Raw genomic sequence first — 115,343 nt, 5'->3', positions numbered from 1 at the left:
TGGCGTCGAAAGTCTTTGGTCTGCGCCGTGATGACTTCCGCGCCGCGCGACCGGTTGGGAGAGCGATCGTGACGCTGTCACTGCAGAACTGGCTGACCGCGCAGCGGTGGTACGCGGGCCGCGGCCGGGTGTTGTCGAGCCTCTACGAGTCGACGTCGGTCCGCCTTGGCGACGACCTCGACCTCAAGTTGATCGATGCCAAGTACGACAACGGCACGCGGGACCGCTACCAGGTGCTGATCCGGTGGACCGACGGTCCGGTCGACGGCTACCCGGAGGTTGCGACCATCGGCCACGACGGCGCCCGCACGGCCTACGACGCCCTGTACGACCCGAACGCCGCGCAGCACCTGCTGTCGCTGGTCGACGGCGACGCCACCGTGGGCGGGCTGCAGTTCTCGAAGGAGCCAGGGGCCGACCTCCCGGTGGGTGCCACCGCCCGCGTGATCGGCGCCGAGCAGAGCAACACCAGCGTCGTCTTCGGCACCTCGGCGATCTTCAAGGTGTTCCGTCGGGTCACCCCCGGCATCAACCCGGACATCGAACTCAATCGCGTCCTTGCCCGCGCGGGCAACGGGCACGTGGCGCGGCTGCTCGGCTCGTTCGACACCGAGATCGACGGCGATCCCTACGCGCTCGGGATGATCACGGCCTTCGCCGCGAACTCGGTCGAGGGGTGGGACATGGCCACTGCCAGCACCCGCGACCTCGTCACCAATCCCGAAGGGGGCTCGGACTTCGTCGCCGAATCCCGCCGCCTCGGTGAGGCCGTCGCCACGGTGCACCAGACGCTGGCGGCCGAACTGGGCACCACCGAGGAACCGTTTCCCGTCGACACCCTGCTCACCCGACTCGGCGCACTGGCCGACGCCGTGCCCGGGCTGGCCAAGTACGCGCCGGCCATCGAGGAGCGGTACCGCAAGCTCGCCGAACAGTCGACCGTCCTGCAGCGCGTCCACGGCGACCTGCACCTCGGACAGGTGCTGCGGACGCCGGAGGCGTGGCTCGTCATCGACTTCGAGGGGGAACCCGGCCAACCGCTGCCCGAACGCCGCAGGCCCGACTCCGCTCTGCGCGACGTCGCAGGCGTGCTGCGCTCCTACGAGTACGCCGCCTACCAGCAGCTGATCGAGGGCGGCGAAGAGCCGGGCGGGGACGAGCCGCTGGCGGTGCGGGCCAGGGAGTGGGTGGACCGCAACTGCGGCGCGTTCTGCGACGGCTACGCCTCGGCCATGGGCACCGATCCGCGTGATTCCGGTGACCTGCTGGCGGCCTACGAGCTGGACAAGGCCGTGTACGAGGCAGGCTACGAGGCGCGCTACCGGCCCGCGTGGCTCAAGATCCCGATGGCGTCGATCGAACGGCTCGTCGGCTAGCCTTTCGCAGGCCACTCTCGGCCAGCTCACAGGTGGGCCCACGGTAGCAATGCGTCACTGTTCCGGTGACGACCGAGAACCCGCTGCGGTGGCGTCGGCTGGGCGTCTGCGCGCTGCTGCTCGGCACCGCCGCGCTCTATACGTGGCACATCACGATCAACGGGATGGGCAACGCGTTCTACGCCGCCGCAACGCAATCCGGGTCGGCGAACTGGAAGGCGCTGCTCTTCGGCTCGCTCGACCCGCACAACTTCATCACCGTCGACAAGCCGCCGCTGTCGCAGTGGGTGATGGGCCTGTCGGGCAGGTTGTTCGGCTTCGGCAGCGCGAGCATGCTCGTCCCCGAGGCGCTGATGGCGGTCGGCACCGTGGCGCTGCTGTACGCGGCGGTCGCGAGGGTCGGTGGGCCGCGTGCCGGGCTGCTCGCCGGGGCCGCCCTGGCGCTGACACCGGTGGCGGTGCTGATGTTCCGCTACAACAACCCCGACGCCGCGATGGCGCTGTTGATGACCGCGGCCGCGTACTGCACCCTGCGCGCACTCGAACCCGGCCGCGGCGCCCGCTGGTTGGCGTTGGCGGGCGTCGCCCTCGGGTTCGCGTTCCTCGCGAAGATGCTCGAGGGCCTGCTGATCGCACCCGCAGTGGCCGCCACCTACCTGATCGCGGCGCCGGTGGCGGTGCGGGCGCGGTTGTGCCACCTCGCCGCGGCCGCCGCCGCGATGGTGGCGTCGGGTGGCTGGTTCGTCCTGCTGACGACGTGGTGGCCGGCGTCGTCGCGGCCCTACCTCGCCGGGTCGACCGACAACGACTTCATGAACCTGGTGCTGGGCTACAACGGGATGGCGCGGATCCTGGGCCGCAACCACGAAGTGGCCCTCCCCGACCTGGCCGACGTGCCCGACCTAGGCACGCAGGTGCACGGCTGGTCGAGACTGCTGACCGGCGAGTTCGCCTACGAAATCGGGTGGTTGGTGCCCGCGTCGGTGGTCGCAGTCGTCGTCGTGGTCGTCGCCCGGGGTCGTGCGCCGCGCACCGACGCGGTGCGGGCCGCGGCGATCCTGTTCGGCGGGTGGCTGCTGGTCGACGGCCTCTTGCTGAGCTACATGCACGGCACGGTGCACCCGTATTACAGCTTGTCGATCGCGCCCGCGGTCGCCGCAATGTTCGGACTCGGAATGCAGCAGGCGTGGGTGCGCCGCGAAAGCCGTTCCTACCGCGCTGCTTTCGTCGCGATGTCGCTGGGCACCGGCGTGTGGAGCTGGTGGGTGCTCGGGCGCAATGCCCACTGGCTGCCTCCCCTACGGTGGGCGGTACTGGCGGTGGCGGTGCTCGCAGGACTGGCAGCGCTCGGGGTGCCCGCCCGTAGACGACTCGCGGCGACCGCAGTGGCGACCGTCGCGGTCGCCGCTGCGCTGGCAGGCAGCGGGGCGTATGCGTTCGCCACGGCCGTCACCCCGCACCACGGTGGCGGCCCGTCGGTCGGGCCCGCCCGCCGCGGCGTGCTCACCGCACCGCGGGTCCGCGGCGTCGTCGCCCCCGAACTCGACGCGCTGCTCGAGGCCACGCACACCGACTGGTCGGCGGCGGTCGACCGGTCCAGCAACGCCGCTGCCCTGGAACTGGCCACCCACACGGCCGTGATGGCGATCGGCGGCTTCTCCGGCTTGGATCCGACGCCCACGCTCGCGCAGTTCCAGCGTGACGTGGCCGAACACCGCGTCTCCTACTACGTGGCGACGAGCACCGGTAGCCAACTGGGCCGAAACGCCCGCAGCCACAACGACATCGCCAGGTGGGTGGCGTTCAACTACGTCGCGCGACGCGTGGGGACAGCCCTCGTCTTCGACCTGACCGTGCCGCCGCGCGAGCCCTGACGCACGGTCCGCACGGCCGTCGGGCACCATTGATCAGATGACGACAGACGGCTTCGACGACAACCCCCTGGAACCCGCCGAGGAACTCGACTCCGACGAGATCCGCAACGACGACGGCGACGAAGTGGTCGATCCGCCGGAACGGTGGATCGAGGCCAAGGACGACGAGACGCTCGACGAGCGGCTGGCCGAGGAGGAGCCCGACGTCTCCGCCGACGATCGCGAGTCACCCACCGACGCGCACGACGCCGACGCGGGCGGCGGGCTGGGCCTCACGGGTGAGGATGCGCTGGAGCGCATCGACCCCGAGGAGCATGGCCGTACCCGGGGGCAGATCGACGGCACGCCGGAGGACGGTGAGTCGTTCTTCGACGTCGTCGAGTGAGCCCGGTCGAGTGAGCCCGGCTCAGCCCCGGTAGAGCAGTGCCGGCGGCAGCGCCCGTAGCCCTCCGCCGGCATGGCCTGCCGAGAACTCGACGTCGCCATCCGGAGCCCGCTCGCCGAGCGTCAGCGTGCCGATGCGGCGGAACCGCGACAGCACCCCGCCCAGCAGGAACTCGACGGTGTCGCCCCGCTTCGGTTCTGCGGTGGCGACCCGTGTGCCGAACGCCACCGGCTGCACACCAGCGAGATACAGCCACAGCGACGAGTACAGGCCCTCGGCACTCGTCGACGACAACACCGCATGATGCAGCGGCGCACCGTCGCCCGAGGTCGCGAACAAGAAGTCCTGATCGCGACCCGGGCCGTAGGCGCCGGGCACCTTGACGCAGAGCGTGCGGGGCACTGACTCGGCGCCGTCCGGCGCGAACCGGACGACGGCGTCGTGCGTGCCGGGCCGCAGCAGCGTCGTCCCACCCGGCAGGCGCGCGTCGTCGTCGAACGTCAGCGTCGCGTCGAAGACCGCGCCCCGTTGATCGAACAGGCCGCCGAGGTCACCGAGCGCCGCGCCGACGGTCGCCCGGACGACGTCAGGAAGCATCCTCGGCGATCGCCTGCAGCACGACGGTGGAGCGGGAGTCGACCGTCAACGTGCTGCCCGCAGCGGCCGGGTCCGGTGTCTCGTCGGCGATGCCGACGCTGGTGTCGAGCACCACCTGCCAGCTGCCGCCGAACTCGTCGGACGGCAGCGTGAAGTCGATCGGCTCGTGGTGTGCGTTGAACAGCAGCAGGAACGAGTCGTCGACGACGCGCTCACCACGGGTGTCGCGGTCCGGGATGCCCTGGCCGTTGAGGAAGACGCCGACCGACTTGGCGAAGCCGGAACCCCAGTCCTCGCCGGACATCTCGGTGCCGTCGGGTGTGAACCAGGTGATGTCGGGCAGGCCCGCTTCGCCGCGGCGGCCGACGGGCTTGCCGCTGAAGAACCGGCGGCGCCGGAACACCGGGTGCGCTGCGCGCAGCGCGGAGACGACCTTGGTGAACTCGAGTAGGTCGGCGTCCGCGGTGTCCCAATCGATCCACGTGATCTCGTTGTCCTGGCAGTACCCGTTGTTGTTGCCGCCCTGGGTGCGACCCAACTCGTCGCCGTGGCAGATCATCGGAACACCCTGCGAGAGCAGCAGAGTCGTCAGGAAGTTACGCTCCTGCTTCGCGCGCAGCGCCAGCACCTCGGGGTCGTCGGTCGGCCCCTCGACGCCACAGTTCCACGACCGGTTGTGGCTCTCGCCGTCGCTGTTGTCCTCGCCGTTGGCCTCGTTGTGCTTCTCGTTGTAGGACACCAGGTCCCGCAGCGTGAACCCGTCGTGCGCGATCACGAAGTTGATCGACGCGACCGGGCGGCGCGCAGTGTGCTCGTAGAGGTCGGCCGATCCGGTGAGGCGGTAGGCGAACTCGTCGAGCGTCGCCGGCTCACCGCGCCAGAAGTCGCGGACCGTGTCGCGGTACTTGCCGTTCCACTCCGTCCACTGCGGCGGGAAGTTGCCGACCTGGTAGCCGCCGGGGCCGACATCCCAGGGTTCGGCGATCAGCTTCACCTGGCTGACCGTCGGATCCTGTTGTACGAGTTCGAAGAACGTCGCCAGGCGGTCCACCTCGTAGAACTCGCGCGCCAGCGTGGAGGCGAGGTCGAAGCGGAACCCGTCGACGTGCATCTCGGTCACCCAGTAGCGCAGCGAGTCCATGATCAGCTGCAGCGAGTGCGGGTGGCTGACGTTGAGGCTGTTACCGGTGCCGGTGTAGTCCATGTAGAACTTCTTGTCGTCCTCGACCAACCGGTAGTACGCCGCGTTGTCGATGCCGCGCATCGAGAGCGTCGGGCCCATGTGGTTGCCCTCGGCGGTGTGGTTGTAGACGACGTCGAGGATGACCTCGATGCCGGCCTCGTGCAGGGCGCGCACCATCGCCTTGAACTCCTGCACCTGGCCACCGGGGTTGGGGCTGCTGGCGTACTTCGAGTCGGGTGCCAGGAACCCGATGGTGTTGTAGCCCCAGTAGTTCGACAGGCCCTTGTCGATCAGCGTCGAGTCGTTGGCGAAGTGGTGCACCGGCATCAGTTCGATGGCGGTGATGCCGAGCGACTTGAGGTGCTCGATGATCACCGGGTGCGCGACCGCGGCGTAGGTGCCCCGAATCTGCTCGGGGATGTCGGGATGGGTCTCGGTCAGACCCTTGACGTGCGCCTCGTAGATGACCGAGTCGGCGTACTCGTGGTTCGGCGGGCGGTCGGTGCCCCAGTCGAAGAAGGGGTTGATCACGACGGACTTCGGCATGCTGTCGGCCGAGTCGTCGTCGTTGCGGCTGTCCTCGTCGCCGAAGTTGTAGCCGAACAGCGACTGGTTCCAGTCGAAGCTGCCGTCGATCGCCTTGGAGTACGGGTCGACAAGGAGCTTGTTGGGGTTGCAGCGGTGCCCGTTGGCCGGGTCGTAAGGTCCGTGAACGCGGTAGCCGTAGCGCTGGCCGGGCTCGACGTTCGGCACGAAGCCGTGCCACACGAAGCCGTCGACCTCGGGCAGGGTCAGGCAGTCGATCTGCGATCCGTCGGCGTCGAACAGGCACAGTTCGACGCGCTCGGCGACCTCGCTGAACACGGCGAAGTTGGTGCCCGAACCGTCGTAGGTGGCACCGAGTGGATACGCCTTCCCGCGCCAGATCTGAAATGTGGGAGCAGTGGTGCTGGCGGCTTGTGTCAAGATTCGCCTTCCGTCAGGGAACGCCTCGCGGCGTTCGATGGCCTCAGCCCGAACACAGCGACCTTACGGTGCGCCGGGGTGCGAGAGCATGCTGGGCGAGAACCCCGAATCGGAGGTAAGCCGCTTGAATGCACACGCTGATCTGCCCGTTTATCGGACTCTGCAAACAAGCATTGCGGGTGGTGTGGCTACGGTCACCCTGAACAGGCCAGACCGGCGCAACGCCGTCGGCGACGGCATGCGCGACGAACTCGCCGACGCCTACCGCCGCTGCGACGCGGCCGAGGACGTCCGGGTGATCGTGCTCACCGGCGCCCCGCCTGCGTTCTGCGCGGGGGCCGACCTCGCCGCCGGTGACCGCACGTTCGCCGCACCCGGGGCAGGGTTCAGTGCGGCCGGGGTCGACGTGCCCGCCTTCACGCTGAACAAGCCGGTGATCGCCGCCGTCAACGGCCACGCGATCGGCCTGGGGCTGACGCTTGCGCTGCAGTGCGACATCCGGATCTTCGCGGCCGAGGGCACCTACGGCGTCGTCCAGGTGCGGCGCGGGGTGGTCGGCGACGCGTACTCGCACTGGGTGCTGCCGCGGCTCGTCGGCGTCGCACGGGCCGCGGAGGTGTTGCTCACCGGCGCGACGTTCGACGGGCACCGCGCCGTGGAGCTGGGGTTGGGCAGCCGGGTGGTGCCCGCCGAGGAGGTGCTGCCCGCGGCGCAGGCGTTGGCGGCGGACATCGCGACGAACACCGCACCCATGTCGGTCGCGGCGAGCAAGCGGCTGCTGTGGGACGCGTTCGACCTCGACCCCGCGGCGGTCGGCGCCAGGGAGACCGCGATTCACGTCGCGCTGATGGGCCACGACGACGCCGCCGAGGGCATCCGCGCGCACCTGGAGCGTCGTGCCCCGCGTTGGTCGGGCAGGCCGGTCGACCCGACGCGCTAGTCGGCCACCTCGACGCCGGCCTCGCGCAGCGCGTCGACGGCCTCGGCGGTGGTCGTGGCGGCCACGCCCGCCGTCAGGTTCAGCAGCACGCGGGTCGCGAATCCCGCGGCCACGGCGTCTGCCGCAGTGGCCTTCACGCAGTAGTCGGTCGCGATGCCCGCCACGTCGACGGCGTCGACGTCGCGGGCGCGCAGCCAGTCGGCGAGCGGCGTCTCATCGTCGGCGTGCTTGCCCTCGAATCCGCTATAGGCCGCCGAGTAGTGGCCCTTGTGGAACACCGCCTCGACCGCGCTCGGGTCGAACGCGGGATGGAACTCCACGCCCGAGGTGCCCACCAAGCAGTGCGGCGGCCAGGAGTCGCGGTAGTCCGGCGTGTCGGAGAAGTGTGTGCCCGGATCGACGTGGAAGTCCTTGGTGGCCACGACGTGGTCGTAGTCGTGGTGCTCCAGCAGCGCGGTGATGGACTGGGCGACCTCGGTGCCGCCCTCGACGGCCAACGATCCGCCCTCGCAGAAGTCGTTCTGGACGTCGACGACGATCAGCGCGCGCATGCCGTCCAGGCTATCGCTGCGCTCGCAGTACCAGGGGGCGAAGGGCTCAGCCGCCGAACAGCAGCCACAGCCCCATGAACGTGTAGCCGGTCATGACCAGCATCATCGCGAGCTGGCCGGTCAGCCGGTGGCGCTTGGGCAGTACCCGCAGTGCCCGGTCGTGCGCGGCGACGACGCCCGCCACGTGGCCCAGCACGACGAACGCGACCTTGAGCGTCGCCAGCACTCCCGGGTGCATCGACAGCAGGTACGACACCTCGACGTTGCCCAGCCAGCCGGTGCCGAAGGGGTCGGCGAGGCGCAGGATCGTCTGTTGGCCGCGTTCGATGAGGTACGTCAGGTAGTGGGCGAATATGTAGCCCACCACGATGGGGATCAGCGAGTGGGCCATCAGGCCGGGCAGTTGGCGGCGCGTCGCGCGGTCCACGCCGCCGGTCGCCCGGGCCGCCAGCCAGAAGGTGACCGCGACGATCAGCGCGAACGTCAGCAGGCCGACGGTGCGGATGAGAACGGCGAGTGCGGCCGACCCGCCCGCGGTGTCGTCGACGAAGGTGCGCCACCCCGGCAGCGCCGAGAAGCTGTCGAACGCCGTGGAGCCGAGCAGCACCGCGACCACGCCGATGGCGCCCGCCCGGATCGGCAGTGACGGCAGGTGGTCGAACGGGTTCCCGACGGCGATGCGGCCGTCGTCGTTCCGACGGAACGGTGCCAGCCGCGACACGAAGATGCCGTACACCTCGAACGGGTCGGCGCGGGCGGGCCACCTGATGCCGAAGGCGACCGCGCCCGCCAGCGTGACGACTAGGTAGATCAGCAGCCAGACCTGCACCGCCCACAGCGACCCGGGGTTGGGGCTGGCCAGTTCCAGCCACACGAACGCGAAGAGCCCGAACACCGCCGGCCAGTACCCCAGCCGCTCCGGATACGTCAGCGGCGGGGGCCGCCGGGACAGCGGCAGCAGCCGGTACAGGGTGCGCGCGGGGGAGAGCAGTCGCCAGACCGGGCCGATGAGCACCGACAGGGCGACCAGGCCGACCCACAGCAGCACGTAGAAGACGCCGGGCAGCGCGTTCTCGCCGGTCTGCGGACCGAACACCGCGGCGACGGCGACCCAGGCAGCCAGCAGCAGCGCGAGCAGTGCGACCGTCCACCGCACGGCGGGCGCGTCGACGGCCGTGGTGACCCACCGGGGCAGGGGTCTGCCCTGGCGGGCCGGATCGAACCGGGGGTTCTTCCACGCGAGCGCGACGACGGCGAACGTGAACGTCAGCGCCCACGCCCCGCCGAGCAGCGCGTAGGTGAACGGGATGGGGAGGTCCGAGGATCCGCCCAAACCGTGGGCGAGAACCTGGACGTCGTAACCGGTGTGCGCCCCCGTCACTGCTGTACGGCGATGGTGGCGATGGTCTTGTTCAGGTCGTGCAGTTCGACGTCCACCTTCCCGGGCACCTCGACGGTGAACTGGAACGCCTGGCCGGGCTTCGCCTCGATCGGGAACGAGTGCTCCGGGTTGGAGTGCACGTGCAGCTCGTCGGCGACGTCACTGTTGACGCGTATCACGATGGGCTGACCGACCCGCGCCTCGAGTGCGGCGTTGGCGGGCGTCACCTCGCCCGCCTTGATCGTGACGTCGACGTTCAGCCGTGCCGGCGCCTCCTGCTGATCGGTCAGCGGCGGCGCGGCGGTGTCCGACGGGGTGGTCGATGCCGCACTACTGCTCTCGGACGTCTCGGCCGAGCCTCCGCAGCCCACGGCAAGGAACGAGATGGCTACGAGTGCGGCAAGGGTCTTGGCGATCGTGGATGTGGTCACGGTCAGCCATCCTCTCCGTTCTTCGCTGACGAATCGCTGCGAGTCTCGTCATCGTCGTCGTCACCCTGGCGGCGGTCACGCATCGCGATGAACACCACCACGCCCACCACGACGATCGCCGGGGCGAACGCCGGGATGGCGTAGAGGATCGGGTGATCGGCGAGGATCTCGACCGAGGCGGCTCCGGTCATGCCTGCCCGGAGGGCTCCGGCTGCCGCTCGGTGACGGTGCTCGTCGGCTCGTTCCTGTTGAGACGCCCTGCGCCCCAGGCGAGTCCGCCGATCATCGTGAGCGTGCAGGCCAGCACGATGAGGCACCCGATCAGCCACAGGGACTCTGGGACTTCCGGGTTGCGCTCGCGCTGCAGGATGGTGATCTCGGAGACGAACGGCCGTGTCATCGACGCCTCGGCGGGCACTTCTTCTGCGCCGATCCCGGGGTCACCCTGCAGGTAGATCGGGACGGCGGCCATGGTGCGGCCGTCGTGCACGCGCAGCAACGTCTTCCACGTCCCGGACACCGGCATCGGTGTGGTGGAACGGAAGTGGCCGGGGCCGACCTTCTCGAGGTGATCGACGAACTTGCCTCGATCGTTGGCCAGTCCGCCCTGCCAGCCGAGGATCGACACCCAGTTGGGGTCTTCACTGATCAGGTCCGGCGGGTTGATCCGGATGTCGGCGGTTGCCATGCGCTGGTCGCCGACGCTGGGCGCCTCGGTCAGCGTGAAGGACGCGGTCGCGTTCTGCGGCACGTCGTAGCGCAGCCCGTTGGCCGTGGCTCCGCCGATCGCGATGACCGCGAGCGAGACGATGCCGATGCCGATCGCACGGCTCGGCAACTTCTGGTCGGTCAGCACCATGCCGACCATCGCGCCGCACACGCCGACGAGGGCGGCGACGGGCACCGCCATCGCGAGCGCCTCGGGCCAGATGCTGGTGGGCCAGGAGTACTCGTAGACGGCGTTGATCCAGAGGGACTCGATCCACAGGCCGATGGTGGCCACGCCGACGCCGCTGGCGAGACCGAACAGGAGCGGCTTCTTCAGCAGCGGGGTCAGTGCGAGCACCTCGACGACCAGGGCTGCGCCCAGGTACAGCGCGAACCAGTTGATCGGGGCGCCGAGCACGGGGCCGACGATCAGCGACACCAGGCCGCGTAGTCCGATGGCGAGCAGCACCGCGATCAGCGCGGCGCCGCGGCCCATCAGCATCCGTGCGGCGACCAGTGCGAACGCACCAGCGGCAGCGATCAGCATCGGTTCGAACACTTGGCGGAACTGCATCACGCCGAAGTCGAACTCGATCTGGTAGACGGACAGGCCGATGACGATGCCGCCGAATGCGAGGTACTGGACGAACTTGAGGCCGATGCCGTCCTTGGGGGCCTCCTCGCCCACCGAGCGGCGCCCCTCGTGCTCGAGGTAGAGGGCGGCGAGCGTCGAGAATCCGGCGCCGCCGATCATCATGAGGTGGGTCGGGCCCCACAGCGTGACGTCCTGGCCGAAGATCCGGTGCCAGACGTCGTCGAGGGGGAAGCCGAGCAGGGCGTACAGACCGCAGCCGGCCATCAGCAGACCGCCGACGGGGGCGTACCAGTTGCGCGTGATGCGCACCGCGTACGGGCCGGGCTTGTCGTAGGGCAGCACGCATGCGGTGCAGCCTGCGACGAAGAGGATGAACAGCCCGAACAGGATGAAGTAGTGCGCAGGGTTCGCCAGCGGGCCGGAGTCGCGGCCGTTGCCGATGTGCAGGCTGACGTCCCAGATGAAGCCGAACAGCGCGGTGATGATCGTGCTGATGAACATCATGATGGGCAGCGCGACCCACGCAGGCCGCTTGAACCTCGTGCCGACGCGGTCGGCGAGGTTCTTCAGCCAGGTGATCTTGCGAGACCGGTGGAGATAGCCGATGTAGATGAGGATCAGGCCGACGATCATGCCGACCACGGACATGCCGATCACCTCACCGATGGCGGCGCCACCGCCTTCGGTTCCTTGAGCGGCGAGGAACGAGACGTTCGACTGCAGCGACTCCACTGTCATTTCCACCTGTCGAGTAGTACTGGTCGAAGGAACCTTACTGGCCGGTAATGTTGCCAGAAGACTCGAGGCGATACCAGGGGTACCGCATTTTCGGTTTCTTATTCATCGGCTACCGGCTATTTCTTCGTCGGGGGGCGCAGGACCTTCATCGCGAGGTTCATCACCGGCGCCGGAACCCGGTCCCTCGCGTCGAGCGCCTTGTTCGCGGCCCGCGTCCGCGCCGGTGTGCCGCGACCGAACCACGCGTTGAGTGGCCCGCCGGTCGGCTCCAGGTCGACGTGCATCGGCGGTCGGCCGTCTGCGGCGCCGAGGGCGTTGGAGATGACGACGCGCTGGATCTCGCTGGTGCCCTCGAAGATGGTGTAGAGCTTGGCGTCCCGGTACCACTTCTCGACCGGGTGGTCGGTGATGTAGCCCCACCCGCCCATGGTCTGGATGGCGCGCTCGGTGGTCGCGACGGCCGCCTCGCTGGCGGCGAGCTTGGCCATGGAGCCCTCGCCACGCTCGAATGGCACGCCGGTGGCGGCCATCCACGACGCGCGCCAGGTGAGCAATCTGGCCCCGTCGATGCGGGTGGCCAGGTCGGCGAGTGGAAAGGCCACGCCCTGGTTGTCGATGATCGGTGCGCCGAACGCCTCACGCCGGTTGGCGTATTCGGTGGCGTACTCCAGCGCAGCCCTCGCGATGCCGAGCGCCTGCGCGGCGACCATCGGCCTGGTCTGCTCGAAGGTGCCCAGCGTCGCGGACCCCGAGTGCTTCGCTCCCTCGACCACCTCGCGGGCCTTGGCCAGCTTGTGGTCCAGCTTGTCCTGTCCGCCAAGCAAATTCGCGGCGGGCACCCGGACCCCCTCGAACTTCAGCTCGGCGGTGTGCGATGCGCGGCAGCCCAGCTTGTCGAGCTTGCGGACCATCTGCAGGCCCGGGGTGCCGCCGGGGACGATGAACAACGCCTGCCCGCGGTGGCCGAGTTCCTGGTCGACGACGGCGTTGACGACGTGCACGTCGGCGATGCCGCCGTTGCCGATCCACATCTTGTGCCCGTCGATGATCCAGTCGTCACCGTCCCTGCGGGCGGTGGTCCTCAGGTTGCGGACGTCGCTGCCGCCCTCGGGTTCGGAGATGGCCAGCGCTGCGAGCTTGAGGTCGCCCGGCGAGCCGAAGCACTGCGGCGCCCACTCCAGCATCTGCTCGGGGGTGGCCGCCTGTCCGATGGCCGACAGTGCGAGGGCGGGCATGACGATGGCCAGGCCGATCCCGGCGCAGCCCCAGAACAGTTCCTCCATGAACATCGGCAGCGACAGGCCGGTCGGGTCGCCGATCAGGTCGCGGTAGAACAGCGGACTGTAGAACCCCTGCTGGGCGGCCTCCTCGAGGACCGGCCACGGGAAGTCCTGGCGTTTGTCGTAGTCCTGCGCGACGGGGCGGATGACGTGCTCGGCGAAGTCGTGTGCACGTCGGGCGAGGTCGTGCTGAGCGACCGTCGGCGTGAGGTCGAAGCTCATGGCGGCTCCCGGGTTGAGTGGACGTGTGTTCACTCAAGTACCCACTTGCCCATCGTTGGAATCACCCGAAATCGGCCTAGCCTGAAGCGATGAGGCTCGCGGGCATGCGGCTGCGGCAACGCGACGGCGTGAGCTGCGGACCCGCGGTCGCAGTGGTGGCCCGAGCAATGCTCGAGCCGGCCCATCGGCTGGCAGGCACGGGGCCAGCGGATCTCGCCTGGTTCGCCGCGGAGCAGGCTCGCGTGCACGGCCGCGTCAACCTCTTGTGGCCGCGGGCGCTCGGCACGACGCCGATGGGGATGGTCGCGGCGATCGGCGCGGGGTACCACTGGCGGCTCTGGCGTGGGCTCTGGCGGCGCCGAGATCCCCTGGACGACGTGCTGGCCGCGGTCCGCGCCGGGAAGCCGGTGCCGATGCTGGTGGGACGGGTGATCCCGCGGCACTGGGTGCTGATCGTCGACGTGGAGCGGGACGAGCTGCGGTGTTACGAGCCGTCCTCGGGCGACGTGCGGCGGGTGACTGCTGCCGACGTCCGATCCGCCCGACTGACCGGCCTCGGCTACCCGTGGGCGTTCGCCTTCGTGCTGCCGCCGCGAGGGTTGCCCAAGGGTTAGCGGACGACCACCGTTCGAACATATGATCGAACAGTGGGGCAGATGCAATCGATCGGGCACAACGGGCAGCCCACGCCGCCGGCCTTCCGACACGTCGATCCGCCGATCGAGGTCCTGGTCGACCTGGGTGCGGTGTTTCCGCGCGAACCCCACCGGGCCGGCGGCTATCACCCGGCCGGCCTGCAGATGCACGCGATCGTCGACGGCGTGCTGTCGTGCTGGGGGATGTGCGAGCAGGGCCACTGGTGGGGTTGGGTCCGGTACGACGTGGCGTACGGCCCCAATCGCCGGTCGGTTGCCCACTGGGTCCCGGCCTGGACGCTGAAGCGCAAGTAGGCCGACTCAGTAGGTTGGTCGCATGGCCCGCAAGTACGCGACGGCGGACACCGTCGCCCGCACCGAGATGCTCGACTTCGTCCGGCCACGCCACCGCATGGTCCTGACCACGTACCGCTCCGACGGCTCGCTGCAATCCTCGCCCGTCACCGGCGGCGTCGACGCGCAGGGCCGCATCGTGATCGCGAGTTACCCCCAGCGCGCCAAGGCCGCCAACCTGCGGCGCGACCCCAGGGCCAGCGTCACCGTGCTGTCCGACGAGTTCAACGACGCGTACGTGCAGGTCGACGGCGAGGCCGAGGTGATCGACCTGCCGGACGCCGTCGAACCGCTGGTCGAGTACTTTCGCGTGATCTCGGGTGAGCACTCCGACTGGGACGAGTACCGCAAGGCCATGGTCGAACAGGGCAAGTGCCTGATCCGGGTAACGCCGGTGCGGTGGGGCCCGGTGGCCACCGGCGGGTTCCCGCCCGAGTGAGGGCGCGGAATGGCCGCGTTGCGGCGGCTAGCCCGTCAAACTATAGTCTGGACACATGTCCAGAGCCTTCAAGTCGACTCTGGTCGCGGTGAACTGACCATGCGGATCGCCCTGCTCTCCTATCGGAGCAAGACGCATTGTGGCGGCCAGGGCGTCTACGTCCGGCACCTGAGTCGCGGCCTCGTAGAACTCGGTCACGAGGTCGAGGTGTTCTCGGGGCCCCCCTATCCCGGCGGTCTCGATCCCCGCGTCCGGCTCACCGAGGTGCCCAGCCTCGACCTCTACCGCGAGCCGGACCCGTTCCGGATACCGCGGCCGAGCGAGATCCACGACCGCATCGACCTGCTGGAACTGCTCAGCACGTGGACGGCCGCGTTCCCCGAGCCCAAGACCTTCTGCCTGCGGATGGCACGCATCCTCGCCGAGCGCCGCGACGACTTCGACGTCGTGCACGACAACCAGAGCCTCGGCACCGCCCTGCTCGACATCGCCGACTCCGGCATGCCGGTGGTCGCCACCGTGCACCACCCGATCACGCGGGACCGGGTGCTCGACGTCGCGGCCGCCAAGTGGTGGCGCAAGCCGTTGGTGCGGCGCTGGTACGGCTTCGCGGAGATGCAGAAGACCGTCGCCCGGCGCATCCCCGAGTTGTTGACGGTGTCGTCGACGTCGGCCGCCGACATCGCCGAGGACTTCGGCGTCTCCCCGAGCCAGCTGCACGTGGTGCCGCTAGGCGTCGACACCGAGCTGTTCACACCCGCCCCGAACCGGGTGCGCAACCGGATCATTGCCATCGCCAGTGCCGACGTGCCGCTCAAGGGCGTGAGCCACCTCCTGCACGCCGTGTCCCGGCTGCGTGTGGAACGCGACGTCGACGTCCAGCTGGTGGCCAAGCTCGAGCCGAACGGCCCGACCGAGAAGCTCATCGCCGAACTCGGCATCTCCGACATCGTCACGGTGTCCAGCGGCGTGACCGACGCCGAGTTGGCGGCGCTGCTGTCGTCGGCCGAGGTCGCCTGCATCCCCTCGCTGTACGAGGGCTTCTCGTTGCCCGCCGTCGAGGCGATGGCCAGCGGCACGCCGATCGTCGCGAGCCGGGCCGGTGCGCTACCCGAGGTGGTGGGCGCCGACGACGAGTGCGCGCGCCTGGTGAACCCCGGCGACGTGGACGACCTCACCAAAACCCTTGGCGAACTGCTCGATTCGCCGCTGGACCTGCACCGCCTCGGCGCCGCCGGTCGGCGCCGGGCGCTGGACGTGTTCAGCTGGGAGTCCGTCGCCGCGCAGACCGTTGCGGTGTACGAGCGGGCAATCGAGAAGGCAGACAGGAAGAAGGCAGGCGCATGCTGACCGTCGACTTCGACCGGCTTGGCGTCGGCGCGGGCTCCACCGTCATCGACGTCGGGTGCGGCGCGGGACGTCACTCGTTCGAGGCGTTCCGGCGCGGCGCCAACGTCGTCGCGTTCGATCAGAGCGCGTCGGACCTCAACGACGTCGACGCGATCCTGCAGGCGATGGCCGAGCAGGGCGAGGCGCCCGCGTCGGCCAAGGCGGAGGCCGTGAAGGGCGACGCGCTGGACCTGCCGTTCGACGACGGCTCGTTCGACTTCGTGATCGCCTCGGAGATCCTCGAGCACGTCCCGGCCGACGAGCGCGCGATCGACGAGCTGGTCCGGGTGCTCAAGCCCGGTGGCCGGCTCGTCGTCACCGTGCCGCGGTGGCTGCCGGAGAAGGTCTGCTGGATGCTGTCCGACGAATACCACGCCAATGAGGGCGGGCATATCCGGATCTACCGCGCCGACGAGTTGCACGCCAAGATCGCCGCTCGCGGAATGGAATTCGATCACCGCCATCACGCGCATGCGCTGCACGCGCCGTTCTGGTGGCTCAAGTGCGCCGTGGGCGTCGACAAGCCGAATCACCCGGCCGTGACGGCGTATCACAAGTTGTTGGTGTGGGACATGATGTCTCGCCCCTGGCTGACGCGGAACGCGGAGGCGGTGCTGAACCCGGTGATCGGCAAGAGCATCGCGCTGTACTTCCGGAAGCCCCTGGCGGCCTAGTGCTGGATCACCAGATTCCCGGGGTGCCAGGCGTTCTCACGCCTGAGCAGTGCCTGCAGACGGCGGAGTCCATCGCGGCAACCCAGGAATCCTCGGGTGCGCTGCCGTGGTTCGTCGGCGGGCACACCGACCCGTGGGATCACGTCGAGAACGCGATGGCGCTGACCGTCGCGGGGCTGAGGGAGCCTGCGCGTGCGGCGTACGACTGGTGCCGCGACACGCAACGGGCCGACGGCTCGTGGCCCATCCAGTTCCGCAACGGCGTTATCGAAGACGCCAACAGCGACAGCAACTTCTGCGCCTACGTCGCGACCGGGGTGTGGCACCACGTGCTGATCACCGAGGACCGCGAATTCGCCGAGGCGATGTGGCCGGTGGTGAGCAAGGCCATCGACTTCGTGCTGACGCTGCAGCTCGCTGGCGGCGAGATCTCTTGGGGTGCCAGCCCGGCGGGCATCCTCGCCGAAGCTCTGCTGACCGGCAGCTCGAGCATCTATCACGCGATCCGCTGCGCGCTGGCGCTGGCGAACTACCTCGACCAGCCGCAGCCGGAGTGGGAGGTCGCGGTCGGACAGCTCGGCCACGCGATCGCCGCACACCCGGAGTCGTTCCTGGTCAAGGACTCTCACTCGATGGAGTGGTACTACCCGGTGCTCGGAGGGGCGATCCGTGGCGACGCGGCACGTGCTCGCATCGACGCCCGCTGGGACGAGTTCGTGGTTCCGGGCCTCGGCATCCGTTGCATCGACCACCGGCCATGGGTGACCGGCGCGGAGACGTGCGAACTGGTGATGGCCCTCGACGCGATGGGCGACAGCGCCCGCGCCCACGAACAATTCGCGGCCATGCACCACCTGCGCGAGACCGATGGCTCGTACTGGACGGGTCTGGTGTTCGCCGACGGCAAGCGCTGGCCCGTCGAGCGCACGACGTGGACCGGCGCGGCGATGATCCTCGCCGCCGACGCACTCTCGTCGACCACGGCGGGCAGCGGGATCTTCCGGGGCGACGACCTGCCGCGCGGCCTCGAGGGCGACTTCGACTGCGCGTGTGCGGAGACCCGCCGCTAGCTCTGGCTTCGATTGCGCCGAGTGTTGGCTCAAGCCACGCTTCGTCGCGAAAACCGTGGCACAACGCCACATTCGTCGAGCCACGAGCACCCCGCAGCCCGCAATGCGTCGACGACGCGTTCCACGATCACCCACGGCCGGTACCGCAGCATCTCGGCACTGACGCGCACGATGATCCATCGCCGCGCTGCGAGTGCGGCATACCGGTCGATGTCATGCGATCGCTGCCGCGGATCGGTCCAGTGCTGTGCGCCGTCATACTCGACGCCGACGTTGAGGTCGGGCCAGCCCATGTCGATCCGAGCGAATACCCGTCCGTAGTCGTCGAGCACCGGGATCTGCGTGGCCGGCCGCCGCAAGCCCGCTTCGAGAAGCAGCAGTCGGGTGCGCGTCTCCTGTGGCGACTCGGCCCCACCGTTCATCAGAGCTACGGCGGTACGCAATCCCTTGATACCCCGCGCCCCGCGGTGCGCTGCCACTACCGGCGCCACGTCGCCGGCAGTCAGGCCGGTGGCGTGGGCGAGCGCATCGAGACGCATCAGGGCTGCGGACAACTCGCCGCGCCTGCCGAGGTCGAATGCCGTGCGTGCAGGCGTCGTCACGGGAATGCCCCTGACAGTGCAGACTTCGTCGCCGGTCAAGACCTCACGGTGTATGACGATGTCGTTGGCGCCGGCCATGGCTCTGGTGAGTTCGGCGGGTTCGCCGGCGTCGATCCACTTCGTTCCATGCAGGGCTGCCGCAGAAAGCCCCGCCACCGTCGCATTCCTCCCGGACCACAACCAGGCTGCTTCGGCGCGGGTGGCAGCGGTCAACTCCTCGCCGGCTGGCAGGTAGACGTTGCGGTAGATCAGCTGGGCGCGGCTGCCGAGAGTCCTTCGCGTGTAGCGCTGTTGCGCTACGGCTTCGGTGCCGACGAACGGCCCGGGTACGTGTGTCATGGATCCACCACAACGCCCGAGGACGACGTTCGAGGCGTCGATCGCTACGACATCGGCGTTCCTGGGGATGAAGTCACGACTGGGGACAACCCACCCTTACTACTCCCCGCGAACGTAGGTTACCGCCACACTTTCCGCCGAAAACCGTGGCGGTAATCGACGTTCGCGGGGGGAGGCGAGCCCCGTCAGGCGGGTGGGGACACCCGCTCGAGCACCCGCATCGAGCCCATCGCCGACACCTCGCGGAACTCGCCGGAGTCCAGTGCGCGGCGGTAGATGTGGAACGGCGCCTGGCCGCCCTCGTCGGGGTTGGGGAAGACGTCGTGGATGACCAGTCCGCCGCCGACGACGACCCAGGGGGCCCAGCCGGCGAAGTCCCGCTGCGCGGCCTCCTCGGTGTGGCCGCCGTCGATGAACAGGAATTGCACGGGCGTACGCCAGCCCCGCGCCACGACGGTCGACTTGCCGACGATCGCGACCACGTGCTCGTCGAGGCCCGCGCCGTCGAGGGTGTGCCGCAGCGTGGGCAGGGTGTCGAACAGGCCGGTGACGGGATCGACCATCGAGGTGTCGTGGTACTCCCAGCCGGGCTGGTGCTCCTCGGACCCGTGATGGTGGTCGATGGTGAACAGCACCCCGCCGCCGGCCTGGGCCGCAGCACCGAGCATCACCGTCGACTTACCGCAGTACGTGCCGATCTCGACCCCGACGCCGTCGCCGAGGTAGCGGACGGCTGCGTCGTACAGGGCGCGCCCCTCGTCGGCAGGCATGAACCCGATGATCTGCTCCGCGTAGGCGAACAGGCGCTCGGCTTCGGGTGGAAGGGCCGGCGAAAGGACAGGTGGCAATGCGGTGTCGGCAGGGCTGTCGGTGGGGCTCACGCGGACCAACCTACCGTTGCCGGTGTAGCGGTGTTGTAGTAGCGTCCAGACACGTGTCCGATCCGGCCTTGGAGTCGACTCGGCGCCGTCTGACCGCCAAACAGGCCGACACCGTCGACCGCCTGGGCAAGGCCGCGGTCGATCTCCTGACCCGCGAGGGATTTGCCGGTCTGACCGTGCGACGGGTGGCTGCCGAAGCAGGGGTCGGCGCCGCGACCGCGTACACGTACTTCTCGTCGAAGGAGCACCTCGTCGCCGAGGTGTTCTGGCGCAGGCTGGCGGCCGCACCCCCGGTCGCGCACGAGTCGGGTGACGCCGCGACCCGCGTGGTCGACGTACTGAGTCACATCGCGGCGCTGGTCGCCGACGAGCCGGAATTCGCGGGCGCCGTCACCAATGCCCTGCTCGGTCGGGATCCCGACGTCGACGTGCTGCGGCAGCGGATCGGCCGCGACATCCGCGACCGGCTGACCGCCGCGTTGGCGCCCGACACCGATCCCGAGGTGGTCGACTCGCTCGAGATGCTCTACTCGGGCGCGCTGGTGCGGGCCGGTATGGGTCAGGCGTCCTACGCCGACATCGCGCGGCGGCTGGAGAAGTCCGCGCGGCTCATGCTGAGCTGATCCGCGGGCCGAGGATCGCCGTCGCCGCGACGACGGCCGGTTCGAGGATCTGGCGAAGGTCGCTGCCGTCCTCGACGGTCAGGGCGGTGAGTTCGCGCAACCCGCCCAGCAGGATGAGGGCCAGTGGCCGCGAGATCGGCGGGAGGTTCGCGCGTCGGAAGCCGGGGCTGTCGGTCAGGTCGACGAGCATGTTGGTCAGATCGCCCATGGCGAGCCGGTGCAGGGGCAGCGCCGCGGCACCGAGGGCGGGCGCCTCGCGGATCCAGCTCAGGGTGACCGCCGGCCGCGATGCGATGTGGTCGACGTAAGCCGTTGCTGCGCTGCGGATCTGAACGTGCCACTCGTCCTCCGGCTGGACGGCGGAGACGATGCCCGTGATCATGGCGTCGTTGTTGGACCGCAGCAGCGCGAGGAAGCACTCTTCCTTGCTGTCGAATTCACCGTAAAACGTGCGCTTGGAGGTCTTGGCGTTGCGCACGATGTCGGCGACCGTGGTGTCGCGGTAACCGCGCTCTTCGATGGCCCTGGTCAGCCCGTCGAGGAGTCTGGTGCGGAAGCCCTGCGGACCCGTGGGATCCGTGTGGGCGAGAGCCGTGCTCACTGCGTCACCTCCAGCCCTTGCGCATGTCCGGTACCAAGCGGTACCGTACCCCACAACGTCCGGTACATCGCGGTACCAAGACACGGGTTGGAGATTCGCGTGAGCCATGCGACCGTCGGCGATGCCTCGACCATGACGGCAGCGAGCATCAAACTGCCACCAGGCCCCAAGTGGCCGAAGTTCGTGCAGGGAGTGGCCTACGCCGTCTCGCGGACCTGGACGATCGAGCGGATGATGCGCCGTTACGGCGACGCGGTCACGATGACGCTGCCGGTGTTCGGCCCCGCCGTGGTGATCGCCGACCCGCAGCTCGCCAAGCAACTGTTCAGCGCCAACACCGACGACGTCGGCAACATCCAGCCCAACCTCAGCCGCGTGCTCGGCTCCGGGTCGGTCTTCGCGCTCGACCGCGCCGAGCATCGCCGCAGGCGCAAGCTGCTCACCCCGCCGTTTCACGGCAAGAGCATAAAGAACTACGAGCGCATCTTCGAAGAGGAGACGCTGCGCGAGGCGCAATCTTGGCCGTCCGGAACGGAATTCGAGACCCTCGAGCCGATGATGCGGATCACGCTGAACGCGATCCTGCGCGCGGTGTTCGGCGCCGACGGGGAACGCCTCGACGAACTGCGCGAGATCATCCCGCCCTGGGTGACGCTCGGCTCGAAACTGGCTGTGCTGCCCGCACCTTCGCGGGATCTCGGCCGCTTCTCCCCGTGGAGCAAGCTCGCGGACTACCGCCGCCAGTACGACGCCGTCATCGACCGGCTCGTCGAGGACGTCCGCGCCGATCCCGACTTCGACAGCCGCGACGACGTTCTGGCGCTCATGCTGCGCAGCACCTACGAAGACGGATCGGCGATGTCCCAGCGCGATATCGCCGACGAACTGCTCACGCTGCTCGCCGCCGGACACGAGACCACCGCGTCCACGCTGGCGTGGGCATTCGAGCGGATCACCCGTCATCCCGAGGTCCTGGCCAAACTCGAGGCGGAGGCCGCCACCGAGGACAACGAGTACCGGCAGGCCACGATCCTCGAGACGCAGCGGTCGCGCACCGTGATCGACTTCGCGGGCAGGCACGTGTACTCGCCGACCTTCGAACTCGGCGAATGGGTGATACCCGAAGGCTATTCGGTGACCGTGGCGATCAACCAGATGCAGCACCGGGCGCAGGACTTCCCGGATCCCGACCGCTTCGACCCGCAGCGATTCGTCGGCAACCGTCCGCCACTGGCCTTCATTCCATTCGGCGGCGGCACGCGGCGCTGCGTGGGTGCGGTGTTCGCCAACGTCGAGATGGACGTCGTTCTGCGAACCGTGCTGCGCCACTTCGTCATCGAACCCACCACGGCGCCCGACGAGAAGTCGCACTCCCGTGGCGTGGCCTATACGCCGAAGAGCGGGGGACGCGCCGTCCTGCGACGACGCGCCACTCCGCTCTCGGTGAGTTCCTAGGCGCCTAGACCTTCGCGCGCTTGGGCAGCGTCCACCCGGCGCGGGGGAAGTGGCAGGTGTAGCCACTCGGGTAGCGCTCCAGGTAGTCCTGGTGCTCGGGCTCGGCCTCCCAGAAGTCGACGGCAGGCGTCACCTCGGTGACCACTTTGCCCGGCCACAGGCCTGAGGCGTCGACGTCGGCGATGGTGTCCTCGGCGACGCGCTTCTGCTCCTCGTCGACGTAGAAGATCGCCGAGCGGTAGCTCGAGCCGACGTCGTTGCCCTGCCGGTCCTTCGTCGACGGATCGTGGATCTGGAAGAAGAACTCCAGGATCGCGCGATAGTCCGTCTGCGACGGGTCGTAGACGATTTCGATGGCCTCGGCGTGGCCCGGATGGTTCCGGTACGTCGGGTGGTCGTTGCGGCCGCCGGTGTAGCCGACGCGCGTGGACACCACACCGGGCTGCTTGCGGATCAGGTCCTGCATGCCCCAGAAGCATCCACCTGCCAGGATCGCGGTTTGGGTCGTCATGCCTGTGCCTCCTCAGATGTGAACAACGTCTTGAACTCGCCGTAGCCCTCTGCCTCGAGGTCGTCGAGCGCGATGAATCTCAGCGAAGCCGAGTTGATGCAGTAGCGCAACCCTCCGGCCTCACGTGGGCCGTCCTTGAAGACGTGGCCCAGGTGGCTGTCGCCGTGGGTCGAACGAACCTCGGTGCGCATCATCAGATGGCTGAAGTCGCGCTTCTCCTGCACGTAGTTCGTGCCGTCGGGTGTCTGGATCGGCCGGGTGAAGCTGGGCCACCCCGAGCCGCTCTCGAACTTGTCCACGGACGCGAACAGCGGTTCACCGGACACCACGTCGACGTAGATACCCGCTTCGTGGTTGTCCCAGTACTCACCGGTGAACGGGCGCTCGGTCCCGTCCTTCTGCGTGACCTGGTACTGCTCGGGTGAGAGCGCACTCACGGCCGCGGGGTTCTTGATGTACTCCTTCGCCACTGGTCCTCCTAAGGGTTGGCACTAGTACAACCCCTGACGGCCTGCGGAAAGTTCCTGACATCACCCCGTGGCGCGCACCTCGTCGACGACCGTCAGAATCTGGTCGGCGATGGCTCGCGGCTGATACAGCATCTGGTTGTGCCCGGTGCCCGGGATGACGACGTCGACCGTGCCCAGCGCTTCGGCCAGCATGTCGTTGGCCTGGCGGATCTGCGCCTGGGTGTAGTTGTCCGGCTTCAATGCGGCGGGGTCGGCGAACCGGTCAGCGCTGAGCACGAGCGCAGGCACCCGGGGCAGTGGGGGAGCGGCGCCGATCGCGGCGAACGCGTCGTCGGGCAATACGGCCTCCTCGCCAGGAGCGGCAGTCTGCGCGTCGGCGTTGAAGGCGGCGTTCTGGTCGGGTCGTCCCACGACCCGCAGGAATTCGGACGTGGGTTCGGTGAACACCAGCCCGCTGACGAGGTCGGGGCGCTGTCGTGCGAGCAGGTCGAGAACGAGGGCGCCGTAGGAGTGGGCGACGAACACCATCGGCGTGGGAAGGCCGGCCGCTGCGATCAGCCGGACTACGTCGTCGACGTCCTGCTGCACGGCGTGCGGTTGGGTGACCGGCGTGGACTTGTCGGGGCCGTCCGGGCGGGTGTTGGGACGGTCGTAGACGCAGATCCTGGTGCTGCGCGCGACGATCGGTTGCACCGACTCCGGCGTGGGCGCGACGTTCGCCCGATCGATCACGTCGTACGGGGACGAGCGGACGGGGTCGTCGGGCACGACCGCTGCGTTCCACGCTTCGGCGTAGCTGCCCTTGCCGGGGATCACGAACACCGTGGGCGTCCCCTCGCCCTGGCAGTCGAGGAATAGGCCGCGTCCATCGCCGATGTCGACCAGGCCTGGAACGTCTGCCGCAGCGGGCGGCGCCCACGTGACGGCGCACATGGCCGCCACCGCGCCGACCAGCAGCTTGGTCATGATCGGACGATACGCCGCCCTCGACAAGCACGGGTAGAACGTGTTCTAGTTCTGGGTGTGACGGGTAGCACTTTCAGCCGGGCGGAATTGGTCGACGCGTTCGCGGTCTTCGAGCAGACGGTCGACCGCGCCGCGCAGACGAGGGACTGGGATCCGTGGGTCGACCAGTACACCGATGACGTCGTCTACGTGGAGCACGCGGCGGGCACCATGCGTGGCCGGGAAGCGGTGCGCCCGTGGATCTGGAAGACGATGGAGAACTTCCCTGGCAGCTACATGACGTCGTTCCCGTCGCTGTGGACGGTGTACGACGAGGCCACCGGCCGCGTCCTGTGCGAACTGGACAACCCGATGCGCGATCCCGGCGACGGCACGATCATCAGCGCCACCAACATCTCGATCGTCACCTACGCCGGCGGCGGGAAGTGGAAGCGACAGGAAGACGTCTACAACCCGCTGCGCTTCGTGTCCGCCGCCATGAAGTGGTGCAGGAAGGCCAGTGAACTGGGCACGCTGCCCGACGAGGCGCAGGCGTGGATGCACCAGATGGAAGGCCTGAAGTGACCGCGCTGGTCATCGGCGCCAACGGCTACCTCGGGTCGCACGTGACGCGCCGTCTAGTCGAGGACGGCGACGACGTGCGCGTGATGGTGCGCGAGGGTGCGAAGACCACCGGCATCGACGATCTCGAGGTGACGCGATTCGTCGGGGACGTCTTCGACGACGACGTGCTGCGCGCCGCCATGAACGGTGTCGACGACGTGTACTACTGCGTGGTCGACACCCGCGGGTGGTTGCGCGACCCGGCGCCGCTGTTCCGCACCAACGTCGAGGGCACGCGCAACGTGCTGGACGTCGCGGTCGACGCCGGCCTGCGGCGGTTCGTGTTCACCAGCAGCTACGCCACCGTCGCACGCAAGCGAGGCCGGGTCGCCACCGAGGACGACGTGATCGCCGACGTGAACGACAAGCGCCTCACCGCCTACGTCCGGTCGCGCGTGCAGGCGGAGAACCTCGTGCTGCGCTACGCCCGCGAGCGGGGACTGCCCGCCGTGGCGATGTGCGTGTCGACCACCTACGGCGCGGGGGACTGGGGCCGCACCCCGCACGGTGCGATCATCGCCGGCGCGGCGTTCGGCAAGCTGCCATTCGTGATGGGCGGCATCTCACTGGAGGCCGTTGGCGTCGACGATGCCGCCCGCGCCCTCGTGCTGGCCGCCGAGAAGGGCCGCGTCGGTGAGCGGTACCTGATCTCGGAGAAGATGATCAGCAACGCCGACGTGGTGCGCATCGCCGCCGAGGCCGCCGGCGTACCCGCGCCGTCGAGATCGATTCCGCTGCCCGTGTCGTACGCGATGGCTGCGCTCGGCAGCGTCAAGGGCCGGCTCAAGGGCACCGACGAGCGGCTGTCGATCAACTCGCTGCGGCTGATGCGCGCCGAGGCGCCGGTCGACTGCGGCAAGGCGCGCCGCGAACTCGGTTGGCAGCCAACGCCGGTCGAGGAATCGATCCGCGACGCGGCGAAGTTCTGGGTGGGCTTGCGCGAAGCCAAGCGCAAGAGCGCCCAAGCCGGCTGACCGACGCGCCTACCCTGGTGACGTGACCGAGAAGGTGCGCGTCGACCTGTCGGGGGCACCGCAGACGATGCTCGCGACGCTGTACGCCAAGGCGCTCGACGCCGACCTGCCGAACTCCGTGCTTCACGACACGTGGGCCCGCGACGTCGTCGCCCGCATCGACTACGACTGGTCGCAGACGTCGATGACACCGCGCAACTCACCGTCGGTGAGCCTGCGATCGGCTCACTTCGATTCGTGGACGCGGCAATTCCTCGCCGTCCATCCCCGTGCGACGGTGCTGCACCTGGGCTGCGGACTCGACAGCCGCTGCTACCGCATCGACCCCGGGCCCGACGTCGAGTGGTTCGACGTCGACTATCCCGACGTCGCCGCATTGCGGGGGAAGCTCTACCCGGAACGAGCGCATCATCACGTGGTCGCGACGTCGGTCACCGATCCGGGATACCTGGCCGACGTACCCGCCGACCGCCCGACGCTCGTACTCGGCGAAGGACTCACCATGTACCTCGAGGCAGAGGATGGACTCGACCTGATGCGCCGGGTCGTCGACCGATTCCCCTCGGGGGAGCTGCAATTCGATGCGTTCAACCGCCTTGGCATCCGGTCGCAGTGGATGAACGCCGTGGTGCGCAGGTCCGGCGCCACGCTGCACTGGGGGATCGACGGGCCGCGCGACATCCTCGACGCGGTGCCGGGTACCCGCTTGCTGGCGTTGGTGCCGGTCTTCGAGTCCGACGCGTTCTCGGCGCTGCCGGGTGCCTACCGCGTGATGGCTGCCGCGATGAACCGCATACCGGCACTGCGCACGATGGCTCAGTTCCACCGGTACGCGTTCGGGCGGCCGGACTAGGCATTCATCCACAGTCGCGAGTTCATCCACAACCAGGTGGCCGGCCGGCTCGATGTGTCGGATCGGCTGTCTAGCGTCGCCAGCGTGATCGACGAATGGTTGAACGACGCAACACGTTTCACGACGGTGCAGGACTTCGCGCGGATCGAGGCGGCCGCCCGGGCGCGGAGGCTCGCGGCGATGGTCGCCGTGCTGGACGCCTGCCGGGCCGCTGACGGAGCCGTCGAACGCGAACGGTGGTACCTCGACGACTGGGCTGCGGTTGCCGCACAGGTGGGCGCGGAGGCCAACATCACCGCGAGCGCCGCCTCCCACCAACTGCTGATCGCCGTCGCACTGCGGGACCGCCTGCCGCGGGTGGCGGCGGTGTTCGCCGACGGCCGGGTGAGCTACCGCGCCGTCGAGGTCATCGTCTGGCGGACCATGCCGATCGCGAATCCCATTGCGCTGGCCGCGGTCGACGCAGCCATGGCTGACGCGTTGGTGACCCGGGCGCCCCTGTCAGAGCACGGGCTCGCCATGGCCGTCGATGCCTTCGTCGACGCACTCGACCCCGAGGCGATCCAACGGACGGAGCGCGGCGCCAAGAGTCGCGGAGTGACCGTGCACCACGACGAGGCCGCGGGCACCGCCTACCTGTCGTGCACGTTGTTCGGCCACGAGGCCTGGGCCCTCGAGCAACTCGTCGATGCCGTGACCCGTGATGCGGGTCGAGCACCCGGCTAGCTCAGGCCGCGCCCTCGGCTCGGGCCTTCAGCCGTTCCAGCGTCAGCCGGATGTGCTCGGCGTTGGCGGAGTCTCGGTCCATCACGCCGGTCGCCATGCCACCCGGCTTGCGGAACCAGCCGGGCCGCCGGTCCCAGGTGCTCTCGGTGACCGTGCATCCGCCGTCGGTGGCGGCGAGGTCGTAGCGCCAGTGCGCGACGGGGATCACGACGCTCTTGACGTCGAACGCGAACGTGCGGCCGGGCTCGGCGTCGGTGACCGTGCAGGTGGTGGTCCACGTCCTGCGCCCGTTGCGGTTGCGGCCCTTGAACACCGCACCGGGGCGGGCGCCATCGCCCGATCGCCACTGCATCTCGGTGACCTCCTCACCGATCGCCGCCATCGTCGGCAGGTCCGTGATAAGCGCGTACACCGCCTCGGGCGGCGCGGCGATGGTCACCGAGGCACGTGCGGTTGCGGGTTCGGCGAGGGTCATGACGCGATGCTATCGAGCCGATCAGGAATCCCGGGGCGGTCCGTGCACGTTGGTTCTACAGATGACCCAGCCCGAGGTACGCCAGCCCACCGCCGAGCATCCGATCACCGTCACCCCGACCAAGGGACACGTCACGGTCCGCGTGCGCGGCCAGGTCGTCGCCGAGACCGACGCGGCCCTGTCGCTTCGGGAGTCGACCTACCCCGTCGTCCAGTACGTCCCCATCGACGCGGTCGACGCCAGCGCGCTACGACGCAGCGACACGACGACCTACTGCCCCTACAAGGGCGAGGCGAACTACTACCACCTCGGCATCGGCGACGAGACCATCGACGACGCAATCTGGACCTACGAGCAGCCGTACCCGGCCGTCGCCCAGATCGCAGGCCACGTGGCGTTCTACCCCGACAAGGCCGACGTAGCCGTCTCCTGACCGGGTAGTCGGCCGTTCCTGGGAGGATGGTCGGCGTGAACGCAGGACCGGTATGCCGCACCGTGGTGTTCCCCGGCCCTGCCGGCCCGGCGATGACGCTCTCCCCGCAGCGCCGCGGTCCCGGCGACCCCTGCTACCAGACGGTCGACGGCGCGATCTGGAAGACCAGCCTGCAGGCCAGCGGTCCCGTCACCGCCCGCATCGTCAAGACCGGGCGCGACACCGTGGCGTGCGACGCGTGGGGTGACGGCGCAGCGGAGTTCATCGAGCACCTGCCCGCATTCCTCGGGCTCGACGACGACACCGCAGGGTTCGCGCCGGACGAGCCGACGATCGCCGCCGCACACCGGCGCGTACCGCACCTGCGGATCGGCCGCACCGGCCGCGTGCTGGAAGCGCTGATACCCGCCGTGCTCGAACAGCGCGTCACCGGCAAGGACGCGTTCCGGTCGTGGCGCCTGCTGGTCACGAAGTTCGGCAGCCCGGCGCCAGGGCCCGCGCCCGCGCGGATGCGGGTACCGCCGCCCGCGGAAGTCTGGCGCCGCATTCCGTCCTGGGAGTTCCACCTGGCCAACGTCGATCCAGGACGCGCGAGGACCATCGTGCTGTGCGCCGCGCGCGCCGACTCCATCGAGCGTCTGACCGCCCGGCCCAGCGCGCAGGCCCGCACGGCGCTGCAATCCCTTCCCGGTGTGGGTGAGTGGACCACCGCCGAGACAGCCCAGCGCGCGTGGGGCGACCCCGACGCGCTCTCGGTCGGGGACTACCACCTGTCGAACATGGTCGGGTCCACCCTCCTCGGCCATCGCATCGACGACGACGCCATGCTCGACCTCCTCGAGCCGCTGCGGCCGCACCGCCAGCGCGCGGTCCGGCTGCTGGAGGTCAGTGGTCTGGCACGCAACCCGCGGTTCGGCGCACGGCTGGCGATCCCGGACCTGCGCTCCCTCTGAGCCGGGGCCGTGATTAGCCGTCGACGCAGGTGGGTAGGCCCTTGGAGACCATGAGCCGAAGGAGCTACAGATGAGTGGATTCACCGTGCCCGGTATGACCGATGCGAACAGTCGCGAGGTCACCGAGCTGCTGCAGCGGCTGCTGAGTGCTTACAACGACCTGCACCTCACGCTCAAGCACGTGCACTGGAACGTCGTGGGGCCGAACTTCATCGGCGTGCACGAGATGATCGACCCGCAGGTCGACCTGGTCCGCGGATACGCCGACGAGGTCGCCGAGCGCATCGCCGCCCTCGGAGCGTCGCCACAGGGCACGCCAGGCGCGATCCTGAACGACCGCACCTGGGACGACTACTCGGTCGGCCGCGACACCGTCCCGGCCCACCTGGCCGCGCTGAACCTGGTCTACAACGGCGTGATCGAGGACGCCCGCAAGTCGATGGAACGCCTCGACGACCTCGACCCGGTCTCCCAGGACATGGTGATCGGACAGCTCGGCGAACTCGAGAAGTTTCAGTGGTTCGTCCGCGCCCACCTGGAGAACTCCGGTGGTGAGATCACCACCGGGGACGCGAAGACCGAGAAGCAGGCGGCGAGCAAGGCCAAGAAGAAGTCCAAGTAGCAACCACGCAGGGGCCCGTGCCGTGTTGGCGCGGGCCCTTTGCGTGCGCGGGGTCAGCGGTCGGGCGGCACGAACTCCGTGCTGCGGTCGTAGCGCTGCGCCTCGTAGATCGACACGTCGGTCCGGCTGATCAGCATGTAGGCGATCCCGACCGTGATCATCGCCCCCGGCAGTACCGAGAACGACCCCGTCATCTCGGCGACCATGATCATCACCGCCAGCGGTGCGTGTGCGACGCTGCCGAAACAGGCCATCATCGCGACGACCACGAAGACCCCTGGGCCGTCCGGGATTCCGGGCAGGCCGGACAGATCGGCGAGGCGCCAGATCGCAGCGCCGACGAAGGCCCCGATCACGATGCCCGGCCCGAAGATGCCTCCCGAGCCACCCGTGCCGACGGTCAGTGACGTGGCGACGATCTTCGCGAACGGCAGCACGATCACGATCCACACCGGAATCATCAGCAGCGTCTCGCGCGCCGACGCGGCCTGTGCCCAGCCGTAGCCGCTGGACAGGATCTGCGGTATCGCCAGCGCCATCAGGCCCACCAGCAGTCCACCCACCGCCGGCTTGACCACCTTGTTGCCCGGCAGCCGCCGCGTCAGCGCGACCGTCGCGTAGAACGTCCGCGCGTACAGGTAACCAACTGCGGCAGCGACGATTCCGATCACCGCAAACCACGGCAGATCGACGGGATCGAAGCGGTAATCGGGTACCACGAAGCCGAACAGCGGGTCGAATCCGAGGATCGACCCGTACACGGCATAGGCGGTACCGGAGGTGATGAACCCGGGAATCAGTGCGCGGTAGTCGAAGTCGAAGCGGTAGACGATCGACGCGGCAAGCACGGCCCCGCCCAGCGGCGCTCCGAAGATCGCGCCTATGCCCGAGCCGATGCCGATCGACACGGCCACGCGTCCGTCGGCGTCGGCGAGGTCGAGGCGGCGGGCGAGCAACGAACCGAAGCCCGCCGAGATCTGCGCCGTGGGCCCCTCGCGTCCCGCCGAACCGCCCGAACCGATCGTGAGTGCGCTCGACACCATCTTCACCAGCACCACCCGGGCGCGGATGGCCCGTGGGTCGCTGTGCACCGCTTCGATGGCGCTGTCGGTGCCGTGGCCCTCGGCCTCGGGGGCGAGCTTGGCGACGATCCACGCCGAGACCAGCGCGCCGCCCATCGTGATCAGGGGTATCGCCCACCAGCGCGGAAAGCCCGTGCTGCCTGCGTCGCCACCGTCACCCACCGCGGTGGGCACGTCGTAGCCGCCCAGGTATCCGAGGAGGAACCGGCCGGTGTACTCCATCGCCAGGTAGAACACGACGGCTCCAAGGCCGGCGATCACGCCGATCGCGACGCCGAGGATGAGCCACTTGCGCAGATAGCCGGAGTTCCGGACGAAGGCGCCTACTCCACCGGTGGACTCACGCGCCTGCGACATGGCCGGATGCTAGCAGCGGTAGGCGGTCAGCCGGGCGGTGATCGCCACCCTGCCGTCGACGCCGACGGCTTGGGCGTCGGCCACCCCGCTGCGCCGTCCGACGCGCAAGGGCGTTGCCTCGTAACGGGATTCGTCGCCAGCGAGGAACTGTCGCAGGAAGTTCACCCGCAGTGATGCAGTAGTCAGCGGGTCGTCCGTGCGCCCGGCGTTCACGGCGGCGGACGCGGCCATCTCCAGGCCCGCCGATGCCACGCCGCCGTGGACGACGCCCATGGTGTTCTCGAGCACGCGGTCATGGGACTGGGCCAACACGACCGTCGTGCCGTCGGTGCGGGCGGGGCCGACGCTCGCCTTGGCCGCCAGACCCGTGCGTGGCTCCATCGACCCCGCATCGAAGGGCGATTCGGCGAACGTCTCGGGCGACTCGATGTAGAACGAGCGGACGGTGCCCGAGGCGATCACCGCGTCGCCGATCCGGAACACGCACTCGGCGAGCGCCGTCGCCGTCTTGGCGCCCAGTGGCAGCGACGTTCCGAGCACGAGTGCATCGTCTGCGGCGGCGATCACCGCTGCCGCGTCGGGGCTTGCCTCCAGCGCCAACTCGCTCGACACCGTCCACTCGTCGGTGGCCTGACGGCGGAAGTTGACGACGCCACCGATGTGGTCGAGCAGCATGGCCAGCGAGGCGAGGCTGGGGAGGCCCGTGACCGGGTTGACCATGTCGCGGATGGGCATCGTCGCGCGGCAGCCGGTGGGGCCCTCCTCGAGCGTGTCGATGTCGAAGCGGCCGATCGGGGTGTTGAGGGCGTGTGGGGACATTGCCTACGAGCTTGCGGCCCGGCTTTGCGGGCCATACCCCCAGGGGGTAGCGAATCCTAAGAATCCGACCAGGCTTTCTGGCAAACGACGGATTCCGCATTCGTGCACGTTCTGGGCGGCCCGTCGGGCGACCGCAAACACGGCTGACCGCGGGCCCAGTGACGTGCGTCGCACCCCCCGCTCGCGCCGCTGGGACCGGCACTGCCAAACCGCAAGGCGCTCAACGTTTCTGCCCTCGGAGAACCGGTGCGTGGTCCAGGCGGAAAAGGCCAGTTCCCGCCCCTGGTTAGGTGATACTAAGTTGGCATGTCAGGCGGTGATTGTCATATCGTTTCACCACTCGAGGCGGATGGGACGAAAGCCCGTCGTTCAGTGCTGCACGAAGGCACCCCCATCGCCCAGTAGGCAGTCGCCCGCCGACGAGCACGGTTGTTGGCTGCCACACAGACTTGCTGCGCGCAAGCGTGAGAGAAAAGGTCAGGTGGGACGCCAATGGGTCCAGCACCCAACGGGCTTTACAACCCCGCATACGAGCACGACTCGTGTGGTGTCGCAATGGTCGCCGACATGCACGGTCGCCGCAGCCGCGACATCGTGGACAAGGCCATCACCGCACTGGTGAACCTGGAACACCGCGGTGCCCAGGGCGCCGAACCCAACACCGGCGACGGTGCGGGCATCCTGATCCAGGTCCCCGACGAGTTCTTCCGCGCGATCGTCGACTTCGACCTGCCTGAACCCGGTAGCTACGCCACCGGCATCGCGTTCCTCCCGCAGTCCTCGCGCGATGCCGCCACCGCGTGCGAGGCCGTCGAGAAGATCGCCGAGGCAGAAGGCCTCCGCGTCCTCGGCTGGCGCGACGTGCCGACCGACGAATCATCGCTTGGCGCACTCGCCCGCGACGCCATGCCGACCTTCCGGCAGGTGTTCATCGCCGGTGCATCGGGCATGGACCTCGAACGCCTCTGCTATGTGGTGCGCAAGCGCGCCGAGCACGAACTCGGCACCAAGGGTCCCGGCCAGGACGGACCCGGTCGCGAGACCGTCTACTTCCCGAGCCTGTCCGGCCAGACGTTCGTCTACAAGGGCATGCTCACCACGCCGCAGCTCAAGGCGTTCTACCTCGACCTGCAGGACCCGCGGATGACGAGTGCGCTCGGCATCGTGCACTCCCGCTTCTCCACCAACACGTTCCCGTCCTGGCCGCTGGCGCACCCCTTCCGCCGCGTCGCCCACAACGGCGAGATCAACACCGTCACCGGCAACGAGAACTGGATGCGGGCCCGCGAGGCGCTCATCAAGACCGACGTCTTCGGATCCGAGCGCGCGCTCGACAAGATCGTCCCGGTCTGCACGCCCGGCGCATCGGACACCGCACGCTTCGACGAGGTCCTCGAACTGCTGCACCTCGGCGGCCGTAGCCTGCCGCACGCGATGCTGATGATGATCCCGGAGGCGTGGGAGCGGCACGAGTCGATGGACCCCGCCCGGCGGGCCTTCTACGCGTACCACTCGTCGCTGATGGAGCCGTGGGACGGACCGGCGTCGGTGTGCTTCACCGACGGCACCGTCATCGGCGCCGTCCTCGACCGCAACGGCCTGCGCCCCTCGCGCATCTGGATCACGAAGGACGGCCTCGTCGTCCTGGCGTCGGAAGCCGGCGTCCTCGACATCGACCCGGCCGACGTCGTGCAGAAGATGCGCCTGCAGCCCGGCCGCATGTTCCTGGTCGACACCGCCCAGGGCCGCATCGTCTCCGACGAGGAGATCAAAGCCGACCTGGCTGCCCAGGAGCCCTACCAGGAGTGGCTCGACGCAGGCCAGTTCCACCTCGACGACCTGCCGCCCGGCGACTACGTCCGGATGCCGCACCACCGCGTGGTGCTGCGGCAGCAGGTCTTCGGTTTCACCTACGAGGAACTGAACCTGCTGGTCGCCCCCATGGCCCGCACCGGAGCCGAGGCGCTCGGCTCGATGGGCACCGACACCCCCGTCGCCGTGCTGTCGGCGCGCTCGCGGATGCTCTACGACTACTTCCAGCAGCTGTTCGCCCAGGTCACCAACCCACCGCTGGACGCCATCCGCGAAGAGGTCGTCACCAGCCTCTCGGGCACCGTCGGCCCCGAGGGCGACCTGCTGAACCCGACCGCGGAGTCGTGCCGCCAGATCGTGCTGCCGCAGCCGATCCTGCGCAACGCCGAACTGTCGAAGCTCATCTGCGTCGACCCCGACCACGAGATCCGCGGCCACAAGCACGGCATGCGGGCCGCCGTCATCCGCTGCCTGTACCCGGTCGCCCGCGGCGGGCAGGGACTCAAGGAAGCCCTGGCCGACGTCCGCGCCAAGACCTCGGCCGCGATCCGCGAAGGCGCACGTCTGATCGTGCTGTCCGACCGCGAGTCGAACGAGCAGATGGCACCCATCCCGTCGCTGCTCAGCGTCGCCGCCGTGCACCACCACCTGGTCCGCGAGCGCACCCGCACCCAGGTCGGTCTAGTCGTCGAAGCCGGCGACGCCCGCGAGGTGCACCACATGGCCGCGCTCGTCGGGTTCGGCGCGGCCGCAATCAACCCGTACATGGCGTTCGAGTCGATCGAGGACATGGTCGACCGCGGCGTCATCACCGGCATCTCGAGCGACCAGGCCAAGGCCAACTACTCGAAGGCCGCAGGCAAGGGCGTGCTGAAGGTGATGTCCAAGATGGGCATCTCCACGCTGGCGTCCTACACCGGTGCGCAGCTGTTCCAGGCCATCGGCATCGACCAGCAGGTGCTCGACGAGTACTTCACCGGACTGCACTGCCCCGTCGGCGGCATCGACCTCGAGGACATCGCGTCCGACGTCGCCGCTAGGCACGCGCTGGCCTACCTGGACCGCCCCGACGAGCGCGCACACCGCGAACTCGAGGTCGGCGGTGAGTACCAGTGGCGCCGCGAGGGCGAGTACCACCTGTTCAACCCCGACACGGTGTTCAAGCTGCAGCACTCGACGCGCACCGGGCAGTACGCGGTGTTCAAGGAGTACACCCAGCTGATCGACGATCAGAGCCAGCGGATCGCGTCGCTGCGCGGCCTGCTGAAGTTCCGCGAAGGCGTGCGCGAGCCGATCTCGATCGACGAGGTCGAGCCCGCCAGCGAGATCGTCAAGCGCTTCTCGACCGGCGCGATGAGCTACGGCTCCATCTCGGCCGAGGCGCACGAGACGCTAGCCATCGCGATGAACCGCCTCGGTGCGCGGTCCAACTCGGGCGAGGGCGGCGAGAACGTCAACCGCTTCGCCTACGACGAGAACGGCGACTGGCGCCGCAGTGCCATCAAGCAGGTGGCCTCGGGCCGCTTCGGCGTCACCAGCCACTACCTGACCAACTGCACCGACATCCAGATCAAGATGGCCCAGGGCGCGAAACCCGGTGAGGGCGGCCAACTCCCGGGACACAAGGTGTACCCGTGGGTGGCCGAGGTGCGGCACTCGACGCCGGGCGTCGGGCTCATCTCCCCGCCGCCGCACCACGACATCTACTCGATCGAGGATCTGGCGCAGCTGATCCACGACCTCAAGAACGCCAACCCGTCGGCCCGCGTGCACGTGAAGCTGGTGAGCGAGAACGGCGTCGGCACCGTTGCGGCGGGCGTGTCCAAGGCGCACGCCGACGTGGTGCTGATCTCCGGTCACGACGGCGGCACCGGCGCGACGCCGCTGACGTCGATGAAGCACGCCGGTGCGCCATGGGAACTCGGCCTCGCCGAGACCCAGCAGACGTTGCTGCTCAACGGACTTCGCGACCGCATCGTCGTGCAGGTCGACGGCCAGCTCAAGACCGGCCGCGACGTGGTGGTCGCCGCGCTGCTCGGCGCCGAGGAGTTCGGCTTCGCCACCGCACCGCTGGTGGTGTCGGGCTGCATCATGATGCGCGTCTGCCACCTCGACACCTGCCCCGTCGGCGTCGCCACCCAGAACCCGGTGCTGCGCGAGCGGTTCAACGGCAAGCCCGAGTTCGTCGAGAACTTCTTCCTCTTCATCGCCGAGGAAGTCCGGGAACTCATGGCGCAGTTGGGTTTCCGCACCATCAACGAGATGGTCGGTCAGGTCGGCGCACTGGACACCACCAAGGCCGCCGAGCACTGGAAGGCTCACAAGCTCGACCTGGCGCCCGTCCTGCACGAGCCCGAATCCGCGTTCATGAACCAGGATCTGTACTGCAGCTCGCGTCAGGACCACGGTCTGGACAAGGCGCTCGACCAGCAGCTCATCGTGCAGAGCCGCGAGGCCATCGACCAGGGCACGCCGGTGCGCTTCACGACGTCGATCGCCAACGTGAACCGGACGGTCGGCACCATGCTCGGCCACGAGGTCACCAAGGCGCATGGCGGGCAAGGGCTTCCGGACGGCACCATCGACATCACGTTCAACGGTTCGGCAGGCAACAGCTTCGGCGCATTCGTTCCCAGCGGCATCACGCTGCGGGTGTACGGCGACGCCAACGACTACGTCGGCAAGGGCCTGTCGGGCGGACGGATCGTGGTCCGGCCGTCCGAGGGTGCCCCCTCCGACTACGTCGCCGAGGACAACATCATCGCGGGCAACGTGATCCTGTTCGGCGCCACCAGCGGGCAGGCGTTCCTGCGCGGCCAGGTGGGTGAGCGGTTCGCCGTGCGCAACTCGGGCGCCCACGCGGTGGTCGAGGGCGTCGGAGACCACGGTTGCGAGTACATGACCGGCGGCAAGGTCGCGATCCTCGGCCCCACCGGGCGCAACTTCGCGGCAGGCATGTCCGGCGGCATCGCCTACGTCTACGACCCGCACGACGCGCTGAAGGACAACCTGAACACCGAGATGGTGGAACTCGACGCGTTGGACGACGAGGACCTGGAGTGGCTGCGCACCATGCTGGTCGCGCACGTCGACACCACCGATTCCGCCGTGGCCCAGCGCATTCTGGCCGACTGGGACGAGGAGACCAAGCACATCGTGAAGGTCATGCCGCGCGACTACAAGAGGGTGCTCATCGCGATCGAAGAGGCCAAAGCCAAGGGCGAAGACGTCGGCACGGCGATCATGGCGGCCGCAAATGGCTGACCCACGCGGCTTCCTCAAGCACACCCACCGCGAGACCCCGCAGCGCCGGCCGGTCGACCTGCGGCTGCGCGACTGGAAAGAGGTCTACGAGGACTTCTCCCACGAGACGCTGCAGAACCAGGCCGCCCGCTGCATGGACTGCGGTATCCCGTTCTGCCACAACGGCTGTCCGCTCGGGAACCTTATCCCCGAGTGGAACGACCTGGTGTTCAGGGACCGGTGGCGCGACTCCATCGAGCGGCTGCACGCCACGAACAACTTTCCCGAGTTCACCGGCCGACTGTGTCCCGCGCCGTGCGAGGCGTCCTGCGTTCTTGGCATCAACCAGGATCCGGTGACGATCAAGCAGGTCGAGGTCGAGATCATCGACAACGCCTTCAAGGAGGGCTGGGTCGTCCCGCTTCCCCCGGATCGCCTGACCGGCAAGAAGGTCGCCGTCGTCGGGTCGGGTCCCGCGGGTCTGGCCGCCGCGCAGCAGCTGACCAGGGCAGGACACGACGTGACGGTGTTCGAGCGCGCCGACCGCATCGGCGGGCTGCTGCGCTACGGCATCCCCGAGTTCAAGATGGAGAAGCGCCACATCGACCGTCGGCTGGAGCAGATGGCCGCCGAGGGCACCAAGTTCCAGACCGGTGTGAACGTCGGCGTCGACCTGACCGTCGAGCAGATGCGCTCCGACTTCGACGCCGTGGTCCTTGCCGGTGGCGCCACCGATGCACGCGACCTACCGATCCCCGGCCGCGAACTCGACGGCATCCACCAGGCGATGGAGTTCCTGCCGTGGGCCAACCGCGTGCAGCTCGGCGACTCGGTCGTCGGCGAGGACGGCCAGCCGCCCATCACCGCCAAGGGCAAGCGCGTCGTCATCATCGGTGGCGGCGACACCGGTGCCGACTGCCTGGGCACGTCGCACCGCCAGGGGGCGGCCAGCGTGCACCAGTTCGAGATCATGCCGCGGCCGCCGGAGACCCGCGCCGACACCACCCCGTGGCCGACGTACCCGCTGATGTACCGGGTGTCCTCGGCCCACGAGGAGGGCGGCGAACGCGTCTTCTCCGTCAACACCGAGGAGTTCATCGGCAAGGACGGCCACGTCGTCGCGCTGAAGGTCAACGAGGTCGAGATGAAGGCTGGCAAGTTCGAGAAGGTCGAGGGCAGCGACTTCGAACTCGAGGCCGACCTGGTGCTGCTCGCCATGGGCTTCGTGGGCCCGGAGAAGTCCGGCCTGATCAACAACCTGCGCGTCGAGCTGACCGACCGCGGCAACGTCAAGCGCGACGACGACTTCCAGACCTCGGTTCCCGGGGTGTTCGTCGCGGGCGACATGGGACGTGGCCAGTCGCTGATCGTGTGGGCGATCGCCGAGGGCCGTGCCGCGGCCGCAGGCGTCGACAAGTACCTGATGGGTCATTCGGCACTGCCGGCTCCGATCCGGCCGACCGCCGCGCCGCAGCGCTAGTTCTCGCGAGGTCTACACCACTGTCGTGCCCGGACGCGTGATCGCGACGCTGGAGTAGTTCTCGCGAGGATGACGGCGCTTGGAGATCGCCCGAGGTGAGTCACATCCGTAACAACAGTCACTCCAAAAACATCAGCCTTTTATTCGGCGTGCCGTTTGGTGTTAGCCACGTCACAGGTGTCTAATAGTGCTGCGGGGGTCGCGAGACTGTGGCCCTACGGTGCAGCCATACGACCCAGGAGTCAACACCGTGCACATGAACCCGCTGTCACAATCGCGGATGAGGCGTATCGCCTGGTCATACCTCCGCCACCCCGTGAAGAGCCGCGAATTCCCGGCCAAGCACGAACGCCTCATCACCCCGGCCGAGATGTACCGATACGGCTACTGAGCCCCGACCGGCGTCGCGTGTGCGGCCGCCAGTTGTTTGCTTAGCCGATTTATCTACCTCGCCGTCAGTTAACCCGCGGTCCGCCGTACGCCACGCGTTCGCGTCGCTGCCGTGCCTTTCCCGTTTCCACGTCGAAGAAGTGCGTGCGCTCCGGCGGTAGCTCGAGGCCGATGCGGGTGCCGGAGTCCAGGTCGGTGCCTGCGGGCGCCTGCACGATCACCCGCGTGGGACCGGCATCCGGCTCGTCGACCGGGTCGACCAGCGCGGTCACCAGCACGTGGCTGCCCAGCGGCTCCACGAAGTCCACCCGCGCGGGCACCATGCCGTCGACGTAGGTGGTGCGCAGCTCGAGGTGCTCGGGCCGCGCGCCGACGACGACCGGGCCCTCGGGCTCCGACACCGCCGTCACCCGAGCACCGCCGACGTGGAGCAGTCCACCGCGCACATCACCCGGGATCAGGTTCATCGGCGGACTGCCCATGAACGCGGCGACGAACGTGTTGGCCGGGCGGTTGTAGATCTCGTCGGTCGAGCCGATCTGCTGGACCTCGCCGTCGGACATCACGCACAGCCGGTCGCCGAGGGTCATCGCCTCGACCTGATCGTGGGTCACGTAGATGGAGGTGACGGGCAGCTCGCGGTGCAACCGCTTGAGGTCGCCGCGGACCTGATTGCGCAGCTTCGCGTCGAGATTCGACAGCGGCTCGTCGAGCAGGAACGCCTGCGGCTGGCGTACCAGCGCGCGGCCCATCGCCACCCGCTGCCGCTGCCCGCCGGAGAGCTGGCCCGGCTTGCGGTCCAACAGCTCTCCGATCTGCAGCAGGTCGGCGGTCTCCCGCACCCGGCGGGCGATCTCGGCGCGCGGAGTCCTGCGCTGCCGCAACCCATATGCCAGGTTCCGGTAGACGGTCATGTGCGGGTACAGCGCGTAGTTCTGGAACACCATCGCGATGTCCCGCGCGCCCGGGCTGAGCCCGTTGACCACCTCCCCGCCGATCCTGATCTCGCCCGACGTCGGCTTGTCCAGACCGGCGAGCAGCCGCAGTGCGGTGCTCTTGCCGCAGCCCGACGGTCCCACCAGGATCAGGAACTCGCCGTCGGCGACCGTCAGGTTCAGGCCCTTGAGGGCCACCATGGTGCCTGAGCGCCCACCCGGGTACTCCCGCGTCACGTCGCGGAACTCGACCTCTGCCAACGTCTCCCTCTCAACCCTTGATTCCGGTACTGGCGACCGATTGCACGAAGTACCGCTGCGCCCCGATGAATACCAGCAGCATCGGCAGCAGGCTCATGACGTTGGCCGCCATGAGCAGCGGCCAATTCACGCGATGGGCGCCCTGAAAGTAGCTCAGCCCCAACGGGATCGTCATCTGGTCCTGCGAGGTGATCACGATCAACGGCCACAGGAAGTCGTTCCACGACGTCAGCACCGTCAGCGCGGCGAGCGTCGAGAGTGCGGGCAGCGACAGCGGCAGCACCATCTTGAACAGCACCCCGAGCCGTGAGGTGCCGTCGACGCGCGCCGCCTCCTCGAGTTCGACCGGGACGGTCATGAAGAACTGGCGCAGGAAGAAGATCCCGAACGCCGTCGCGAGGTTCGGCAGCATCAGGGCGCCGATGTGGTCGATGCCGAGGACCTCGGAGACGTTGTCGCCGAACCACTTCACGATCAGGAACACCGGGATCATCGTGACCTGGAACGGCACCATCAGCGTCGCCATCAACGTGACGAACAGCGCCCCGCGGCCGAGGAACCGGATGCGGGCGAACGCGTACCCGGCCAGACTGCACACGATCAGGTTGCTGGCCAGCACGACCAGGGTCACCAGGGCGCTGTTGACGAAGAAGTGCCCGAACGGCGCGGAAGCCCATGCCTCCACGTAGTTCTCGAACCGTGGGGTGTCCGGCAGCAGTACCGGCGGGAAGCGGTTGGCTTCCCCCTCGGTCTCCAGCGAGGTGATCAGCATCCACAGCAGTGGCACGATCAGCAGGAACGACAACGGGATCAGCACCAGGTGCCACGGGCTGAACGGCAGTCGAAGCCGCGTCACGAGTAGTGCACGTATCGCCGGGCGATGCGGAACTGCACCGCGGTGATCACGAGGATGACGACGAACAGCGCGTAGGCCATCGCCGCGGCGTAGCCGGCGTCGAAGTGCACGAAGGCGCGGTCCCACAGGTAGTAGACGATGACGGTGGTCGCGCGCAGCGGACCGCCGCGGGTGGTGGCGTACACCTCGTCGAACAGCTGCAGCGCGTTGATCGTCAGCCAGACGACGAGGAACAGGTTCGCCGGGCCGAGCAGGGGCACCGTGATGGTGCGGAACCGGGTGAACGCACTGGCCCCGTCGATGGCCGCGGCCTCGTTCAGTTCGGCGGGAACACCCTGCAGCGCAGCGAGATACACGATCACCGAGAAACCGGTCCAGCCCCAGATCGTCATCGCTACGATCACGAACAGGGCCTGCGACGGCGACGCCAGGAAACCCTGCGACGGCACCCCAACCGCGTTGAGCGCGGCGTTGACCAGGCCGTAGTCCCGGTCGGTCAGCCACATGAAGATGATGCCCTGGGAGATCGTCGACACCGCCATCGTGATGTAGGCCGCGGTGCGGTAGACCGAGATGAAGCGCACCGACCGGTTCATCGCCGCGGCCACGAACAGCCCGACCAGCATGGTGCCCGGGACGAACAGTGCGGTGTAGACGATCGTGTGCCGGATGGATTCGACGAACACCGGATCGTCGGCCAGTTTCCGGTAGTTCTCCAGACCCACCCATGGCGTCTCAGGCGTCAACAGGTCGGACTGCTGGAACGACAGCTGCAGCGACATCAGCACCGGCAGCAGGCCGAAGATGCCGATCAGCACGATGGCGGGGCTGATCAGGGCCCAGCCGTTGACGGTCTCCGAGCGGCCGACGCGTCGGAGGAAGGACTGTGGCTGCCGTACGGAGACCTGCCGGGCCATCGGCCTACTTCCCGGCCAGTGCGGCGTCGGCGGCCTTGGCTGCGGCGTTCAGCGCGTCCGCAGGCTGCTCCTTGCCGAGCAGCACCGACACGATCGACTGCCCGAGCGCCTCGGAGACCTCGGGATACTGCTGCACCGTCGGCCGCACCTTCTGAACGTTGGACAGGTTCTCGACGAACACGCCGGTACCGGGGACGTTTTGATCGAGCGTCGCGAGCACGCTGGGGTCCTGGCCCACCGAGGTGCGGATCGGCAGATCGCCGGTGCCCAGCGAGAACGTCTTCACCTGCTCCGGTGCGGAGATCCACTTGACGAAGTCGATCGCCGCCTGCTTCTTGCGGTCGCCGTTGTCGAACGTCACCCAGTTGTCGGGGCCTGCGATCGTCTGATGGCCGCCGCTGGAGCCGGCGAAGGTCGGCATCACCTGAACGCCGTAGTCGATGTCGGACAGCTGACTCAGATCCCACGGGCCCGTCACCAGCATCCCGACCTTGCCGCTGTTCATCAGCTTGGGCCCGTTCTCGTTGGTGGTGTCGAGGTAGAGCGACTTGTCCGTGACGGCCATCTGCTGCAGCACCGTCAGCGCCTTCACGCCCGCCTCGGAGTTGAACACCGCGCGCTGATCGTCCGCATCGAGGATGTCGCCGCCGGCCTCCCACAGCATCGGCACGTAGTGCCACACGGTGTCCTCGCTGCCGTCGGCGGGAATGAGCCAGCCGTACTGTCCCTTCGCCGGGTCGGTGAGCGTGGCGGCTGCCGCGCGGAAGTCGTCCCACGTCCACTCCGGGCTCGGCGGTGCGATGCCGGCGTCGGCGAACAGCTGCTCGTTGTAGACGATCGCCAGGTTGTCCACCAATGCGGGCACGCCGACCACCTTGTCACCGACGGTCGCGGCCTCGCGCTCGGCGGTATAGAAGTCTTCCCACTGCCATTCGGGCTTCGACACCTCCTCGGCCATGTCGACGACCTGGGGGATCTGGGCGATGTTGGGCGACCACGAGCCGAACATGTAGGCGACGTCCGGGGCACTGCCGCCGCGCACCGCGGTCAGCACCTTCTGCAGCACGAGATCGTTGCTGGAGTACAGCTCGGCGACCTTCACGTCGGGGTGGTCCTGGTTGTACTTGGCGACGAGTTCCTTGAACACGTCACCCTCGGTGTCCTGGTAGCCGTGCCACACGGCGATCTCGACCGGTCCCGACGACGAGGATCCGCCGCCGCCACAGGCGGCCAGGACGAACGCGAGAACCGCGACCAGCGCGATGCGAAGACGTTGGTGGAACACCGAGCGAATCACGTTGTGCACTCCTCTTGTTCGACTGGACTGTTGGACTTCTCTGGTGCGTTGAGCGGTCGTCACGGCGTCATCTTCGTGCGCAGCGATTCGGGTAGCAGGTCGCCGTGGGCGACGGTCAGTTCGTCGCACAGTTCCCAGATCTGGTCGACGGTCAACGTGGCCGCCGTATTGGGATCGACCATGGCAGCCGCCCGCACCAGCCGCGGGTCACCGTCCACTGCGGCGCGGACGGCGCAGTCCACCGGGCCGAGGAAGCCACGGTTGAGGGCGGCGCACTGCGGAGGCAGGTCACCGACCTTCATCGGGTGGGCGCCGAGTGCGTCGAGCATCGTGGGCACTTCCACGGCGACGCCGGAGGGCAGGTTGGTGATCAATCCGTCGTTGACGACGTTCGCCGAGATCACCCGCACCGCACCGGTTTCCAGCGAGTGGATGACTTGCGGGGCGTACTCCGTGGACTCGGTGTCGATCGCGAGCGAGGTCGAGCGAGCGAGTTCGGCGCGCACGCGGGCATATTCGGCGAGGTTCGCCTCGCTGATCGACACGTACTCACCGACGTTGATCCGCAGCCGCTCGACCTCGTCGGGATGCCGCAGATACCACGGCACGTACTCGCTGGAGTGCTCGCTGGTCTCGGTGGGGTAGTAGCCCAGTCGGCGGTACATGTCGACGCGCACCCGCCGCCGCAGTTCGGGGTCGGCGGCGATGCGCTCGTCGAGCAGCGGATACAGGTTTCGGCCTGCGTGCTCCCACTTCAGCACCCATGCCTGATGATTGACGCCGGCCGACCACCACGACACATCGTCGAGGGGTACGTCGACGATCTCGCACAGGCCGGCCATGGTCCAGTACACCGAGTGGCACAGCCCGAGCACCTTGAGGTCGGGTGCTACGTGATGCAGGTAGGTGACGTTCATGGCCATGGGGTTCGTGTAATTGAGTAGCCAGGCGTCGGGGCAGATCTCCGTCATGTCGCGGGCGATGCCTGCGAGCACAGGGAACGTCCGCAGGCCGCGGAAGATGCCGCCGACGCCGATGGTGTCCCCGATGGTCTGGTGCAGCCCGAACCCGGCGGGAACGCCGAAGTCGCGCACCGTCGCCTCGTGCATCCCGACCTGGATGACGTTGATGACGTAGTCGGCGCCGTCGAGGGCGCGGCGCCGGTCGAGCGAGGTGACGATCTCGGGCCGGGCGCCGGTGGCTGCGGCGGTGGCGTGCGCGATGGCCTCGGCCGTCTCGAGCCGCTCGGTGTCGATGTCGTGCAGGACGATTCGCACCGACGCCAGTTCGGGGAACGAGAAGACGTCGCCGAGTAGCTCGCGGGTGAACTCCACGCTGCCCGCCCCGATGATGACGATGGTCGGTGTCACGCTGTCTCCCGATTCCCGCTGACGTACTCCGAAGGCGTCAACATTCATCGATCATGAGAAGCTCGCTCAAAGCGCGCAATGCAACGGGCGAAACGATCAGGAAAACTGAGCGTCTCAACCCTGGCCCAAGGAGTGTCGGCGATGTCGATCAAGCGGACCGATCGCATGCGCGAGGTGCTCTCGCTGCTCCGTGACCGCGGGGACGTCTCGGTGTCGGTGCTGTGCGAGGAACTGCGCGTCTCGCCCGCCACCCTGCGCCGGGACCTCGGCGAACTCGAGGAGCAGGGCCTGCTGCTGCGCACCCACGGCGGCGCGCGGGCACTCGACCCCAGCGGCAGCGAGATCCCGGTCCGGCTGCGCGACCACAGGATGATCGCGATCAAACGCCGGATCGCCCAGCACGCGGCCGCGCTGGTCCCCGCGGGCCCGCAGGCCGTGGCGCTGACCGGTGGCGTCACGACCGGCGAGGCGGCCAGGGCGCTCAAGGGCAGACCGAACATGACGATCGTGACCAACTCGCTGACCATCGCCGCCGACTGCGCGGTGGACGCACACATGAAGGTGATCATCACCGGAGGGCTGGTGCGCGCGAATTCCCTTGAGGCCGTTGGTCCGATGTCAGAGCACGCGTTTCAGGTCATCACCGTCGGCACCGCGATCCTCGGTGCCGACGGCATGTCCGCAGAGGTCGGTGCCACCACCTTCGACGAAGCCGAGGCGCGCACCGCGATCGCGATGGCCACCAACGCCCAGCGCGTCGTCGTCGCGGTCGACGGGTCGAAGATCGGCAAGGTCACGCTGGCGCGGATGACGGCGCTGAGTCAGCTCGATCACCTGGTGACCGACTCGACCGCCGACGCGCGGCAGCTCGAGCGGATCGCCGACCACGGGGTCCGCGTGCACGTCGTCGACGTAGGAGACGCCTGACCCAGTCGAGGTCGGCGACGCCTGAGCTACGGCGTGCCGAGCAGACCGCTGTCCCTGATCGCCTCGGCCAGCGGTTCCAGCACGGCCGGATCGTATGGCGGCGGCAGGTACACGATCGCGAGGTCGAGACCCTCGGCGCCGAGCGCGACGCAGTCCTCGATCAGCTTCCTGTAATCGCGGTCCTCGCCGAGGCGCACGTGCGCGGATAGCGTGATCTCCTTCGGATCGCGGCCGATGTCCTTGCACCGCGCCGCCAGCACGTCGCGCTTGCGGGCGAACTCGTCGGGCGGCCCGCCGACGAAGTTCCAGTGGTCGGCGTACTTAGCGGTGAGCGGCAAGGTGCGCTTCTCGCCGCTGCCACCGATGCAGATGGGCGGGTGCGGCTGCTGCGGGCCCTTCGGCTCGTTGCGGGCGTCCTTGAGCTGGTAGTACTTGCCGTCGAACGTCGTGGTCTCCTGCGTGAGCAGGCCGGTGAGGACCGCGCAGGCCTCCTCGAACCGGTCGAAGCGCTCCTTGATCGAGCCGAGTTCGATGCCGTAGGCGCCGGACTCCTCTTCGTTCCAGCCCGCGCCGATGCCGAGTTCGAGGCGGCCGTTCGACACGATGTCCAGAGCTGACGCCATGTTGGCGAGCACCGCGGGGTGGCGGTAGTGGATGCCGGTGACGAGCACGCCGACGCGTAGCCGCTTGGTGGCTTGGGCCAGCGCCGTCAGCGTGATCCACCCCTCCAGGCACGGCCCGGTCGAGTCGGAGAAGATCGGATAGAAGTGGTCGAACGTCCAGCCGGACTCGAAGACGTCGATGTCGTCTGCCGTCTGCCAGATCGGGAGCATCTCAGCCCAGGTGGTGTTCTGCGGGGAGGTCTTGAACGCGAATCGCACGGATTCGACGTTAGTCCTCGAAACTGGCAGTCGCCCCGATGAGTCTCGTGCTCGACTCGGGTCAACACACCATGATCGACATGACGACGGCATGCAGGCGGACCGCGGCGCTGCTCGGCGCGATCCGCGACGACCAACTGGACGCGGCCACCCCGTGCGAACGATTTCCGCTGTCCGACGTGGTGGCCCACGTTGGCTTGCTCGGACTCGCGTTCGCCGCGGCGGCCCGCAAGGACCGCGGCGAACTCACCGACGCGCCACCCGAGGGCGGCTTCGTGCTGGACGAGGACTGGCGCGACCGGTACCCGGATAACCTGGCCGAGCTGGCAGCCGCGTGGCGCGAGCCCGCCGCCTGGGAGGGGATGACCCGGATCGCGGGCATGGACATGCCTGGCGAGACGGTCGCGATGATCGCGCTCGGCGAGGTGACCATCCACGGCTGGGACATCGCGGTCGCGACCGGCCAGGACTACGCGGTGGACGAGGACGAGGCGCGGGCGGTGCTCGAATACGTCGAGTCCTTCGCGGCCGATGGCCCGGTCGACGGCCTGTTCGGGCCCTCGGTGCCGGTGGCCGCCGACGCCTCGACGTTCGACCGGGCGCTGGCCGCCAGTGGGCGCGATCCCCGCATGCGCGCAAACTAGGGGTCATGGACCCAATCGATCCTGTCGCCGCCCTGCGTGAGATCGCGTTCTACAAGGACCGCGCCCGCGAGGAGTCCCGCCGGGTGATGGCCTACCGCAACGCCGCCGACGTCATCGAGCGACTCGACGACGCGCAGCGCGAGAAGCACGGTAGGGCCAACAGCTGGCAGACGCTGCCCGGCGTCGGTCCCAAGACGGCCACCGTGATCGCCCAGGCATGGGCGGGCCGCGAGCCCGACACCCTGGCCGAACTGCGCAAGGCGGCGGGTGATCTCGGGGGCGGGGAGATACGCGCGGCACTCAAGGGTGACCTGCACCTGCACTCGAACTGGTCGGACGGCTCGGCGCCGATCGACGAGATGATGGCAACCGCCGTGCGCCTCGGCCACGAGTACTGCGCGCTGACCGACCACTCACCGCGGCTCACGGTCGCCAACGGGCTGTCGCCGGAGCGGCTGCGCAAGCAACTCGACGTCATCGACGAACTGCGCGAGCGGTTCGCGCCGATGCGCATCCTCACCGGCATCGAGGTCGACATCCTCGACGATGGGTCACTCGATCAGGAACCGGAGCTGCTCGAGCGTCTCGACGTCGTGGTCGCCAGCGTGCACTCGAAGCTGAAGATGGACGCGCCTGCGATGACGCGGCGGATGGTGCGCGCGGTCTCCGAGGGCTACGCCGACGTGTTGGGGCATTGCACCGGCCGGCTCGTCACCGGCGGCCGCGGGACGCGGGCCGAATCTCAGTTCGACGCCGAGAAGGTGTTCACGGCGTGCCGCGACCACGGCACCGCCGTGGAGATCAACTCCCGGCCCGAACGTCGTGATCCGCCCACCCGGCTGCTCGCGCTCGCGCTCGAGATCGGCTGCGACTTCTCGATCGACACCGATGCGCACGCGCCAGGTCAGCTCGACTTCCTCGGCTACGGGGCGCAGCGCGCCCTCGACAACGACGTGCCGGTCGACCGGATCGTCAACACATGGTCGGTCGAGCGGCTCCTGGAGTGGACTGGTTCGCGGCCTTGAGTCACTCGGGCAGCGTCGGCATCTCGAGCCCCGGGTCGCGGCCGAGGAGTACGCCGCGGGTCAGCGACGCGTTGCCGAAGCGGCGCCGCACCTCGTCGACCGCGGAGTCGACTGCCTTGCGGTCGACGGGGTCCCGCTCGACGGAACCGGCGTCGGCGCGCGTGGGGAACGGCAACTCGAGCTGGGCGGCCCCCTCACGGTCGATGTTGGACACTGCGAAACCGACCAGGGTGAGCCCCCGCTCGGCGATCAGCGGCGCCGCGCCGACGATCAATTGCCGTGCTGCGGCGAGGATCTCGTCGGTGCCCGCGGTGGCGTGCGACAGGGTGTGCGACCGCGTGGCACGGCCGAAGTCGTCGAAGCGCAGTCGCAGGACCACCGTGCGACCTGTGCGGTCGGCCTTGCGCATGCGTCGGGTGATCCGGTCGATCAGGTTGACCACCACGGCGTCGATCTCGCTGTCGGACATGGTGTTTCCCGCACGTCCCAGTGCCCGCTGCGCACCCACCGAGCGGCGGCGAACGCCGGTGACGACCCGGCGCCGGTCGATGTTGTGGGCGAGTGCGTATAGCTGGCGGCCCATGCCACCGCCCACGATGGACGCCAGGGTGGACTCGCTCAGCTCTGCGACGTCGGCGACCGTGTGGACGTCGTAGGCGTGCAGCTTCTCCGCGGTCTTGGCGCCGACGCCCCACAGTCGTCGCACCGGTAGCGGGTGCAGGAACGCCAGCTCGCGGTCGGGCGGCACCAGCAGCAGACCGTCGGGCTTGGCCTCCTGGCTCGCGACCTTCGCCAGGAACTTGGTCCGCGCGATGCCGACCGTGATGGGCAGCCCTACCTCGTCGCTGACGCGAGCCCGCAGCCGCGCGCCAATCTGGACCGGGGTGCCCGACACCCGGGCGAGGCCGCCGACCTCGAGGAATGCCTCGTCGACCGACAGCGGTTCGACCAGGGGGGTGGTGTCGTGGAAGACCTCGAACACCGCGGCGCTCGCATCGGAGTACGCGGCCATTCGCGGCGGTACGACGATCGCGTGCGGGCACAGCTGTTTGGCCTGACGCCCGTTCATCGCGGTGCGCACCCCGAACGCCTTCGCCTCGTAGCTCGCCGCGAGCACCACGCCGCCGCCGACGATCACCGGCCTGCCGCGCAGCGCGGGGTCGTCACGCTGCTCGACGGAGGCGTAGAACGAGTCGAGGTCGGCGTGCAGGATCGTCGCGCTGGCGCCTACGGCGGACACGAACACATGTTCGCACGCGAGTGTGACGTGGCTACTGCGAGTCGCCGTAGATGCTGGTCAGCCAGATGTGGGCGAGAGTCTCGACGATGCGGTCCTGCGCGACCGCACCGTCCTCGGCGACGAGCGTGGCGGTCATCGCCCGCTCGTTCATGAGGTTCAGCGACGTCGCCAGGTCGTGCGCAGGGATGGTGTCCGGCGCGGCGCCACGGGACCGTTCGAACTCGATCAGCGACGCAGTCTGAGTGATCCACTTCGCCATGAAAGTCGACCAGACCGCCCGCACGTCGGGGCTGCCCGCGATGGCCTCGGTGCCCGCGCGGGCGACCACGCTGTGCGAACCGAACGCGGTGAAGAAGGTGCGGATGCCCTCGCGGAAGGCGCGACGCGGATCGCTCGGCAGCGCCTCCATTGCGCCGTCGAACCCGGTGTCGGCCTGGTGGATCAAGGGCTGGAGCAGTGCGAGCAGCACCGCGTCCTTCGAGGCGAAGTAGAAGTAGAACGTCGGTCGGGACAGCCCGGCGCCCTTGGCCAGGTCGTCGACGGAGATGTCGGCGAACTTCTTGTCCGCCAGCAGCCGTTCCGCGGTGGCGAGGATCGCCGCTTCGCGGTCGTCGCCGGATGGGCGCGTCGAACGACGGCCGCGTCCGGATCGGCTGGTGCTGGTGGTGGTCACGGCGCTCACTTTACTGCATGTCGAATTTCTCAACACACTGTTGACCTATTCGACAGGGTGTTGATAGCGTGTCGCCATGACTGAACACCTCGACGTGATCATCGTGGGCGCCGGCATCTCCGGCATCAGCGCCGCATGGCATCTGCAGGACCGCAGCCCGTCCAAGAGCTACGCCATCCTGGAGAGCCGCGACAACCTCGGCGGAACCTGGGACCTGTTCAAGTACCCGGGCATTCGCTCGGACTCGGACATGTACACCCTCGGCTTCCGCTTCAAGCCGTGGACGTCGGAGAAGGCCATTGCCGACGGACCGGACATCCTCGCCTACCTCAAGGAGACGGTCGCGGAGTTCGGCATCGACAAGAACATCCGCACGGGCCACAAGGTGGTCGCAGCGGATTGGTCCGACGAGGACAACCGCTGGAACCTCACCGTGCGAAAGGGCGACGAGACCGTCGAGATGACGAGTTCGTTCCTGTTCGCCGCCAGCGGCTACTACAACTACGACCAGGGTTACTCACCCCAGTTCCCCGGCCAGGACGACTTCAAGGGCACCAAGATCCACCCGCAGCACTGGCCGGAAGACCTCGACTACGCGGGCAAGAAGATCGTCGTCATCGGCTCCGGCGCCACCGCCGTGACGCTCATCCCGGCGCTGATCAAGTCGGGCGCAGGCCACGTCACCATGCTGCAGCGCTCGCCGACGTTCATCGGCGCACTGCCCGACGTCGACCCCTTCGCGGTGCAGACCAACAAGTACCTGCCCACCAAGGCGGCCTACGTCGCCAACCGGTGGAAGGCCATCTTCTTCGCGACGGCCCAGTACCAGCTGGCGCGGCGCTTCCCCGACTTCATGCGCAAGACCCTGCTCACCATGGCCGAGCGCAGGCTGCCGGAGGGCTACGACGTCAAGAAGCACTTCAATCCGAAGTACAACCCGTGGGACGAGCGACTCTGCCTGGCGCCCAACGGCGACCTGTTCAAGACCATCCGCTCCGGCAAGGCCGACGTCGTCACCGACACCATCGAGCGCTTCACCGAGACCGGCATCCAACTGAATTCCGGTCAGCACCTCGACGCCGACATCATCGTCACCGCAACGGGATTGAACCTCCGCCTGTTCGGTGGCGCCGAGATCCGGCGCAACGGCAAGCCGGTCGACCTCACCACCACCATGTCCTACAAGGGCATGATGCTCTCGAGTCTGCCGAACATGGCGTTCACGATTGGCTACACCAACGCGTCCTGGACGCTCAAGGCCGACCTGGTGTCCGAATTCTTCTGCCGCGTCCTCAATTACATGGACGAGCACGGCTTCGACACCTACGTTCCCGAGCATCCCGGTGACTCCGTCGACGAACGTCCGCTGATGGACTTCACCCCGGGTTACGTGCTGCGCGCCCTCGACGAGCTGCCCAAGGCGGGATCACGCGCCCCGTGGAAGCTGAAGCAGAACTACTTCCTCGACATCCGGACCATCCGTCAGGGCAAGGTCGACGACGAGGCGCTGCACTTCAGCAAGCACCGCGCCGCCGTCAACGCCTGAGCCCCTCACGCACTGACGACGACGATCCCGTCCTCATCGCAATAGGCGATCTCGCCGGGATTGAACGTCACACCGCCGAAGGTGACCGCGACGTCGCGGTCACCTTCGCCGGTCTTGGTGCCCTTGCGCGGGTTGGTGCCCAGCGCCTTGATGCCGATCTCGATGGTGCGCAACGTCGACGCGTCCCGTACCGCGCCGTGCACGATCAGCCCGGCCCACCCGCTGTCCTTCGCGATGCCCGCGATGACGTCGCCAACCAGCGCGGTGTGCAGCGACCCGTCACCGTCGATCACGAGGACGCCGCCGTTGCCCGGCTCGGACAGCACCGACTTCAGCAGGGCGTTGTCCTGGAAACACTTGACGGTGGTGATGGGGCCCGCGAACGTCGTCACCCCGCCCAGATCCCGCAGCTGCAGATCGCAGCTGCGCACGTCGGGATAGATGTCGTCGACGAGATCGGCCGTCGCCCTGGGTTCGATGGTCACCCGACGAATGCTAGCGAGCGGTCAGTCGTCCGAGTTCCGTCGGATGAGCAGCACGATCAGGATTGCAAGCAGTCCCGCCGCGACACCGGCGACCACGGGCAGCCGGGAAGCGTCCGGACCGGGTGTCACCGGAGCCGGGATGGGCGGGGCGGCGGCCACCGTCGACTTCGCCTGTGCGGCCGTCTCCTTGGCCGCGTTCGGGTTCTCGACGATCGGCGGCACGAGCGGGGGAGTCGTCGTCGCAGCCTGGGGGGCCGGCGGCGTGGGGGCGGGCGGCACCTTCTTGGCGGGCGCCTTGTTCGCCGGTGCCTTCGCGGGAGACTTCTTCGCGGGGGCCTTGCCCGGCGTTGCCTTCTTGGCAGGAGCCTTCTTGGCCGGGGTCTTCGCGGCGGCCTTGGCGGGCGCCTTCTTCGCGGGTGCCTTCTTGGCCGACGCCTTCGCGCCCGGCTGCGGGGCGGCAGGCGGCGTGGGTTGGCCCTGGCTCTCCTGGCCGGGACGATCCTGCGGATCTGCCATGTAGCTGCTCCTTCTGCAGTTCCGGTCCAACGCTCGACGGCATGCGGCGCGGGGCCGGCAGTGCACCCATCATGCCAGCAGGCGTCGACCGGCTAGCCCGTGACCGCCAGCGCTGCCGCCAACGTCAGCCCCACGGCCATGCCCGCCAATTCGACCCGTGAACGGCGTCCCGACACGTCCGCCGCCGCCCGATGAGTGCGCGCCGCGGGCAGCCACACCGTCCGATTCCGCCATGCCAGCGTCACCAGAACCACGGTCAGGACGACCTTCGCGGACAACAGGCGGCCGTAACCGGTCGCCCACAGGTCCACCGGCGACCCCAGCGCGGCCACGGCGCCACCGAGCCCGCCGATCACCAGCACCACCACGCAGACCAGCGACATCTGCGAGAAGCGGGGTAGCACCCTCGCCCACCGGCCGCGGTGGGAAACCGTCAGGACCAGCGCCGCCAGCACGCCGCACCACACCGCCGCGGCCAAGGCGTGCACGGCGACGGCGGCACCGCCCAACGGATCCTCGGACAGGTGCCCGACGAGCGTGCGGCCGGTGAGGCCGACGGCCGCCGCACCGGCCATGACGACGCCCGCGGACGAGCGTGGAGCGACCACGGCGAGCAGACAGACCGCCACCGCCGCCACCGCGCACACCAGCCCGGCCCGGCCCGCCGCGGTGTCCATCGCGAACTCGACCGTGGTGCCCACGCCGACCCGCAATACCGGGACGCCCGCGGCGTCCGCCGCCGACATGGGGAGCCGGACCAGTTCGCTCACCGCCCACAGCGCGGAGACGACGATCAGCGGCCGCGCGGCATGGTCGGCGAGCTGCGTGCGGTGGCGGTCGACGTCGAGCCACGGGACCATGGTCAGCCCGAGCGTCACGACGGCGCCGCAGTCGGCGATCGCCCGGACGAGACTGGTCCCGAACGGGTTCTGCGGGAACGCCAACGCCCAGGCCAGCACCGCCGCCGCCAGGACGACGGCGGCGCCCCCGAGCCCCGTTCGTAGCCGCGTCACGGCCGGCGCCGCACCGCCCACCACGCCCCGCCCGCCACGACCACGGCGGCGAGCCCGACGAATGGCCACACCGGTAGGCCACCGTCGTCGGCGGCGGCGCCGCCCGTAGCCGAGGGGGACGCGACCGGCGGACCCGGCGTGCCCGTGCCTGCGACGTCGAGACGGAACGTCCAGTTGCCCGACACCGGGTGGCCGTCAGCAGACGTCACCCGGTAGTTCACCGTGTACGTGCCTGCCGGTCCGGTGGGCAGCATGTCGACTCCGACCACGGCCCCGGCCACCGTCACCGGACCCGTCGACCAGAGGTTGCCGTCCGGGCCCACGACGGTCATCGCGGCGAAGTCCGACTGCATGGCCTCGTTGAAGGTGGCGGTGACGCGTTGCGGGCCGCGGTCGAGGACCGCCGCGGGCGCCGGATCGGCCCCGGTCCGCGTGGCGTGGGCTGCCGCAGGTCCGGCACCGAGCAGGGCGGTGGCCGTCATCAGGGCGAACACCATGGCCGCTGCGGCGACGCGGCGGATCACGAGGTCCTCCGGCGCACCAGGGCCACCACCAGCGCACCTGCGGCCAGCACCAGCGCACCTCCGGCCAGCCAGCGGGCGGTGTCGTCCGCGCCCGGCCCCGCTGACTCGGCCGCCGCCGCGGGTGACTCGGCCGCCTGCGCTGACGGCGTGGCCGTCCCGGTCGGGGCCTGATGGTCGTGCCCGCCCGTCGCCGTCCCGGTCAGCTCGAGGACCGGTGCCGGGTACTCCGGCTCGCCGCCATCGGGCAGCGGCGGCTGATCCCAGCGGACCACCCGTCCATCGGAGTAGGTCTGCGTCGCGGGGATGCTGATCGACTCCTCCTCGGGCAGGGCCACCGAGACCCGGAACAGCGCGAACTGCTCGGCGGAGATGCCGGTGTTCGGGGCGGCCGTCCACGTCACCGACCGGACGGTTCCCGCGGCGGCGTCGCGGTCGAGCCGCGACGTCCATCCCGGCATGACCTCGGCGCGCGCGGACGCGACGTTCGGGAGGGCCACGCTGAACTGCGTGGTGAGCGTTCCGGTCTCGGACTCGCCAGGTACCCGGAACTCGAGTACCGCGGTGCTGCCGGGCGCCGCGTTGTCGGCGTCGACGTGGACGTGCGCGGCGGCAGCGCCTGCGCCGGTGAGCAGGGACAGGGTCATGACGCCGCCGGTGGCGGCGGCCGTGATGAGGGCGCGCGAGGTCGCCCGGTGTGTGAATAGCATTGCGTTGGTTGCCTTTTCGAGGTCGTCGGGGGTGTGGGGTCAGCTGGCGCTGACCGGTGGCCCTCGATGCGACAACGACGCGGCGAGCTGCAGGACGGAGCGAAGGGGGTGGTCGCAGCGGCGGAACACTGCATTGCGGCCGGTTGGCACCCGGATGGCCGGCGGCAGCACCATGGCGCGGACGGTGCGCGAGATCGCGCGGCACGACAGTTCGCCGACGGTCACCAACGCGGCCACGGCCACCAGCGCGCCGACGTGTGCGGCCAGCATCGCGGCGTCGGCACCCGAGGCGGCGGCGCCGTGGTGGTGTCCCGACGCCGACAGCAGCACGTGCCCCAATGACTGGCCGGCACCCATGGCCGCGGTCAGGACCAGGAAGCGGTGACCGCCGCGGACGACGACCACGAAACCCCCGACGACCACCGCCAGCACGGCTAGCTGGACGGCACCCGCACCCGACGGCAACCCGCCACCCGAACCCGCGTGGGCTGCGGCGGCGAGCGTTGCCGTGAGCGTGCCGACTGCCGCGCCGCGGAGAACCGTGGCGGGCGAGGTCGGGCGGGGGGTCACGGAGGGGTCAGACCAGACCCAGCCGTGCCATCAGGTCGGCGTCGATCCCGTCGAGCTGCTCGGAGATCGCCGCGTGCGCCGACCGGCGGCGGGTGGCGGGCATGTTCTCCGCAGCCGCGACGGCGGCGGAGAGGTCGGTCAGGCGGTCGGTGATGGCGGACACGAACTGCTTGGTCTCGGCGTCCTTCGGCTTCTTGTCGGCGACCTTGCGCAGGGACTGCTCGGCCCCGGCAATGCGAGCGGACAGTGCCCCTCCGACGCCGGAGAACTGGCCGACCTGGGCGAGCGGAACGCCGAGCTGGTCTGCGCGCCGCTGGTCGAGGGTGCCCCGTGCGGCGATCGATGCGCGGTAGACGACGGGCACCGCGATCGGGGCGAGCAGGCGCGCGATGGTCAGGAACCGGCGAATTCGCCCGGGGCTGAACAGCTTACCTTCGCGGGCTGCCCGCAGCTGGGTCTCAGCAACCTTCAGCGCGGTGCGGTCGCTCTCCCGGCGGGCCCGCAGCTCGGCTTTGAGCGCTTTGGTCTCCCGCTTGTTCTCGACCTTGATGCGCCGCAAGTCGTTCTTGGCCGAGAGCTTGGCCTCCAGCTTCGCCTTGGCCTTGATGGCACTGGCCTCCGCGCGGCGGGTGGCGCGACTCTTGCGGCGTTTGAACAGGCCCATCCCGGCTGCCTCCTGGTTGGTCAATCGAGGTCCAGCGACCTGGCTGTGCTGTGTGCGACCACACTATCGCCGGAACCCCCGGGGCACCGCCTCGGCCCTTCCGTAAGGGAATGGTTCGCCGCACCAGCAAACAGCGGCCCCGGGTTGTGCAACAATCGAGGTAATCGATGTTTGCCGACCGGCGACCCCGAGAGAGGTGGTGGTGGCGTGGTTACGCGAGCGCGCATCGCCGCGGCGGCATGCCTGGTGGCGTCCGGCCTGCTCGTGACGGGTGGCAGTGCGTCATTGGCCTTTGCCAGTCCTGAAGACGGTACGTCCGGCGACGCTGCCGGCGGTACCACCGGCACCGGGACGGGGCAGGCTGCGGACCCCACCGGCACCGCTCCGACGACTGGTACGACCACCGGTACGACCACCGGTTCGACCGGAACCTCCGGCCCTTCGACCGGCCCGACGTCCACCGTGGGTAACGGGCGGACCGACGTCGAACCCGCTCCAGGCTCCGGCACGGTGACGGGAAGCCCGAGCACCCCGACGGCCAGCAAACCCCCGGAGCCTCCGCTCAGCGGCGAACCGCAAACTGGCGAAGAGCCCACCGGCGAACTCGGCGAAGCCGATCCCGAGGCAATTGCGAAGGGTGAGTCGGACCCGTCCGCGACCGGCACGCCGTCTCCCGCGGCCGCCATCGAGGCGCCGGTCACGGAGCCGGCCGTCTCGCCGGACCCCGTCATCATCCTTCCCGGGCAGGAAGGCCTCGTGGCCCTGGCCGACCCGACCGACCCCGAGGTGCTGCCGGCGTTCCAGTGGCCGTGGTCGTGGTGGTTCAATGCACAGCCGCCGAGCGATGAGTCGGGCGGTGGCGGCAGCACCGGTGAGCAGCCGGTGTTCAGCCCGCCGCAATTGCCGCAGATGCAGTTGCCGCGGCTGCAGTTCCCCGACCTCACCCAATTGCCAGGCACGCTGACGCAGATCCCCGGGCAGTGGGTCACCGACTTCACCACGTTCGCGCAGCCCTGGCTGGATGCCGTGACCGGTCTGGCGACCGCTGCCTCTCAACTGCCGTTCCAGCCGATCACCCTGCCCGTCTTCCCCCCGGGAACCGGCGCGGGCGCCGGTGCCGGCGGCGGTGGCGGAACCGACGCCGGTGGCGCCACCATCCCCGGTGTGCCGAGGCTGGCGCCGCCCGCGGCCGCTCCTCGTCCCGAGGGCACCCCGGACGTCGGCAAGCCGGCCGAGCAGCTTCCCCTGCCGGAGCAGCAACCGACGACCCCCGCCGCCACCGCTGCCGGAAACCAACTCCTTCCCGCACCGACGTACCGGATGGGCTACGTCGAATACCTGCGTGCTGCGGGGCTCGGTCAGGTCGCTGCCGTCGCCGTGCCCGGCGTGACCGGTATCCTCGTCCTGACCGGCGCCGGTGGTCTCATCGGGTATCGCCAGGCACGGGCCGGGCGCGCGGTGCACGCGGGGGGCCCAGCGCGCTTCATGGGCTGATCGGAGTCGACCGCGCAAGCGGAGGTAGAGACGTCAATAGTCGAACCGTGGAGAGGGGGTCGAATTGCCCGCCAGCCGCCGTGTCACCCGCGCGGTCAACGAGGTCCTCGACCTCGCACCTCGCCGTGGTGAGGTCTCGCTCGCTCGTCTCGTCGACGCCGTCGCCGATCATCGCGGCCGTCCGATCGAACTGAAGATGTCCGACCTCCCTGCAGGTGTCTGCGGCCAATGGCGGCAGTACACCGACCGCGACGTCTTCCTCATCCAGCGCGGGCTGCCCGCCGGCGACCGCACCCTGGCGCACGAACTCGGCCACCTGGTGCTCGACCACGAGGGCATCTCGGTCGTCGAAGCCGCCCGTGACACCGTCGAACTGGCCAGCTCGGACCTCATCGGCTACATGCTCAACCAGCGCACGGGCTGCATGGGCCCCGCGGGCGAGGACGCCGAACAGGAAGCCGAGGACTTCGCCGCACTGCTGATCTACCGCCTGGGCCGGCTGCCGTCGGACCGCTCTTCGATCGTGCAGGTACGGCTCGGAGAGGCGTTTGGTTGATCGTCTGGGTCATCGCCGGTCTCCTCGGTCTGGCGACCGGCCTTCGCATCGGCTGGGCGCTCGTCAACAAGCAGTCGCTCGTCAGCGCGGCGATGATCCTGGCTCTCGGCAGTCTGGGGCTGGTGGCGGCGCTGAATTGGCAGCCGCTCACTCTGCTGATCGACACCCTGCTGCGCTGGCCGAACGTGTCCACGGTGTTGAGCCACGTCGCCTTGGTGGCGTGCGCGGCCGGTAGCTGCGTGATGATCACCTCGGCGTCGTCGGCCCGCAAGCCCACGACGGTCCGGCGCATCGCGATCATCCAGTACTCGGTGGCCGCCTTCATCGCGGTCGTCACGCTGGTCGCCTTCTTCACCACACCGCAGCAGCCGGAGATGTCGCCCGAGGAGTACTTGCGCCGCAACCTGGGGTCCAGCGGTACGGCGTTCACGTGGCTGCTGCCTCTGCTCTACGTGCTGCTGGCGCTGACCCTGGTGGCGTGGGCAGGTGTGCGGCACTCCAATCGCACGCGGCGGGGCCGCGCCCTGTTCCTGTTCACCGTCGGCATCGCGCTGATCGTCATGGCCAGTGCGTTCTTCCTGCTGCGCGCCGTGGGCAACACCCGCTTCATCGGCGTGGGCTCGGCGGCGACTCTGCTGGGCTGCGCAATGCTGGTGGTTGCCAGCGGCTCCCTGCTGCCGAGCGTGGAGGACTGGTTCGGTGCCAGACGCGAACTGCGCATCATTCAGCCACTGCTCCACGAGCTGAGCCGACGGCAGCCGAACATCGGGATCGGTGTGCGGCCGCGTGGACCACTGCTGTTCCGGGTCGCCGAGCAGATGTCGCTGATCTCGGATGCGCTGTATCTCGAAGCCACCCGTGTGCTCGAGGATGCGGACCATCACGCGTTCGACGAGCCGGGCCCCGACGTCGCACCGGAGGCGCAGGCACGTCGAATCGCCGAGTGGATTCATGCCGGAGACGGTGGAGCGGAATCGTCGGCAAACGACGAGTTTCCCGGCCCTACGTGGCTGCGTCAGCCGCCGACGTACTCGGATCGTGAGTGGATTCTGGCCATCGCGGATCAATATCGACGGCTGAACGTCGCGGTGGAGGTTGCCGCGCCGTAAGCAGCGGATCCGTCAATTTTCGCCGGACGCCGAGGGGGCACCGCAGGGCGGTGCCGACCGGGCTAATCGTCCAGGTGCTCTTGGCGGCGGAGTTCGTCGACCTTCTCCACCAGGTCCTGCTTGGCCTCGGGTGACAGACCAACGGTCCTCGCCGCAATACGACGGATGCCCTCGTCGCGCATGCTCGCGAGCCACGTCAGCTCCTTGTCGAGCTTCTCGTAGTACTCGTCGTCGGTGAAGTACGCCGGCTTGATGCGGAAGAAGTTGGCAAGTGCGGCCATGGTGGCTACCGAGGGGTTGGTCCGGTTGCCCGAGCGGAGCTGCGACAGGTACGGAGCCGACATCGTGATGCCCTCCGACTTGAGGGCAGCAATCACTTCGGCCGACGTGTGCGGGCCGCGTCCGGGCGGGTAGACCGTGTCGAAGAGGCGGTTCAGCCGCGCGGAAAACGTCATGCTCATCGAAAAATCCTCCACTAAACAGTACGGTCGGGCGTCTCGGTTCCGTATTTGCTGATCATCGTAGCGATTGAAGCCGCGAGAGCCAAGTGCAAACCACCCGAAACTCGACACTACCCTCCGCGGCTCCGGCCTGCCATACCGTCTAGCAGGACTTTGTCCGGGCCACGCCCGCGTCGACGAGCATCTTGGCTAAGCAAATACTAACGGGGTCGTTGTTTTGCCCAAGTCGCAGGGGCCGAAGTGTGCGTCGCATCCGGCTCGCGGATCACGCGCCGCAACCGGCGGTAACGGGTGAACGTACTGAGATCGTCATTTGCTCAGGATGTGACAACTTTATGACCTCGATAGCTACGTCATGCCCCGCACGCAGTCGGTTCAGTGGACGGGCCGCGCTTTGACGTCGATCAGTCGCGGACGCCGGGATAGCCAGCACCCGGGGTGGTGGGTTCTGGCGACGGTTCCCGTTGTGCCGGCGCCTCGTGCCGCGTCCTGCGTGCACGCGCGATGCTCACCGAGGCCGCCGCGATGGCCGCGACCGCGACGAGGCCCGTCGACGTCAGTGCCATCACATGCCACTTCAGGGCGTTCTCGAATAGCAGCCAGAGCCCGAACAGTAGGAAGAGCACACTGGCCATCTGGTGCAGGAACCGCTCGGGCAGCCTGCGGTGCAACATCCGGCCGACGACGATCGCCACGCCATCGGCGAGCACCATGCCGATCGTGGCGCCGATCCACACGCCGGCCCAGTCGTTGTCACTGGCCAGCGCGACGGTGGCCAGCATCGTCTTGTCGCCGAGTTCGGCCAGCACGAACGACGAGATGACCGCGAAGATCACGAAGCGCGGCTCAACCACGGGCGCGGCGTCGTCGTCGTGTCCGGAGCGGCTGTCACGCCACGTCCACGCCGCGAACAGGAGGAACGCGATCGCCGCGGCGAAGGCGATGGGACGCTCGGGCAGCGTCAGCCCGAGGAAGTGGCCGATCAGCACGGAGAGGCCGTGCACCAGGAACGCGGCGATGCCCACGCCGGACAGCACCACCCACCAGCGGTGGCGCAGCGCGTAGGTCATGGTCATCAACTGCGACTTGTCGCCGAGTTCGGCGAGGAACACGACACCGAGGCTGAGCAGAGCGGCGCTGAACACGAGGGACCCTCTCGACACGTCACCCGCGCAGCGGCTCACACTGCTCGGGCATTCGGTCGAAGGTCTCGCCCACCGCGTCGGATGCGGTTCGCCTGCCGGGCTTGACGCCAGTATGTCGACACGACGATTGGGGGCTACTCCCCTTCGCTGATACCACGACGGTAATGGCGTTTCCGTCAAGGCGCCAGTCCTGGGGCCGGTTTCGGGAACCCGTATTCCGGGTTTCGTAGACCGGCGTCAGGCGTTGCGAAAACCCTTATGCGGCAAGCAGCATGGCCAGGATCGCGGTGTCGGGGTGGCTGATCGGGTCGACGCCGACGCGGCTCACCATCGACGTGACGGTTCCGTCGGACTCGGCCTCCACCCACGCCGCGCGGTGCTCGAGACCGAGGTGCGGAATGCCCGGCAGCAGGACGCATCCCGACGCTGCGCCCATGCACTCGGGCAGCGACGGCGTCGTCTCCGACGGCGGGTGCAGCATGAGCAGCGCGGGCGGCTGACGATCTGCGAAGTGACCAGGGGCGATCGCGGACTCGCCGACCACCGTGCCCTCGGCCAGCACCAATCCGATCGTCCCGGGGGCCGGGGCGTCGGGCAATTCCTCCCGCACTCCGAAGATCGTGGTGGTGGCCAGCAGTCCAGGCAGCGACGCGACGCGAACCGCGACCCGCAGCAGCTGCGCCCACTCCTTGGTCGAGTCCGGCCATCGACCGGACACCACGAATCCCTTGAGTGATCCTCCCGCGTGGAAGGGGGAGATCTCGACGGCTTTGCTCGAACCCGTGTCCATGTCGCCTCCATTCGCCGACAGCCAGCTGGTTGCCCCGACACGGCTGTGGGTCGATCACGTCAGGATGCGGTAGCCAGGCACTGGCACGCAAGAGGACACGACTGCCAGAACGCAACAGAAAGGCCCCGCGCGGTGCGCGGGGCCCTTCGTCGAGCGGTGGCGGCTAGCCGAAGATGAGGCCGTTGGCCGACGAGGTCGCCTTGGTGAAGCGCTCCTGGACGTCCGCCCAGTTGACGACGTTCCAGAAGGCCTTGACGTAATCGGCCTTTACGTTCTTGTACTGCAGGTAGAAGGCGTGCTCCCACATGTCGACCTGCAGCAGCGGGATGATGCCCAGCGGGACGTTCGCCTGCTGGTCGTACAGCTGGAAGGTCAGCAGCCGGCCGCCGAGCGTGTCGTAGCCCAGCACGGCCCAGCCGGAACCCTGCAGCCCGTTGGCGGCGGCGGTGAACTGCGCCTGGAACTTGTCGAACGACCCGAACTGGTCGTCGATGGCGGCGGCCAGGTCGCCGGTCGGCTTGTCACCACCGTTGGGGGACAGGTTCTTCCACCAGATCGAGTGGTTGACGTGGCCACCGAGGTGGAATGCGAGGTTCTTCTCGTTGAGGAAGATCGCCGCGTGATCACCGGCACTGCGGGCCTCGTCGAGCTTGGCGACCGCGTCGTTGACGCCCTTGACGTACGTCGCGTGATGCTTGCTGTGGTGGATCTCGTTGATCTGACCGGAGATGTGCGGTTCGAGCGCACCGTAGTCGTAGTCCAAATCAGGCAGCGTGTATTCAGCCACGGGTTTCCTTCCCTAGGTGATCGGTGGAGCGCGTGGATCTCAAGATCGTCGTCCACATTGCTCCATGGGTGCGCACACCGCAAGGATGCGTGCGCATACCCCAAGTCATACCCGGTCGAGGTGAAGTCCTATCGGGCGGAGCGGGATCAGAACAGAATGATCAGGGCCAGGACGGCCAGCAGCGCGAGGGCGATGATGCCGGCGCGTAGGCACGCCATCAGTTGGCTGCGTGTGTAGACGTGCGCAGGGGAGTTCCACTCCGACGGCGGCATGGCGGGATTGGGCCCCATGGGATGTGATGCCATCACGAACTCCTGACCTGCACGAGCAATGTCGTCCCCCAGTGAGATCTGTCACAACGCGACTCTGTGACGACGATCATAGCGGCTTGCCGGCGCGTCGCGAAATCGCCGTGGCATGCCGACCTCGGCGCCGGGATTCGCGCACGTAGAACGCCCATCCGGCGGTACCCGAAGCGCAGCCCCGCACGATCGAATCACGTTGCGCGGAACCCGCGCCGCGCAGGGTGGGCTCGAGATGGCCGGGAATGATTCGCTCGGCCGGTGCGTTTGAGCTGGATCACATGTGGGTAGAGGGTGACGTTTATCCCCAGTTGGTCACGCCGAAGTCACGGATTGCGCGGTTCAGGGGGCCCCACACCGATCAAGGCCCTGTGGATGAACCTGTGGAAACTGTGGATAGCCTCGACATTGCTGGCTCCGGAGACTCGTGCGGATGTCGTTCGTGCCAGCATTGGCATCGGCCGGACAGTGGAGTGCCGACGACTGAGATGGGACACGCGTGATGAGTGACGGGGTCGCACAGGCGGACATCGCGGAGGTTCCGCTGACGTTCGGAGACTCGGTGGTGCTGCTCGACGTTCGCGAGGACGACGAGTGGCAGCAGGGTCACGTCGAGGGCGCCCAGCACATTCCGATGGGCGACGTGCCCGCCCGCATCGCCGAGATCGACGGCGACGCCAAGCTCTACGTGATGTGTCACCTCGGCGGCCGCTCGCAGCGCGTCGCCCAGTACCTCGCCCGCAATGGATTCGAGCCGATCAACGTCACCGGAGGCATGGCCGCCTGGGCCGCGGCCGGTCGTCCCGTCGTCACCGACGACGGCCGCGTGGGCACGGTCTGAGAGCCGTAGGCTGGTCGCGTGATCCAGGTTTGTTCGCGGTGCGGGACGCGGTGGAACGTCCGCGACCGTCAGCGAAGCTGGTGTCCGCGCTGTCAGGGCGCGCTGCTCGCACCGAGCGTCGAACCGTCCGCCGTCGCTCCGGGTGCGTCACCCGTCGCAGCCAAGCCGGCTGACCAGGGCTGGGGTCAACGGCCCACCACGGGTACCGCAGGCGGCCAGCCGCCCAGACTGCCTCCCGGCTACCGCTGGATCGCGGTTCGCCCTGGCGCCGCCCCACCGCCACGTCACGGCCCCCGCCAACTGGGTCCGACGCCGCGCTACTCGGTCATCCCGCGCTGGGGACTGACCGACCACTTCGACGGCCCGCTGGCCGCCACCGACGCACCCGAGGAGCGCGACGGGCCGTCGGCCGCGACCGTCCGCAAGACCCTGATCGGCACCGCGATCGTCGTCGGCGCCGCCGTGTTCATCCACCTGATCCGTTACGTGCTGCTGCTCGTCAACCGCTCGGTGCTGCTGCATCCCCTAGTGGCAGGCGCCGCAACCTGGTTCGGAGTCGCACTCAGCGTGCTCGCCGCGTTTGCCGTCGTCGGCAGCGCAGTGGTCCTGACCAATTGGCTCATCGCCCGGCGGGCCTCGGCGTACGCCGTCGATGGCGCGACCGATCCACGCTCGGTGTGGGAACTGCGCGCCGGCGCCCTGGTGCCGATCGCGAACCTGGTGTGGGCGCCGGTCTTCGTCTTCGAGCTGGCACGCACCGAAGGCAGGCTGAGCCGGCTGCGCACCGACATCGTGGCGTGGTGGTGCACCTGGGTGGTGAGCTACGCCCTGGTGATCTGGGCATTCGCCACCAGCTTCACCCGGGACCCGCAGGGCATCGCCGACAACACGGTCACCACGATCGTCGCCTACTTGGCCGGGCTGGCTGCCCTGATACTGGCGTATCGGGTGGTTCAGGGCTTCGAACGCAACCCCGTGGACCGGCCTTCTCGGCGCTGGATCGTGGTGCCCGACGACGGGCCGGTCGAGCGGGACGCGGCGGTTCCGGTTGAGCAAAAGCAGCGGGAACCGGCAGCATAGGCTCATGAACTCGGGCGACGGCGCGCTCGGTGGCCACCCCTTCGTGGTTGCTCATCGAGGCGCGTCCGCCGACCGTCCCGAGCACACCGTGGCCGCGTACGATCTCGCGTTACGCGAAGGCGCGGACGGCGTGGAATGCGACGTGAGGCTCACCCGCGACGGACACCTGGTGTGCGTGCACGACCGCAAGGTGGATCGCACGTCGAACGGCACCGGCCTGGTCAGCGACATGACGCTGGCCGAACTGCGCGAACTGGACTACGGCGGCTGGCACCCGGGCGGCGGGGCCGGCGAGACGGGGTTGCTCACACTCGACGGCCTGGTGTCGATGGTCCTGGACTGGAACCGCCCGGTGAAGATGTTCATCGAGACCAAGCACCCGGTGCGCTACGGCGCGCTCGTCGAGAGCAAGGTGCTGGCTCTGCTGCACCGCTACGGCATCGCGTCGCCGGCGTCGGCCGATCTGTCCCGGGCGGTGGTGATGTCGTTCTCCGCCGCGGCGGTGTGGCGGATCCGCCGGGCGGCGCCGATGCTGCCCACGGTGCTACTGGGTGACACGTCCCGCTACCTGGGCGGCAGTGCGGCCACCACGGTCGGCGCCACCGCCGTCGGTCCGTCGATCGCCACCTTGCGCGAACACCCCGAACTCGTCGACCGCGCTGCGGCCAACGGGCGAGCGATGTACTGCTGGACGGTCGACCACTTCGAGGACGTGCGCTACTGCCGCGACGTCGGCGTTGCGTGGGTGGCCACCAACCATCCCGGGCGCACGAAGGGCTGGCTCAAGTCGGGCCTGACCGGAGCGGGCGTGGACCAGCCGGACGGCTAGAGGTTGCCGCCCGCCGCCTTGGGCGCGGTCGGATCGCTTGCCGCCGAAGGGATCTCGCGTGCAATGAAGTCCTCGAGGTGGAAGAGGTCGGCGCCGGCACGCTCGCTGACCCGCACCAGCGTCGTCATCAGAGCGACTTCCTCGACCTGCTCGGAGAGGAACCACTGCATGAACTGCTCGCCGAGGTAGTCGCCCTCGTCGCGTGCGACGGCCGCGAGCCGGCTGATCTGCTCGGTGACCGTGCGCTCCTGGTCGAGTGCCAGTCGCAGCGCCTCGGTGGGCGAGCCGAACGTGTTGCGGACCGGCTCGGTGCCCGGAATCTCGACGGCGACGTCGCGGTCGATCAGGTACTGCACGAGCATCATGGCGTGGTTGCGCTCGTCGAGCGCCTGGGCGTAGAAGTGCTTGGCCAGCTGCGGCAGGTCGTCACCGTCGAAGTGCACGGCAATCGCGATGTATTGCTGTGACGCGCTGAACTCGTTCCGGATCTGCTCCTGAAGCAGGTGGTGGAACTTGGTGTCGGGTGTGGTCGAGTCAGCCATGATCCCGAAGATACTGCAGGTCAGAGGGCATTGTCATCAAAGGTATGCCTAATTCAGGCGAGCTTTGCCTAAGTCAGGTGAGGGTAAGTTGCTGCCGGCGGGTGAGTTTGCTCACTGATCGCAGGCGTCACGGTTGCCCGGCATCGAGAACGTCCTGCGGCACCGCGTCGTCGGCGGCCAGTGCAGCGAACAACCTGCCTGCCGCCTCGTCGTCCCACACCACGACCGACCCCGCGCCACCGTCGGTGAAGTCGCTGATGGGGACGGTGGTGGTGGTCACGGAACCGTGCAGGGCCCAGGCCAGTCGCGCGAGATCCCACACGTGCGCACCCTCGTCGACGGTCACGGCGCCGGACGCGGCCGACGCCATCGGGTACCAGCGCAGGGGGTTCGCCAGCACGCCCGGGCTGGCGGCGCGCTGCATCAGCGTCGACATGAACTCGCGCTGGTTGACCATGCGGTCGAGGTCGGCCCGCGGCGTCGCGCGCGTCCGGACGTAGCCGAGCGCGTTGCGCCCGTCGAGTTCCTGACAGCCGGCAGGCAGGTCGATCCCGGCCAGAGGGTCGCTGATCGGCTCGGGCGGACACATGGTGACGCCACCGACCGCGTCGACCATGTCGGCGAACCCGTCGAACCCGATCTCCGCATAGTGGTCCAGACGCATCCCGGTGGCCTCCTCGACCGTCTGCGCCAGCAGCGGGGCGCCGCCGACGGAGAACGCGGCGTTGATCTTGTCCTCGCCGTAGCCGGGGATCGATACGTAGGAGTCGCGTGGGATGGACACCATGGTCGTGGGCGCGCTGGACATCAACCCGGGCACGTGGACGAGCAGGATCGTGTCCGTGCGCCCGTTGCCGACGTCGCCGCCGGTGGCCAGTTCCGCCTGCTGCTCGGGGCTGAGGTCCTGCCGGCTGTCGGATCCGACCAGCAGCCACGTCGTGCCGCTGCCCGCGGCGGGGCGCTCCGCGTAGTTCGCCAGCGCAGGAATGCGGCGCAAATGGGTGTCGATCCAGAAGCCGGTGCCCACGAAGGCCGCGACGAAGACCAGCAGCAGCGTCAGCACGATCCGGCCCCAGTGCCGCTTGCGCTTCGGCTTGGACTTCGGCGGGGCAGGCGGCGGGGGGACGGGCCGCGCGGGCGGACGCGCTGCGGCGCGCGGTGGCTGGGGTGGCGGGGGGCGACGCGGCGGCTGCGCGGGCGGGGGAAGGTGGCGGGGCGGCTGTTGCCTCGGCGGCGGCTGCCTGGGCGGAGGTGGTGGCGGCGGCGGCGTGGGCACGGGGCGCGGGGGTGGCCGCCGAGCCGGAGGCGGGGCGATCGGCTGCGTGGCGTCGGGCCGCGCGGGAAACCGGGGGTCGCGGCGGATCACCTGCGGCTCCTCCCGTGGCGGCCTCGGCCGGCGTGGGTCGGGAGGACGGGTCACGAGGATGAACCTAGCCAGCCGAGATGACCCGCGGCCAGCGCGTAGCCGACGAACGCCACGGCGTCGATCACCCCGTGGGCGACCACCAACGGCCACAGCCGCCCGGTGCGCTGCCAGACGAAGCCGAACACCAGGCCCATCACGATGTTGCCGACGCCCGCGCCGAACCCTTGATAGAGGTGGTAGAGGCCGCGCAGCACGCTCGATGCGACCAGGACGACGACGGGCGTCATGCCGAGCTGTCGCAGTCGCGTCATGAGGAAGCCGACGACTATGATCTCCTCGGCCCATCCGTTCGCGAACGCCACGGCAAGCAGCACCGGAATCCGCCACCACGTGTCGTTGAGTTCGGCGGGTTCGACCTCGACGCCGATGCCGAGCATGCGTCCCACGACGTAGAGGCCGAGCCCGGGTAGTCCGATCAGCGCGGCGAGGCCGAGGCCGCCGAGCAGGTCGGGTTTCAGCCGGAACCGACCGAGCCCGATCGTCGCGGGCCCGATTCCGCTGCGCCACAATAGAAACAGCCCGAGGCACCCCCACGCGAGCAGTTGGAAGACCGATGCCAGGTTGAGGCCGAGGTCGATCAGGTCGATCGGCGACCGGCGGGGGTTCAGTGCCACGGTCTGGCCGGACAGGCCGAGGATCACGGCCTCGGTGAGGCGCAGCAGTGCGGTGTAGGCAGACAGACCGAACGTCACCGCGAGGACCACGGCGATCTCGATGCGGATCGCGCGCCGCGGCGGGGCGATGAAGTCGTCGGACGGCTCGGTCACCGCAGCCACGGTAGTGCCGCGAGAATCGGGCCTAGATGCGGCGCGCGCGCAGCCCGTTGAGGAAGGGGCAGCCCATCAGGACGCGGATCGCCTGGCTGAGCCCGGTCACGTCGTCGACGGGCTTGGCGAAGGGCAGCCGCACGTCGTGATCGCCGTCGACGTCCTCGACGCGCAACTGCACGCCGTAGCGGTCCAGCCCCAGCGGGCGAACGCGGCCGCTGCGCAGCGGGGTCGGAAGGCGCTCGGCCAACCGGTCGACGACCTCGCGATGCGCGGACTCGAGGTGCTGCAGCCAGCAGGACTCCAGCGTGCAGAACGGGTCCGGCTCCGCTTCGAGCAGCGTGCTGAGCCCCACCGACTCGGCGCCGGTGGAGTCGGCCACCACGACCGACTCGATTTCCAGCCGGACCAGGGCGTAGGGGGTGTCGCCGTTCGAGGCGTCGTCGCTACCGGTATTGACTTGCAGCAGAGCGGGATTGGGGTTGGCGGTCGCGATGAGGTCGAGCAGGCCGGAGACGTCGCGGGTGGGGACGTGGTGCAGTCGTCCGCTCATCCACACCAGCGACCGCACCGGTTCGCGCAGCGGCAGCGGGGCATAGTCGGTCATCTCGAGCACGGCCTGCATGCCTGCGGATCCGGATGCGACGACCATCGCGGCCAGCCGGCCGTTCGCGGGCACCGTGATCGCGAACGATCCGTCGTCGAGCAGGTGGTGCACCGGAGTCGGCGTCGGCTCGACGCCCTCGACGGCCACCATCGCACCGCCGGACCTGACGCAGGCGCTGCGGATGCGCTCGGCGGTCGTAGGGGCCACGAGTGTCTTCGAGGTGGTCATCGCGAGTGCCTTCCAGTTACTGAGGTAAGCCTAACTTAACTACGGCTCACCACTGGCGCAAGGCGTACCCGCCGATTTCGACACCGACGGTCGGATCGCAGCCGATAGGGTTGGGCCGTGCCGCGCGTCGCCTACCTCGGGCCCGAGGGAACGTTCACCGAAGCGGCGTTGTGGCAGATCGCGGGCTCGGGTGCGCTGGCCGGGGACGTCGAACCCCGCTCCGCGGAATCGCCCGGCGCGGCATTGGCGATGGTGCGTGCGGGCGACGCCGACTACGCGTGCGTGCCCTTCGAGAACTCCATCGAGGGATCGGTCATCCCGACCCTGGACAGCCTCTCGACGGGTACGCCCCTTCAGATCTACGCCGAGCACACACTCGACGTCGCGTTCAGCATCGTGGTCCGGCCGGGCGTGGGCATCGACCAGGTCTCGACCGTCGCCGCGTTCCCGGTCGCCGCCGCCCAGGTCCGGCACTGGCTCGCCGAACACCTGCCGTCGGCGACCCTGGTGCCCGCCAGCTCCAACGCAGGCGCGGCCCAGGACGTGGCAGGCAGTCGCGCCGACGCGGGGGTCTCCACGGCGCTCGCCGCGCAGCGGTGGGGGCTCGACGTCCTGGCCGCCGAGGTCGTCGACGAGCCGAACGCCCGCACCCGGTTCGTCCTCGCCGCCCCGCCGGGGCCGCCGCCGCAGCGCACCGGTGCCGACCGCACGTCGGTGATCCTGCGCCTGGACAACACCCCCGGCGCCCTGGTCGCGGCGATGACGGAGTTCGCGGTCAGGGACATCGACCTGACCCGCATCGAATCCCGCCCGACCAGAACCGAACTGGGCACCTACGTGTTCTTCCTGGACTGCGTGGGACACATCGATGACGATTCGGTGGCGCAGGCACTCAAGGCGCTGCACCGTCGTTGTAGGGATGTGCGATATCTCGGATCATGGCCCACGGGGACCGCGGCAGGCGCAGTGCCGCCGTCGGACGACGATGCTTCACGCTGGCTCATCGGACTGCGCGAGGGCGCCCGGACCAGGGGAAGCGGCGCATGAGCGGCCGTCTCGTCCTGGTCAGGCACGGTCAGTCGCATGCCAACGTCGAACGACGGCTCGATACCCGGCCGCCCGGCGCCGCGCTGACCGATCTCGGTCACCAGCAGGCGCACGGGTTCGCCGAGGGGTGGGCGCACCCCGTCGGGCTCGTCGCCCATTCGGTGGCGGTGCGCGCAGTGCAGACCGCCGAACGGATCGGTGAGCGCCTCGGCCTGTCGACGGTCCCACTCGACGGGATCCACGAGGTTCAGGCCGGCCACCTCGAGGACCGCAACGACGACCCGTCCATCGACCTGTTCCACGACGTCTACGGGCGGTGGCACCGGGGCGATCTCGACGAGCGCGTTCCCGGCGGGGAGACCGGCACCGAGGTGCTGGAGCGGTACCTGCCGGTGATCAAGGAGCTGCGGGTCCGCTACCTCGACGACGCGGCATGGCGCGACGACGTCGTCGTGGTCAGCCATGGTGCGGCGATCCGGCTCGTGGGCGCGGTGCTCGGTGGAGTCGACGGCGGCTTCGCCCTCGAACACCACCTGGCCAACGCGCAGAGCGTGGTGTTGACCCCGATCACCGACGGGCGGTGGAGCTGCCTGCAGTGGGGCGAGCTGCTACCGCCGTTCCACCCCGAACCCGACCCTCAGCCCGGCCAGGAGATCACGCAAACCGCCGACCCGATGGGTTGAGGTCCGCGTCCTCGGCCGAGCATTCGCAGCCGATGGCGACGCAGTCGATCACGTAGACGTGTTCGAGGTGGGGTGCGTCGCAGTCGGGCTCCGTGCACTCCGGCCGCGACGTCACGTGCTCGATGACGGTGCCATGGCAGTGCCACAGCCCGCTCGCGCAGTGTGCGCATTCACCGGTCATGTCTCGTTTGTAGCACCATGCACCGACGAATCAAGGTCGCCGCGCATGGACTCCGGCTTCAGCCCCAGCCGAGTTCGTGTAGCCGCTCGTCGTCGATGCCGAAGTGGTGGGCGATCTCGTGGATCACGGTGATGGCGACCTCGTCGACGACGTCCGCCTCGGTATCGCACACGTCGAGCAGCGCGTCCCGGTAGATCGTGATCGCGTCGGGCAGGGAGCCCGCATAGGACGAGTCGCGTTCGGTGAGCGCGACGCCCTCGTAGAGCCCGAGGATGTCGGGTTCGGTGGCGTGCCGCGGCTCGACGAGCACCACGACGTTGTCGATGGCCTTGGCGAGTTCGGGCGGGATCAGGTCGAGCGCGTCGGACACCAACTCGTCGAACCGTTGCGGGGTCATCCGCACGGACATCAGGTCACGCCGCTGGTCAGGCCGGGGGAGGCGGAGGCAGCAGCGGTCCTGCTGGCGGTGCCCCCGGAGGCGGAGGCGGCACGTCGGCGGGCGGCGGAGGAGCGGCACCCGGAGGCGGTGGTGCGGCACCGTCCTGCGGCGGGGCCTCACCGGGCGGGGGGCCCGGGGGAGGCGGTGGGCCGTTGAGGAACGTATTGCCCTGCGGCGGGGTCTGCGGCGCGGAGGTCTCCGGGGTGCTCGCGGTCGACGTCTGCTGCGGCTGCTGGTTCGGCAGGTGCTGGGAGTCGTCCTGCGTGCTCTGCGACGACGAACTCTGATCGCTCAGGTCGATCTCGGAGGTCATCTGCGTCGAATCCGGCATCGGGATCGGCGGCAAATTGAGCCGCTCCTCGGGGATGTCCGGCGGTGGGACGGGCGGGCGGCCGTTGATCATCAGCGGGCCCTTGGCGCTGTTCAGCAGCGTCGACCAGCCGCCGTTGCCGAGGGTGGCGCCGATGCTGCAGGATACCTGGTGGCTGCCTGCGTTCCAGCTCGGCAGCGAGATGGTGCCGTAGATCAGCGTCAGCGTGGTGCTGCGCAGCTGGATCGGCGCCAGGTAGGCGTCGGTCATCCGCGTGCACTCGTCCTTGATGAACGCGTCCTGGTCGGCCTCGGCGGGCAACGGTCCCGGGAACTTCTCGGCGAGGTTCACCGACCCGGTGACCTCCATGGCGTGCGGCGCCGCGCAGTCGACCGGGACGTCGGTGGGCTGATTGGTCGTCGGGTCGATGCCCAGGCAGGTGCCCGCGGTCCAGACCTGCGACTGGTCGAGGTTCGCGACCTTGCCCTTGTACGACAGTTGCTGGTTGTTGGGCCCGGGCAGCTGAAGCCCGCACAGCATCCGGCGCTCGCCGAGCTGGCGCCACGCGCGGTCACCGGACCAGAGCAGGCTGACGGTGAACTTGCCGTTGGGGTCGAACTTCGGGCCCAGGTAGGTCCGGGCGGCCGCGCTGCACTGCTCCTGGCTGATCTGCTGGATGCGGGCGGGCGACGGCGGCGCCGCGTCGGGGCCGTACTCGCTGCCGGGGAACGTGCTCATGTCGATCGCCTCGGCGACCTCGAAGCGGTGATCAGAGGCGCAGTCGACCACCTCGGCGGAGTCCGGCGTGCGCTCGGGCCAGTTCAGGCAGTCGCCGCTCTTGGCGTTGTCGAACGTGTCGTTGGTCCGCGCGCCGAGCGCCGTGCCGGTGGTGAGGCCGATCGGCCCGTTCTTGCCGGGGGACGTGGGCAGCGCGGTGAGCAGACCTGCAATGAGTAGGCCGCCGAGGGCGGTCAGGAGCAGTCCGCGCCGGGTGCCGTTGGACTGCAGACTGAGCCACCACGCGCGCCGACGCGACGCCTGCGCGCCGTCCTCGGGTTGCTGGTCTTGGCCGTCCAGTGCATCCAACATCGAGTCCATTGTGACAGGCGCGTCGAGTCCTGTGACAAGAGTTGCGCTTGTGAAGTTATGTGGTTGTGCCTCACGGGTCTGTCGAGGGGCATGCCGGATGTCGTCGCCGACGCGGCGAAAGTAGGGTCAAGCCCGTGATCGACCTCAAGCTCCTGCGCGAGGATCCCGACCGGGTGCGCGCCTCGCAGCGGGCCCGTGGCGAGGATCCCGGACTCGTCGACGCGCTGCTGGCCGCCGACACCGCACGGCGGGCCGCCATCTCAGCCGCCGACAATCTACGCGCCGAACAGAAGGCAGCCAGCAAGCGGGTGGGTTCGGCGTCGCCCGAAGACCGGCCGGCGCTGCTGGCCACCGCCAAGGAACTCGCCGAACGGGTCAAGTCCGCGGAAACCGATCAGGCCGCTGCCGAGCAGGCGATGACGGCAGCGCACATGGCGATCGGCAACGTGATCGTCGACGGCGTGCCCGCCGGCGGCGAGGACGACTTCGTGGTGCTCGAGACCGTTGGCGACCCGCCGACGTTGGACGACCCGAAGGACCACCTGGAACTCGGTGAGGCGCTCGGCCTGGTCGACATGGAGCGCGGCGCCAAGGTCTCCGGGTCGCGGTTCTACTTCCTCACCGGATACGGGGCGCTGCTGCAGCTGGGCATCATGCAGCTCGCGGTGCGCCTCGCAACCGATGCCGGCTTCACGCTAATGATTCCGCCGGTGCTGGTGCGTCCCGAGGTGATGGCGGGCACCGGGTTCCTCGGCGCCCACTCCGACGAGATCTACCGGCTCGAGGCCGACGACATGTATCTGGTCGGCACCTCGGAGGTGCCGCTGGCGGGCTACCACTCGGACGAGATCGTCGACCTGTCCGACGGTCCGTTGCGCTACGCCGGGTGGTCGACGTGCTTCCGGCGTGAAGCGGGCAGCTACGGCAAGGACACCCGCGGCATCATCCGCGTACACCAGTTCGACAAGGTCGAGGGCTTCGTCTACTGCAAGCCCGAGGACGCCGAGGCCGAACATCAGCGGTTGCTGGGCTGGCAGCGCGAGATGCTCGCGGCGATCGAGGTGCCGTACCGCGTGATCGACATCGCCGCAGGGGATCTCGGATCGTCGGCGGCCCGCAAGTTCGACTGCGAGGCGTGGGTGCCGACCCAGGGCACCTATCGCGAACTCACGTCGACGTCGAACTGCACGACGTTCCAGGCCCGCCGGCTGTCGACCAGGTACCGCGACGAGAACGGCAAGCCGCAGATCGCCGCGACGCTCAACGGGACGCTGGCCACCACCCGCTGGCTGGTGGCCATCCTCGAGAACCACCAGCAGCCCGACGGCAGCGTTCGGGTACCCGAGGCCCTGGTGCCCTACGTCGGAAGGTCGGTGTTGACTCCATGAGTATGAGCGAGCGTGCGAGCGAATCATGAGTAAGACGGAACTGAGGACGTTCGAACTCGACGAGGCCGAACTGCGGACGTGGTTCGGCTTCGGCGTCGCAGGCAACTTCGCCGGGCACCTCGAGCAGGCGGGCGAGGCTGCGGACTTCGTCAACGTCACGAGTGAGGGCGCGGCGCCAAAGGGCATCTTCCCTTGGTACGCACCGGGAGTCGACGGCTTCCTTGGCGAGTTCCCGCTGTCGCACGACGCCGTGGCGCTGCCTAAGAGCGCTACCCCGCTGAACCTGCAGATCGAACCCGAGGTCGGCTTGGCGTGCCACGTGGTGTGGGACGGCGACACCGTGGTCACGCTGCAGCCGTTCGCGCTCGGCGCGTTCAACGACTGCTCGATCCGGCGGCCGAACGCGCTGAAGATCAGCCACAAGAAGAACTGGGGTCCCGCATCCAAGGGTGTGGCACGGCAGTTCTTCGACGTCGGTGACCTGACCCCGGACGGTCCCACGTCGACCCTGCGGCTGCTGTGCCACCTGCGCACCGCGGACGGTCAGGAGCAAGAGTACGGCGTCGACAGCCCGCTGCTCGGCTACTCGTACTACGGCGAGGTGCTGCTCGACTGGATCACCGAGCGGCTGGCCAACCAGAAGGGTTCAGCGGACACCCCGCTCGAGGACGTCGGTGCGTTGATGGTCGCGAGCGGCCGACCGTCGAAGGTCCTCATCGGGATCGGCGCAACGCGCTACACCGAACTCGGCGAGTCGACCTATCTGCAGCCGGGCGACGAGGCCATCGTGCGCGTCTACGACACCGCCAGTGACGCCTACTCCGAACTCCGTCAGACGGTGTCGGCAGCGCGCTGACCTTCCACCCGCGAGCGTGCGTGTCTGCGGGCGACACGCCGGTCGTGAACCTGACTTCACGCACGCTCGCCGATCGCGTCCTCATCGGCGAACTGCCCGGACGGCGACCATCTCGCGCGTACGATGAGCCCACTGATCAGCGCCGGAGCAGCGACGACTCTCGGCGGAACGGGGGTCCTTGGTGTCCAGCGTGACCGTTAGCCAGCTGTGGCGTTTCCCGGTGAAGTCGATGGGCGGCAACCAGGTCGACGAACTGCGCATCGACCGCCGCGGGGTGCACGCCGACCGGCTGTGGGCCGTGCGCGACGTCGAGAAGGGCGTCACCGCGTCGGCGCGCAGGGTTCCCGCGCTGCTGGGCTGCTCCGCGCGGTACGTCACCGAACCCGATGCCGACGCCGGACCGGGCAATGCGCCGAAGGTGGTCATCACGTTCCCCGACGGCCGCGAGTTGACTGGCGACGATCCCGCCGTGCACGACGCCCTGTCTGGATTGGTTGGCCGCGAGATGCACCTGACGGCATTGCCGCCGCACGACGACACCAGCCAGCACCGGATGTCGATGAACGACTCGCTGGCCAACTTCTCGCCTGCCGTGGTTCGGCAGGACTTCGGCCTCGGAGACGCCGAGGAGCTTCCCGATACGTCGGTCTTCTCGACGCGCCAGATCATCACGCTGGCAAGGTATTCCACTCCGCCGGGCACGTTCGTCGACCTCAGCCCGGTGCACGTGCTGAGTACCGCCAGCCTGCGTGACCTGGCCGCCGGTGGCGCGCCCTACGACGTGCGCCGGTTCCGGCCGAACGTGTTGGTCGACGTGGACCCACCCAAACGCGAGTTCCCCGAATCCGCGTGGGTGGGTGGCGACGTGACGGTCGGCAAAGCGGTTCTGCGCGTTACGAATCCGACGATCCGCTGCGTGGTGCCGACGCGTCCACAGCCGGACCTCGACCTGGACCGCGCGCTCACCCGCCAACTGGCCGAGCGCACCAACCGGTTCCTCGGCATCTATGCCGACGTGACGACGCCGGGTGTCGTGCGAGTGGGCGACACCGTGTCCGTGCGAGTTGCGTCACCACCCAATGCGGCGCAGCGTGCGGCAAGCGCGGCCACCAAGGCCGCGACGAAGGGCGTTCAGCGGTTGCTCGAGAAGACGCTGCTGCGGGAGAGCTGAACCAAGCGCGCCGGGTCGGATCATGGCGAAGTCGTTCACACTGGTGCAGCTGAGGTACTTCACTGCCGTTGCTCGTCTGGAGAACATGCGTGCGGCCTCCTTCGAACTGAACGTCACGCAGTCGACCCTGTCGGCGGCCATCGGCCAGCTCGAGCGCGAGTTGGGCGTCCAACTGTTCCACCGTCGCTCGAATCGCGGTCTGCGACTGACGGTTGCGGGCCGCCGCCTACTCGTCGGCGCGCGGACGGTCCTCGAGGACGCAGACCAACTCCACCACTCGGTGCGGGCTGAGGGGGAGGAACTCGCGGGCGACCTGGTGGCCGGCATCTTCTCGCCACTGGCTCCGTTCCTGGCGCCGAGCATCCTCACCGCCTTCAAGGAGCGGCATCCCGAGGTGAAGCTGAGCTTCCTCGAGGCCGACCAGGAGTCGCTCATTCGCGCGCTGGCCGAAGGCGTCTGCGAGATCGCGCTGATGTACGACCTCGGCCTCGGCACTGAGTACGAATACCAAGTGCTGCAGACGGTTCCGCCGCACCTGTTGGTGCCGGAAGGCCATCCCCGCGCCGCGACGCCGGACGAGCCCGTCTACCTCCGGGAGTTCGAGGCGGAGCCGTTCATCCTGTTGGACCTCAAGCACAGTCGCGAGTACTACCTCGACATCTTCAAGCGACTAGGGGTGCGTCCGCGCATCCGCCACTTGGTGTCGGGGTACGAGACGGTGCGGTCCTACGTCAGCATGGGGCATGGCTACTCACTGTTGAACTGGCGGCTGACGCGCGACCTCACGTATGCGGGCGGCAGGGTCGTCGCGCTGGAGCTCGCCGACGAATTGCCCCCGACCGAACTCGTCCTGGTACGCCTGCCCGAGGGGCGCCCGACCCGCAAGTCCCTGGCCTTCCAGCAGATCTGCGTCGATCTACTGGCGCAGTAGTCTCCTGAACAGGACTGATTGATTTCGTCGATCAGCATGTGCGGCTACTTTCGTTGGACTCGTTCGGGTGACGCGGGACACACTGAGATCACTTCCAGAGCCGAGCCTTCGATTACGGCTGACTCGACCGATCAGAAAAGAGCGTCCATGAACACGACGGATGGACATGCCGTTGCGGACCCGCCCGTGGCAGGGGACACCGCCAAGAAGAGCAGTGGCATGCAGAAGCGGGTCCTGGCCGGCGGCAGTATCGGTCAGTTCATCGAGTTCTACGACTTCACCCTCTACGGATTGTCTGCGGTAACGCTGTCGCACCTGTTCTTTCCCGGCGACAACGCGTTGGCAGGGTTGCTCGCCACGTTCGCCACGTTCGGGGTCGCCTTCCTGGTGCGACCGTTGGGCGGAATGTTCTTCGGAGCGCTCGGGGACCGCATCGGTCGACGCAAGGTCCTGTTCATCACCCTGATGTCCATCGGCGTCGCCACAGCTGCGATCGGACTGCTGCCGACCTACGCCACCGTCGGCGTGTTCGCGCCGATCCTGCTGGTGCTGTGTCGCCTCGTGCAGGGCTTCTCCGCAGGCGGCGAATCCGTTGGTGCTCCTGCCTTCGTCTTCGAACATGCTCCGTTGGAACGGCGCGGATTCTGGATCAACGTAACCCTGGCTGCCACCGCCTTGCCGTCGGTGATCGGTGGTTCGTTGATCCTGGTGCTCTCGTCGACCATGCCTGCGGAGGCCTTCGACTCCTACGGCTGGCGCATTCCGTTCCTGCTCGCGCTGCCGCTGGCATTCTTCGGCCTGTGGATCCGCTCCAAGACCGAGGAGTCCGAGGCGTTCAAGCAGGTCCTGGCCAAGCACGAGCACAAGGAGTACAGCCCGATCCGAGAAGCGTTCCGGGAAAACAGGACCCGGATGCTTCAGGTCATCTGCGTGATGGGGCTGACGGCCATGGGCTTCTACTTCCTGTCCGGATACTTCGTCTCCTACGTCCAGGTCACCGGCAATCTCAGCCGCGAGGCATCCCTCGGTGCGAATGCCCTTGCGATGGCGCTCTATGCCATCCTCCTGCCCGTCGGGGGCATCATCGGCGACCGGGTCGGGCGCCGGCCGATGCTCATCACCGGCGCTGCTGCGCTCGCGGTGCTGTCGATCCCATGCTTCATGTTGGTGACCAGTGGTTCACTCGCCCTCGCGATCGCCGGGCAGCTGCTGTTCGTCGTACCGATGTGCATCTACGGCGGCGGGTGTTACACCTTCTTCGTCGAGATCTTCACTACGGAAACGCGTTTCACCTCCGCAGCGATCAGCTACAACGTCGCCTACGCCGCGTTCGGCGGGTCCGCACCGTTCATCGGCACGATGCTGGTCTCGAGCACGGGTAGGGATTCTGCACCTGGCTTCTACATGGCCGCCGCCGCGCTGGTGGTGCTGCTGTTCCTGCTTCTGACCAAGATCCCCGAAACCCGCCACCGCGTCGGCTGATCGACTCCTCGAAAGGAATTCCACCATGCGCATCGCTGACTTGGACGCTTCCCGGTTCCTCGCCGACTTCCACCACGTGGCCACGTTCGGCGCCACCGCCAACGACGGCGTGGATCGCCAAGCTGCCACCCCCGAGGACAAGCTGAGCCGAGACTGGTTCGCTGCGTTCGCGGCCCACCGTGGATGGGAACTGCGGGTGGACGGTATCGGCAACATGTTCGCACTGATCGAGTTCGTACCAGGCGCCCCCTACGTACTGATCGGATCGCACCTGGATTCGCAGCCGCTCGGCGGGCGCTTCGACGGCGCCTACGGCGTGATCGCCGCGTTGCATGCCGCCGAGGAAGTGGCCACCCGAATCAGCGGTGGGAGTGCCCAACCGATGTTCAATCTCGGGGTCGTCAACTGGTTCAACGAGGAAGGCGGCCGGTTCCCGCCGTCGATCATGGGGTCGTCGGTCTTCGCCGGCTTGATGGACGAGCAGGAGATGCTGCAGGTGCGCGATCTGACGGGGGTCTCGGTGGCCGAGGCCCTGGATGCGATCGGCTACCGCGGCGACGACCAACGCCCTGCGGTCGCCGGATACGCGGAGATCCACATCGAGCAGGGGCGCATCCTGGAGCGCGAGGGCACCGATCTGGGTGCAGTCGACTATTCCTGGTACACCCAGAAACTCGACATCGAAGTGGTCGGAGAGCAGTCGCACACCGGTGCCACGGCGATGGCCGACCGTCACGATGCATTGGTCGCCGCCAGCAAGGTGGTGTTGCTGGTGCACGACGTGACGACGAAGTTCGTCGCCGAGGACGGCGCCGATGGGGACGCGATCGTGTCCTCGGTCGGTCGATTCACCGTGGAGCCGAACTCCCCGATCGTGGTGGCCCGTCGCGTGCACCTGGTTGCCGACCTACGTTCGGCCTCACCGGATGTCGTGGCAGCCGCACGGGACAGCCTGCTCGACGACATCGCTGCCGTTGCCGAAGCGCACGACATCACGATCAACGTCCGTGACTTCGACGTCCGCGACATTCAACGCTTCCCAAGAGCCGGCGTGGAACTGACCGAGAAACTGGCCGCCGACCTGGGACTGAGCGTGCGACCCATCCGCACCATGGCGGGGCACGATTCGGTCCCGATGAACCGGATCGTTCCGACGGTCATGATGTTCATTCCGTCGATCGACGGGGTGAGTCACTGCGAGCGGGAGTTCAGCACTGACGAAGACATGGCGAAGGGTCTGGCGGCACTGGCCAAGGTGGCCTGGGAGATGGTGCACGGCGCCCTCGCCGAGACGGCCGCCTGATGACGTCGACGACCGCAACCGGGCTGGCATATCTGAGCGCCGTCGAGGCACTGGCCGCATTCCGCAGACTCGAATGCTCGCCGTTGGACGTGCTCGAGGCGCAGATCTCGGAGATCGACGCCCGCAACGGTGACACGACCACGGGCATCAACGCGTTCACCGAGACCATGTTCGACACCGCGAGGTCGGCTGCGCGCCACGCCGAGAACGAATACGCACGCTGCGCGACCGACGGCGAGACACCGCCCGCCCTGCTCGGATTGACGGTCGCGACCAAGGAGAAGCACGGCATCGCCGGCCACCGCCTCGAATACGGGTTGGAGGCCAAGCGCGGACGGCTGGCCGACCGCGATCACCCGGTGGTGCAGCGGATCCGCGCTGCCGGCGGGATCATCCACGGCCGCACCACTAGCCCCGAATTCAGTTGCGCCACGGTTACTCACTCGCCGATGTGGGGAGTGACCCGCAACCCGTGGAACCCGCAGACGTCGCCCGGTGGTTCCTCGGGCGGCGCCGGTGCCGCGCTGGCGGCAGGCTTCACCACGCTGGCAACCGCGTCCGACATCGCCGGATCCACCCGGATCCCCGCCGGATTCACCGGCGTGGTCGGCTACAAGGCGCCATTCGGCCGGGTGCCCGGGCTGCCGCCACTGGCGGCGGACTGGTACCGCGGCGACGGTCCGATGGGACGCACCGTTGCCGACGTGGCCTTGCTGGCCGCGGTGATGTCGGGACGCCACCCTGTCGATCACGACTCGTGGGGACCCAATGGTCAGCCCATCGACTTCGACGGAGGTGTCGCAGGCCTGCGAATCGCGCTCTCCGTCCGACTCGGTGACTACCCCGTTGCGCCCGAGATCGTGGCGAACACCCGCGCGGTCGCGGAGGCATTGGCGGCAGCGGGCGCAGAGGTCGTCGAAGTCGACCTGCCGTGGACGACCGGGTTGATCCGCGAGACCAGCTTCGCGCACTTCGGTCACATCCTGGGTCCGGCCGTGGCGCGGGAGATCGCGGGCACCGAGGACCGTGTGTCCGCCTACTTGCGACGGATCATCGCCGACGCTGGTGCTGCCGCGCAGCGGTATTCACTCGTCGACTCGCTGGCGATGGACGCCCGGATGCGTGGCGACCTCGCGGCGGCCATGGACGGGGCTGACGTGCTGCTGTGTCCGACGTCGGCGGTGACGTCGCTGTCCGCCGACGGCGACTACCTCGATGGAATCGACACGCCTGAGCGACATCTCACCCACTACTGGGAATCCCACATGACGGTGCCGTTCAACGTCGCCAATGCCTGCCCGGTGCTGTCGGTGCCAAGCGGAATGTCCGACGAAGGGGTACCGACCGGCGTACAGGTGGTCGGTCACCCGAACGACGAAGCAATGGCGTTCCGCGTCGCGCAGGCCATCGAATCGGTTCCAGGGCTCCTGCCGGCATATCCGGGCCGGAGCTAGTCGGGCAGCAGCTCGCCGAGCACGGCCAGGAACTCCTCGGCCCGTTCGGGCGTGAACGCGGGTGCCAGCTTGGTGCCCGGCACGTCCAGCGTGACCAGCGTCGGCTTCAGCGGACGTCCGACGTCCAACGGCAGCCAGCGCCTCAGGTCCGAACTGCCCCACAGCCGGAAGCGGTTCAGCAGGCCCAGCGATTCGGACCGGTACCCGCGCACCGACGACAGCGGGATGACCTTCGACGTCCCCGACGGGAAGTGGTAGCGGCGCAACGTGATCGCGTGCCGGTCGAGCTGGATCAGCCCGTCGTCGTACTGCTGGGCGGTCATGTCCGACGGCTTCGCAACTCGTGGCCCTTCGACGTGAGGCACCGGCCGTTGGTGAGGTTCCACTGCCACCCGTGCAGGTTGCACGTCAACGTATTGCCCTCGACGACACCGAACTTCGACAGGTCCGCCTTCAGGTGCGGGCAGCGCCGCTGCATCTCCCAGCCGTCCATCGTGATCGAGGCCGTGTCGTCGTGCGCTTCGGCGAACCAGCCGTCGGCGTAGGCGATGCGCTCGTCGGTCAGGCACTTGAAGAACGTGTACAGGTACTCGTTGTAACCGCCGACCCGCCACGCCTTGAATCGCGTGGACAGGAAGATGGTGTTGACCCAGTCCGGTTCGTCGTCGCGCAGCACGGTGCGCACCAGTTCGGGTGCGATCTCGAAGCCGTAGCGGAACTTCTCGTCCGGAATCGACTCGCGCACTACCCGTTTCGGGAAGTCGAGCACTACGATCTCTTCACGGTCTCCGGAACGTAGCCGCAGCTCCACCGGGTATCCGATGCCGTCGCAGATCTGATCGGTCTGCAGCATGATCGGCTCGAACTTCGCCCGCAGCGGCTCCAGCAGCGGGTCGCCCTCGGCGGGCGCCCAGGCCGCCTTCTCCGCGGCGAGTACCGGGGCCATCCGTTGCGCGTACGCCTCGATGTAGTCGGCCTTGCCGGTGGTGAAGGTGGCTTCGGCCTCGTCGTCGGGCACCGGATGCACCAGCGAGTCGAGGCGGCTGCCGGTGAACGTCGCGGTGGTGCCCGGGATCATGAGCAGCCCGCCGTCGTGACCGTTGTTCCGCAGCTGCTCGAGGAACACGATCTGGTCCGGGAAGATGTTCGCCGGATCGCCGTGATCGTCGTTGAGGTCGCGCAGGGCCGAGTCCAGGAAGCACGGTGGCCCGGCGGACGGCACCACCCACGTCGCACCCACCTGGGCGATGTACTGGCGGCTACGGTCCATCTGGCGCTGCCGCTTCTGCGTGCCGAACGCTTCCTTGGCGCGGGCGGGCATGTCGTAGACCATCGGGTACCAGATGGCGCCCGAGTACTGCAGCATGTGGACGTCGACGTGACCGAACTCCTCGGCCACCATGTCCAGATCGACCGGACGCGCGTCGTTCATGTTGAACGCGACGGTCTCGCCGTCGGACACCACGAGGCCCGAGTCGCCGATCGGTCCATCGGCGGGTGCGCGCAGCGCGACGATCATCACGTCGAGGTCGCCCTTGGGCCCGGACACGCGGTGCTTCACGGAGTCGGTGGTCTCGAAGAAGCGGTGAAACCCCAGCTTCTCCAGTTCGCGGCGCAGGTCCGGCACCGGATAGTCGGGCAGCAGCACCACGGCGTCCTTATTGACGTGCGCCGCCAGGTTCGCCGGGTCGAAGTGGTCCTTGTGCAGGTGGCTGACGTAGAGGTAGTCCACGTCGCCGAGGCGGTCCCAGTCCAGCTCGCTGTTGTCGGGGAACGGGAACCACGATGCGAAGTACGCCGGGTTCACCCACGGGTCGCACAGGATGCTCCCAGCCTGGGTGTCGATTCGGAAGCCGGCGTGTCCGACACTCGTGACCTGCACTTATCGCCTTCCCCACGGTGTTGCGCTCGGGTCAAGTCTAGCCCGCCGACGCGGGCTCGCCGTCATCGGCGGAGTCCCACGGGCGACCCCGACCACGTCGGGCACGGTCACGGGTCCGGTGGGGAAGGTCACGCTCCGCAGGATCTCGGGTCGAGGCCACGCACTAGGCTGACTGACGTGGAACCCGTATACGGCACCGTCATCCAGGCCGCTCGCCTGGTGTGGAAGGTGCAGGGGCTGAAGTTCACGGTCACCGGAGTCGAGAACCTGCCGCCCACCGGTGGTGCGGTGATCGCGATCAACCACACCAGCTACTTCGACTTCACCTTCGCCGGATTGCCGGCGTACCTGCAGGGCCACGGCCGCAAGGTGCGCTTCATGGCCAAGCGCGAGGTGTTCGACAGCAAGGTGTCCGGTCCGATCATGCGGAGCCTGCGACACATCCCGGTGGATCGCGACAGTGGCGCCGAGTCGTTCGCGGAGGCATGTCAGCGGCTCAAGGCGGGCGACTACGTCGGCGTCTATCCCGAGGCCACGATCAGCCGCAGTTTCGAGATCAAGGACTTCAAGTCCGGGGCCGCGCGGATGGCGATCGCCGCCGACGTGCCGATCGTCCCGCACATCGTGTGGGGCGCACAGCGCATCTGGACCAAGGGGCACCCGCGCAAGATGTGGCGACCGAAGGTGCCCATCTTCGTGACCGTCGGCGAACCGATTCAGCCGACGCTTCCCGCCGCGGAGCTGACGGCGCTGCTGCACACCCGCATGCAGCATCTGCTCGAGCGCACGCAGGACGCGTACGGCCCGCACCCGGCGAACGAATTCTGGGTGCCGCACCGTCTGGGTGGGGCGGCGCCGACGCTCGCCGAGGCGAACCAGCTCGACGCCGACGAGGCCGCAGAGAAGGCGGCCCGCCGGGCGCAGCGGCCGGAGGAGCCGGGACAGGTCTGATGGAACCGGTCTTCCGCAGTCTGGAGATCGCGGCCCGAACCGTCGTGCGGGCCACCGGCACTCGGATCGACTATCAGGGGCTGGACAACATCCCCGCCACCGGTGGCGCCGTGATCGCGATCAACCACACCAGCTACGTCGACTTCCTGCCCGCGGCGCTCGCCGCGATGCACCGCGGTCGACGCATGCGGTTCATGATCAAGTCCGAGATGCAGAAGATCAAACCGGTCGACTACCTGATCAGGCATTCCGGAGCGATTCCCGTCGACCGCGCCGCGGGCGGCAGCGCCTACTCCGCGGCCGTCGACCAGCTCCGTGCCGGAGAGATCATCGGCATGTACCCCGAGGCCACCATCAGCCGGAGCTTCGAACTGAAGGAGTTCAAGACCGGCGCCGCGCGGATGGCCATCGATGCTCGGGTTCCGATCGTCCCGCTCATCGTGTGGGGGGCGCAGCGGATCTGGACCAAGGACCACCCGAAGCACCTGGGCCGCAACAGAATTCCAATCACTGTCGCAGTCGAGAGGCCGATGGTCGTGGCGGAGCCCGTCGATCGTGTGATGGTCGATCTGCGCGCCGAGATGACTGACATCCTGCACCGCGTGCAGGAGGAGTACCCGCATCCCGCGGGCGCTTACTGGGTGCCGCACAGGCTCGGCGGCACCGCACCCACGCCCCACGAGGCCAGAGTGCGCGAGGAGGCCGAACGGGCCGAGCGCGCACGCAGGCAGACGGAGAACGGCTGAATGCTGCCCGCCATGATCGCGACCGACGTCGACGGCACCCTGCTCGACGCGGACGAGAACGTCACCCCCCGAACCCGTGCCGCGGTGCACGCGGCCGTCGACTCCGGCATCGCGTTCATCCTCGCGACCGGGCGGCCGCCGCGCTGGATCTCGCCGGTGGTCGACGCGCTCGGGATTGCGCCGATGGCCGTGTGCGCCAACGGCGCAGTGGTGTACGACGCCGCAACCGACCGCATCGTGTCGGCCCGCACGCTGACCGCCGACCAACTCGGTGAGCTGGCGGAGATCGCCGCCCGGGTCATCCCGGGGGCCGGGCTCGCGGTCGAGCGGGTGGGGCGCAGCGCGCACGACGCCGCGACCCCGCAGTTCGTCAGCTCGCCCGGCTACGAGCATGCGTGGCTCAACCCGGACAACACCGAGGTGTCGCTCGTGGACCTGTTGAGCGCGCCTGCGGTGAAGTTGTTGATCCGCAAGGCGGGTGGTCGCAGCTCGGACATGCTGGCCGCGCTCGCCCCGCACGTCGGGCTGCTGGGCGATCTCACGTATTCGACCAACAACGGTCTGATCGAGGTGGTGCCGATCGGCATCAGCAAGGCGACGGGTATTGCCGAGGTGGCCGAGCCACTCGGCATCACCGCCCAGGACGTCGTGACCTTCGGGGACATGCCCAACGACGTGCCGATGCTGCGGTGGGCCGGGCTCGGTGTGGCAATGGGCAATGCGCACCCGGAGGCTATCGAGGCCGCCGACGAGGTGACGGCGCCGAACACCGACGACGGCCTGGCGCGCGTGCTCGAGCGGTGGTGGCTTTAGCGGGAGAGCCCGATCGGCGTGAACCGCTCGAGCTGCACGGGCGTGCCTGGGTGCTCCGGTTTGGGCAGTTCGATCGGCACGCCGTCGATCACGCGCGTGACGGTGCCCTTCTCCCGGTCGAAGTTCAGCGTGCCGTGCTGGAAGTTCTGCACGATCCACAGGGGTTCCTGGATCTCGCCGCTGGTCGGCAATCCTAGCGCCCCGCGCTCGAATCCGAGTCCGGCCCAGGCCTCGTAGATCGCTCCGGTCACCGGCTCCGCACCGCTGTCGGGCGACCAGTACATGGCGCCGTTGGCGAAGTTGACGTACCGCGAGCTGCCCGCGCCGGACGCCTCGGGTGACTGCGGTGATCCGAGCGCGCTGGCGTCGCCGCCGATCGAGGACCACTTGGCGAAGATCGCGCCGCCGCGCAGCGTGTCGGCGAGCGTTCGGGGTCCCGGGGGAGCGCTGAACCGCGCGGCGGTGTCGCGCAATAGGTCCATCTCGGCGTAGGCGGCGTTGCCTGGGCACTCGGTGTTGCCGACGTCGCGATGGCTGAAGATCGTGGGCAGCGTCGGTGCGGCGCCTCGGGGGAAGTTCGTGAAGTTGCCGCCCTCGGACGCCAGTACGACTGTGCCCTTGGGGTCGACGTGATCGAGACCGAGCCGCCAGCCGAGCAGCCGGCCCGTCGTGCGTAGCTGGATGGGGGTCGGCGGGACGGTCCCGAAGTCGCCCATCATCGCGACGCCCCAGGTGTTTTCGTTGAACCCGCCCGTGTGTGCGCCCTGCACCGGCCGGTCGATTCCTCCGGCGCGGCCCTCGAACACCTGGCCGTACTTGTCGACCAGTGCGTTGTAGGCCATGTCGCACCAGCCGAGCGTGCGTGTGTGGTACTCGTAGATCGACCTGACGATGCCCGCCGAATCCTCCGGGCGGTAGTCGTTGCTACCGGCCGTGTGGTGCACGACCCCGGCGCGAACCCCGTTGTCGTACCGCGTGCTTCCGCACTTGAGGCTTTCGTCGGCGCCCCACAGTCCGCGGTCGATGATGGCGGGGGCCTGGCCGGGCGCGGCTGCGGCGGCGGGCAATTGCACGTCGACGGGGGCTTCCGGCGGGCTGATCAGGATGGCGTTGAAGTTGGGTACCGTCGGCGCCTCGACGTTGGCGGGGACGTAGCCCAGCCCGGCCTTGCCTCGGCCCTCGGTGCGGGTGCCGGTTGGGCTGGCCCCGACCGGACGGGTGACGGCGATCTGTACGTGCGTGGTCTCTCCGACGAATACGGGTTCGGTGCCGTGCGTGTTCGACGATCCGTCACCCTCGCCCTCGAGGGGGTCGGCCTCGTACCAGGGGCCCCAGGAGCCGTCGGCCTTCTGCGCCCGGACCCGGGCGGAGGTTCCGGCGAGGTCGGTCGCGGTCAGCGCGACCATGGAGAAGGGGGTTTCCTGGTGGACGTCGCGGACGGTCTCGCCGCCGCCGACGCCGACGAGGGGCTTCTCCACTAGCAGGAGTGGATCGACGGCCTGGGTCCGCGGCTGATCGGGTGATCCGTCGAGTGAGCCGTCGACGGCCCACGGCAACACGATGATCGTGGCTAGCACCGCTGAAAACAGCAGCGACGGCACAGACCCGAGACTCGGCACGGCCCGATGTTACGTATGAGTCGGGTGTTACCAGTGTTTCGACACACTAAACACGTCGGGCAAATCGCGGGCCGTCGCCACGCAACGGCACCGCAGAGCATCGAGTGCTTCTGCGGTGCCGTTTCGTGCAGGGACTAGGGGGTGGGTGCGGCCGCCGCGGCGGCGGGCGCTGCGGCCATTGCCGCCGGGCCTGCCTTCTGGACGGCTGACATGATCGCGGGCATCACCATGCCCTTGAGCAGGTCGATGGCCTGGCCGGCGCCGAGCGTCTCCGCGGCACTCGACAGGTCGCCGAGCAACCCTCCGCTGGCCGGGGCCGCTGCGGGCAGGCCGAGCGACGGGTCGCCGAGGATCGGGTAGGTGCCGCCCAGGGGATCGAGCCCGATCGGATCGGCGATCGGGATCTCACCCGGCAGGCCCAGTCCCGTGCTGCTCGACGCCGGGGTCAGCCCCGGCGTGCTCAGTCCGGGCGTGGTGAGGCCTGGAGTCGTCAGACCGGGAGTGCTGAGCCCTGGCGTGGTCAGCCCCGGCGTGGTCAGGCCCGGCGTCGTGAGCCCCGGTGTGGTCAGCGAGGGGCTGGTCAGGCCGGCGTCGGTCAGCGACGGCGTGGTCGCCGTCGCCCCCGGCACGGTCAGGCCCGGCGCCGTCAGGCCCGGAGTGGTGGCGGTCGCAGGCGTCAGTCCGGGAGCGGTCAATCCAGGGGTGGTCAGGCCGCTCGGCGGTGTCAGCCCCGGTGCGGTGAGCCCCGGTGTCGTGAGTCCCGGAGCGGTCAGGCCCGGAGAGGTCAGACCCGGTGTTCCGAGTCCGGGTGCCGTCAGCGCCGACGGTGCGGCGCCCGATCCGGTCAGCAGGCCCGTGGGCAGCGGCGGCAGGTTGACGCCGAACTGCGAGAGGCCCTGCGACAGCGCGGACATCAGCTCGTTGGGTAGGTCGGTGACCAGCGCGGCCTGGACGAACTCACGCTGTTGGGGCTGGGCGTCCTGGGTGGCCACATCGGACATGGCGGCCACTGCAACAGGACCCGTGACGGCCAGGGCGGCGACTGCGCTCATGGCCGTCGATAGCTTGCGTCGACGTCGGTTTGGCACTGAAGTCTCCATTCGATGTAATGCCGCTACATCAAGTACGTGTGTTAGGTCTTCGGTCTGCCGGCGGCGGCTGAACTCGGGTTCGAATACGCCAATACCGACGAGGTCGATGGTACGTACGTGACAGGTGAGACTGGAGTGACGATGCGCAATCGTGAGCTAATCGCGACCTGCCGTGAGGTCTCCCAGCGTGCCGAGCAGCACCGTCGCACGGCTCACCCGGCACGCAGCCGAATGCGGGTCGCGACGGCCTCGTCGGATACCCTTGCTGCCGATGACCTTGCCTAATACCCCGGTCGCTTCGCTCCAGCCCTCCGGAGCGCCTGATACCCCGGTCGCGTCTGGCCCGTTCGACCTCTTCATCGTCGGCTCCGGATTCTTCGGCCTGACGATCGCCGAGCGCGTGGCGACGCAACTGAACAAGCGCGTCCTCGTCGTCGAGAAGCGGCCCCACATCGGCGGCAACGCCTACTCCGAACCCGAACCCACCACGGGTATAGAGGTGCACCGCTACGGCGCCCACCTCTTTCACACGTCCAACCAGCGGGTGTGGGACTACGTGCGGCAGTTCACCGACTTCACCGGCTACCAGCACCGCGTCTTCGCGATGCACGCCGGGCAGGCCTACCAGTTCCCGATGGGCCTCGGTCTGGTGTCGCAGTTCTTCGGCAGGTACTTCACGCCCGAGGAGGCCAGGGCGCTGATCGCCGAGCAGGCCGCCGAGATCAAGACCGAGGACGCACAGAACCTCGAGGAGAAGGCGATCTCCCTGATCGGCCGTCCCCTCTACGAGGCCTTCGTCAAGGACTACACGGCCAAGCAGTGGCAGACCGATCCCAAGGAACTGCCGGCCGCCAACATCGCCCGGCTGCCGGTCCGCTACACATTCGACAACCGCTACTTCAACGACACCTACGAGGGTCTGCCGGTCCACGGTTACACCGCGTGGCTGGAGAACATGGCCGCCGACGACCGCATCGAGGTCCGGCTGGACACCGACTGGTTCGACGTGCGCGACGACTTGCGGGCACAGAGCCCCGACGCGCCGGTCGTCTACACCGGACCGCTCGACCGCTACTTCGACTACGCCGACGGCAGGCTCGGCTGGCGCACGCTCGACTTCGAACTCGAGGTGCTCGACACCGGCGACTTCCAGGGCACGCCCGTCATGAACTACAACGACGCCGAGGTGCCTTACACCCGCATCCACGAGTTCCGGCACTTCCACCCGGAACGGGCCTACCCGACGGACAAGACCGTCATCATGCGTGAGTTCTCGCGCTTCGCCGAGAACGACGACGAGCCCTACTATCCGATCAACACCGAGGCCGACCGGCAGACCCTCGCGGACTACCGGGCCCGCGCCAAGGCCGAGACCGCCTCGGCCAAGGTGCTGTTCGGTGGACGGCTCGGCACTTATCAGTACCTGGACATGCACATGGCGATCGCCAGTGCCCTGAATACGTACGACAACACCCTGGCGCCGCACCTGCGAGACGGTGCGCCCCTGACGCGAGACGAAAGCGACCGAGCATGAGTGACATTCCGTCCGGAGCGCTCGACGCCGGCCAGACCAGAGCGGTCAGCCTGCTGTCGCGCGTGATCCTGCCGCGCCCGGGCGAGCCGCTCGACGTGCGCAAGCTCTACATCGAGGAGTCCACCACCAACTCCCGACGCGCGCACGCACCGAGCAGGACCACCCTGGAGATCGGCGCCGAGAGCGAGGTGTCGTTCGCCACCTACTTCAACGCGTTCCCCGCGAGCTACTGGCGGCGCTGGTCGGTACTCGACTCGGTGGTGCTGCGCGTGGAGATCACCGGCAGCGCACGGGTCGACGTCTATCGGTCCAAGGCCACGGGTGCTCGGATCACCGTCAGCGGCGACGAGGTGTCGAGCAAGGACGCGTCGACCACCGCGGTGGCGGAGTTCGAGATCGGCCTCGACCCGTTCGAGGACGGTGGCTGGATCTGGTTCGACATCACGACCGACTCCAAGGTGACGGTGCACAGCGCGGGCTGGTACGCCCCGACGCCGGCGCCGGGCCGGGCCAACATCGCGGTCGGCATCCCCACCTTCAACCGCCCTTCCGACTGCGTCAACGCGCTCGCCGCACTCACGTCCGACCCGCTGGTCGACGAGGTCGTCGGTGCGGTCATCGTCTCCGATCAGGGCAACAAGAAGGCACGCGACCACGCCGACTTCGCCGCTGCCGCAGCACCTCTGGGCAACCGGCTGTCGATCCACGACCAGCCCAACCTCGGCGGTTCCGGCGGCTACAGCCGGGTCATGTACGAGGCGCTGAAGAACACCGACTGCGAACAGATCCTGTTCATGGACGACGACATCCGCATCGAGCCGGACTCGATCCTGCGGGCGTTGGCGCTCAACAGGTTCGCCAAGACGCCGACGCTGATCGGCGGTCAGATGCTGAACCTGCAGGAGCCTTCGCACCTGCACGTGATGGGCGAGGTCGTCGACCGCTCCGACTTCATGTGGACCAACGCCCCGTACACCGAGTACGACCACGACTTCGCCAAGTACCCACTGGCGGACGACAATCCGCGGAGCACGATCCTGCACCGCCGCATCGATGCCGAGTTCAACGGCTGGTGGATGTGCATGATTCCACGCGCCGTTGCCGAGGAACTCGGGCAGCCGCTTCCGCTGTTCATCAAGTGGGACGACTGCGAGTACGGTCTGCGCGCCGCCGAGCACGGCTACGGCACGGTGACCATGCCGGGCACGGCCATCTGGCACATGGCCTGGAGCGACAAGGACGACGCGATCGACTGGCAGGCGTACTTCCACCTGCGCAACCGACTGGTCGTCTCGGCGATGCACTGGGACGGCGACACCAAGGGCCTGCTCCGCAGTTCGCTGAAGGCGACCGTCAAGCACCTCCTGTGCCTCGAGTACTCGACCGTGGCCATCCAGAACAAGGCCATCGCCGACTTCCTCGCCGGGCCCGAGCACATCTTCTCGATCCTGGAGAGCGCGCTGCCGGAGGTGCGCGCGATGCGCGCCGAGTTCCCCGATGCCGTCGTGCTGCCGGGTGCCACCTCGCTGCCCACCCCGTCGGGCCGGCGCAAGGTGCACAAGCCGCCGGTGTCGTTGCCCGCCATTGGCATTCGCCTCGCGCGCGGCGTGCTTCACCAGCTGCGCAGGGAGGATCCGGCCCACCATCAGCGGCCGCAGCTCAACGTGGCCACCCAGGACGCGCGCTGGTTCCTGCTGTGCCGGGTCGACGGCGTCACGGTCACCACGGCCGACGGGCGCGGCGTCGTGTACCGCCAGCGCGACCGGGCGCAGATGTTCGACCTGCTGCGCACGTCGCTGCGCCAGCACCTGACGCTGGCCCGCAAGTTCAAGCGCATGCGCCGCGTGTACCGCGAGGCCATGCCGGTGCTCACCAGCAAGCAAAAGTGGGAGACCGTCCTGCTGCCGACCGCCGAAGTTTCCTCCCGATGAGCGCTTGCGCGAAGAGCAGACCTGCCCGATGAATCTCGACACCTACCAGGCGCCGCGCGGCGAGGACGCGGTGCTGGTCGCCGTGCAGCACGGCATCGCCGGGCGAGCGGGCGTTCTGCCCGGCGCGCGGGCGCTGTCGCACTTCGGTGAGCACAGCGCAGGCTGGGTCGGGGTCGCGCTGCTCGGCGCCCTGGTCGTGCCGCGCCGCCGCCGGGAGTGGTTGACCGCAGGAGCAGGAGCGTTCGCCGCGCACGCGGCCGCCGTCGTCATCAAGCGGATCGTTCGGCGCAAGCGTCCGCACCATCCGGACATCGCGGTCAACGTCGGCACGCCCAGCAAGCTGAGCTTCCCGTCCGCGCACGCCACCTCCACCGCCGCGGCCGCACTGCTGCTGGCCCGCGCCACGGGGTCGCGGATCCCGCTGCTGGTGGTGCCGCCGATGGCCTTGTCGCGCCTGGTGCTCGGCGTGCACTATCCGACCGACGTGCTGACCGGGGTCGTGGTCGGTGCCGCGGTCGCCAAGACCGTCGGCGTCGTCGCGGACCGCGTCGAGGAAGCCATGGCGTCGAAGGAGACGACTGCGTGAGCGAGGAAGCCCAAGAAGTCGCAGGCCCGCCCAAGAGCCTCGCCAGCGGACTGGTCAAGGCGGTACGCCCGCGGCAGTGGGTGAAGAACCTGCTGGTGCTGGCTGCGCCGTTGGCCGCGCTCGGCGTCGAGGCCGATCTCGACTACCCCGAGGTGCTGCGCAACGTCGGCATCGCGTTCGTCGCGTTCTGCCTCGCGGCGTCGTCGATCTACCTGATCAACGATGCCCGCGACGTCGAGGCCGACCGCCAGCACCCCACCAAGCGCTTCCGGCCCATCGCCGCGGGCGTCGTGCCGGTGACCATGGCCTACTCGCTGGCCGTGGTGCTGGCGCTGGCCTCCTTGGGCGTGTCGTTCCTGTCCACGCCGAACCTGGCGATCGTGATGGCGATCTACATCGCGATCCAGCTGGCGTACTGCTTCGGTCTCAAGCACCAGGCCGTCCTCGACATCTGCATCGTGTCGTCGGGGTTCTTGATCCGCGCCATCGCCGGTGGCGTCGCGGCGGGCATCCCGCTGTCGCAGTGGTTCCTGTTGATGATGGCGTTCGGCTCGCTGTTCATGGCGGCGGGCAAGCGGTACGCCGAGTTGCAGCTGGCCGAGCGCACCGGCGCCAGGATCCGAAAGTCGTTGGAGCGCTACACCAGCACGTACCTGCGCTTCGTGTGGACGCTGTCGGCCACCGCGGTGGTCGTCTGCTACGGGCTGTGGGCCTTCTACCGCGACGGACCCGCTGGCGGGTCATGGTTCGCGGTCTCGATGATCCCGTTCACCATCGCGATCCTGCGCTACGCGGTCGACGTCGACGGCGGCCTGGCAGGCGAGCCGGAGGAGATCGCGTTCGGCGACCGCGTCTTGCAGTTGCTCGCCGTGGCTTGGATCGGAACCATCGGTGCGGCAGTCATCTTCAGTTGACGGGCGCCTAGCCGGCGTCGCGGACAGACTGACGCGGGGAGCGGCCTTTCCCTACGGCCCCGGTGTGCGGTTCAGCCTGTGGCTCGGCGTGATCGTCGTGGCCGCGTTGTTCGCCTGGGGCGGGTGGCAGCGCCGGTGGATCGCCGACGACGGCCTGATCGTCCTGCGCACCGTGCGGAACCTGTTGGCGGGCAACGGCCCGGTGTTCAACGCAGGCGAGCGGGTCGAGGCCAACACCTCGACGGTGTGGAGCTACCTGGTCACGCTGTTCGCGTGGGTCGGCGGCTCGGTGCAGCTGGAGTACGTCGCGCTCGCGCTCGCGCTGACGCTGAGCGTGCTCGGCGTCGTGTTCGCGATGCTCGGCACCGGGCGGCTCTACGCGCCGGGGCTGCGCGGTCGGCGCGCACTGCTCCTGCCGGCCGGGGTGCTGGTGTACATCGCCATCCCGCCCGCGCGCGACTTCGCCACGTCCGGCCTCGAGAACGGTTTGGTGCTGGCCTATCTCGGGCTGCTGTGGTGGATGATGGTGTGCTGGTCGCAGGGCTGGCGGTCACAGCCCGAGCGGGGTCGGCCCCACGTCAGCACCATCGGGAGGCCGTTCGAGCTGGCACTGGCGTTCGTCGCCGGGCTCAGCGTGCTGGTGCGTCCGGAGCTGGCGCTGATCGGCGGCGTGGCGCTGGTGATGATGCTGGTGGCCGCACCCAACTGGCGACGCCGCATGCTGATCGTCGGCGCCGGCGGCCTGGTTCCGGTCGGCTACCAGGTGTTCCGGATGGGCTACTACGGGCTGCTGGTCCCGAACACCGCGATCGCGAAGGACGCGACGGGCGCCAAGTGGGGTCAGGGCCTGACCTACCTCGGCAACTTCAATCAGCCCTATCTGCTGTTCATTCCGCTCATGTTGCTCGCTGCGGTCGGGCTGGTGATGTTCGCGACGAGGACGATGCCGTGGTGGACCACCCACCAGCCGCCCCAGGGCGTGAGCCGGCTCGCCCGCACGGTGCAGAGCCCGCCCGCGGTCGTCGTCTTCATGCTCGTCAGCGGCGTGCTGCAGGCCGTCTACTGGGTGCGCCAGGGCGGTGACTTCATGCACGGCAGGGTGCTCCTCACCCCGCTGTTCTGCCTCCTCATCCCGATCGCGGTGGTCCCGGTGGTGCTGCCCGACGGCACCCGGTTCACCCGGGTGGGTGGCTACCTGCTCGCCGGGTCCACCACCGCGATGTGGCTGGCCGTCGTCGGATGGTCGCTGTGGGCGGCCAACTCGTCGGGCATGGGCTCAGACGCCACCCGCGTCACGGCAACCGGGATCGTCGACGAACGTCGTTTCTACGCCCAGGCCACCGGCCACGCGCACCCGCTGACCGCGTCCGACTATCTCGACTACCCGCGCATGAGGGCCGTGCTGAAGGCGATCGAGAACACTCCCGACGGGGCGCTGTGGCTGCCGTCGGGCAACTACGACCAGTGGGACGTGGTGCCTGCCATTCCGCCGCCGCCCCCGCCGCCGGGGGAGCCGCCGCTGCGGGACTACCGCGGCCCGCAGTGGGTGTACTTCACCAACCTGGGCATGGTCGGGATGAACGTCGGCCTCGACGTCCGCGTCATCGACCAGATCGGGCTGGCCAACCCACTGGCCGCGCACACCGCGCGCATCGAGGACGGCCGGATCGGGCACGACAAGAACCTCTACCCCGACTGGGTGGTGGCCGAGGGGCCGTTCCTCAAGGAGCGCCCCTTCATCCCGTCCTACCTCGACGAGGACTGGATCATCCAAGCCGAGGCGGCGCTGAAGTGCCCGGAGACCGAGGCGATGCTGACGTCGGTGCGCGCCCCGATGGGGCCTCGCCGATTCCTGTCGAACATCGCGAACTCCTTCGAGTTCAACTCCTACCGGATCGACCGCGTGCCGCTGTACGAGCTGGCACGCTGCGGGCTGCCGGTGCCGCCGCTGAAGGCGCCGCCGTACACCGGCCTACCGGCAACGGGACCGTGATCCGGCGCCAGCCCCTGCCGTGATGTGATTCACTACAACCCGGGTCAGCGGGGTGTGGCAAAGCACAGCAGACGAACGAAGACGAGGTTGGCATGAGGGTCGTTTCTGTCCTGTTCCGCGCGATGTGCGCCATGACTCTGACGGCGGGCCTCTGGATGGCCGGCCCGCAGGTCGCCAGGGCCGAGGGCGTCGAGATGCTGATGGTGCCCTCGGGCGCGATGGGCCGCGACATTCCCGTGGCGTTCCAGGGCGGCGGTCCGCACGCGGTGGTCCTGCTCGACGCGTTCAACGCCGCGCCCGACGTCAGCAACTGGGTCACCGCGGGCAACGCGATGAACACCCTGGCGGGCAAGGGCATCTCCGTGGTCGCGCCGGCAGGCGGCGCCTGGAGCATGTACACCAACTGGGAGCAGGACGGCAGCAGGCAGTGGGAGACCTTCCTGGCCGACGAGCTGCCGAACTGGCTGGCAGCCAACAAGGGTCTCGCACCCAACGGCCACGGTGTGGTGGGTGCCGCCCAGGGCGGTTACGGCGCGGTGGCGCTGGCGACGTTCCACCCCGACCGGTACCGGTACGCGGGTTCCCTGTCGGGCTTCCTCTCGCCGGAGCGCACCGGCTACGACGGCGCGATCACCGACGGGCTGGCCCGCTTCGGCGGCGTCGACATCCGCAACATGTGGGGCCTGCCGCAGCTCGGCCGGTGGAAGTGGCACTCGCCGAACGTGCACTCACAACTGTTGGCCAACAACAACACTCGGCTGTGGATCTTCAGCCCGGCGACGCAGGAGTGCAGTGACCCGGCCGCGATGATCGGCCACTGCAGCCTGGCCCAGGGCAGCAACCGGTTCTTCTACCAGAGCTACCGCACCAACGGTGGTCACAACGCCCACTTCGACTTCCCGCCCGACGGTCAGCACGACTGGGGCACCTGGGCACCGCAGCTCGCCGCGATGTCGGGCGAACTGGTCGCCACCATCCGGTAGTACCGGCGCCGGCAAACGGCTCGGCGGGGGCCGGTCGGGTAGCCGGTACCTTGGAATCCGTGCCTCCCTCGGTAGGCCCGATCACGGGTCCGGCTAAGCGACGATGCCGTTCTCGGCGTCGTCCACGGTCGCGTGCTGCGCTCCCGATGTCGCTGATGGTCGCCTTCGCCGCCGTCTCGACGGGCGCGTGTGGGATGACCAGCGGCGACGTCATCGCGACGATCGGGTTGCCGTCCACGGAGACTGCGGGCCCCGACGTGGAGGTGCAGGGGCTGCCACCCCGGCCGCCACGCGCCGACGGTTCCGCGACGGCGCTGCACGTCACGCCGGAGCAGCGCGGTTATCTGGACGCGCTCGACGATGCGGGCGTGCACACCTCCAACGAGCTGGTGGCGCTCAGCATCGGTTCCTACGTCTGCCAGGCCCATGCCGCCGAGCAAAGCGATCAGGCGGTGTGGGACTTCGTCCTGCCGATGGTGCGCGACGACGTGCACGATTCGCTGCCGGGTGACGAGGCCCCGCCTGCCGGGCAAGTCGACACCGTGACCGCCGACTACATTCGCATCGCCACCGAACGCCTCTGCTAGCAGGAGAATCCACCAGCCCATGGCCGCCCCCCGTCGTAACCGCCACCGCATCCTCGCCCTGGCGGCAGCAGGCGCCGTCGCCGTGCTCGTCGCGGTCGTCATCGCCGCCGTCGTCGTGTGGCTGCGCGCGCCAGACACCCCGCCCACCGCTGTGCCGCCGACGGGGGTCCCACCCACCGGCGCACCGTCCAGCCCGTCCAAGCCGCGTCCGGAGTTCCAGGACGCCAGCTGCCCCGACGTGCAGATGATCTCGGTACCCGGGACGTGGGAGTCGTCGCCGCAGATGGATCCGCTGAATCCGGTGCAGTTCCCGATCGCGCTGCTGCTGAACGTGAGCAACCCGGTCCGAAGTGCGTTCGACGACGGCAGGCTCGCGGTGTGGACGACGCCGTACACCGCGCAGTTCCACAACCCGTTCTCGCGTGACGGACAGATGAGCTACGACGACAGCCGCGCCGAGGGCATGCGCGCCACCGTCGACGAGATCAAGCGGGTCAACGAGGCCTGCCCGCTGACCAGCTTCGTGCTGGTCGGGTTCTCCCAGGGCGCGATCATCGCCGGTGACATCGCCAGTGACATCGGCAATGGTCGCGGACCGATCGACCAGGACCTGGTGCTTGGCGTGACGCTGATCGCCGACGGCAGGCGCCAGGAGGGGGTCGGCAAGGAAGTGGGCCCCAACCCGCCGGGGCACGGAGCGGAGATCACGCTGCACGAGGTGCCGATCCTGGACGGCCTCGGGCTGGAGATGACCGGGCCGCGGCCGGGTGGCTTCGGTGCGCTGAATGACCGTACGAACGAGATCTGCGCCAAGGGGGACCTAATCTGCGCCGCCCCGTCCGAGGCGTTCTCGGTCTTCAACCTGCCCAAGACGCTGGAGACGCTGATCGGCGCCGCGGGCCGCCCGGTGCACGCGCTCTACAACACGCCTGACTTCTGGCAGCTCGACGGCCAGACGTCCACGCAGTGGACGCAGAACTGGGCTCGGAACCTGATCGAGAACGCTCCGCGGCCCAAGCACGGTTGAGTCACGATCGGGCACCATCGGTCGGGGGATTTGGCCAGCGTCCCGCAGGTCACCTAACATTAAGAGAAACGTAAGAACCAAGCGGTTCGCCGAACTGCGCCCGTGTCGATCCGTCGATCGGGGAACCGGCCGGCAATGCCCGGTAGGATTTCCAAGGTTTGGCATCTGCGGGCCTGGCTGTGTTTCGACGATTCGGTCGATGGCCGCCCCGGACGAGCCGCCGCGAGACATGGCACTTCGCGACCATGCGGTCTGACAGGAGAGTTTGATGGGATTCCACAATCCGTTCCTCAAGGACGGGCTGATCAAGTTCCCGGACAACGGCAGCTTGGTCAAGCACGTCGAGAAGTGGGCGAAGGTGCGTGGCGACAAGCTCGCCTACCGCTTCCTCGACTTCTCGACCGAGCGTGACGGCGTCGCCCGCGAACTCAACTGGGCCGACTTCGGCACGCGCAACCGCGCCGTGGGTGCGCGCCTGCAGCAGGTGACCCAGCCCGGTGACCGGGTGGCGATCCTGTGCCCGCAGAACCTGAACTACATCGTCGCCTTCTTCGGCGCGCTGTACTCGGGCCGCATCGCGGTGCCGCTGTTCGATCCGTCCGAACCGGGCCACGTCGGCCGTCTGCACGCCGTGCTCGACGACTGCCAACCGTCAGCGATCCTCACGACCACCGAGGCAGCCGAGGGCGTCCGCAAGTTCTTCCGCAGCCGCCCCGCCAAGGAGCGTCCCCGCGTCATCGCCGTCGACGCCATCCCGGACGAGGTCGGCGCCACATGGGTGCAGACCGACGTCGAGTTCGACACTGTTGCCTACCTGCAGTACACCTCGGGTTCGACGCGCATCCCGACCGGTGTGCAGATCACGCACCTGAACCTCGCCACCAACGTCGTGCAGATCATCGAGGCACTCGACGGCGAAGAGGGCGACCGCGGCTGCTGCTGGCTGCCGTTCTTCCACGACATGGGTCTGATCACCACGCTGCTGGCGCCGATGATCGGGCACTACTTCACGTTCATGACCCCTGCCGCGTTCGTCCGCAGGCCCAGCCGCTGGCTGCGTGAGATGTCGGCCCGCCCCGACGACACCGGCGGCGTCATCTCGGTGGCGCCCAACTTCGCCTTCGACCACGCCGCCGCGCGTGGACTGCCCAAGGACGACGAGCCGCCGCTGGACCTGTCCAAGGTCAAGTGCATCCTCAACGGCAGCGAGCCGATCTCGGCCGCCACCGTGCGCAGGTTCAATGACGCGTTCGCCCCGTACGGCTTCAAGCCCCAGGCCATCAAGCCGTCCTACGGTCTCGCCGAGGCGACGCTGTTCGTGTCGACGACGCCGATGGGCGACCACCCGAAGATCGTGTCGGTGGATCGCGAGGCGCTCAACACCGGCACGTTCGTCGAGGTCCCCGACGACTCGCCCACGGCCGTCGCACAGGCCGGTGCGGGCAAGGTCGGCATCGCCGAGTGGGCCGTCATCGTCGACGCGGAGACCGCGACGGAACTGCCCGACGGCCAGATCGGCGAGGTCTGGATCAGCGGCCAGAACATGGGCCAGGGCTACTGGGGCAAGCCCCAGGAGACGGTCGAGACGTTCCACAACATCCTGAAGTCGCGTACCACCCCCTCGCACGCACAGGGTGCGGCGGACGACGCGACGTGGGTGCGCACCGGTGACTACGGCGCCTTCCACGACGGCGAGCTGTTCATCACCGGCCGCGTCAAGGACCTGGTCATCATCGACGGCCGCAACCACTACCCGCAGGACCTCGAGTACTCGGCGCAGGAGGCCACGAAGGCCCTGCGAACGGGTTACGTCGCGGCGTTCTCGGTGCCGGCCAACCAATTGCCAGACCACGTCTTCGACAACGCGCACGCGGGTCTCAAGCGCGACCCGGACGACTCCAGCGAGCAGCTGGTGATCGTGGGGGAGCGGGCACCGGGTGCCCACAAGCTCGATCCCGGGCCCGTCATCGACGACATCCGCGCGGCGATCGCCGTGCGGCACGGTGTGACGGTCCGCGACGTGCTCCTCACCCCGGCCGGTGCCATCCCCCGGACCTCCAGCGGCAAGATCGGCAGGCGCGCCTGCCGGGCTGCCTACCTCGACGGCAGCCTGCGCGCCGGGAAGGTCGCCAACGACTTCCCAGACGCGACCGACTAACGCGAGAACCACCGACGGTCATCGAGCCGTCCGACGGCGAAAGTGAACAGTGAACATGTCTGAATCCCAGGACGCCTCGATTCCTTCGCCGGAGGCGGCAGTCGAACCCTCACCGGTGCTCTCCGAGGCCGTCGCGGCCGAGAAGGACCAGCCGAACCGCGTCGACGTCTCGGTGCCCGAGGTGCGGGAGTGGCTGCGCAACTGGGTGGCCAACGCGACGGGTCAGGCGCCCGACAGCATCAACGAGAACGCGCCGCTGATCGAGCTGGGCCTGGCCTCGCGCGATGCGGTCGCGATGGCCAGCGACATCGAGGACTACTGCGGCGTGACGCTGACGGCCACGATGGCCTTCCGGCATCCCACGATCGAGGCCCTCGCCACGCTGATCGTCGAGGGCGAACCCGAGCCCGCGGAGGCCAGCGACGAGGACTGGTCCCGTCAGGTCGACGAGGGCCGCACGAACATCGCGATCGTCGGCGTCGGCACCCGGTTCCCGGGCGACATGAACACCCCCGACGAGATGTGGGCGGCGCTGCTCGAGGGCCGCGACGCGATCACCGATCTGCCGGAGGGGCGCTGGTCGGAGTTCACGTCCGAACCGCGGATCGCCGAGCGCGTGGCCAAGGCCCGCACCCGGGGCGGCTACCTCACGGACATCAAGGGCTTCGACGCCGAGTTCTTCGCCCTGTCGAAGATGGAAGCCGACAACATCGACCCGCAGCAGCGGATGGCGCTCGAGCTGACCTGGGAGGCCTTGGAGCACGCCAGGATTCCCGCGTCCAGCCTGCGCGGCGCCAACGTCGGCGTGTTCGTCGGCAGCTCGGTCAACGACTACATGTTCATGTCGGTCGCCGATCCCGCGGTGGCGCACCCGTATGCCATCACCGGTAACTCGAGCGCCGTCATCGCCAACCGGGTGTCGTACTTCTACGACTTCCGCGGACCGTCGATGGCCATCGACACCGCATGCTCGTCGTCGCTCGTCGCCGTCCAGGAGGGCATCAAGGCCCTGCGCGCAGGCGACGCCGACGTCGTGGTGGCAGGTGGCGTCAACGCGCTGATCACCCCGCTGGTGACGCTGGGCTTCGACGAGGTCGGCGGTGTGCTGGCACCCGACGGTCGGATCAAGTCCTTCTCCGCCGACGCCGACGGTTACGCGCGCTCCGAGGGCGGCGGCATGGTCGTACTCAAGCGGCTCGAGGACGCCCGCCGCGACGGCGACGACATCCTGGCGGTCATCGCCGGCGGCGCGGTCAACCACGACGGCCGATCCAACGGCATGCTGGCACCCAACCCCGACGCGCAGGAAGCGGTGCTGCGCAAGGCTTATCACGACGCCGGCATCGACCCCAAGACCGTCGACTACGTCGAGGCGCACGGCACGGGCACCATCCTCGGCGACCCGATCGAGGCCGACGCCCTCGGACGCGTCATCGGCCGCGGCCGCGCGGCCGACCGTCCGGCGCTGCTAGGTGCGGTAAAGACCAACGTGGGTCACCTGGAGTCGGCCGCGGGCGCCGCGAGCCTCGCGAAGGTCGCGCTGTCGCTCAAGAACGACAAGCTGCCGCCGTCGATCAACTACGCGGGTCCCAACCCCTACATCGACTTCGACCGCGAGCACCTCAAGGTCGTCGACACCGTCAGCGACTGGCCGCGCTACGGCGGGTACGCCGTGGCCGGTGTCTCCGGCTTCGGCTTCGGCGGCGCCAACGCGCACCTCGTGGTGCGCGAGGTGTTGCCAAGCGATCTGGTCGAGCCCGAGGCCGAGCCCGACCTCGTCGTGGTCAAGCCGGCCACCGACGAAGCCGACGTCGTCTACGTCGGCGGGGTGCGGATGGACGAGTACGGCGAGTTCATCCACGACGACGAACCCGGCGACGACGAGTTCAGCGTCACCGCGAGCAACGGCGAGGTCGAACCCGAGCTGCCAGGCCTCACCGACGAGGCTCTGCGCCTGCTCGAGGTCGCCCGCGAGGAACTCGAGGCCGCCGAGGCGGAGAATCCGACGACTCCCATCGTGCCGCTTGCGGTTTCGGGTTTCCTGACCTCGCGCAAGCGGGCGACGGCCGCCGAACTCGCGGATTGGATCGAGAGCCCGCAGGGGCAGGCGTCGTCGCTCGAGGACATCGGTCGCTCGCTGTCGCGGCGCAACCACGGCCGGTCGCGCTCGGTGGTGCTGGCGCACGACAAGGACGAAGCGGTGAAGGGCCTGCGGGCCGTCGCCGAGGGCAAGCAGAGCCCGCTGGTCATCTCGTCCGATGGTCCCGTGACCAACGGCCCAGTGTGGGTGCTCGCCGGTTTCGGTGCGCAGCACCGCAAGATGGGCAAGAGCCTGTACCTGCGCGATGAGATCTTCGCCGAGTGGATCAACAAGGTCGACGCCTACGTCCAAGACGAGCGCGGCTACTCGGTGGTCGAACTGATCCTCGACGACTCGCAGGACTACGGCATCGAGACCACCCAGACCGTGATCTTCGCGATCCAGGTGGCCCTCGGCGAGACGCTCAAGGCGCACGGCGCGAAACCCGGTGCACTGGTTGGTCAGTCGCTCGGCGAGGCCGCGGCCGCCTACTTCTCGGGTGGACTGTCGCTCGAAGACGCCACTCGGACCATCTGCTCGCGCGCGCACCTCATGGGTGAGGGCGAGGCGATGCTGTTCGGCGAGTACATCCGCCTGATGGCACTGGTCGAGTACTCGGCCGAGGAGATCAGAGGAGTCTTCTCCGACTTCCCGGACCTCGAGGTGTGCGTCTACGCCGCACCCACGCAGACGGTGATCGGCGGCCCGCCCGAGCAGGTCGACGCGATCATCGCCCGCGCCGAGTCGGAGGGGAAGTTCGCCCGCAAGTTCCAGACCAAGGGCGCCAGCCACACCCAGCAGATGGATCCCCTGCTCGGGGAGCTGGCTGCCGAGATCCAGGGCATCGAGCCCCGCCCGCTGGACGTCGCGTACTACTCGACCGTCCACGAGGGCAGCCTGGTTCGTGCCGGCGCCGACCCGATCCACGACGTCGAGTACTGGAAGAAGGGGTTGCGGCACAGCGTGTACTTCACGCACGGCATCCGCAACGCCGTCGACAACGGGCACACCACGTTCCTGGAGCTGGCCCCGAATCCGGTGGCGCTCATGCAGGTTGGGCTGACGACGGCCAGTGCCGGACTGCACGACGGTCAGCTGATCCCCACGCTGGCCCGCAAGCAGGACGAGGTCGACTCGATGACCTCTGCCATGGCCAACCTGTTCGTCTACGGCCACGACCTCGACTTCCGCACCTTGTTCCCTCGAACGTCGGGCAAGGGCACTGAGTTCGCCCATATCCCGCCGACTCGGTTCAAGCGCAAGCCGCACTGGCTCGACGCCCACTTCACCGGTGACAGCTCCGCGGTGATCCCCGGCAACCACGTCGCGACCCCGGACGGCAGGCACGTGTGGGAGTACCAGGCGCGAGGCGCGGTCGACGCCGCTGCGCTGGCAGCACTGGTGAAGGCTGCTGCCACGCAGGTCCTTTCGGACGCGCAGCTGACGGCGTTCGAGCAGCGCGCGGTCCCGGCCGAGGGTGCGAAGCTGGTGACGACGCTGTCGCGGCATCCCGGTGGCGCGACGATCCAGGTGCACGCTCGCATCGACGAGTCCTTCACGCTGGTGTACGACGCCATCGTGTCCCGCGGCGGTGCGGCGAGTGCGCTGCCGGCGGCCGTCGGCGCCGGGGCGAAGGTCGACCTCGGTTCCGTCGCAACGGATTCCGCGGGGGCGCAGGCGCCTGCCGAGCCCGAGGAGGACGACGCCGCGATCCTGCAGGACAACCTCGCTGCGGGTGCGGGGCTGGCCGCGGGCTTCAAGAAGTGGTCGCCCGAGTCCGGTGAGACCATCGGCGAACGCCTGGGCACCATCGTCGGCAGCGCCATGGGCTACGAGCCCGAGGACCTGCCGTGGGAGGTGCCCCTGATCGAGCTGGGCCTCGACTCGCTGATGGCCGTGCGTATCAAGAACCGGGTCGAGTACGACTTCGACCTGCCGCCGATCCAGCTGACCGCGGTCCGCGACGCCAACCTGTATGCCGTGGAGAAGCTGATCCAGTACGCGATCGAGCACCGCGACGAGGTCGACCAGATCGCCGAGGACCAGAAGGGCAAGACGGCCGAGGAGATCGCCGCGGCGCAGTCCGAGCTGCTGGGTGGCGCGTCCACGGTCGCCGAGCTGGAGGCCAAGCTGGCCGAGGCGGGTCATCCGATAGCCACGGAGCACGCGGCCGTGCAGGAGATCACGCCGGACGCCATCGCGACCGACGCCGCGCTGGTCCCGCCCCCTCCGCCGCCGACGAACCCGTCCGGCCCGACAGTGCCTGCGCCGCCGACGAACCCGTCGGGTCCCGCCAAGCCGGCTCAGTCCGCTGCCGCTGCGGCGGCGGGCGTGCTGAACCAGCAGGCCGTCGCCGCGGCGCTGAACTCCGACGTGCCGCCACGCGATGCGGCCGAGCGGGTGGCGTTCGCGACGTGGGCCATCGTCACGGGCAAGTCGCCTGGCGGCATCTTCAACTCGCTGCCCGCACTCGACGACGCGGCGGCCGAGAAGATGGCGCAGCGCCTGACCGAACGCGCCGAGGGCACGATCACCGCCGACGACGTCCGCAAGGCGCAGACCATCGAGGAACTCGCCACCACGGTGCGCGAATACCTCGAGGCCGGTGAACTCGACGGCTTCGTGCGCACCATCCGCAAGTCGGACGCCGACGACGACGTGCCCGTGTACGTGTTCCACGCCGCGGGCGGTTCGACGGTGGTGTACGAGCCGCTGCTCAAGCGGCTGCCCGGAGCCACCCCGATGATCGGCCTGGAGCGCGTCGAGGGGTCGATCGAGGAGCGCGCGGCGATCTACGTGCCGAAGCTGCTCGAGATCAACGGCGACAAGCCGTTCGTGCTCGCCGGCTGGTCGCTCGGCGGTGCGCTGGCCTATGCCTGCGCGATCGGGCTCAAGCAGGCGGGTGCCGACGTCCCGTTCGTCGGCCTCATCGACTGCGTGCGCCCGGGTGAGCCGATCCTGCACACCAAGGAGGAGACCCGCAAGCGCTGGGACCGCTACGCTCGCTTCGCCGAGAAGACGTTCAACGTGGAGATCCCCGAGATCCCCTACGAGGAACTCGAGAAGCTCGACGACGGCGAGCAGGTGCAGTACGTGCTCGACATCGTCAGCCAGGCCGGCGTGCAGATCCCGGGCGGCATCATCGAGCACCAGCGGACGTCGTACCTCGACAACCGCGCGCTCGACACCGTGGACATCCAGCCGTACGACGGCCACGTAGTGCTCTACATGGCCGACCGCTACCACGACGACGCGATCACGTTCGAGCCCGCGTACGCCACCCGCAAGCCCGACGGCGGCTGGGGCGAGTTCGCGTCGGACCTCGAGATCGTGCCGATCGGGGGCGAGCACATCCAGGCCATCGACGAGCCGTACATTGCGAAGGTCGGAGCGCACATGAGCGAGGCGCTCAACCGCATTCAGGCGGGACGCAGGGACGAGAAGAGGTCGTAGCGACGTGACGGCAGACGCAGCAGCACCCACTCCGGTCCGGGCGCACACGACGGCGGAGAAACTCGCCGAACTGCGCGAAAAGCTGGAACTGGCCAAGGATCCCGGCGACGAGAAGGCCAAGAGCCGTCGCGACCGCAAGGGCATTCCGTCGGCCCGCGCGCGCATCCACGCGCTGCTCGATCCTGGCACGTTCTTCGAGATCGGCGCGCTGGCAAAGACGCCAGGCGATCCGAACGCGCTGTTCGGCGACGGCGTCGTCACCGGGCACGGCATGATCGACGGCCGCCCGGTCGGCGTGTTCAGCCACGACCAGACCGTGTTCCAGGGCTCGGTCGGCGAGATGTTCGGTCGCAAGGTGGCCAAGCTGATGGAGTGGGTGGCCATGGTCGGCTGCCCGATCATCGGCATCAACGACTCCGCAGGCGCGCGGATCCAGGACGCCGTGACGTCGCTGGCCTGGTACGCCGAACTCGGGCGTCGGCACGAGATGCTGCGTGGCCTGGTGCCCGAGATCTCGCTGATCTTCGGCAAGTGCGCGGGTGGCGCGGTCTACTCGCCGATCCAGACCGACCTCGTCGTCGCCGTCCGCGACCAGGGCTTCATGTTCATCACGGGACCCGACGTCATCAAGGACGTCACCGGTGAGGACGTGACGTTCGACGAACTCGGCGGCGCCGACGTGCAGGCGCAGCGAGGCAACATCCACCAGGTGGTGGAGAGCGAGGCCGCGGCATACCAGTACGTGCGCGAGTACCTGAGCTTCCTGCCGTCGAACCACTTCGACGACGCCCCGATCGTCAACCCGGGACTCGAGCCCGAACTGACGCAGCACGACTTCGAGCTCGACTCGATCGTCCCGGACTCGGACAACCAGGCCTACGACATGCACGAGATCCTGCTGCGCATCTTCGACGACGGCGACGTCTTCGAGATCGCCGAGCAGCGGGGCCCGGCGATGATCACGGCGTTCGCCCGTGTGGACGGTCGGCCGGTGGGCGTGATCGCCAACCAACCGATGCACCTGTCCGGCGTGGTCGACACCAACGCGTCCGACAAGGCGGCCAGCTTCATCCGGTTCTGCGACTCCTTCAACCTGCCGCTGGTGTTCGTGGTGGACACCCCCGGTGCCATGCCGGGCGTCGAGCAGGAGAAGGACGGCATCATCAAGCGCGGCGGGCGCTTCTTCAACGCGATCGTCGAGGCCGACGTGCCGAAGGTGACGGTCGTCGTCCGCAAGGCCTACGGCGGCGGGTACGCGGTCATGGGCTCCAAGCAGCTGTCCGCGGACCTCAACTTCGCCTGGCCGACCGCGCGGATCGCCGTGATCGGCGCCGAGGGTGCGGCCCAGCTGCTGGTCAAGCGCTTCCCGGATCCCACTGCGCCGGAGGTGCAGAAGATCCGCGCCGACTTCATCGAGGGCTACAACGCCAACCTCGCCGTGCCTTGGATCGCCGCCGAGCGTGGCTACATCGACGGCGTCATCGAGCCGCACGAGACGCGGCTGCTACTGCGCAATTCGCTGCGTCTGCTGCGTGACAAGCAGCAGGCCAACAAGGTGCTCCGCAAGCACGGCCTGACCCCGATCTAGCCCTCCCTCCTTACCTCCTCCGGCGAGCGTGCGTGTCTGCGGGCGACACGCCGGCGCAGAACACGACTTCGCGCACGCTCGCGGAGCAGCCCCGGCTACCGCGCGGGCAGGTCCAGCCAGTCGTCGACGACGAACCCGTCGCCGCGAGCAACGATGGTCGCTCCGCCGTACCCGGGGTAGTGGGCAGGGATCACGGCGGCGCGAGCGCGCGCGGCCTCGGTGAACACCCGCTTGCGCGTGACCGCGGCGGCCGCGGCATCGACGTCGAACGCGCACGGGTCGGCGGGTCGGGGAATCTGAATGGGGCAGTGGGTCAGGTCCCCGACGAACACCGCGGGCCTGCCTGCGTCGAGCCACAGCACCGACGAACCGGGGGTGTGGCCGGGCGCGGGTCGCAGCCGCAGTGACGCGCTGAGTTGGAGGTCGTCGGCCCACAGCCGGGTCTGGTCGGCGACGGGAAGAATGCTGTCGGAGAACACGATTCGCATGGCATCGGAGGCGCCGTCGCCGTCGGGGGCGAAGAACCGGTAGTCCGCTTCCGGCATCACGTATCGCGCGTTGGGGAACGTCGGCACCCACTGGCCGTCGCGCGATCTGGTGTTCCACCCGACGTGATCGGTGTGCAGATGGGTGTTGACCACGACGTCGACGTCGTCAGGGTGAAATCCCGCGTCGGTCAGTGCCGCCAGGAAGCCGGTCTCCAGATCGTTCAGGACCGGGATGCTGGGCCGCTCCCGCCCATCGCCGACGCCGGTGTCGACGAGCACCGTCAACCCGTCCACCTCGATCACCCAGGTCTGCATCACCACGCGCCACCGCCCGGCGGCGGGGTCGTAGAACGACGGCACCAGGAGGTCGGCGTGCTCGTCCCACGCATGCGGTGGCGTCTGGCCGAACATCGCCGCGGCGACGTCGAACTCCCACTCGGGCACCCGGGTGACGATGGCGTCGCCGAGTCGCACGCTGTTCACGGATGCGACGGTAACTCCTGGGCCGAACTGCTGCGGGCGAAGGCGCGTAGCGCGTTTGATCACGAGGTGTCCAATCACTTCACGGGGCTCAGCCTCGGCCCGCCGATGGGCGACCAGCGCCTCGACCTCTGCGATCTCTACGCGTTCGCATCCCCGTCCGACCCGAACCGGACCGTCCTGATCCTCAACGCCAATCCGAACGCCGACGCCATGCACCCCGACGCCATCTACCGCCTCGCCATCGACAACGACGGCGATCTCCTCGACGACGTGGCGTTCAGCTTCGTCTACTCCAAGCCGCGCGACGGCAGGCAGACCGTGGACGTCTTCATGGCCGTCGGCGAGGAGGCGGAGCAACCGGAGGCCGTGGGAAGGAAGATCTTCGAGGCGGTCGAGGTGTCGTTCGGCAAGGACCCGAACATCGTGACCTCAGGCGACGTTGCGTTCTTCGCAGGCGTCCGCAGCGACGCGTTCTTCTTCGACTTCGACGGCATCAAGAATCTGTTCGACACCTCGGGCGGCCGTAACTTCACCGCTCCGCACCTGGGGAGCGACTCGCCGTGGACGGGGGTCGATTCCAACACCGAGGCGAACGTGTTCTCGATGGCCCTCGAGCTACCGACGGCCGAACTGGGTGCCGCGCCCGACCTTCGGATCTGGGGGCGCTGCAGCGTCCGCAGCGGGGACCGCCTGCTGCACGTCGACCGTGCCGGGCATCCGTCGGTGAGCAGCTTCTTCAACACCGACGAGACCAAGGAGGAGTACAACGCCAGTGTGCCCCGCAACGACAGGGACCGTTGGACCGACCTGTTCGTCCACCTGATGGGCCACACGGGTGGCTACACGCGGGATGAGGCCATCGCCGCCATCGAGGAGGAGGGCACGTTACCGGACATGTTGTCCTACGACCCGACCAAGCCTGCCAAGTACCCGAACGGTCGTGTGTTCACCGACGACGTCATCGACTACCGGCTCGCGTTCCTCACCAAGGGTGAGTGCCCGCCGACCGGGCTGAGCCCGCACGACGACGTCCTGGATCACATGCCATACCTGGGCACGCCGCACTGACGGTCAGGGTGCGATCCGGATCTGACCCGGGCTGTAGAGCCCGCTGTGCGTCTCACTGCCGAGATCGATCCGGGCGGGCGAGGCGTCGACGATGGTGTCGAAGCGGCGCAGCGAGCCCCAGTCCTGACCCCAGTCGTTGGACAGGTAAGTCGACATCACCGATGCCCGCAGCAACAGGTCGGTGATGCCGAGCAGGCCGCCGTTGAGACCGTCCTGCCAGGTGTCGGTGCTCTGCAGCTTGGCTGAATAGTCCGGTGAGATGCGGAACTTGGGCACGTCGGTGACGCCGTTGGCGTGCAGCATCGGCTGTTGGCACGGGAACGCGAGCCCGACCGCCCAGTCCATCAGGACCGGTTGTTCGGAGCCGACGTACTCCTGCACGGACCGCACCTCCGGCACGCGCGGCGGCGTGACGGCGAGCCAGTCGCCCTGTCCCAGTGAGAGATCCTCGGCGATGACCCGCACGGCGACGGCGTCGGCGGGAATCTGCTCGCGCGGGAAGCGCAGGTTGCGCCACGCCGGGGTGGGGCCGACGTCGTACGGGCTGACCCGGCCCGCAGGCACCGGCGCGCCGTCGGGTCCTGCGGTCGCGTACTCGAGTTCGACCGTCTGGCCGGCGTCGACGCCGTCGGCGACGCTGCGCCCGCTGATCGTTCCGGCTGCGGTGATCACCACGAGTGGATGTGCGTCGTCCGCGGCGGGCAGGCCGTACCAGGCCGACGCCAGCCGGCTCTCCTGCTGCGCCCCAGTGGAATACGTGCCCGCGACCGGTACCCGCCTCGGATCGAGTCCGTAGGGCAGCGGCACGGTCGACCCGTTGACACCCGGCCGCGGCAACCGCACCGACCGGTTCCAGTCGGCGTCGGTGCCCGGCTGGGGGTTGTTCAGTCTGATGGCCTCGGCGATGATCCGGTCCGGAACCCCGTTGGGGGAGAAGCCGGTTGGCTCGGTGCCGCCGAGTGGCCCGAGCGGCCCGTAACGGACGGGTAGCGGAGCGAGGAATCCGGCATTCGAATCCGGTTCGACGAGCACGTCGTCGGCCATCCCGCAGCCGCCTGCGAAGGCCCGGACGTTGGCCCAGCCGTTGGAGTACGTGGGGTACTGCCGCACCACGCCGATCACCATGGAGGCCACGCCGACGAGGACCATCAGACCGGCCGCGATCGGGATCGGCGCCGCGGTCAGCTTGTCGACGATGGGCGAGGAGTGTCGCGCTGAGAGGTGCAGCCAGAACGCCCACAGTGCCGCGACGGCGAACAGTGCGAAGAACACCGCGCTGACCGTGACGCCACCGAGCTGCGGCACCGAGTTGTTGTATGGCGCACCGAAGTTCGAGACGTACCACCAGCCGTTGGTGGAGGCGAAGCACATCGCCAGCACGAACATCACCAGGGCGAGGAACGCCATCCGGTTGCGGGCCGAGCGCAGCACGATCGGCGACATCAGCACGGTCGCCAGCGCCGCCATCGCACCGCCCACGGCCGCGAACAACCCGAAGTGGTGGATCCACTTGGTGGGGGTGAACATCAGGAAGAAGATCGTGGCGAAGATGACGCCCATCAGACGCCAGGCGGGCCCGCGCGCGACGCCACGAACCCGCTTGCGCCGCAACATCAGGAACAGCGACGGGAACAGGCACAGCACCGTGAACAGGAACGCGACGCGTCGCGAGATGGCCGCATCGGTGGTCGGCAGGATCAGGTAGTAGTACCGCAGGATCTCGGTGTACCACTCCTGGCTGGGCCCGATCGCGGTGCGAATCCTGGTGGCCTCCAACACCGTTGCCAAGGTCTGATCCGCGAAGACCACGGTCAGCACGACGGTGCCCGCGGCCAGCAGCGGCAGGATCAGCGGCCAGGTGCCGAACAGCTGGCGCCTGCGCATGAGGATTCGCAGGATGGGGCGGCCGCCGGCGACCAACGCCGCGACCGCGATGAGACCGGTGGGCTGGATGCCGAGGGTGAACGCGGCGGTGATGATCGCGAGCGCGGCCGGTGTCAGCCGACCGGAGGTGATCGCCCGCTCGATCAGGACGTAGGTGATCAGTGCGCCGGTGGCGATCTGGCCTTCGGGGCGCAGGCCGTTGTTGAACGGCATCCACGCCGCCAGCAGCACCAGGCCCGCCGCCCACAGCGCGGGACGGCTCGCGGAGACGGCCGGCCCGAGGCGGGGCACCACTTCCCGCGACAGCAGCAGCCAGCAGACCAGCGCGCAGATGAGGTCGGGCAGCCGGATCCAGATGCTGGCGTCGCTGATGCGCGTCATGAGCGCGAGCACGTTGTAGTACCAGCCGAACGGGTCCTCGGGGCTGCCGAACCAGCGGAAGTAGTTCGACATGTAGCCGGCGTGGTCGGCGACACGGGCCATGCCGAGGATGTAGCCGTCGTCCGACGAGTTGGCGCCGATGACGTACCAGAGGCCGAAGCCGCCTACGACCACGCCGTCCACGGCGGACAGGGTGCGCCAGCGCGACGGGATCAGCCGGTGCATCCGATGCCCGTCGGCGCGGTCGAGGCGCCACAGCGCCAGCAGTGCGATGACGGTCGAGACCATCGCGAGCAGCATGGCCGTCAGCTTCAGCGCGGTCGGATGCGTGGTGAAGCGGGTGTCGATGGTTGCCGAGAACTGCATGCCGGGCGGCGCGGGTCCGGTCAGGTCGGTGAACACGCCGACGATGGCGGGCCGCAGGTTGGGGTCGGCGAAGCCGGTGCGCTGCGGCTTGCCCGCGTCGTCACCGGAGACCTGGGTCAGGCCGACGAAGTCGGCGAACGTGCCGTCCAGCGACGACGTGATGTCGAGGCGGCTACAGCCGGCCATGCGGTCGCGGCTCACGCTGGCGACCACGACGTTGCGGACGATCACGTCGACGCGGGCGTTGCCGCTCGCCGGGCCGCTGCCCCTGCCCGAGGTGACGTTGACGAGCATCGCGTTGAGCGCCGCGTCGCGGCCTCTCGGCGGCGCGGTGCCGAATACCAGGCCACCTTCGGGCGGCATCGACGCGATCACCGAGCACGGCACCGACGCGGTGAGGCTCACGGGCGCGAGCGAGATCAACGGTGCCGTCACGTCGTCGAATTGGCCCTGCTGGGGCCAGTTCAGGGTGGCGGTGGTCTGGGTGACCGGCAACAGTGGGGTCGCGACGGCCAGCACGAAGCCGATGAGCCCGGCGATCGTGGCGACCCAGCGGGCCACCTTCGTGTCGTTGCCCGGCTTCACGTCAGCGGCTCGTTCGCCGTCCTTCAGTACGGTCACTTCAGCGCCCTGATCGGGCCGCGGCGGTTCCAGCCGAACACCTGGGTGGAGCCCTCCTCGATTGCGGCGTTCGGCGCGTCATCGCGCGGGACGACCCGGATGTAGCGCTCGATCGATCCCCAGTCGCGGTACCAGTCGTCGCGCAGGTAGGTCGGGATCGCCGACGTGCGCAGCAGCGCCTGGATGAACAGGAACGGTCCGCCGTCGTCGGCCGACTGCCACTGGTTGGACGACGACACCATCTGCTTGAAGTTCGGCAGCACGCGGTACTCGGGTAGTTCCGCCACGCCGAGGTGCTCGGTGAACGGCCGCTGGCACGGGAAGTTGGCTGCCGTCGCGATGTCCATCAGTACCGGGGTCTGCGTACCGAGGAACTCCTGCGCGGTGGTCAGCACCGGAACCCGCGGCGGCGTGAAGCCGAACCACTGGTCCTCGGACAGGTTCGGGTCGTCGGCGACGATCCGTGCCACGTTCGCCTCCGGGGGTGCCGTGGTCAGCGGGAATCTCAGGTTGCGCCATGCCTTCTGCTCGAAGATATCGATCGGCTGCACCTCGTTCAGCGCCTGGTACGAGCCGTCGGGACGGTGCACGCCCCACTGCAACTTGAGGGACTGGCCGTAGCTGAACGCGCCGTCTTCCTCGTAGTACCAGATGGCCCCTGCGGCGGCGACGGTGACGATCGGCCGGTCGGGCGTACGCGGCGGCAGCTGGTACCACGCCGAGGTCGCCTCCGCAGCGACGGTGTTCTCGTCGAAGCTGCCCATCACCGGGGTCCGCTCGGGGTCGAGGCCGAACGGCAGGTAGACGCGGGAGCCGTTCACGCCCTCGGGTCCGTAGCCGCCGCCGGTACCGGCCGCGTAACCGATGCCGATGTTGGGCTTGTCGACGGGGCCGTCGGAGTTGGCCAGCCCGGGGTTGGCCGCCACGGGTTCGGCGGGCTCGAGGGTGTCGCTCACGCCGTTGGGGGTGAATCCGACGGGGTCCTCGCCGCCAAGCGGTCCGTACTCGCCGAAGCGTTGGCCCGGGACCGGTTGCAGCATCCCGGCATTGGTGTCGGCCTCGACGAGCACGTCGTCGGCCATGGCGCAGCTGTCGCGGGACAGTCCCGAGGCGAGCGCGTCGGCGTTGGCCTTGGCGGTGGTGTACGCGGGGTAGCGGCCGGCCCCGGCCTTGGCCATCGATCCCACCTCGAGCAGCACCATGATGATGGCGACCACGAGCAGCGGGGTGGACGCCAGGGCCCGGTTGCGTCCGGTGTCGGCGACCTCGGTGTGCCCGGCGTAGTCCATGCGGAAGTGCAGCCAGCCCGCGAGCAGGCCGCAGGCGATCGCGAGCACCAGGAACAGCGTCGTCACGGGCTGGCCGAAGATCACCGGTTGCTTGTCGAACCACGGCACGCCGTAGTTGCCGACGTAGAACCAGCCGTTGATCGCCGACGTCGACCACGCGAGCACGAACAGCAGCGCCGTCACGTAGAGCGCGAGGTTGCGTCGGCTGTGCAGTCCGACGCGGGCGAACGCGAAGGCAGTGACCCCGCCGAGCGCGCCGGTCAGGCCTGCGAAGGCGCCGAACTGCGCTGCCCACTTCGTCGGGGTGAGGACGAGCACGAACAGACCGATGACGGTCGATCCGGCCAGCCGCCACACGGGTCCGTTGACGGTGCCGGGCACGCCCCTGCGCCGCAGCAGCACCATCAGCAGACCGATCAGGCACAGCAGCAGGATCAGCACGGCGAAGCGGCGGGGCAGCGAGCCGTCCACGCTGTCCTCGACCGTGAGGAAGTAGTACCGCAGGAACTCCTGGTACCAGGGGATGGTCGGGCCGATGACGTACTTGATGCGGACCGATTCGGCGACCGTGGCCAGCGTCTGGTCGCGGAACACGACCACGAAGATGAGGGAAGCGGCGGCGACCAGCGGGACGAGCTGCGCCAGTAGTCCGTCCACGGGACGACGGGCGGAGATGATGCGCGACACCGCGCGCGAACCGACCAGCAGCGGTGCCAGCACCACCAGGCCCTGGGGTGCGAGCGTCACGCTGAACACGACGATGACCACGGCTAGCGCCACCGGCCACAGCCGGCGGGTGCCGATCGCGGTCTCCATCAGCATCCACACCGCGACGACGCCGAACGCGAGCAGCGGTTCGGGTCGCAGGCCGTTGTTGAACGGCAGCCATGCCGCGAGGAACACCGCGCCCGCGGTCCACACCGCCACTCGGTTGCGGTTGAGTCGACGGCCGAGGCGAGGCAGCACCCAGCGCGAGAGCAGCAGCCACGTCCCGATGCCTGCGAGCGTGGCGGGTAGCCGCATCCAGACGCCCGCGGTGCTGACGGCGGCGAGGTGGGCGAGCACCGACTGGTACCAGTCGAACGGCGCCTCCGTGGCACCGAAGAAGCGGAAGTAGTTGGCGGCGTAGCCGGCTTCGTCGGAGACCCGCGCGATGGTGAGGTTGTAGCCGTCGTCGGAGGACGTCGCGCCGATGACGTGCCACAGCAGTAGCGTGCCGACCACGATCGCGTCGGCGATCCAGGTGGCCAGGCCGGCCCGCCAGAACCGCCGCCCGGCCCGCGGGATGCGCCTGCCCGAGGTCCGGTCCAGCAGCACCAGCGCGACGATCGACGCCACGGTCGCGAGCACGCCGAGGACCATCAGCACGGTCTTCATCGGCGTTGGCGTGGTGATGAAGCGGGTGTCGACGTCGATGCGC

Annotated in this window: 106 protein-coding genes (1 of these 106 only partly in view); 55 read left to right on the top strand and 51 right to left on the bottom strand. The window is 68.7% G+C overall.

Annotated features, from left to right (window positions below; genetic code table 11):
- Nucleotides 1-68: 68 nt before the first annotated feature.
- The 3 genes from LOK44_RS21070 (at nt 69) to LOK44_RS21060 (ending at nt 3,635) form a co-directional block, all read left to right on the top strand.
- Nucleotides 69-1,376, top strand: coding sequence for a maltokinase N-terminal cap-like domain-containing protein (locus LOK44_RS21070; RefSeq protein WP_237572028.1), 1,308 nt, complete (start codon nt 69-71; stop codon nt 1,374-1,376).
- A 65-nt stretch (nt 1,377-1,441) separates the two neighbouring features.
- Nucleotides 1,442-3,250, top strand: a complete 1,809-nt coding sequence (locus LOK44_RS21065) for an ArnT family glycosyltransferase (protein ID WP_237572027.1) — start codon at nt 1,442-1,444, stop codon at nt 3,248-3,250.
- Between the two features lie 37 nt (nt 3,251-3,287).
- Nucleotides 3,288-3,635 carry a hypothetical protein gene (locus LOK44_RS21060; protein WP_237572026.1) on the top strand — a complete coding sequence of 116 codons (348 nt, stop codon included), beginning with the start codon at nt 3,288-3,290 and terminating at the stop codon, nt 3,633-3,635.
- Between the two features lie 21 nt (nt 3,636-3,656).
- On the opposite strand, the gene LOK44_RS21055 is transcribed toward LOK44_RS21060, so the two are convergent.
- Together LOK44_RS21055 and glgX are read right to left on the bottom strand one after the other, a co-directional pair.
- A complete protein-coding gene (locus LOK44_RS21055) occupies nt 3,657-4,232 on the bottom strand; it encodes a hypothetical protein (RefSeq protein ID WP_237572025.1) in 576 nt (191 codons plus the stop codon).
- Nucleotides 4,222-6,381, bottom strand: coding sequence for a glycogen debranching protein GlgX (glgX, locus tag LOK44_RS21050; RefSeq protein ID WP_237572024.1), 2,160 nt, complete (start codon nt 6,379-6,381; stop codon nt 4,222-4,224). The genes LOK44_RS21055 and glgX overlap by 11 nt, the downstream gene beginning before the upstream one ends.
- 88 nt (nt 6,382-6,469) lie before the next feature.
- Here glgX and LOK44_RS21045 point away from each other — a divergent pair, with 88 nt between their 5' ends.
- Entirely contained in the window at nt 6,470-7,321 is an 852-nt protein-coding gene (locus LOK44_RS21045; RefSeq protein ID WP_237572023.1) for an enoyl-CoA hydratase/isomerase family protein, read from the top strand.
- On the opposite strand, the gene LOK44_RS21040 is transcribed toward LOK44_RS21045, so the two are convergent.
- The 6 genes from LOK44_RS21040 to LOK44_RS21015 all read right to left on the bottom strand — a co-directional run bounded on the left by LOK44_RS21040 (nt 7,318) and on the right by LOK44_RS21015 (nt 13,227).
- Nucleotides 7,318-7,872 (bottom strand): isochorismatase family protein, encoded by a 555-nt coding sequence (locus LOK44_RS21040; RefSeq protein WP_237572022.1) that lies wholly within the window; start codon nt 7,870-7,872, stop codon nt 7,318-7,320. The genes LOK44_RS21045 and LOK44_RS21040 overlap by 4 nt on opposite strands.
- Nucleotides 7,873-7,918: 46 nt before the next feature.
- Entirely contained in the window at nt 7,919-9,253 is a 1,335-nt protein-coding gene (locus LOK44_RS21035) for a hypothetical protein (RefSeq protein WP_237572021.1), read from the bottom strand.
- Nucleotides 9,250-9,684, bottom strand: coding sequence for a hypothetical protein (locus LOK44_RS21030; RefSeq protein WP_372481283.1), 435 nt, complete (start codon nt 9,682-9,684; stop codon nt 9,250-9,252). The genes LOK44_RS21035 and LOK44_RS21030 overlap by 4 nt, the downstream gene beginning before the upstream one ends.
- A gap of 2 nt (nt 9,685-9,686) precedes the next feature.
- A complete protein-coding gene (locus LOK44_RS21025; protein ID WP_237572020.1) occupies nt 9,687-9,875 on the bottom strand; it encodes a hypothetical protein in 189 nt (62 codons plus the stop codon).
- Nucleotides 9,872-11,725: a hypothetical protein gene (locus tag LOK44_RS21020; RefSeq protein ID WP_237572132.1), complete on the bottom strand. Its 1,854-nt coding sequence runs from the start codon at nt 11,723-11,725 to the stop codon at nt 9,872-9,874. The genes LOK44_RS21025 and LOK44_RS21020 overlap by 4 nt, the downstream gene beginning before the upstream one ends.
- Nucleotides 11,726-11,841: 116 nt before the next feature.
- Nucleotides 11,842-13,227, bottom strand: coding sequence for an acyl-CoA dehydrogenase family protein (locus LOK44_RS21015; protein ID WP_237572019.1), 1,386 nt, complete (start codon nt 13,225-13,227; stop codon nt 11,842-11,844).
- Between the two features lie 89 nt (nt 13,228-13,316).
- On the opposite strand from LOK44_RS21015, the gene LOK44_RS21010 reads away from it, so the two are divergent.
- The 6 genes from LOK44_RS21010 (at nt 13,317) to mmpH (ending at nt 17,788) form a co-directional block, all read left to right on the top strand.
- Entirely contained in the window at nt 13,317-13,841 is a 525-nt protein-coding gene (locus LOK44_RS21010; protein ID WP_237572018.1) for a hypothetical protein, read from the top strand.
- Between the two features lie 33 nt (nt 13,842-13,874).
- Nucleotides 13,875-14,177, top strand: a complete 303-nt coding sequence (locus LOK44_RS21005; RefSeq protein ID WP_163920621.1) for a hypothetical protein — start codon at nt 13,875-13,877, stop codon at nt 14,175-14,177.
- 22 nt (nt 14,178-14,199) lie between these two features.
- Complete coding sequence (locus LOK44_RS21000; protein WP_163920625.1) at nt 14,200-14,655, top strand: PPOX class F420-dependent oxidoreductase; 456 nt, start codon at nt 14,200-14,202, stop codon at nt 14,653-14,655.
- Nucleotides 14,656-14,754: 99 nt separating this feature from the next.
- Nucleotides 14,755-16,005 carry an MMP alpha-(1->4)-mannosyltransferase gene (gene manT, locus LOK44_RS20995; RefSeq protein WP_237572017.1) on the top strand — a complete coding sequence of 417 codons (1,251 nt, stop codon included), beginning with the start codon at nt 14,755-14,757 and terminating at the stop codon, nt 16,003-16,005.
- On the top strand, nt 15,999-16,718 hold the full coding sequence (locus tag LOK44_RS20990) for a class I SAM-dependent methyltransferase (RefSeq protein ID WP_237572016.1): 720 nt from the start codon (nt 15,999-16,001) through the stop codon (nt 16,716-16,718). The genes manT and LOK44_RS20990 overlap by 7 nt, the downstream gene beginning before the upstream one ends.
- 23 nt (nt 16,719-16,741) lie before the next feature.
- Nucleotides 16,742-17,788 (top strand): MMP endo-(1,4)-3-O-methyl-alpha-D-mannosidase, encoded by a 1,047-nt coding sequence (mmpH, locus tag LOK44_RS20985; protein WP_372481282.1) that lies wholly within the window; start codon nt 16,742-16,744, stop codon nt 17,786-17,788.
- Nucleotides 17,789-17,817: 29 nt separating this feature from the next.
- Here mmpH and LOK44_RS20980 read toward each other — a convergent pair whose 3' ends face one another.
- Entirely contained in the window at nt 17,818-18,729 is a 912-nt protein-coding gene (locus LOK44_RS20980; RefSeq protein ID WP_237572014.1) for a type IV toxin-antitoxin system AbiEi family antitoxin, read from the bottom strand.
- Nucleotides 18,730-18,914: 185 nt separating this feature from the next.
- Nucleotides 18,915-19,499 (bottom strand): class I SAM-dependent methyltransferase, encoded by a 585-nt coding sequence (locus tag LOK44_RS20975; RefSeq protein ID WP_237572131.1) that lies wholly within the window; start codon nt 19,497-19,499, stop codon nt 18,915-18,917.
- A gap of 164 nt (nt 19,500-19,663) precedes the next feature.
- On the opposite strand from LOK44_RS20975, the gene LOK44_RS20970 reads away from it, so the two are divergent.
- Nucleotides 19,664-20,233: a TetR/AcrR family transcriptional regulator gene (locus LOK44_RS20970; RefSeq protein ID WP_163920645.1), complete on the top strand. Its 570-nt coding sequence runs from the start codon at nt 19,664-19,666 to the stop codon at nt 20,231-20,233.
- On the opposite strand, the gene LOK44_RS20965 is transcribed toward LOK44_RS20970, so the two are convergent.
- The gene (locus LOK44_RS20965) at nt 20,220-20,834 is read right to left on the bottom strand and encodes a TetR/AcrR family transcriptional regulator (protein WP_237572013.1); all 615 of its coding nucleotides are present in this window, start codon (nt 20,832-20,834) and stop codon (nt 20,220-20,222) included. The genes LOK44_RS20970 and LOK44_RS20965 overlap by 14 nt on opposite strands.
- A gap of 132 nt (nt 20,835-20,966) precedes the next feature.
- Here LOK44_RS20965 and LOK44_RS20960 point away from each other — a divergent pair, with 132 nt between their 5' ends.
- On the top strand, nt 20,967-22,289 hold the full coding sequence (locus LOK44_RS20960) for a cytochrome P450 (RefSeq protein ID WP_237572130.1): 1,323 nt from the start codon (nt 20,967-20,969) through the stop codon (nt 22,287-22,289).
- A gap of 4 nt (nt 22,290-22,293) precedes the next feature.
- Here LOK44_RS20960 and msrA read toward each other — a convergent pair whose 3' ends face one another.
- From msrA to LOK44_RS20945, 3 genes are read right to left on the bottom strand one after another with little or no spacing between them, the layout of a single operon-like run.
- Complete coding sequence (gene msrA / locus LOK44_RS20955) at nt 22,294-22,800, bottom strand: peptide-methionine (S)-S-oxide reductase MsrA (RefSeq protein ID WP_237572012.1); 507 nt, start codon at nt 22,798-22,800, stop codon at nt 22,294-22,296.
- Nucleotides 22,797-23,270 (bottom strand): peptide-methionine (R)-S-oxide reductase MsrB, encoded by a 474-nt coding sequence (gene msrB, locus LOK44_RS20950; protein WP_237572011.1) that lies wholly within the window; start codon nt 23,268-23,270, stop codon nt 22,797-22,799. The genes msrA and msrB overlap by 4 nt, the downstream gene beginning before the upstream one ends.
- 60 nt (nt 23,271-23,330) lie before the next feature.
- Nucleotides 23,331-24,236 carry an alpha/beta fold hydrolase gene (locus LOK44_RS20945; RefSeq protein ID WP_237572010.1) on the bottom strand — a complete coding sequence of 302 codons (906 nt, stop codon included), beginning with the start codon at nt 24,234-24,236 and terminating at the stop codon, nt 23,331-23,333.
- A gap of 57 nt (nt 24,237-24,293) precedes the next feature.
- Here LOK44_RS20945 and LOK44_RS20940 point away from each other — a divergent pair, with 57 nt between their 5' ends.
- The 4 genes from LOK44_RS20940 to LOK44_RS20925 all read left to right on the top strand — a co-directional run bounded on the left by LOK44_RS20940 (nt 24,294) and on the right by LOK44_RS20925 (nt 27,392).
- Nucleotides 24,294-24,800 carry a nuclear transport factor 2 family protein gene (locus LOK44_RS20940; RefSeq protein ID WP_237572009.1) on the top strand — a complete coding sequence of 169 codons (507 nt, stop codon included), beginning with the start codon at nt 24,294-24,296 and terminating at the stop codon, nt 24,798-24,800.
- Entirely contained in the window at nt 24,797-25,813 is a 1,017-nt protein-coding gene (locus tag LOK44_RS20935; protein WP_237572008.1) for an NAD-dependent epimerase/dehydratase family protein, read from the top strand. The genes LOK44_RS20940 and LOK44_RS20935 overlap by 4 nt, the downstream gene beginning before the upstream one ends.
- A 22-nt stretch (nt 25,814-25,835) precedes the next feature.
- On the top strand, nt 25,836-26,666 hold the full coding sequence (locus LOK44_RS20930; protein WP_237572007.1) for a class I SAM-dependent methyltransferase: 831 nt from the start codon (nt 25,836-25,838) through the stop codon (nt 26,664-26,666).
- Between the two features lie 84 nt (nt 26,667-26,750).
- On the top strand, nt 26,751-27,392 hold the full coding sequence (locus LOK44_RS20925) for a DUF222 domain-containing protein (RefSeq protein ID WP_237572006.1): 642 nt from the start codon (nt 26,751-26,753) through the stop codon (nt 27,390-27,392).
- A 1-nt stretch (nt 27,393) separates the two neighbouring features.
- Here the strand turns inward: LOK44_RS20925 and LOK44_RS20920 are convergent, their stop codons facing one another.
- On the bottom strand, nt 27,394-27,867 hold the full coding sequence (locus LOK44_RS20920) for an SRPBCC family protein (protein ID WP_237572005.1): 474 nt from the start codon (nt 27,865-27,867) through the stop codon (nt 27,394-27,396).
- A gap of 61 nt (nt 27,868-27,928) precedes the next feature.
- Here LOK44_RS20920 and LOK44_RS20915 point away from each other — a divergent pair, with 61 nt between their 5' ends.
- From LOK44_RS20915 to LOK44_RS20905, 3 genes are all read left to right on the top strand, one after another.
- On the top strand, nt 27,929-28,300 hold the full coding sequence (locus LOK44_RS20915; protein WP_237572004.1) for a DUF427 domain-containing protein: 372 nt from the start codon (nt 27,929-27,931) through the stop codon (nt 28,298-28,300).
- 26 nt (nt 28,301-28,326) lie between these two features.
- Nucleotides 28,327-29,253: a DNA-3-methyladenine glycosylase family protein gene (locus LOK44_RS20910; protein WP_237572003.1), complete on the top strand. Its 927-nt coding sequence runs from the start codon at nt 28,327-28,329 to the stop codon at nt 29,251-29,253.
- A 70-nt stretch (nt 29,254-29,323) separates the two neighbouring features.
- The gene (locus LOK44_RS20905; protein WP_237572002.1) at nt 29,324-29,875 is read left to right on the top strand and encodes a Dps family protein; all 552 of its coding nucleotides are present in this window, start codon (nt 29,324-29,326) and stop codon (nt 29,873-29,875) included.
- Between the two features lie 53 nt (nt 29,876-29,928).
- Here the strand turns inward: LOK44_RS20905 and LOK44_RS20900 are convergent, their stop codons facing one another.
- Entirely contained in the window at nt 29,929-31,314 is a 1,386-nt protein-coding gene (locus LOK44_RS20900; protein ID WP_237572001.1) for a chloride channel protein, read from the bottom strand.
- A gap of 9 nt (nt 31,315-31,323) precedes the next feature.
- Nucleotides 31,324-32,133, bottom strand: a complete 810-nt coding sequence (locus LOK44_RS20895) for a PaaI family thioesterase (RefSeq protein ID WP_237572000.1) — start codon at nt 32,131-32,133, stop codon at nt 31,324-31,326.
- Between the two features lie 492 nt (nt 32,134-32,625).
- Here LOK44_RS20895 and gltB point away from each other — a divergent pair, with 492 nt between their 5' ends.
- Nucleotides 32,626-37,209, top strand: coding sequence for a glutamate synthase large subunit (gene gltB / locus LOK44_RS20890; protein ID WP_237571999.1), 4,584 nt, complete (start codon nt 32,626-32,628; stop codon nt 37,207-37,209).
- Nucleotides 37,202-38,668 (top strand): glutamate synthase subunit beta, encoded by a 1,467-nt coding sequence (locus LOK44_RS20885; protein ID WP_237571998.1) that lies wholly within the window; start codon nt 37,202-37,204, stop codon nt 38,666-38,668. The genes gltB and LOK44_RS20885 overlap by 8 nt, the downstream gene beginning before the upstream one ends.
- 455 nt (nt 38,669-39,123) lie before the next feature.
- Here the strand turns inward: LOK44_RS20885 and LOK44_RS20880 are convergent, their stop codons facing one another.
- From LOK44_RS20880 to LOK44_RS20860, 5 genes are read right to left on the bottom strand one after another with little or no spacing between them, the layout of a single operon-like run.
- Nucleotides 39,124-40,254, bottom strand: a complete 1,131-nt coding sequence (locus LOK44_RS20880) for an ABC transporter ATP-binding protein (protein ID WP_283817878.1) — start codon at nt 40,252-40,254, stop codon at nt 39,124-39,126.
- Nucleotides 40,255-40,264: 10 nt separating this feature from the next.
- Nucleotides 40,265-41,110: a carbohydrate ABC transporter permease gene (locus LOK44_RS20875; protein ID WP_237571997.1), complete on the bottom strand. Its 846-nt coding sequence runs from the start codon at nt 41,108-41,110 to the stop codon at nt 40,265-40,267.
- Entirely contained in the window at nt 41,107-42,027 is a 921-nt protein-coding gene (locus LOK44_RS20870) for a carbohydrate ABC transporter permease (protein ID WP_237571996.1), read from the bottom strand. The genes LOK44_RS20875 and LOK44_RS20870 overlap by 4 nt, the downstream gene beginning before the upstream one ends.
- Nucleotides 42,028-42,031: 4 nt before the next feature.
- Complete coding sequence (locus tag LOK44_RS20865) at nt 42,032-43,324, bottom strand: ABC transporter substrate-binding protein (protein WP_237571995.1); 1,293 nt, start codon at nt 43,322-43,324, stop codon at nt 42,032-42,034.
- Nucleotides 43,325-43,383: 59 nt separating this feature from the next.
- Nucleotides 43,384-44,694, bottom strand: a complete 1,311-nt coding sequence (locus LOK44_RS20860) for an alpha-glucosidase/alpha-galactosidase (RefSeq protein WP_237571994.1) — start codon at nt 44,692-44,694, stop codon at nt 43,384-43,386.
- Nucleotides 44,695-44,835: 141 nt separating this feature from the next.
- Here LOK44_RS20860 and LOK44_RS20855 point away from each other — a divergent pair, with 141 nt between their 5' ends.
- Nucleotides 44,836-45,621 carry a DeoR/GlpR family DNA-binding transcription regulator gene (locus LOK44_RS20855; protein ID WP_237571993.1) on the top strand — a complete coding sequence of 262 codons (786 nt, stop codon included), beginning with the start codon at nt 44,836-44,838 and terminating at the stop codon, nt 45,619-45,621.
- Nucleotides 45,622-45,647: 26 nt separating this feature from the next.
- Here the strand turns inward: LOK44_RS20855 and LOK44_RS20850 are convergent, their stop codons facing one another.
- Nucleotides 45,648-46,502, bottom strand: a complete 855-nt coding sequence (locus LOK44_RS20850; RefSeq protein ID WP_237571992.1) for an LLM class F420-dependent oxidoreductase — start codon at nt 46,500-46,502, stop codon at nt 45,648-45,650.
- Between the two features lie 38 nt (nt 46,503-46,540).
- On the opposite strand from LOK44_RS20850, the gene LOK44_RS20845 reads away from it, so the two are divergent.
- Together LOK44_RS20845 and LOK44_RS20840 are read left to right on the top strand one after the other, a co-directional pair.
- The gene (locus LOK44_RS20845; protein ID WP_237571991.1) at nt 46,541-47,146 is read left to right on the top strand and encodes a TIGR03086 family metal-binding protein; all 606 of its coding nucleotides are present in this window, start codon (nt 46,541-46,543) and stop codon (nt 47,144-47,146) included.
- Between the two features lie 14 nt (nt 47,147-47,160).
- Nucleotides 47,161-48,171, top strand: a complete 1,011-nt coding sequence (locus LOK44_RS20840; RefSeq protein ID WP_237572128.1) for a PHP domain-containing protein — start codon at nt 47,161-47,163, stop codon at nt 48,169-48,171.
- Nucleotide 48,172: 1 nt separating this feature from the next.
- Here the strand turns inward: LOK44_RS20840 and dinB are convergent, their stop codons facing one another.
- Both dinB and LOK44_RS20830 read right to left on the bottom strand, forming a co-directional pair.
- Nucleotides 48,173-49,417, bottom strand: a complete 1,245-nt coding sequence (dinB, locus tag LOK44_RS20835; protein ID WP_237571990.1) for a DNA polymerase IV — start codon at nt 49,415-49,417, stop codon at nt 48,173-48,175.
- A gap of 25 nt (nt 49,418-49,442) precedes the next feature.
- Nucleotides 49,443-50,084, bottom strand: a complete 642-nt coding sequence (locus LOK44_RS20830; RefSeq protein WP_237571989.1) for a TetR/AcrR family transcriptional regulator — start codon at nt 50,082-50,084, stop codon at nt 49,443-49,445.
- A gap of 76 nt (nt 50,085-50,160) precedes the next feature.
- Between LOK44_RS20830 and LOK44_RS20825 the strand changes: the two genes are divergently transcribed.
- A complete protein-coding gene (locus LOK44_RS20825; RefSeq protein ID WP_237571988.1) occupies nt 50,161-51,630 on the top strand; it encodes a flavin-containing monooxygenase in 1,470 nt (489 codons plus the stop codon).
- A gap of 5 nt (nt 51,631-51,635) precedes the next feature.
- Here LOK44_RS20825 and rraA read toward each other — a convergent pair whose 3' ends face one another.
- The 7 genes from rraA to LOK44_RS20790 form a co-directional block, all read right to left on the bottom strand.
- A complete protein-coding gene (gene rraA / locus LOK44_RS20820) occupies nt 51,636-52,115 on the bottom strand; it encodes a ribonuclease E activity regulator RraA (protein ID WP_163920711.1) in 480 nt (159 codons plus the stop codon).
- A 21-nt stretch (nt 52,116-52,136) separates the two neighbouring features.
- The gene (locus tag LOK44_RS20815; protein ID WP_237571987.1) at nt 52,137-52,631 is read right to left on the bottom strand and encodes a hypothetical protein; all 495 of its coding nucleotides are present in this window, start codon (nt 52,629-52,631) and stop codon (nt 52,137-52,139) included.
- Between the two features lie 92 nt (nt 52,632-52,723).
- Complete coding sequence (locus tag LOK44_RS20810) at nt 52,724-53,644, bottom strand: CopD family protein (RefSeq protein WP_237571986.1); 921 nt, start codon at nt 53,642-53,644, stop codon at nt 52,724-52,726.
- Nucleotides 53,641-54,165, bottom strand: coding sequence for a copper resistance CopC family protein (locus LOK44_RS20805; RefSeq protein WP_237572127.1), 525 nt, complete (start codon nt 54,163-54,165; stop codon nt 53,641-53,643). The genes LOK44_RS20810 and LOK44_RS20805 overlap by 4 nt, the downstream gene beginning before the upstream one ends.
- The gene (locus LOK44_RS20800; protein ID WP_372481281.1) at nt 54,165-54,875 is read right to left on the bottom strand and encodes a YcnI family protein; all 711 of its coding nucleotides are present in this window, start codon (nt 54,873-54,875) and stop codon (nt 54,165-54,167) included. Before LOK44_RS20800 ends, LOK44_RS20805 begins: the two co-directional genes overlap by 1 nt.
- 39 nt (nt 54,876-54,914) lie before the next feature.
- Nucleotides 54,915-55,445, bottom strand: coding sequence for a hypothetical protein (locus LOK44_RS20795; protein WP_237571985.1), 531 nt, complete (start codon nt 55,443-55,445; stop codon nt 54,915-54,917).
- A gap of 7 nt (nt 55,446-55,452) precedes the next feature.
- Nucleotides 55,453-56,109 carry a DUF6474 family protein gene (locus LOK44_RS20790; RefSeq protein WP_237572125.1) on the bottom strand — a complete coding sequence of 219 codons (657 nt, stop codon included), beginning with the start codon at nt 56,107-56,109 and terminating at the stop codon, nt 55,453-55,455.
- A 207-nt stretch (nt 56,110-56,316) separates the two neighbouring features.
- Here LOK44_RS20790 and LOK44_RS20785 point away from each other — a divergent pair, with 207 nt between their 5' ends.
- The 3 genes from LOK44_RS20785 to LOK44_RS20775 all read left to right on the top strand — a co-directional run bounded on the left by LOK44_RS20785 (nt 56,317) and on the right by LOK44_RS20775 (nt 59,268).
- Nucleotides 56,317-57,603 (top strand): hypothetical protein, encoded by a 1,287-nt coding sequence (locus LOK44_RS20785; RefSeq protein WP_237571984.1) that lies wholly within the window; start codon nt 56,317-56,319, stop codon nt 57,601-57,603.
- Nucleotides 57,604-57,667: 64 nt separating this feature from the next.
- A complete protein-coding gene (locus tag LOK44_RS20780) occupies nt 57,668-58,159 on the top strand; it encodes an ImmA/IrrE family metallo-endopeptidase (protein WP_237571983.1) in 492 nt (163 codons plus the stop codon).
- Complete coding sequence (locus LOK44_RS20775) at nt 58,156-59,268, top strand: hypothetical protein (RefSeq protein ID WP_237571982.1); 1,113 nt, start codon at nt 58,156-58,158, stop codon at nt 59,266-59,268. Before LOK44_RS20780 ends, LOK44_RS20775 begins: the two co-directional genes overlap by 4 nt.
- Before the next feature lie 62 nt (nt 59,269-59,330).
- On the opposite strand, the gene LOK44_RS20770 is transcribed toward LOK44_RS20775, so the two are convergent.
- From LOK44_RS20770 to LOK44_RS20750, 5 genes are all read right to left on the bottom strand, one after another.
- Entirely contained in the window at nt 59,331-59,729 is a 399-nt protein-coding gene (locus LOK44_RS20770) for a zinc-binding metallopeptidase family protein (RefSeq protein WP_163920726.1), read from the bottom strand.
- Between the two features lie 404 nt (nt 59,730-60,133).
- Entirely contained in the window at nt 60,134-60,874 is a 741-nt protein-coding gene (locus LOK44_RS20765; protein ID WP_237571981.1) for a TMEM165/GDT1 family protein, read from the bottom strand.
- A gap of 256 nt (nt 60,875-61,130) precedes the next feature.
- On the bottom strand, nt 61,131-61,664 hold the full coding sequence (locus tag LOK44_RS20760) for a peptidase (protein ID WP_237571980.1): 534 nt from the start codon (nt 61,662-61,664) through the stop codon (nt 61,131-61,133).
- A 163-nt stretch (nt 61,665-61,827) separates the two neighbouring features.
- Nucleotides 61,828-62,451: a superoxide dismutase gene (locus LOK44_RS20755; protein WP_237571979.1), complete on the bottom strand. Its 624-nt coding sequence runs from the start codon at nt 62,449-62,451 to the stop codon at nt 61,828-61,830.
- 146 nt (nt 62,452-62,597) lie between these two features.
- Nucleotides 62,598-62,756, bottom strand: coding sequence for a hypothetical protein (locus tag LOK44_RS20750; protein ID WP_237571978.1), 159 nt, complete (start codon nt 62,754-62,756; stop codon nt 62,598-62,600).
- 499 nt (nt 62,757-63,255) lie between these two features.
- Here LOK44_RS20750 and LOK44_RS20745 point away from each other — a divergent pair, with 499 nt between their 5' ends.
- Genes LOK44_RS20745 through LOK44_RS20735 form a run of 3 tightly spaced genes read left to right on the top strand, consistent with a single transcriptional unit; the run spans nt 63,256 to nt 65,503 of the window.
- A complete protein-coding gene (locus LOK44_RS20745; protein WP_237571977.1) occupies nt 63,256-63,594 on the top strand; it encodes a rhodanese-like domain-containing protein in 339 nt (112 codons plus the stop codon).
- Between the two features lie 18 nt (nt 63,595-63,612).
- On the top strand, nt 63,613-64,674 hold the full coding sequence (locus LOK44_RS20740; RefSeq protein ID WP_237571976.1) for a DUF4328 domain-containing protein: 1,062 nt from the start codon (nt 63,613-63,615) through the stop codon (nt 64,672-64,674).
- Nucleotides 64,675-64,678: 4 nt separating this feature from the next.
- Nucleotides 64,679-65,503 carry a glycerophosphodiester phosphodiesterase gene (locus LOK44_RS20735; RefSeq protein WP_237571975.1) on the top strand — a complete coding sequence of 275 codons (825 nt, stop codon included), beginning with the start codon at nt 64,679-64,681 and terminating at the stop codon, nt 65,501-65,503.
- Here LOK44_RS20735 and LOK44_RS20730 read toward each other — a convergent pair.
- From LOK44_RS20730 to LOK44_RS20715, 4 genes are all read right to left on the bottom strand, one after another.
- The gene (locus tag LOK44_RS20730; RefSeq protein ID WP_237571974.1) at nt 65,500-66,045 is read right to left on the bottom strand and encodes a ferritin; all 546 of its coding nucleotides are present in this window, start codon (nt 66,043-66,045) and stop codon (nt 65,500-65,502) included. The two genes, LOK44_RS20735 and LOK44_RS20730, sit on opposite strands and share 4 nt — an antisense overlap.
- 127 nt (nt 66,046-66,172) lie before the next feature.
- Nucleotides 66,173-67,411, bottom strand: a complete 1,239-nt coding sequence (locus LOK44_RS20725; protein WP_237571973.1) for an LCP family protein — start codon at nt 67,409-67,411, stop codon at nt 66,173-66,175.
- Between the two features lie 50 nt (nt 67,412-67,461).
- Nucleotides 67,462-68,238, bottom strand: a complete 777-nt coding sequence (locus LOK44_RS20720) for a CPBP family intramembrane glutamic endopeptidase (RefSeq protein WP_237571972.1) — start codon at nt 68,236-68,238, stop codon at nt 67,462-67,464.
- A gap of 31 nt (nt 68,239-68,269) precedes the next feature.
- Nucleotides 68,270-69,073 (bottom strand): DUF2470 domain-containing protein, encoded by an 804-nt coding sequence (locus LOK44_RS20715; protein WP_237571971.1) that lies wholly within the window; start codon nt 69,071-69,073, stop codon nt 68,270-68,272.
- Nucleotides 69,074-69,190: 117 nt separating this feature from the next.
- Here LOK44_RS20715 and pheA point away from each other — a divergent pair, with 117 nt between their 5' ends.
- The gene (gene pheA, locus LOK44_RS20710; RefSeq protein WP_237571970.1) at nt 69,191-70,120 is read left to right on the top strand and encodes a prephenate dehydratase; all 930 of its coding nucleotides are present in this window, start codon (nt 69,191-69,193) and stop codon (nt 70,118-70,120) included.
- Nucleotides 70,117-70,803, top strand: coding sequence for a histidine phosphatase family protein (locus tag LOK44_RS20705; RefSeq protein ID WP_237571969.1), 687 nt, complete (start codon nt 70,117-70,119; stop codon nt 70,801-70,803). Before pheA ends, LOK44_RS20705 begins: the two co-directional genes overlap by 4 nt.
- Here the strand turns inward: LOK44_RS20705 and LOK44_RS20700 are convergent.
- From LOK44_RS20700 to LOK44_RS20690, 3 genes are read right to left on the bottom strand one after another with little or no spacing between them, the layout of a single operon-like run.
- Entirely contained in the window at nt 70,775-70,984 is a 210-nt protein-coding gene (locus LOK44_RS20700) for a hypothetical protein (RefSeq protein ID WP_237571968.1), read from the bottom strand. The genes LOK44_RS20705 and LOK44_RS20700 overlap by 29 nt on opposite strands.
- Before the next feature lie 58 nt (nt 70,985-71,042).
- The gene (locus LOK44_RS20695) at nt 71,043-71,393 is read right to left on the bottom strand and encodes a metallopeptidase family protein (protein WP_237571967.1); all 351 of its coding nucleotides are present in this window, start codon (nt 71,391-71,393) and stop codon (nt 71,043-71,045) included.
- 16 nt (nt 71,394-71,409) lie between these two features.
- Nucleotides 71,410-72,831 (bottom strand): septum formation family protein, encoded by a 1,422-nt coding sequence (locus tag LOK44_RS20690; RefSeq protein ID WP_372481280.1) that lies wholly within the window; start codon nt 72,829-72,831, stop codon nt 71,410-71,412.
- Nucleotides 72,832-72,956: 125 nt separating this feature from the next.
- Between LOK44_RS20690 and serS the strand changes: the two genes are divergently transcribed.
- From serS to LOK44_RS20655, 7 genes are all read left to right on the top strand, one after another.
- Nucleotides 72,957-74,210, top strand: a complete 1,254-nt coding sequence (serS, locus tag LOK44_RS20685) for a serine--tRNA ligase (RefSeq protein WP_237571965.1) — start codon at nt 72,957-72,959, stop codon at nt 74,208-74,210.
- Nucleotides 74,211-74,235: 25 nt separating this feature from the next.
- Entirely contained in the window at nt 74,236-75,066 is an 831-nt protein-coding gene (locus tag LOK44_RS20680) for a DUF5718 family protein (RefSeq protein WP_237571964.1), read from the top strand.
- A gap of 190 nt (nt 75,067-75,256) precedes the next feature.
- A complete protein-coding gene (locus tag LOK44_RS20675) occupies nt 75,257-76,237 on the top strand; it encodes an MOSC domain-containing protein (protein ID WP_237571963.1) in 981 nt (326 codons plus the stop codon).
- A 22-nt stretch (nt 76,238-76,259) separates the two neighbouring features.
- Nucleotides 76,260-77,168: a LysR family transcriptional regulator gene (locus LOK44_RS20670; protein ID WP_237571962.1), complete on the top strand. Its 909-nt coding sequence runs from the start codon at nt 76,260-76,262 to the stop codon at nt 77,166-77,168.
- Between the two features lie 147 nt (nt 77,169-77,315).
- Nucleotides 77,316-78,650, top strand: coding sequence for an MFS transporter (locus LOK44_RS20665; RefSeq protein ID WP_237571961.1), 1,335 nt, complete (start codon nt 77,316-77,318; stop codon nt 78,648-78,650).
- A gap of 25 nt (nt 78,651-78,675) precedes the next feature.
- Nucleotides 78,676-79,953, top strand: coding sequence for a M20 family metallo-hydrolase (locus LOK44_RS20660; RefSeq protein WP_237571960.1), 1,278 nt, complete (start codon nt 78,676-78,678; stop codon nt 79,951-79,953).
- Nucleotides 79,953-81,407: an amidase gene (locus LOK44_RS20655; protein ID WP_237571959.1), complete on the top strand. Its 1,455-nt coding sequence runs from the start codon at nt 79,953-79,955 to the stop codon at nt 81,405-81,407. The genes LOK44_RS20660 and LOK44_RS20655 overlap by 1 nt, the downstream gene beginning before the upstream one ends.
- On the opposite strand, the gene LOK44_RS20650 is transcribed toward LOK44_RS20655, so the two are convergent.
- Both LOK44_RS20650 and LOK44_RS20645 read right to left on the bottom strand, forming a co-directional pair.
- Nucleotides 81,404-81,730 (bottom strand): hypothetical protein, encoded by a 327-nt coding sequence (locus tag LOK44_RS20650; RefSeq protein WP_237571958.1) that lies wholly within the window; start codon nt 81,728-81,730, stop codon nt 81,404-81,406. The two genes, LOK44_RS20655 and LOK44_RS20650, sit on opposite strands and share 4 nt — an antisense overlap.
- Nucleotides 81,727-83,289: a Rieske 2Fe-2S domain-containing protein gene (locus LOK44_RS20645; RefSeq protein WP_237571957.1), complete on the bottom strand. Its 1,563-nt coding sequence runs from the start codon at nt 83,287-83,289 to the stop codon at nt 81,727-81,729. The genes LOK44_RS20650 and LOK44_RS20645 overlap by 4 nt, the downstream gene beginning before the upstream one ends.
- Before the next feature lie 177 nt (nt 83,290-83,466).
- Here LOK44_RS20645 and LOK44_RS20640 point away from each other — a divergent pair, with 177 nt between their 5' ends.
- Genes LOK44_RS20640 through LOK44_RS20630 form a run of 3 tightly spaced genes read left to right on the top strand, consistent with a single transcriptional unit; the run spans nt 83,467 to nt 85,799 of the window.
- Nucleotides 83,467-84,240, top strand: coding sequence for a lysophospholipid acyltransferase family protein (locus tag LOK44_RS20640; protein ID WP_237571956.1), 774 nt, complete (start codon nt 83,467-83,469; stop codon nt 84,238-84,240).
- Nucleotides 84,240-84,986 (top strand): lysophospholipid acyltransferase family protein, encoded by a 747-nt coding sequence (locus tag LOK44_RS20635; RefSeq protein ID WP_237571955.1) that lies wholly within the window; start codon nt 84,240-84,242, stop codon nt 84,984-84,986. Before LOK44_RS20640 ends, LOK44_RS20635 begins: the two co-directional genes overlap by 1 nt.
- Entirely contained in the window at nt 84,987-85,799 is an 813-nt protein-coding gene (locus LOK44_RS20630; RefSeq protein ID WP_237571954.1) for an HAD family hydrolase, read from the top strand. It abuts the gene before it with no gap.
- Here LOK44_RS20630 and LOK44_RS20625 read toward each other — a convergent pair.
- Both LOK44_RS20625 and LOK44_RS20620 read right to left on the bottom strand, forming a co-directional pair.
- A complete protein-coding gene (locus LOK44_RS20625; protein WP_237571953.1) occupies nt 85,796-87,418 on the bottom strand; it encodes an N-acetylmuramoyl-L-alanine amidase in 1,623 nt (540 codons plus the stop codon). The two genes, LOK44_RS20630 and LOK44_RS20625, sit on opposite strands and share 4 nt — an antisense overlap.
- Nucleotides 87,419-87,552: 134 nt before the next feature.
- Nucleotides 87,553-88,506, bottom strand: coding sequence for a hypothetical protein (locus LOK44_RS20620; RefSeq protein WP_237571952.1), 954 nt, complete (start codon nt 88,504-88,506; stop codon nt 87,553-87,555).
- 274 nt (nt 88,507-88,780) lie between these two features.
- Here LOK44_RS20620 and glf point away from each other — a divergent pair, with 274 nt between their 5' ends.
- The 11 genes from glf to LOK44_RS20565 all read left to right on the top strand — a co-directional run bounded on the left by glf (nt 88,781) and on the right by LOK44_RS20565 (nt 107,343).
- Complete coding sequence (gene glf / locus LOK44_RS20615; protein ID WP_237571951.1) at nt 88,781-90,043, top strand: UDP-galactopyranose mutase; 1,263 nt, start codon at nt 88,781-88,783, stop codon at nt 90,041-90,043.
- Complete coding sequence (locus LOK44_RS20610) at nt 90,040-91,974, top strand: glycosyltransferase (protein ID WP_237571950.1); 1,935 nt, start codon at nt 90,040-90,042, stop codon at nt 91,972-91,974. Before glf ends, LOK44_RS20610 begins: the two co-directional genes overlap by 4 nt.
- Nucleotides 91,975-92,002: 28 nt before the next feature.
- On the top strand, nt 92,003-92,560 hold the full coding sequence (locus LOK44_RS20605; RefSeq protein ID WP_237571949.1) for a phosphatase PAP2 family protein: 558 nt from the start codon (nt 92,003-92,005) through the stop codon (nt 92,558-92,560).
- Nucleotides 92,557-93,474, top strand: a complete 918-nt coding sequence (locus LOK44_RS20600) for a decaprenyl-phosphate phosphoribosyltransferase (RefSeq protein WP_163920819.1) — start codon at nt 92,557-92,559, stop codon at nt 93,472-93,474. Before LOK44_RS20605 ends, LOK44_RS20600 begins: the two co-directional genes overlap by 4 nt.
- The gene (gene aftB, locus LOK44_RS20595) at nt 93,452-95,467 is read left to right on the top strand and encodes a terminal beta-(1->2)-arabinofuranosyltransferase (RefSeq protein WP_308192774.1); all 2,016 of its coding nucleotides are present in this window, start codon (nt 93,452-93,454) and stop codon (nt 95,465-95,467) included. Before LOK44_RS20600 ends, aftB begins: the two co-directional genes overlap by 23 nt.
- A gap of 122 nt (nt 95,468-95,589) precedes the next feature.
- Complete coding sequence (locus tag LOK44_RS20590; RefSeq protein WP_372481287.1) at nt 95,590-96,450, top strand: alpha/beta hydrolase-fold protein; 861 nt, start codon at nt 95,590-95,592, stop codon at nt 96,448-96,450.
- A gap of 146 nt (nt 96,451-96,596) precedes the next feature.
- Nucleotides 96,597-97,037: a DUF732 domain-containing protein gene (locus LOK44_RS20585; RefSeq protein WP_237571948.1), complete on the top strand. Its 441-nt coding sequence runs from the start codon at nt 96,597-96,599 to the stop codon at nt 97,035-97,037.
- Between the two features lie 19 nt (nt 97,038-97,056).
- On the top strand, nt 97,057-98,064 hold the full coding sequence (gene culp6, locus LOK44_RS20580) for a carboxylesterase Culp6 (protein WP_237571947.1): 1,008 nt from the start codon (nt 97,057-97,059) through the stop codon (nt 98,062-98,064).
- Between the two features lie 268 nt (nt 98,065-98,332).
- Nucleotides 98,333-100,222 (top strand): long-chain-fatty-acid--AMP ligase FadD32, encoded by a 1,890-nt coding sequence (gene fadD32 / locus LOK44_RS20575; RefSeq protein WP_237571946.1) that lies wholly within the window; start codon nt 98,333-98,335, stop codon nt 100,220-100,222.
- A 55-nt stretch (nt 100,223-100,277) separates the two neighbouring features.
- Nucleotides 100,278-105,755, top strand: a complete 5,478-nt coding sequence (gene pks13 / locus LOK44_RS20570) for a polyketide synthase Pks13 (protein WP_237571945.1) — start codon at nt 100,278-100,280, stop codon at nt 105,753-105,755.
- Between the two features lie 4 nt (nt 105,756-105,759).
- Nucleotides 105,760-107,343, top strand: coding sequence for an acyl-CoA carboxylase subunit beta (locus LOK44_RS20565; protein ID WP_237571944.1), 1,584 nt, complete (start codon nt 105,760-105,762; stop codon nt 107,341-107,343).
- A 95-nt stretch (nt 107,344-107,438) separates the two neighbouring features.
- On the opposite strand, the gene LOK44_RS20560 is transcribed toward LOK44_RS20565, so the two are convergent.
- Nucleotides 107,439-108,314 (bottom strand): MBL fold metallo-hydrolase, encoded by an 876-nt coding sequence (locus LOK44_RS20560; protein WP_372481279.1) that lies wholly within the window; start codon nt 108,312-108,314, stop codon nt 107,439-107,441.
- Nucleotides 108,315-108,380: 66 nt separating this feature from the next.
- On the opposite strand from LOK44_RS20560, the gene LOK44_RS20555 reads away from it, so the two are divergent.
- Entirely contained in the window at nt 108,381-109,382 is a 1,002-nt protein-coding gene (locus LOK44_RS20555) for a DUF4331 family protein (protein ID WP_237571943.1), read from the top strand.
- A 3-nt stretch (nt 109,383-109,385) separates the two neighbouring features.
- Here the strand turns inward: LOK44_RS20555 and LOK44_RS20550 are convergent, their stop codons facing one another.
- Nucleotides 109,386-112,634, bottom strand: coding sequence for an arabinosyltransferase domain-containing protein (locus LOK44_RS20550; protein WP_372481278.1), 3,249 nt, complete (start codon nt 112,632-112,634; stop codon nt 109,386-109,388).
- A protein-coding gene (locus LOK44_RS20545; protein ID WP_237571942.1) for an arabinosyltransferase domain-containing protein crosses the window boundary here: on the bottom strand, nt 112,631-115,343 show its 3' portion. Its footprint extends 539 nt past the window's final position; the window shows 2,713 of its 3,252 coding nt (coding positions 540-3,252); its start codon lies off the right edge, out of view; it ends in the stop codon at nt 112,631-112,633. The genes LOK44_RS20550 and LOK44_RS20545 overlap by 4 nt, the downstream gene beginning before the upstream one ends.

It is taken from the genome of Mycolicibacterium lacusdiani (genome assembly GCF_021916785.1).
GTDB classification, from domain to species: Bacteria; Actinomycetota; Actinomycetes; order Mycobacteriales; family Mycobacteriaceae; genus Mycobacterium; species Mycobacterium lacusdiani.
This window is presented reverse-complemented; position numbering and strand designations above follow the sequence as displayed.

What these genes read in the sequence shown, in the direction of transcription:
- LOK44_RS21060 (WP_237572026.1), top strand. Translation starts at nt 3,288, where the DNA reads ATGACGACAGACGGCTTCGACGACAACCCCCTGGAACCCGCCGAGGAA.
- LOK44_RS21055 (WP_237572025.1), bottom strand. Translation starts at nt 4,232, where the DNA reads ATGCTTCCTGACGTCGTCCGGGCGACCGTCGGCGCGGCGCTCGGTGAC.
- LOK44_RS21045 (WP_237572023.1), top strand. Translation starts at nt 6,470, where the DNA reads ATGCTGGGCGAGAACCCCGAATCGGAGGTAAGCCGCTTGAATGCACAC.
- LOK44_RS21040 (WP_237572022.1), bottom strand. Translation starts at nt 7,872, where the DNA reads ATGCGCGCGCTGATCGTCGTCGACGTCCAGAACGACTTCTGCGAGGGC.
- LOK44_RS21025 (WP_237572020.1), bottom strand. Translation starts at nt 9,875, where the DNA reads ATGACCGGAGCCGCCTCGGTCGAGATCCTCGCCGATCACCCGATCCTC.
- LOK44_RS21020 (WP_237572132.1), bottom strand. Translation starts at nt 11,725, where the DNA reads ATGACAGTGGAGTCGCTGCAGTCGAACGTCTCGTTCCTCGCCGCTCAA.
- LOK44_RS21015 (WP_237572019.1), bottom strand. Translation starts at nt 13,227, where the DNA reads ATGAGCTTCGACCTCACGCCGACGGTCGCTCAGCACGACCTCGCCCGA.
- LOK44_RS21010 (WP_237572018.1), top strand. Translation starts at nt 13,317, where the DNA reads ATGAGGCTCGCGGGCATGCGGCTGCGGCAACGCGACGGCGTGAGCTGC.
- LOK44_RS21000 (WP_163920625.1), top strand. Translation starts at nt 14,200, where the DNA reads ATGGCCCGCAAGTACGCGACGGCGGACACCGTCGCCCGCACCGAGATG.
- manT (WP_237572017.1), top strand. Translation starts at nt 14,755, where the DNA reads ATGCGGATCGCCCTGCTCTCCTATCGGAGCAAGACGCATTGTGGCGGC.
- LOK44_RS20990 (WP_237572016.1), top strand. Translation starts at nt 15,999, where the DNA reads ATGCTGACCGTCGACTTCGACCGGCTTGGCGTCGGCGCGGGCTCCACC.
- LOK44_RS20980 (WP_237572014.1), bottom strand. Translation starts at nt 18,729, where the DNA reads ATGACACACGTACCCGGGCCGTTCGTCGGCACCGAAGCCGTAGCGCAA.
- LOK44_RS20975 (WP_237572131.1), bottom strand. Translation starts at nt 19,499, where the DNA reads ATGCCTGCCGACGAGGGGCGCGCCCTGTACGACGCAGCCGTCCGCTAC.
- LOK44_RS20960 (WP_237572130.1), top strand. Translation starts at nt 20,967, where the DNA reads ATGACGGCAGCGAGCATCAAACTGCCACCAGGCCCCAAGTGGCCGAAG.
- msrA (WP_237572012.1), bottom strand. Translation starts at nt 22,800, where the DNA reads ATGACGACCCAAACCGCGATCCTGGCAGGTGGATGCTTCTGGGGCATG.
- LOK44_RS20945 (WP_237572010.1), bottom strand. Translation starts at nt 24,236, where the DNA reads ATGACCAAGCTGCTGGTCGGCGCGGTGGCGGCCATGTGCGCCGTCACG.
- LOK44_RS20920 (WP_237572005.1), bottom strand. Translation starts at nt 27,867, where the DNA reads ATGACCCTCGCCGAACCCGCAACCGCACGTGCCTCGGTGACCATCGCC.
- LOK44_RS20915 (WP_237572004.1), top strand. Translation starts at nt 27,929, where the DNA reads ATGACCCAGCCCGAGGTACGCCAGCCCACCGCCGAGCATCCGATCACC.
- LOK44_RS20910 (WP_237572003.1), top strand. Translation starts at nt 28,327, where the DNA reads ATGGTCGGCGTGAACGCAGGACCGGTATGCCGCACCGTGGTGTTCCCC.
- LOK44_RS20905 (WP_237572002.1), top strand. Translation starts at nt 29,324, where the DNA reads ATGAGTGGATTCACCGTGCCCGGTATGACCGATGCGAACAGTCGCGAG.
- LOK44_RS20900 (WP_237572001.1), bottom strand. Translation starts at nt 31,314, where the DNA reads ATGTCGCAGGCGCGTGAGTCCACCGGTGGAGTAGGCGCCTTCGTCCGG.
- LOK44_RS20895 (WP_237572000.1), bottom strand. Translation starts at nt 32,133, where the DNA reads ATGTCCCCACACGCCCTCAACACCCCGATCGGCCGCTTCGACATCGAC.
- gltB (WP_237571999.1), top strand. Translation starts at nt 32,626, where the DNA reads ATGGGTCCAGCACCCAACGGGCTTTACAACCCCGCATACGAGCACGAC.
- LOK44_RS20885 (WP_237571998.1), top strand. Translation starts at nt 37,202, where the DNA reads ATGGCTGACCCACGCGGCTTCCTCAAGCACACCCACCGCGAGACCCCG.
- LOK44_RS20870 (WP_237571996.1), bottom strand. Translation starts at nt 42,027, where the DNA reads ATGGCCCGGCAGGTCTCCGTACGGCAGCCACAGTCCTTCCTCCGACGC.
- LOK44_RS20855 (WP_237571993.1), top strand. Translation starts at nt 44,836, where the DNA reads ATGTCGATCAAGCGGACCGATCGCATGCGCGAGGTGCTCTCGCTGCTC.
- LOK44_RS20845 (WP_237571991.1), top strand. Translation starts at nt 46,541, where the DNA reads ATGAGTCTCGTGCTCGACTCGGGTCAACACACCATGATCGACATGACG.
- LOK44_RS20825 (WP_237571988.1), top strand. Translation starts at nt 50,161, where the DNA reads ATGACTGAACACCTCGACGTGATCATCGTGGGCGCCGGCATCTCCGGC.
- LOK44_RS20815 (WP_237571987.1), bottom strand. Translation starts at nt 52,631, where the DNA reads ATGGCAGATCCGCAGGATCGTCCCGGCCAGGAGAGCCAGGGCCAACCC.
- LOK44_RS20800 (WP_372481281.1), bottom strand. Translation starts at nt 54,875, where the DNA reads ATGCTATTCACACACCGGGCGACCTCGCGCGCCCTCATCACGGCCGCC.
- LOK44_RS20790 (WP_237572125.1), bottom strand. Translation starts at nt 56,109, where the DNA reads ATGGGCCTGTTCAAACGCCGCAAGAGTCGCGCCACCCGCCGCGCGGAG.
- LOK44_RS20770 (WP_163920726.1), bottom strand. Translation starts at nt 59,729, where the DNA reads ATGAGCATGACGTTTTCCGCGCGGCTGAACCGCCTCTTCGACACGGTC.
- LOK44_RS20760 (WP_237571980.1), bottom strand. Translation starts at nt 61,664, where the DNA reads ATGGACACGGGTTCGAGCAAAGCCGTCGAGATCTCCCCCTTCCACGCG.
- LOK44_RS20750 (WP_237571978.1), bottom strand. Translation starts at nt 62,756, where the DNA reads ATGGCATCACATCCCATGGGGCCCAATCCCGCCATGCCGCCGTCGGAG.
- LOK44_RS20745 (WP_237571977.1), top strand. Translation starts at nt 63,256, where the DNA reads ATGAGTGACGGGGTCGCACAGGCGGACATCGCGGAGGTTCCGCTGACG.
- LOK44_RS20735 (WP_237571975.1), top strand. Translation starts at nt 64,679, where the DNA reads ATGAACTCGGGCGACGGCGCGCTCGGTGGCCACCCCTTCGTGGTTGCT.
- LOK44_RS20730 (WP_237571974.1), bottom strand. Translation starts at nt 66,045, where the DNA reads ATGGCTGACTCGACCACACCCGACACCAAGTTCCACCACCTGCTTCAG.
- LOK44_RS20715 (WP_237571971.1), bottom strand. Translation starts at nt 69,073, where the DNA reads ATGACCACCTCGAAGACACTCGTGGCCCCTACGACCGCCGAGCGCATC.
- LOK44_RS20705 (WP_237571969.1), top strand. Translation starts at nt 70,117, where the DNA reads ATGAGCGGCCGTCTCGTCCTGGTCAGGCACGGTCAGTCGCATGCCAAC.
- LOK44_RS20700 (WP_237571968.1), bottom strand. Translation starts at nt 70,984, where the DNA reads ATGACCGGTGAATGCGCACACTGCGCGAGCGGGCTGTGGCACTGCCAT.
- LOK44_RS20695 (WP_237571967.1), bottom strand. Translation starts at nt 71,393, where the DNA reads ATGTCCGTGCGGATGACCCCGCAACGGTTCGACGAGTTGGTGTCCGAC.
- LOK44_RS20690 (WP_372481280.1), bottom strand. Translation starts at nt 72,831, where the DNA reads ATGGACTCGATGTTGGATGCACTGGACGGCCAAGACCAGCAACCCGAG.
- LOK44_RS20680 (WP_237571964.1), top strand. Translation starts at nt 74,236, where the DNA reads ATGAGTAAGACGGAACTGAGGACGTTCGAACTCGACGAGGCCGAACTG.
- LOK44_RS20670 (WP_237571962.1), top strand. Translation starts at nt 76,260, where the DNA reads ATGGCGAAGTCGTTCACACTGGTGCAGCTGAGGTACTTCACTGCCGTT.
- LOK44_RS20665 (WP_237571961.1), top strand. Translation starts at nt 77,316, where the DNA reads ATGAACACGACGGATGGACATGCCGTTGCGGACCCGCCCGTGGCAGGG.
- LOK44_RS20660 (WP_237571960.1), top strand. Translation starts at nt 78,676, where the DNA reads ATGCGCATCGCTGACTTGGACGCTTCCCGGTTCCTCGCCGACTTCCAC.
- LOK44_RS20655 (WP_237571959.1), top strand. Translation starts at nt 79,953, where the DNA reads ATGACGTCGACGACCGCAACCGGGCTGGCATATCTGAGCGCCGTCGAG.
- LOK44_RS20650 (WP_237571958.1), bottom strand. Translation starts at nt 81,730, where the DNA reads ATGACCGCCCAGCAGTACGACGACGGGCTGATCCAGCTCGACCGGCAC.
- LOK44_RS20635 (WP_237571955.1), top strand. Translation starts at nt 84,240, where the DNA reads ATGGAACCGGTCTTCCGCAGTCTGGAGATCGCGGCCCGAACCGTCGTG.
- LOK44_RS20630 (WP_237571954.1), top strand. Translation starts at nt 84,987, where the DNA reads ATGCTGCCCGCCATGATCGCGACCGACGTCGACGGCACCCTGCTCGAC.
- glf (WP_237571951.1), top strand. Translation starts at nt 88,781, where the DNA reads ATGACCTTGCCTAATACCCCGGTCGCTTCGCTCCAGCCCTCCGGAGCG.
- LOK44_RS20610 (WP_237571950.1), top strand. Translation starts at nt 90,040, where the DNA reads ATGAGTGACATTCCGTCCGGAGCGCTCGACGCCGGCCAGACCAGAGCG.
- LOK44_RS20605 (WP_237571949.1), top strand. Translation starts at nt 92,003, where the DNA reads ATGAATCTCGACACCTACCAGGCGCCGCGCGGCGAGGACGCGGTGCTG.
- LOK44_RS20590 (WP_372481287.1), top strand. Translation starts at nt 95,590, where the DNA reads ATGTGCGCCATGACTCTGACGGCGGGCCTCTGGATGGCCGGCCCGCAG.
- LOK44_RS20585 (WP_237571948.1), top strand. Translation starts at nt 96,597, where the DNA reads ATGTCGCTGATGGTCGCCTTCGCCGCCGTCTCGACGGGCGCGTGTGGG.
- culp6 (WP_237571947.1), top strand. Translation starts at nt 97,057, where the DNA reads ATGGCCGCCCCCCGTCGTAACCGCCACCGCATCCTCGCCCTGGCGGCA.
- fadD32 (WP_237571946.1), top strand. Translation starts at nt 98,333, where the DNA reads ATGGGATTCCACAATCCGTTCCTCAAGGACGGGCTGATCAAGTTCCCG.
- pks13 (WP_237571945.1), top strand. Translation starts at nt 100,278, where the DNA reads ATGTCTGAATCCCAGGACGCCTCGATTCCTTCGCCGGAGGCGGCAGTC.